This is a genomic window from Halopseudomonas sp. 4NH20-0008 (assembly GCF_057548395.1).
Window position 1 is genome coordinate 115,343 of record NZ_BAAJMD010000004.1, and the last position, 115,343, is coordinate 230,685.

Consider the following 115,343-nt stretch of genomic DNA (forward strand, 5'->3'; position numbering starts at 1 on the left):
AACAGACCGCCGTGTTTGACGAAGGGCATATAGGCTGCATATAGCACAGACTTGTCCTTGATGGTCAGGGACAGTATTCCATTGCGCGGACCTGCCGCTGCTGTGGGCGTACTCATAACATTCTCATCCTGATTGTTGTGGCGTCAGATTAACGCCTTTCCAGCAGTTTTTTCCACTCTATCAACAAGGTCTCGGTAAACAAGCCCCGGTTGAGGTTGGCACGGTTCTGGATCAGTGCCCGATGCGAGAGTAGCCAGGCCTGCCAATCCATCAGTTGCCCAGGGTTCAGACTGCGCGCCATATAGCCCAGCACCTTGTCCATATCCTGATTGTCTGCCACCTGGGTCGCGCGGGTTTGCAGCTTGAACAGATCAAGCGTCCAGCTGCAGAACCAGTCGACCAGCAAATCAAGTGGTAGCTTCGACCAGGCATCGGCCAGTTGCGCCGGTGACTGCTGTTGCTTGAGCAAGGCTTTGACCCCCTCAACCACTGTGTTGCGCATGGTCAGTGCATCCAGTTCATGCAGTGCCATTGCCCGCAAAGGCGCCCCGCCAGCCATCTGCAACAAGGTAGCACGGGCTTCGGCATCCGAATCCGGCAGCGTCTCTGTCATCCACTGCAGAGACTGCGCAGCGTCCGGTGTGATCAAGGCTTGATGACGGCAGCGACTGCGGATGGTGGCCAGCAAACGACTGGGCTGATCACTCACCAACAACAGGAAGGTATCCCGGCCAGGCTCCTCCAGTGATTTCAACAGGGCATTGGCGGCATTCAGGTTCATAGCCTCTGCTGGGTGCAGCAACACCAGTTTTCGGCCACCCTGCTGCGCAGTCTGGCCAATAAAATCAACCAGTTGACGTATAGCGTCAACCTTGATGCCCTTGCCCTCCTCCTCCGGTTCAATCAGCAGCAGATCGGGATGGCTGCCCGCCTGCCGCAGCAGGCAACTGCGGCATTGTCCGCAGGCCGCACCGCTGTGTGGCTGAGTACAGAGCATGAAGGCAGCAAAGGCATGGGCAAAACGCCGCTTGCCAATGCCAGGCAGGCCAGTGAACAGATAGGCATGGGCATGCTGGGGCTGGGCAACCAGGCTCTGCCAGAGCGGATCATGCCAGGGACAGGGCCGCTCAGACATGCCAGCGTTCCAGCACTTCATCGATAACCGGTTGCATGGCGGCAGCTACCTGTTCAAGGTCACCACTGGCATCGATGATACGATAGCGCTCGGGGTGGGCTGCCGCACGGTCCAGGTAAGTGCGACGCACCCGTTCGAAGAAGTCCTGATGCTCGACCTCGAACCTGTCCAGTTCACTGCGAGCCCGAGCCCGCGACATACCGATCTCGACCGGCACATCAAAAATCAGCGTCAGATCAGGCCGGAGCTCAGCCTGAACCCAGCTCTCAAGCTGCGCTATGCGCTGGCTATCCACACCCCGCCCACCACCCTGGTAGGCATAGGTTGCATCGGTAAAGCGGTCACTGATCACCACCCGTCCTTGCTTCAACGCCGGGACGATCAACTGATGCAGGTGCTGGGCACGAGCAGCAAACATCAGCAGCAACTCGGCGTCTGAACAGATGCTCTCTTCGTGATGACTGAGCAATACCTCACGAATGCGCTCGGCCACCGGGGTGCCGCCCGGCTCACGGGTGACCATAGGGTCACAGCCTGCCTGGCGCAAAGCCTGGGCAAAAATCTGCAGATTGGTGGATTTACCCGCGCCCTCTGGGCCTTCAAAGGTCAGGAAAAGTCCGCTCATGGCGTTGCGCTCTCCTGACGGGCAGGTTCTGGACTGACAGGCGCCGGACTGGAGCGGTAATCGCTGCGACGCTGCAACTGATAAGCCCGCACGGCGCGGTTGTGTTCCTGCAACGAATTGGAAAAGACATGGCTGCCATCGCCACGGGCAACAAAGTACAGGCTGGTGCCGGGCTCGGGATTGACCGCCGCCATCAGGGCTTCGCGACCCGGCATGGCAATGGGGGTCGGCGGCAACCCGTCAATGGTATAGGTATTGTATGGCGTGGGCTCGCGCAGATGGCGGCGGCGAATATTGCCTTGGTAACTGTCACCCATGCCGTAAATTACCGTAGGGTCGGTCTGCAGACGCATGCCGATACGCAGTCTGCGGGTAAAGACACCAGCAATTTCACCACGCTCATGCGGCACCCCGGTTTCCTTTTCAATAATCGACGCAAGAATCAGTGCTTCGTAGGGGGTCTTGATCGGCAGATCCTCGGCGCGTGCTGCCCAGGCCTCATCAAGCACCTGCTGCATGCGCTGGTAGGCGCGGAGCAGAATGTCACGGTCGCTCATGCCCAGCGTGTATTGGTAGGTATCGGGAAAGAAACGACCCTCGGCATGTTCGCCTTCAAAGCCCAGAACACGCATAACCTCTTCCATTGACCAGTCTGGCTTCAACTGCTGCTCAAGACGTTCGGCGCGGCTCAACTGCTCACGCACCTGGCGGAAGTTCCAGCCCTCTACCAGGGTCACACTGCGCTGCACGACCTCCGCCTTGATCAGGCGCTGAAGCAGGTCTGCGGCGGTCATGCCCGGTTCCAAGGCATACTCGCCTACCTGCAGAACGGCACCGGGCGTCTGCCACTGCCAATAGCGCCGCAACCATTGACCCCGAGTCAACATGCCATCCTGCTCAAGCTGGGCAAAAAGCCGGGCGGGGCTGGTCCCGACCGGCACATCAAGACTTTGTGGCGCCTCGATCTGCAATGGCTGCTGTAATACAGTTTGCAAGCTGGAGTAACCCCATAACGCCAGGGAGCCCAAACAAATACCAGCAAAAACAAACAACAAGAACACGTATTTGATAAACCGCTTCACTTTATAACCGTCCTTGCCAATGACTGGATCAGTCGGGTTTGCGGCCCAACTGGCCATACTTGCTGCCGCCAGGCAATCACCGGCCAGACACCAAACAGACTATTACAACAAAAGACCTCGGACGCAGAACTGACCATGGCTTCATCGAAATCAGCCTCTTCCACTGCCAGACCGACAGAGGGCATATGGTCAATCAGATAATCCCGCATAACCCCGCGCACGCCGCAACGATGCAAAGTCGGCGTCAGCCAACGCCCGGCATGACAGACAAACAGATTACTCATGGTACCTTCGACCGGACGACCCTGCATATCGAGAACCAGTCCCTCGGCGTAACGACTATCCGTCCACTCGCTACGCGCCAGTACCTGTTCCAGGCGGTTAAGGTGCTTTATTCCAGCCAGCGCGGGTTGCAGGCCAAGACGGGTTTGACAGTCAAACAGCTGGACGCCCTGTTCGGCATGAAGCGGATCGTAGCTGGCAGGCGGCAGGAGCTGCAGTATTCTGACTGCCCTGCCCTGCGCCGGCATGGCGTATCCGCGCTGGCCAGCACCGCGCGTGATCATAAGCTTGAGCACGCCGCTGTCCAATTCAGCGGCGACTGAACGCAGTTCTGTTGCAACCAGCTGCAGATCAACATCCAATCGCAAGGCCTTGAGACCTCGCGACAAGCGCGCAAGATGATAGTCGAGCAAGGCGATGGCACCCTCAGCCACACGCAAAGTCTCGAACAGCCCATCTCCGTAATTCAGACCGCGATCACGCACTGACACCTGATCGGCGGCCTGACCGTCAATCAGGCAAACAAGATGGCAATCTGCGCCCGTACCGGAGCTGGTCATCAGACGCGCTTGAAGACCAGACTGCCGTTGGTACCACCGAAACCGAAGGAGTTCGACACAACGACCTCAAGCGCTCGGGACTGAGCCTGATGCGCCACATAATCGAGATCGCAACCCTGATCCGGGTTATCCAGATTGATGGTCGGCGGCGCGACCTGATCACGCAGAGCCAGGACACTGAAAATCGCCTCCACGGCGCCAGCCGCACCCAGCAGGTGACCGGTCATGGACTTGGTCGAGCTGATTGCAAGGCGCCTCGCATGATCACCGAACACCGACTTAACCGCAGCCGTTTCCGCCAGATCACCTGCCATGGTAGAGGTTCCATGGGCATTGATATAACCGACCTGATCTGCACTCACACCGGCATCATTGAGCGCATTCTGCATACACTTGGCGCCACCACGACCGTCTTCCGGCGGCGCAGTCATGTGAAAGGCGTCACCACTCATGCCAAAACCGATCAATTCAGCATGAATATGCGCGCCACGCGCCTTGGCATGCTCGTACTCTTCCAGCACCATGGCGCCAGAACCATCGGACAGCACGAAGCCATCGCGATCCTTGTCCCACGGGCGACTGGCTGCCTGGGGGTCATCGTTGCGGGTCGAGAGCGCGCGTGCAGCACTGAAGCCGCCCAGGCCCAGGCCGCTGGTGGCCATCTCAGAACCACCTGTAACCATGACATCAGCTTCACCGTAGGCGATATTACGAGCTGCCATGCCAATACTGTGCGTTCCGGTAGTACACGCGGTAGTCAAAGCGTAATTGGGGCCTTGCAGACCGTACTGGATGGACAGGTAACCTGCCACCATGTTGATGATCGATCCAGGAACGAAAAACGGAGATATTCGGCGCGGCCCACTGTTCAATAGCAGTTCATGATTCTTCTCGATATTGGTCAAACCACCAATACCTGAGCCCATGGATACGCCAATACGATCGCGATTTGCATCATTGATCTCAAGCCCGCAGTCCTGCAGCGCCTGCATGCAGGCAGCAATACCGTACTGGATGAACAGATCGAGCTTGCGCGCCTCCTTGGCCGGCATGTAAGCATCAATATCAAAATTGCGTACGGAACCGCCAAAACGCGTACCAAAGGCACTGACATCCATGTGCTCAATAAGGCCTATGCCACTCTTGCCTGCCAGTGCAGCCTGCCAACTGCTATCAACCGTGTTGCCAAGCGGGGTCAACATGCCCAGGCCGGTTACCACGACGCGTCTACGCGACACAGGATGCTCCTTATTCAAATCTCATCGTATGAGTGCCCGTTTCGGCACCCGACATGGTTGGTATTGTCCGCATAAAGACGGCTTACGGCAATATCAACCATCAAGGACGGCCCCGAACTGTCATGCGCAGACATGAAAAAAGCCGCAGTTCCTGGGGAAACTGCGGCCTTTCAGATCAGTCAGCAAACGACGCGATTACTTCTGATGAGCATTCACGTAGTTGATAGCTTCCTGAACTGTGGTGATCTTCTCGGCATCTTCATCCGGAATCTCGGTCTCGAATTCTTCTTCGAGAGCCATGACCAGCTCAACGGTATCAAGCGAGTCAGCGCCAAGGTCTTCAACAAAAGAAGCGCTGTTGGTCACTTCTTCTTCTTTGACGCCGAGCTGCTCGGCAACGATTTTCTTGACGCGTTCTTCGATGGTACTCATACCTTGTTCTCACTCCTGGTTGCAGTTCCGGGAAGCCGGACTGCGGGTAGTTTATAGAAACAATTTGCGATTTTTCAAGCACGAATCGCTTCTATCTCGATGAGGACGGGACCATTGAGTCCCGACCACTAAAAAAAACTGCCTCCCAGCAGGGCTGTAACGCCCGCAAAACGGGAGCTGCAGATCAACTCATGAACATACCGCCGTTAACCGGAATAACTGCACCGGTTATATAGCCAGCACTCTCACTGGCAAGAAAATCGACTACAGCTGCGATTTCCTCAGCCTGACCGAGTCGGCCAAGTGGAATTTGCTCTAGCATGGCTGAACGCTGGCCATCATTCAAAGCCTTGGTCATGTCCGTGTCAATAAAACCTGGTGCGACAGCGTTCACGGTTATGGCGCGCGACCCGACTTCTCGGGCCAAAGCACGGGTAAAACCTTCCATACCGGCCTTGGAGGCAGCATAGTTGGACTGACCCGCATTGCCCATGCCAGCAACCACCGAGCTGATATTGATGATACGCCCCCAACGGGCTTTGGTCATGCCCCGCAGAACAGCCTTGGACAAACGGTAAATCGAACCGAGGTTGGTATTGATGATCTCGTCCCACTCCTCGTCCTTCATGCGCATCAGCAGATTGTCGCCAGTGATACCCGCATTATTGACCAGAATGACCGGCGCACCGAAATCAGCGGTAATACGCTCCATCACAGCTGCCACAGAGGCCGGATCGCGCACATCCAGCTTCATCCCGGTGCCACTGAAGCCGGCAGCGGTCAGCTTTTCTGCGATGGACTGGGCACCGCTGTCGCTGGTGGCCGTGCCAATCACCACTGCACCCCGGGACGCCAGGGCGTGCGCGATAGCCTGGCCTATACCGCGGCTGGCACCCGTGACCAGGGCAACCTTTCCTTGCAGACTCATATTCAAGCTCCTTGTGTAAAAAGCGTGCAGGCAGCGGCAAAGCCTTCTGCCGACTCAAGGTTGTGCGTGTTGATACCCTTGGCACAGCGTTTGTTCAATCCGGACAGCACTTTACCCGGGCCGCACTCGACCAGGTCAGTAACACCTTGCTCAGCCATCCAGACAACTGACTCGACCCAACGCACAGGGCTGTATAGCTGCTCAACCAATTGTGCGCGCAAACTGTCCAAATCAGCCGCCGGACGGGCACTGACATTCTGCACCAGAACAGATGACGGTTTCTGCCATGCCAGGTCCGCAAAGTCCCGACCCAGTTGATCCGCAGCGCCACGCATCAGCGCACAGTGCGATGGCACGCTGACCGGCAGCGCTATGGCGCGCTTGGCGCCCGCTGCCTTGCACCCTTCAATCGCCCGCTCAACAGCGGCAGCCTGACCGGCAATCACTACCTGGCCAGGGGCATTGAAGTTGACGGCGCTGACCACCTCACCCTGGGCCGCCGCGGCACAGATATCGATCAACTGTTGATCCTCAAGCCCGAGGATCGCGGCCATGGCGCCCTGGCCTTGTGGCACGGCCTCCTGCATCAACTGACCGCGACGACGCACCAGTCGCAGAGCCTCGGCGAACGGAATGACGCCGGACGCCACCAGAGCCGAATACTCGCCCAGACTGTGACCGGCAACATAAGCCGGGCGCGCGTCTGACTGCGCACACCAGAGCCGCCATAACGCGATGGATGCGGCCAGAATGGCTGGCTGGGTAATATCGGTACGATTAAGGTCCGCCTCAGGCCCTTGCTGGCATAGCTGCCAGAGGTCATAACCGAGGGCGTCGGAAGCCTCGGCGAAGGTTTCAGCAATCTGAGCATGCTGCTCAGCAATACCCGCGAGCATACCCAGTGACTGGGAGCCTTGGCCCGGAAACACAAAGGCTAGGGATTGAGTCATGCCACTTTCCTCATCTAAAAATTCATTGCTGCCTTATGGCAACCTGCTGCTTGGATGGCCCGAACAGACGTCAGGTCACAGACCTGACCAGTCAATCAATGCCAGCCGATCGGCAATGCGTCCGGGCAATCCTGCGCGCGCTGCCTGGGCAGCCTGAACAATAGCCGAACTGAACGCCTGTTCATCGGCGCTGCCGTGACTTTTCACCACTACGCCGCGCAGCCCAAGCAAACAGGCACCGTTATACCTGCCCGGATCGTGCTGCTGCAGAGTCGGCTTCAGCGCCCTGCGCACCAGAGGCGCCAGGCATCGCAGCATGAGACTTTGTCCAAGCGCCTCGCGCAGGGTCTGCTGAAGATAGGCAGCCAGACCTTCACTGGCCTTGAGCACGGCATTGCCGACGAAACCATCACAGACCACTACGTCGGCCTCACCACGAAAAAGGCCATCGCCTTCTACATGGCCGACATAGGCTATCTGCTGGCAGTTGCGCAACAGCGCACCGACCTCGCGGACCCGCTGACTACCCTTGTTGATCTCACTGCCAATATTTAACAAACCCACCCTGGGGCGCTGCAGGCCGGTAATTTCGCTGACCGCCTCGGAACCCATGATGGCAAACTCGAACAATTGACGGGTACTGCAGTCGACGTTGGCACCCAGATCAAGAACATGGCATACGCTGCCGGCCACGGGTAATGCCGCCATGATCGCAGGCCGCTCAACACCCTCGAGCATCCCCAGCAGAGACCGCGACAACACCATCAAGGCCCCGGTATTACCGGCACTCAGACAGGCATCAGCCTGACCGTCACGTACCAGCTTTATAGCCAGACGCATTGAGGAGCCACGTTTTAGACGCAGGACACTGGCCGGAGAATCATCCGCAAGGATAACGTCGGATGCAGGGACACAGGAAAACCGACCGTCAGGCAGTGGATATTGTTTCAGGAGGGGTGCTACGGCGTCGGGCAAGCCGACCAGAAGGACATGCAGATCAGGTATCTGCTGCAGACTGCGGGCAACCGCAGGGATAATGCAGCGGGGACCGAAGTCCCCGCCCATCACATCAATCGCTAAGCGGACTGACGTGGACAAGACGAATTATTCGTCGTTGTCCTTGTTCACGATCTGACGGCCACGGTAGAAGCCATCGGGCGATACGTGGTGACGCAGATGGGTTTCACCAGTGGTGCTGTCCACGGACAGGGCCGCTGAGGACAGGGCATCGTGTGAACGACGCATTCCGCGGGCGGAACGGGACTTTTTGTTCTGCTGTACAGCCATGACGATAAGCTCCTAAGCTTTCAGGTATCACGTTTTAACGATGCCAGCACACTGAAGGGATTAGGCTTCTCAGTCTTTTCCGTTTCAGGGTCCACCGGATCGGGTTGATAACCCGGCGGATGCTCGCACGTTTCCATTGGATGCATTGGAACTGTTGGCAAAGCCAGAAGCAGTTCATCCTCGATCAGAGCATGCAGATCAAGGGGGTCATCATCCACAATAACCGGTTCGTAATGACGAGGCAGCTGTTTGGCCGCATCGTCATTCGCTACAAAACCCACATCACATTCGCTATCCAGCGTAACCACTACCTGCTCAAGGCAGCGCTGACAAATCAGCGCAACATCAACCTGATAATGGCCGTGCAGACTAGCTATACCCTGTTCGTCCCGCGAAAACGCGAGCTCGACCTGAACATCCCCGGCAGGGGCATCCAGCAAAGCACTCAAACGAGGCATCTTGATCGCGGCTACCGTTCCCTTGAGAACGATTTCACGATCTACCAGTTTGCGTGGGTCTATGTGTGCAGGTATGGGTCCAGACATAAGCGCGCAATTCTAGGCATCCAGCGCCCCGCTGTCAAAACTATTTGCAGTGTTGATGCAGGTAACGGCACGAGGCGCTAGAATCGTGCTTTGACTGACCGGAATACCTGCCATGCTGCCCTTGGTTCTTGCCTCCAGCTCACCCTACCGACGCGCTCTATTAGAACGCCTGCAACTACCCTTCGAGTGGGCGACACCGGATATAGATGAAAGCGCACTGTGCAGCGAAGATCCCGAATCCCTGACACTGCGACTGGCACAGGCAAAGGCCCAGGCGCTGGCGACCGAATACCCGGCACATCTGATTATCGGCTCGGACCAGGTTTTGCTGCTGGACGGTCAGGCCGTCAGCAAGCCCGGCACTCACGCGGCAGCAACTGCGCAGTTGCGCGCCAGCAGCGGCAAGACCCTGACCTTCAGCACGTCGATATGTTTGCTCAACAGCGCAACGGGCAAAGCTCAAAGCCACTGCGAGCCGTTTCAGGTGGTGTTTCGCACGCTCAGTGACGAGTCCATCGAGCACTATCTGAACAGGGAAAAACCCTATGACTGCGCAGGCAGTTTCAAATGCGAGGGACTGGGGATAACGCTCTTTCATGCCCTGCGTGGGGACGACCCCAACAGCCTGATCGGCTTACCGCTGATCAGGCTCTGCGACATGCTGCAGCAGGCTGGCTATTCCTTGCCTTGATCAGCGAAGAACAGGAGCGCCCAGACCAAGGTGCAGCGCCAGAGTATTGCCCATACTGGTACCCAGTTGGCGGGCAAAGCGCTCAAAGGGTGACTCACGACGGGTAAAATCGACGGTTTCTTCAATACCGACCAGATCGCGCGCAACGGCTGAGGTACTGGACAGACCATCAATCAAACCCAGTTCCAGCGCCTGCTCTCCAGACCAGACCAGACCACTGAACAAGTCCGGATCACCGTTAAGACGCTCTCCCCGCCCCGCCCGAACCTGATCAATGAACTGTTGATGGGTAGTCTGCAGAACGGACTGCCAAAAGGCCCGCTCGTCAGGCTTTTCCGGCTGAAAAGGATCAAGAAAAGCCTTGTGCTCACCCGCCGTGTAGGTTCGACGCTCAATCCCCAGCTTATCCAGCGTACCGACAAATCCGAAGCCAGCTGCTGTGACACCGATAGAGCCAACCAGACTGGCCTTGTCAGCATAAATTTCATCCGCTGCTGCAGCAATGTAATAAGCGCCGGATGCACCCAGATCGGTTATTACTGCATACAACTTGGTATCCGGGTGCAGCGCTCGCAGACGCTTGATTTCGTCATAGACATAACCTGACTGAACAGGACTGCCGCCCGGGCTATTGATACGCAGAATCACAGCGCGAGTGTTTTCGTCCTCAAAAGCCCGTCGCAAACTGGTGATCAGATTATCGGCACTGGCCTCCTGCTGGTCGGCAATCAGACCGCGCAGCTCGATAACGGCCACATGGGGCTTGTTGGTGACCTGATTAGCATCCATCGAGGCAAAGGGCGAGAACAGCATCACCGCAGCAAACAGGTAGGCAAAGGTCAAAATCTTGAAGAAGATACCCCAGCGCCGCGAACGACGTTGTTCCTGAACCGACACCAGCAAGGTTTTTTCCATCAACTCCCAGACCTTGCGATCTTCAGGCCCGGCAGGCGCATCACGGTTGACCATGGGGCTTTCTGTCCACTTGTCCGACACTTGGGTTGTTCCTCTGCAGTTCGATCAACGGGTCAGGACGACATGACCCAGCCAGGAAATTCACTGAACGCATCAATACAATGCTCGGGACCGCTTTGCAATAAGTGCTCCCGACTCTGAGCCCCATAACTGACCGCCACGGCGCGTACTCTGGCATTCCGTGCCATGCGTATATCAAACTCACTGTCGCCCAGCATCACAGCACGACTGGCGGGGGTTTCAAGGTGATTGAGAATCTCCTCAAGCATGCGCGGATGCGGCTTACTCGGGCATTCGTCAGCACAACGGGTTATATCAAAGAAATTCGTCAACGCATGTGACTGAAGCACCCGCGACAGTCCCTGCCGACCTTTGCCGGTGGCCACGGCAAGCTTGAAGCCGGCCAGACGAAAGTTCTCCAGCGCATCCCGCACACCGTCAAAGAGGGGCGCCGGGTGCTCCTCAAGGGCCAGATACTGCACGCTGTAGGCACGCGCCAAGGCCTCGGCCAACTGAGCATCCTGCATATCGGGATACAGCGTCGCGACCGCCTCGGGCAGCGCCAGACCAATGATATTGCGTACGGCTTGATCACCTGGCAAGGGCAGATCCAGGCTTTGCGCCGCACCGACCATCGCCTTGACGATATGCCCAACCGAGTCCGACAGCGTGCCGTCCCAGTCAAAAATCAGCGTTTGAATGTCAGACATTCGCCAACCTGCCCAAGGTATCATCCCACATACGACCCGGCTCGGCCGTCACCTGCAAGGGTGTTCCGTCTGGCAGCTCAACCTGCAGAGAGAGCGCATGCAGAAACAAACGCTTTCCGCCCAGCTCTTTGATCTGTTGGGAAAAACCATCATCACCGTACTTGGGATCACCGGCGATAGGGTGGCCCGCGTGCCGGGCGTGAACGCGAATCTGATGGGTGCGTCCGGTGATGGGGCGGGCCTCGACCAGCGTAGCCAGCTCACCAAAGCGCTTGAGCACACGAAACTCGGTCAACGACTCCTTGCCTTCGGCATTGACCTCGACCATGCGCTCGCCCGAGCGCAAGTTGTTTTTCTGCAACGGCGCCTGTACGCGCTTGGTGGTCGCCGGCCAATGACCACGCACCAGGGCCATATAGCGCTTGGTAACGCCATCGCCCCGCAGTGCTGCATGCAGATGCCGCAACATGCTGCGGCGTTTGGCAATCATCAGGCAGCCTGAGGTATCACGATCTAGACGATGGACCAGCTCCAGCTGATCGCACTCGGGTCGCAACTGACGCATGGCTTCAATGACCCCGAAGTGCAGACCACTGCCGCCATGAACAGCCAATCCGGCCGGTTTGTTGATTACAATCAGGGCCTTGTCTTCGTACAGAATATTGCTTTCCAGTGCCTGCAAAATGCCTTGTCCAACCAGCACCGGCTCATTCGCCTCAGGCAGTCGGACCGGCGGTATGCGCACACTATCACCGGCCTGCAGACGATACTCGGGCTTGATCCTGCCTTTGTTAACACGCACCTCGCCTTTGCGCAGAATACGGTAGACCAGAGTGCGCGGAGCACCCTTCAAACGCGTGATCAGGTAGTTATCAATGCGCTGCCCGGCCTGATCATCACTGATCAGGTCAATCTGGACTTTGGCGGGGGTTTCAGGGGTACTTGGGTTCATTCGCGCATGATACATTTTTTCTTGCAATTGAAGCACTTAAAAAATGCTGTTATATTCCATCGAGCTGCGTAAAAGACAGCCAGGGGAATACAGGTGATATCCATGTTGATCGCCACCCCAGATATACCGACATCAAGGCCTGCACTGACACCTGTTGAGCCGTAACGCCTTGATGTTCGACACCCTGATAGCCATGTGGCAATCAGAATATTAACCCGCTCCCGACAAGACGATGAGCGGCACCCGATTAAGATGGGTAAGTGTCAGGTGGAGATGCACAGCTTCAGGACGATGTGACGAGCGCAGACACTTGCCGTGCAATGTGTCCCCGTTACCAGTCCGGCTGATTCCTCCCCCAGGCGCTTTTGCAAAGTTGCCCGGCGCACGTTGCCGGTCGGTGTTAAAACATAACTGCACGGCTTCACTAAGGAAGCACGTGAGTTTGGCACCCGGATCTGCCGCCATTAAAGAGCGCAGCCAACCTTGCACCAGCGCCTGAAAAGTTTCTCTGTACTCGCCATAGACAGATGCCGTGTCGCCGTCGTACCGCGATGCTCATTCTGAACAAGGGCAAGGTTGGCCCAAGCAGACATACGCCTGACACCTGACATATGAGTCGCAGGTGCCGTCATTGTGTAATCCGGTGAGCACTGGAAACACAACGGTACTTCATGAAAAGAATGCTGATCAACGCAACTCAACCCGAAGAGTTGCGCGTTGCCCTGGTAGATGGTCAACGCCTGTATGATCTGGACATCGAGTCCGGCGCCCGCGAGCAAAAGAAGGCCAACATCTACAAAGGCCGGATCACCCGGGTAGAGCCCAGCCTCGAAGCCGCCTTCGTTGATTTTGGCTCCGACCGCCACGGCTTTCTGCCGCTGAAGGAAATCTCCCGCGAGTACTTCTCCAAGCAGCCCGAAGGCCGCGTCAACATCAAGGAAGTCCTGCGCGAAGGCCAGGAAGTCATAGTCCAGGTCGACAAGGAAGAGCGCGGCAACAAAGGCGCTGCCCTCACCACCTTTATCAGCCTGGCCGGCCGCTACCTGGTTCTGATGCCCAACAACCCCCGCGCTGGCGGTATTTCCCGTCGCATCGAGGGCGATGAGCGCAACGACCTGCGTGAAGCCATCAACAGCCTCAACGTCCCCGCTGACATGGGCATGATCGTCCGCACCGCTGGCCTTGGCCGCAGTGCTGAAGAGCTGCAATGGGATCTGGATTATCTGCTGCAACTCTGGGGCGCCATCAAAGGTGCCTCCCAGGAGCGCAATGCGCCCTTCCTGATCTATCAGGAAAGCAACGTGATCATCCGTGCCATCCGCGATTATCTGCGCCAGGATATCGGTGAAGTGCTGATTGACAGCGAGGAAGTCAAGGAAGAAGCGCTGAACTTCATCAGCCAGGTCATGCCGCAGTACGCCAGCAAGGTCAAGCTGTACGAAGACAGTGTTCCGCTGTTCAATCGTTTCCAGATCGAGAGCCAGATCGAAACCGCCTTCGAGCGCGAAGTCAAACTGCCCTCAGGCGGCTCGATCGTTATCGACCACACTGAAGCGCTGGTCTCCGTCGACATCAACTCCTCACGCGCCACCAAGGGCAGTGATATCGAAGAAACCGCGCTACAGACCAACCTCGAAGCGGCTGAAGAAATCGCCCGTCAACTGCGCCTGCGCGATATCGGCGGCTTGATTGTCATCGACTTCATCGATATGACGCCGGCCAAGAATCAGCGCGCCGTTGAAGAGCGCGTAAAGGAAAGCCTGGAAGCAGACCGTGCCCGTGTTCAGGTTGGGCGTATTTCACGCTTTGGCCTGCTGGAAATGTCGCGTCAGCGCCTGCGTCCTTCTCTGGGTGAAACCAGCGGCATTGTCTGCCCACGTTGTAACGGCCGCGGCACCATCCGTGACGTTGAATCCCTGTCACTGTCGGTGCTGCGCTTGATTGAAGAGGAAGCGCTCAAGGATCGCACCGCCGAAGTACGCGCGCATGTGCCGATTGCCGTCGCCACCTTCCTGCTGAATGAAAAGCGTGATGTGCTAGCCAAGACCGAGGCGCGCACCAAGGTCCGCCTGCTGATTCTGCCAAGCGAACACATGGAAACCCCGCACTTTGACGTACAGCGTCTGCGTGATGATCACGAAGCCGTTCTCAATGGTGAAAGCAGCTACACCATGAGCACCGACGTGGTAGCCGATGAGCCTGTACCGGTTAGTCAGACCAAGGCCATTGTACGCCAGGAAGCCGCCGTCAAAACCATTGCCCCGTCGCGCCCTGCCCCTACGCCGATCGCCGCAACGCAAGCGATTCAGGAGACCCAGCCAGGCCTTTTCAAGGGTCTGATCAAGTCCCTGGTCAGTCTGTTTGCCAGCGATGAGACGCCTGCAGCCAGCACGGAAGAAAAACCGGCAGCACGCAGCGAAAACCGCTCCGGCAACCGTGACGGCAAGCGTAATGATGACCGTCGTAACGGTCGCGGTCGCCGCCCGCGTAACGAGCGTGGTGAGCGCAGCGAACGCCCTGAGCGTGCTGAACGCCCCGAGCGCAGCGAACGCCCTGAGCGCAAGGACAACGAACGCAAACCACAACAACAGCGCCAGGAGCCAGTTGTCGAGAAACAGGAAAGCGCCCCGCAAGCCGCTGCCAGCACTGAAGGCAGAAGCAGCGAAGCGCCAGCCCGTCGTCGCCGCCGTGGCCCGGCACCGGAAACCAGCGAAGCCCGTCAGAACCTTGAAGAAGACACTCTGAACAGCCCGCAGCCGGAACGCCGTCCGCGTCGCAATGAAGAGCGCCCGGCTGACGAAGAGCTGAATGAAACCGAACTCAACAATGCCGAGACTGCAGACGACAGCGCTGAGGGCGAACGCCCCAAACGCCGCTCGCGTAACAGTCAGCGTCGTCGCAACAACCGTCGCAGCCGGGTGAATCAGGATGAAGCCACAGCAGAAGGGTCACCAGCCCAGGATGCCGAAGCCAGTCCGGCTGAGACCGTCGAGCAACCCTCTACTGAAGCTATTGCCGCTGTCGCAGCCATCGCACCTGTTGCCGTTATTGACCACGCAGACGAGACTCAATCAGCCAGTCTGAGCAACGTCAGCGAGCCGGTTGAACAGCGTCTGAGTGAAACAGTAGCGCAACTCGAAGCCAGTATTGAGCAAGCCGTCGAGGCCTTTACGCAAAGTCAGCCAAGCGAACTGAAGCAGACTGAAGAGCTGGTTGTCCAGACTGACGCAGAACAACCGGTCAGCGTTGTCGAGGCTGCTGCTCCGTCTGCACCAACTGCAGAGGCTGTAGAGGCTTCAGAGGCTGAAGAAGCCACCGAAACCGTTGAGGCTGCAAGCCCGGAACCCGAAGCCAAGGTCGAAGCGCCTGTCGAGCAACCCGCCGTTCAGGTGACCGACAGTGGTCGTGCCTATAACGATCCACGGGAAATTCGTCGCCGCCAACTGGAAGCCAAGCGTCAAGCCGAACAAGCTGAAGCCGATGCCGAGGCAGCCAGACTGCAAGCCGCATCTCAGCCAGTCGAAGCCGCACAGCCTGAGCCCGTTGCTGAAGCGCCCGCGGTCGTCGAAACGCCGGAGCCTGAAGCGACTGCAGAGCAGGCTGTCGAGGCCATTGCTGACGCTGTCGTCGAACCGGTCATTGCGCAGCCAGTGAAGGTCGAGCAAGAGGTCGCTGCCGAACCCAAGTCGGTTGACATTACCGATCAGGCAGAGGCATTGCCGACCCCTGAGCAGGCTTCTCTGGCGATTGAGCCCGAGGCTGTTGAATCAGTAGCCGAGGCCAAGCAGGCCGAGACTGATGAGCCATCCGAGGTATCTGAAGAGCAGGTCTCAGACGAAACCGAAAAGACTGAAAAGCACAGCTGAGCTTGATGGTCTGAATGAAAAAGGGGATGCCATGGCATCCCCTTTTTCATGTCTACCCCTTGATATCCGAGCTTCAACGCAGCACACGCGGCTCCATCTCCAGCTCAACGCCAAAGCGCGCCCGCACATCATCAGCTATGCGCTGGGCCAGCTCGAGAATATCACCCCCTCGCGCTGCGCCGAAATTGACCAAAACCAGAGCCTGTTCACTGTGCACCCCTACAGCACCGGCACGAAAGCCACGCCAACCGGCCTGATCTATCAGCCAACCGGCGGCCAGCTTGGCTGAGCCGTCAGCTTGCGGGTACCAGGGCATGCCCGGCCAGCGTGCGAGCAAATCGTCAAGCTGCTGACTGCTGACCACAGGGTTTTTGAAAAAGCTGCCAGCGTTACCAAGCGCCTTCGGATCCGGCAGCTTACTGCGCCGCAGTGCGCACACCAGCTCACTGACGACCCTTGGGTCTGGCTGTTTCAATCCGGTTGCAGCCCAGGCCGCAGCCAGCGGTGCATAGCTGACCCGCAGACTGGGGCGAGTATCCAGGCGAAGACGGACGCGCAAAATGATATAGCGGCCCACTGAGGCCTTGAACAGCGATTCGCGATAGGCAAAGTGGCAGTCCTCGCGCGAGAACTGACAGATCTGACCGGTTTCACAGTCCAGGGCATCCAGACTGTCAAATACATCAACCAGCTCGACGCCATAGGCACCGATATTCTGAACCGGCGCGGCACCCAGGGTTCCGGGAATCAGGGAGAGGTTTTCCAGTCCACTGAGTCCCATATCCAGCGTCCAGTTCACCAGCGCATGCCAGTTCTCGCCCGCCTCGCCTTCAATCAGGGCACAGCCCTGCCCGCGCGTCAGAATACGCCGACCACGGCTACACATGACCACCACCAGCCCGCTCAAGGCCGATGAAATCACCACATTACTACCACCGCCTAGCAGAGTAAGGGCCCAGCCCTGGGCCTTGGCCAAGGCCAGAGCTTCAAGTAGCTCGGCATCCGTTTGCACTTCAACCAGCCGCTCGGCTTGCTCACTGATGCCAAAGGTATTGTACTCAGCCAGCGGAACCTGATTGCGTATGCTCAGCATGGGCGCGACTCAAGGCTATCGAGCAGCGCATCGGACGCCGCCTCAAGCATATCAAGTACCTGCTCGAAACCCTCAGCGCCACCAAAATAGGGGTCGGGGACTTCCTCTGGCCAACCTGACGCATAGTCCATGAACAGGCCTATACGCTCGCGGACCGACTCGGGTGCGCGGCCCAGGAGGTTTTCCAGATTACTGCGATCCATCGCCAGAATCAGATCAAAACGCTCAAAATCACTGTCTGTTACAGCACGGGCACGCAGATGAGCAATATCGTAACCCCGCTGTCTGGCCGCTGCAGTGGCGCGCCGATCCGGCGCCTCATCCTGGTGATACCCCCCCGTGCCGGCCGAGTCCACCTCGATGCCGGCACGCAAGCCCCTGGCCTGCATGCGGCTGGTAAAAACGCCCTGGGCGGTTGGCGAGCGGCATATATTACCCAGGCAAACAAACAGAATGCGGGTCATCCTGCCCCCAGCAATGCCCGTACCCGGTCCAGATCGGCCTGAGTATCGACGCCGGCTGGCGGCACCTCGAGCGCATCGGCTACCTGAATCTGGCAGCCAAACCACAAGGCCCGCAGCTGCTCCAGAGATTCGGCCGTTTCCAGCGGGCTGACCGGCCAACTGACGTAATCGTGCAGAAAGCTCACCTTGTAGGCATACAGGCCAATATGCCGTCTGAACGGCAGACTTGTCGGCATAACTTTGGGCTGACGGGCAAAATCGTCCCGACACCAGGGTATCGGGGCGCGGCTGAAGTACAAAGCACGGCCATCATGGTCCGTTACCAGCTTGACCACATTCGGATTGAACAGGCTGTCCAGATCATGCAGGGGCTCCGCCAGGGTCGCGATACTGGCCTGCGGATAACTCAGCAAAGTGTTGGCCACCTGGTCGATCAGGGCCGGTGGGATCAAAGGCTCATCGCCCTGGACATTGACCACGCAGGCTTCATGCGGCAAACCCAGGTGGCTGACCACCTCCTGCAGACGATCGGTACCTGAGGGGTGGTCATCTCGGGTCAGCAGAACCTCAGCGCCAAAGGCTTTGCAGGCATCGACAATGCGTTGATCATCAGTCGCCACGGTGACACTCAGTGCCTGACTTTTACATGCCTGCTCCCAGACATGGCGAATCATCGGCTTGCCCGCAATATCCTGGAGCGGCTTGCCGGGCAGACGGGTCGAGGCATAACGGGCCGGAATAATGACGTGGAACATGATCAGCGATCCAACCGCTCATCGGCATCCAGCGTTCGGGCCTCGGTTTCCAGCATCACCGGAATGCCGTCTCGCACCGGGAAAGCCAGGCCATCGGCACGGCACCAGAGTTCACGCTTGTCGGCACTTTGCACCAACGGCCCCTTGCACAGCGGGCAGGCCAGAATATCAAGCAACTTGGGGTCCATCAGACGACTCCTGATTCAAGGAACGGGGTGTTTCCATTGGCTATCTGAGCGCACTCAGACGCGCCAGCAGCGCCGATTCAAAGGCAGCACTCAAGCCTGCCTCAATGCTCAGATACCACCAGTTGGCTCGGGCAAAGCCGGCACATTTGATGGCATCCTTTTCAGTCATGAACAGGCTTTTACTTGGGTCAAAGGCAGCAAAACTAGCCGCATTATAATGCGCATGGTCGGCAAAGGCATGGGTTTCCGGGCGGAAGCCCAGTTGCTGCAATGCGGCAAAAAAACGCTGCGGATTGCCTATACCGGCAACCGCCACTATGTCCTTTTCCGCCGACCAATCGGCGATAGCCAGACGCTCGCCACTGAGCACATTGACCAGTGCCAGGGGACTCAAAGCCATGGCATAACGGCCATCGGTATCGCTATTGGCGCCTGTACTGACGATAAAGTCGACCTGTTGCAGACGCGCAGCCGGCTCGCGTAGCGGCCCCTCGGGCAAACAACGACCATTACCCAGCGCGCGCACCGCGTCCAGCATGACGATTTCAATCTGTCGACCCAAAGCGTAATGTTGCAAGCCGTCATCACTGATGATCAGATCCACCTCGGCATTACTGAGCAGGTGCTGCGCCGCACGGGGCCGATCCGGATCGATAACCACCGGCACACCACAACGGCTGGCAAGCAACAGGGGTTCATCCCCTACCATTAATGCTGTGTCGCAAAGGGGATCGATCAGATGGGGATACTGCTCAACAGAGGCGCCATAGCCGCGACTGATGATACCCGGACGCCAGCCATGTTGACGCAAATGCTCGACCAGCCAGATGCACATCGGGGTCTTGCCGGTTCCACCCAGGGTGATGTTGCCAACGACAATGAGCGGTACCGGGGGCTGCCAGATTCGCTCCGAGTTGGCCAGAAAACGCTGCCGACGCCGGCCTGCCAGACAGGCGTAGAGCGCCGACAATGGCCGCAACAGGCGCAGCCAGCCGCTGCCACGGTACCAAGCCGTCAACATGAACTGCTCCAGGGAAAGCCCCTTCACCGGGAGTCGCCCGCCTCCATTTCACTGGTTGTCAGGCGCAAGCGGCTGAAGCCCAGCTGTCCGGCGGCATCCATGGCCATGATGACCGATTGGTGAGGCGTTTGCGCATCGGCGGTTATGATCAGCGGCAAGCTGTTATCGCCACCAGACTCGCGCTGCAGCGCCGCTTTAAGCGTGTCAAGGGCGGGCGCCAGCAGAGCCTTATCATTGATTGCCACCTCGCCGGAAGCCGAGATGGTCAATTCGATCTGTTGCTCCTGAATCTCGACCGGCTCCCCTGAGGCAGCCTGCGGCAAATCAAGCTTGAGCTGGGTTTCACGGGTAAAGGTGGTGGACACCATAAAGAAGATCAACAACAGAAAAACCACATCAATCAGGGGGGTCAGATTGACGCTGGCCTCCTCCTGTCTCTGGCGTCTGAAATTCACAATCAGGCTCCCTTGCGTGCTGCAGGGCGGGTGGCCTTTTCCTTGCCAGGCAGGCCGCTGCCTTCAACCTCACGGTTACCCTGCATGACCTCTACCAGCTTGGTTGCCTCCTGCTCCATGGCGATCACCAGTTCATCTACCCGGCGCACAAAGAAGCGGTGGAAGAACAGTGCAGGAATCGCCACCGTCAGGCCCGCGGCAGTGGTAATCAGCGCCTTGGAAATACCACCGGCAAGCACACCGGTGTTGCCTGTACCCTCAATCATGATGGCACTGAACACATCGATCATGCCGATCACGGTACCCAGCAGACCCAGCAACGGGGTAATGGCCGCAATGGTCCCGAGTGTGTTCAAGTAGCGTTCCAGTTCATGGATAACCTTGCCCGCCGCTTCCTGGATGCACTCTTTCATGATCTCCCGACCATGCTTGGCGTTGGCCAGACCGGCCGCCATGACCTCACCCAGTGGAGAATTGCTGCGCAGGCTCTTCAGCTTTCCAGCATCCATCTGTCCGTCTCGAATCCAGCGCCAGACCTGACCCAGAAGACTTTGCGGAGCAACTCGACTACTGCGTAAGGCCCACAACCGCTCGATGATAATGGCCACCGCAATGACCGAAGACAAGACTATCGGCAGCATCAGCCAGCCGCCCGCACTGATCAGTTCCCACACACGCAATCCCTCCCCCAAATGATTAGCGACTTTAGCACAGGGCAAAGCCTTTTATTATTCATGCCAAAAGCGTCTGGCCCGCTGTCGCCAGACCCAATCGAGGCGATTGGAACCCTGGTCATCCAGAATAAAGCGCAAAGCGCCTGAGCGGCTAGTATAAACAGGTTCCACAGCCAATTCTCGGTAACGTTCCACAACCTTGGGATGCGGGTGCCCATATCGATTACCCTGCCCCGCACTGAACACCACCCAACGAGGATCAACAGTTCTGATGAAAGCATAGGATGATGAACTGCGGCTACCATGGTGAGGTGCTAACAACAGTTCAGCTTTCAGCTCCTTATCAAGCATCTGATATTCACCACGGATACCCAAATCCCCCGGCAGCAAGACACCCGCACCGATCTTACCCGCACGTAATACGCATGAACGCTCATTGGCAGGCGCTGGAGACGGGGCACTGTAGAGAACTTCAAACGGGATACCGTTCCACTCCCAACGTTCGCCAGGCTGGCAGGCAGTGGCCTGCAAGCTTGCATCCAGGGCCTCATGCTGCCCTGCCAGCACCCGCCTGACAGGCAAGTGATACTTGATTGCCGGCGCCCCACCGGCATGATCGTTGTCAGCGTGACTGACCATAAGCAGATCCAGTTTTCTAACCCCGAGTGCCAGCAAGGCAGGATGAACAACTGCCTCACCCAGATCAAAACCGCTAGTCAATCTTGCGCCGGCGTCATACAGCACATCATGCTCACGGGTCTGAAGCAGAACAGACAGTCCCTGTCCAACGTCCAGCACGGTAACCCACAACTGCCCTTCGTCGGGCCTGGGAACAGGATTGGCCGCTAGCGCCAACAAGCAGAGTACCGCTGGCAACCACAGCAACCTTGAGAGCGGACTGAGCAAGGCAAGCACACCCACAGAACCCAGCAACCAATTGATCCAGCCCGGAAAGGCCAGCAACTGCGGCGCACGTAACTCAGCGGCCCACTGCAGAGCAAGAAACAACCAGTACAGACTCTCGGCGGCAAGCCAGAGCAACCATGACTGGCCCAGTATGAGGTGCACCAGCGTGCCAAATAATGCGGCTGGCACAACCAGCAGACCGACCCAAGGGATGGCTAACAGGTTGATCAGCGGGGCAGTTTGACTGGCCGGCATACCCCACAGCATCAGCCAGGGCCAGAGCCCGAGGAAGACCACCCATTGCGCCCTGCCCCAACGCCACCAGACACCGCGCTGCAGCAAACGTCCTGACATACCGAAAATCAACAAGCCCACCGCCACGAAAGACAGCCAGAAACCAGCCAACAGCGGGGCTGCAGGATTGACCAGTACTACCAGGGCAAAAGCCATCAACCAATAAAACCAAGGACTTGGCTGGCGATAGAGCAGACGCGCAAGCAGTACCAGCGAGACCATCAACAGCGCCCGCTGGGTTGCCACGGCAAAGCCCGCAAGGCCCGCATAAATCGCTGCCGCGATAATACTCAGGGGAGCCGCAAGCCAAAGACGCGGCCAAGGCAAACTGATGAGTCCGGAGCGTCCGAACAGGCTGACAAGCAGGAATACGGCCGCAGCCACCATGCCAACGTGGAGCCCGGAAATCACCATGAGATGACTGGTTCCAGTGGACTGCAGGACTAACCAGTCTTCCCGCGACAACACGCCACGATCACCCACAACCAGTGCAATCAGGCGCAAACCACCACGGCGCTCTTGCAACGCCGACTCAAGCTCGGCCCTGACCCGAGCCCGCAGGTTATCCAGGCTGGTACTATCCGCCGCGACCACGCGTTCCGCCTGACGAACACTGGCAAGTGCACCGATACCCTTGGCATAGAGCCAGGACTCGTAATCGAATGCGCCCGGATTGGACATGCCCTTAGGCCGCCGCAAGCGTGCCTGCAGGCGCCAAAGCTCACCCTGCTGAACTGGCTCACCGCCATACCAATGAACGCGCATCAAGGGCAGTGACTCCCCCGTCTCGATAACCCGCGCCTGATCGAGCATAAAACGCCAGCCGTTTTCAGTGACCTCGGGTAAGCCACTGATTCTGCCTTCAATCCAGACCTGCTGTTGATCCAACGCTGGATCCAGGCGCTTGTCGATAGCCTGCCCATGCCAGAGTACGGCCCAGACAAAACCGAGCACAAACACTGCTATTAATCGCCGCCAGCCTCCTAGCACCCCCAGGGGCAAAGCTATAACGACAGACACAAGGATCCAGCCCATGCCCGGCAATACCGGTAGCGTCAGCGGTACAAGCAGGCCAACAATGAAAACCAGCAAGTGCCCTTTCAGACCCACCTCTGCTGGCATGGCTAATGTGTTTCCTCTGCAGTCAGGCGGTAGTCCGCGTCTGACAATCCGTGCATAATTGCTATCCATTTCCCTGATCGACAATTTGTCATGCCGCGGCGATTCTTCAAGCGCTACATGCCCACCCCAGAGCGTATAAAGCAGAGTAAATCACTCCGCTTTATGGGTGCCATGCTGCATGACCCTAACCTCTGGCATCTGAATCGCCACAGCGTCGCGCGTGCCATGGCAATAGGTCTGTTCATCGGCATGCTACCGATACCCATGCAGATGCTGTTGTCAGCCGTCATCGCCATGCCGGCCAGGGCTAACCTGCCGATCTCGGTCGGTCTGGTCTGGCTGACCAACCCGGTGACCATGCCAGCCATTTTCTTCGCCGAGTACAAGGTAGGCACCCTGATGCTGGGCACTCCGGAGCGCACAGTACCCATGGAAATGTCGCTGACCTGGCTGATGTCCGAGCTGCACAACATCTGGCAGCCACTGTTTCTGGGCGCAATCATCATGGGTGCACTGCTGGCCCTGACAGGCTATGCGGCAACCATGTTGTATTGGCGTATATGGGTTGGTCGCAACTGGCAGAAGCGCAAAATGCGACGTCTTCGACAGAATTGAGATATATCGGGTCGTTGGCCGGCGCAACACGGGTTGGCGGCCAACAGCGGATACCTCAGCGCGGCTGTTCAGCCAGACAGCCCGTCGTCAGATGCATGACCCGATCCATCTGGGCAGCCAGCGTGAGGTCATGCGTCACCACCATGAAGGCGGTATTCAAGCTTTGACTAAGCTCCAGCATCAGTTGCTGGATGCTGCGCGCAGTGGTCTGATCAAGATTCCCGGTGGGCTCGTCCAGCAAAACGCAGGCAGGCTGGGCAATCAGTGCTCGGGCGATAGCCACCCGCTGCCGCTCGCCGCCAGACAACTCAGCCGGTTTATGCTCAACCCGATGCTGCAAGCCTACCTTGGCCAGCATCTGCTGACCCCGTTCCCGGGCCTCAGCTATTGGCGTTTTGCCTATCAGCAGGGGCATGCAGACGTTTTCCAGCGCGCTGAACTCGGCCAGCAAGTGATGGAACTGATAAACAAAGCCCAATCCGGCATTGCGCAATTGACCACGCTCAGACTCTTTCATGGCCGATATCTGCCGACCTGCAAGCCAGACCTCGCCAGAAGTCGGTGTATCCAGTCCGCCAAGCAGGTTCAACAGTGTTGTCTTGCCTGAACCTGAGCTGCCGACAATGGCTACCCGCTCGCCGGCCTTCAAGCTCAGATCAACACCATCCAGCACCCGCAGACGCTGTGGACCTATGGCATATTCCATGGTCAGTTTACGGCATTCCAGAACGGCATCAGTCATAACGCAAAGCCTCCGCCGGCTCGGTGCGCGAAGCACGCCAGGCCGGATACAGTGTTGCCAGGAAGCTCATCCCAAGCGCAGTCGAGCAGATCACCAGCACATCACTCCAGATCAATTGAGACGGCAAGTAGCTGATGAAATACACATCAGAACTGAGGAACTGCACACCAAAGAGTTTCTCAAGACCCGCCACCATAGCTGACACATTCAACGCCGCCAGCACACCCAATACCCCCCCCGTCAGGGTACCTACCACCCCGATGACCGAACCCTGAACCATAAAGATACCCATGATAGTGGCTGGGGATGCTCCCAGGGTACGCAGGATGGCAATATCCGCCTTCTTGTCGGTCACCACCATAACCAGCGTGGAAATGATGTTGAATGCAGCCACGGCCACGATCAGCATGAGCAGCAGGCCGATCATGGTTTTCTCCATGCGAATGGCAGCAAACAAATTGCCATGGGTACGGGTCCAGTCCTGGGCATAAAACTCGCCGGGCAAGGTAACCGCCAGCTCCCAGGCAACATTCGGCGCCTGGAACAAATCATCCAGCTTGATCCGGATACCCTGAACCTGGCCAGGCTGCCAACGCGACAAGCGTGCCGCATCGCCGGCATGAATCATGGCCAACGAGCTATCCAGCTCGGCTCCAACCTTGAAAATGCCAACCACATGAAAACGCTTCAAGCGTGGAAAAACACCGGCCGGCGTAACTGATGCTTCCGGCAAAACAAAGGTCAGCTTGTCGCCGACAGCGACCTGAAAACGACGCGCAATAAGCTCGCCAACAATAATGCCGAACTCGCCATCCTGAAGATCGGTCAAGGCCCCGGCTGTCATATGCTGCTCAATGATCGATACCCGTCCTTCCGCCTCCGGGAGCACACCATTGACCAACACCGGGGCAACATTGCCATTGTGTGTCAGCATGCCCTGCAACTGTACAAAGGGGGCTGCCGCTTCTACTCTGGGGTGCGCCTCAAGTTGGTCAGCCAACGTACGCCAATCATCAATAGGTTGTGGCGAACTGATGGTCGCATGCGGCACCATGCCAAGAATCCGCGTGCGCAGTTCACGGTCAAAACCGTTCATCACCGATAGCACCAAAATCATGACCAACACCCCCAGGGTGAGGCCAAGCATGGAAATCAGTGATATAAATGATATGAAGTGGTTTCGGCGTTTGGCACGGGTGTATCGCAAACCGATAAAAAAAGGTAAGGGTCTGAACATGAATTACCGGCTACCTCAAGGACTGAACCCTGATCAATGGCTGAATGGGAAGGCATGTTACACTGATTCAGCCTTGTTGTTCAGCGCTTCAGCTTGTCAGCGCAGGATATGTCATGCAAATGAATGACCAAGACAATGATGACAAACGCGACTTCTTTCGTATCCACGATACGCTGGCACTGGAAGTCCGTCCGGTATCCGGGCCCGAGATGGAGGACAGCGGCTTTGATGAGTCGTCGCCCCTCTTTAATTTACTCAGCGATTTGCACTTGCTGGACTACGAGTCGCAGCACCTGCTGCGTCAAATTGCCGAGCGCGACCGTGCCCTAGCCCATTACTTGAAGATCATCAACAAGCGCGTTGACCTGGTAGGCAAGGCACTGGCAATGCAACTGACAGGCGAACTGAACTCTCCGCAGCAGGTTACTCTGAGTGAGGGCGGCATGTCCTTTAAAGCGACCTGCCGTTACCCGGCCGAATCCTGGCTGGCTATCCGCATGGTCCTGCTACCCTCACCCCTTGGATTGATACTGCCGGCACAGGTCATACGCAGCGACCTCGATAATGACACAGGGGATTGGACCATAGGCGTCAGCTTTGAACACCTCAACGATGCCCAGCGTCAACTGCTGGCGCGGCATATTCTGCAGAAACAGGCACAGGAAATCCGTGCTGCCAAAACCAACGAAAGGACGCCAACATGAAAAAACGTCTCGCTCTCGCCACCCTAGCCCTGCTATCCACACCCTTCATGATGGGCAGCACCCTTGCTCAAGCTGACACCCTGGCAATCCCCCTGGGCCAACAGGCGGCACAAAGCAACGCAAGCCTGCCGCAACGCGGCATGAGCACCAGCCGCGTCAGTCAGCTCTATGGCGAACCTTCAACCCGCCACCCCGCCGTTGGGCAACCGCCGATCAGTCGCTGGGACTACAGTGACTTCAGTGTCTATTTCGAATTCGACAAGGTCATCCACAGCGTGCGCCAGCATCGCCGCACGGGTAATTGAACGAAAATGACCCAAATATATGGTCACCGCGGAGCCCGCGGTGAAGCCCCGGAAAATACCCTACCCAGCTTTCAATGTGCGCTGGACGCAGGCGTTATTCGCGTGGAACTGGATCTGCATTTGTCATCCGACCATCAGCTCATGGTGATCCATGATCCGACCCTACGACGCACGACCGGCCTGGGCGGCAAGGTGGCCCGGTATACGGCCGCAGAACTGATGGGTATGGATGCTCGTCTGAATGGTCCAGATTGGCCAGAACCCTGTCATGTTCCCAGCCTTGAACAGGTTTTTGCCGGCTTCCCTGATTTTGTGCACTATCAGTTGGAGGTCAAAAGTGGTTCCAGCGGACAGTCGCGCATTGTTCTGGATACAGTCATGGCACTAGTTGAACGTTTTCAGTTGCACGACAAGGTGGTTGTCACCTCCAGCAGTCGTACCCTGTTGAAAACCGCACGGGACTCAGGTTTCAGCCTGCCCACTGGGCTGGTTGAGGAATACGGCTTGCTTGACCCGGTGAAAAGCTGCAAGCGCTACGGCTGCCACTACCTGATCCTCAACTGGAAGCTCTGCACCGCGCAACGCGTTCGAAAGGCACACAAACAAGACCTGCATGTCTCCGTATGGACGGTCAATGATCCGACATTGATGCTGCAACTGGTCGACATGGGCGTTGACAGCCTGATCACCGACTTTCCGCATCTAGCCGTTACCACGCTAGGCCAGAACAAGTAACTGCAACCCAGCCATAAAAAAAGCCCCTTTCGGGGCTTTTAGCCAGCATCGTCAAAACAGCCGATTCAATCCATCCAGAGCAGCAACCCGATAAGCCTCGGCCATGGTCGGGTAATTGAACGTCGTATTGACGAAGTACTTGATGCTGTTGGCTTCGCCCTTCTGGTTCATGATCGCCTGACCGATGTGCACAATCTCGGATGCCTGGTCACCAAAGCAATGGATACCCAGCACTTGTAACGTCTCACGGTGGAACAACAGCTTGAGCATGCCCACTGGCTCGTCGGTGATCTGCGCGCGGGCCATGCTTTTGAAAAACGCCTGACCAATCTCGTAGGGCACCTGGGCTTCAGTCAACTCACGCTCAGTTTTGCCCAACGAGCTGATCTCCGGAATGGTGTAAATGCCGGTGGGCACGTCATCAACAAATCGCCAGGCATCATTGCTGACAATATTCCCCGCTGCTGAGCGCCCCTGATCAAAAGCGGCACTGGCAAGGCTCGGCCAACCGATCACATCGCCCACGGCATAAATATTCGGTACCGAGGTACGGTAATTCTCATCTACGCTCAATTGGCCGCGGCCATTGGCTTTCAGGCCGATATTTTCCAGACCAAGTCCGTCGGTATTGCCGGTTCGGCCGTTACACCAGAGCAGTGCATCGGCCTTGAGCTTCTTGCCCGACTTCAGATGCAACACCACGCCGCGGCTATCCAGACCCTCGATGCTCTCGTATTCCTCGTTATGCCTGATCAACACCATATTCTTGCGCAAGTGATAACTCAGGGCATCGGAGATCTCGTCATCGAGAAAGCTCAGCAGCCGATCGCGGTTATCGATCAAGTCAACCTTGACCCCCAGTCCGCAGAAGATAGAAGCGTATTCACAACCAATCACGCCTGCACCGTAAATAATCAGGGTGCGCGGGGTGTGATTGAGTTTGAGGATGGTGTCGCTATCATAGATGCGTGGGTGGCTGAAGTTCACATCGGCCGGACGGTAGGGACGTGAGCCGGTAGCAATGATGATTTCCTTGGCAATCAAACGGTCAACCATACCGCTTTTATTGACCAGCTCAATGCTGTGATCGTCAGCAAAGCTGCCCTTGCCAAAGAAAATATCCACACGGTTACGGGCATAGTAGCTGGTCCGTGAGGTAACCTGCTTTTCGATAACCCGTTCTGCACTTTTCAATACGTCGGGAAAAGAAAACCAACGCGGATCGCCGATCTGGCGGAACATATTGTTGGTATTGAAATGGATGATCTGCTTGACCGAGTAGCGCAGGGCCTTGGACGGGATAGTACCCAGATGGGTACAGTTGCCACCTACTGCAGAGCGCTCCTCAACTACAGCTACTTTTCGTCCATGCTTGGCGGCATTCATTGCCGCACCCTCCCCCGCAGGACCTGAACCCAGCACCACGACATCGTAGTTGTACACGGCCATTCATCTGTTTCCTTGTTGATAATAGCGACAGGCTGCCACAGCCCTTGATGCTGAACTAGTCGACCTTGGTCGCGTCACGGGCCAGCTCAGGCCGCTGAACCACCCCGGCACGCTCACTTGCCTCTTCGCATTTGCTGACATCACCACCACAGATACCGCATGCCTTGTCCAGACCAGTAGCACCAATACCGCCACAGGACCCAGCAATGGGTTTACGCCCCATCATTACGCCAACAGACATACCAACCACAACCAACGCCATGACCAGAAATGCCACCAACCAGATCATGCCCATGCCCATATTTTACTCCTCGCCCCGTTTAAGGGCCTCGAATGCCGGGGTGAAGCGGGAAACAAAACCCTCACCCTCGCGCAGCACAAAAAGCGCTGCAATACCCTGTTCAATGGCAAATGCCCAGCCTGCCTCAGGTCCCTTGACCAGCAGAACCGTAGACAGACCATCAGCCATTTCGGTTGAGCGATCAAGAACCGTAACCGACGCCAACTGATGCATGACAGGTTGACCACTGACCGGATCGAAGGTGTGCGAATAACGCTTGCCTTGATACTCGAAATAATTACGGTAATCGCCGGATGTCGAGACGCCGTAACCATCCAGATTGATGATCAAATGTGCAATGCGACTATGGTCTCGTGGCTCCTCGATAGCGATACGCCATGCACTGCCGTCGGGTTTGCGACCAGCGGCTTTGAGCTCACCCGTCACTTCAACCATATAACTTGTGATGCCATGCTGCAGCAAATGTTCCGTAATTTGGTCAACCATATAGCCGGCGGCAATGGCGCTGACATCAACGGATACATCAGCGTCCTTGCACAGTTGCTCACCCTCAAGGCGCAGATGCTGCTGACCCACACGCTGCAAGGCCTCTGCACGCTCGGACTCATTCGGGACGACCTGACTGCCATCACCTCCGTGAAAGCCCCATAGTCTGAGCAAAGGACCGACCGTCAAATCAAAACTGCCACCACTCAGTTCATGTAACCGGTCAGCGGTTTCAAGCATATGACGCAGTGAGACCGGTGCAGAGATGCAGCCACCCGAGGGCAGTTGATTGAAACGTGACAGTACCGAATCATCACGCCAGGTTGATGCCTCGGCTTCAAATTCGGTAAACAGGGCATTGATCTGCGCATGCAGGCTAGCTTGATCAGGTGCCTCGTCACGGGCAACCCACTTGACCGAGTAGCTGCTGCCCATGGTCAACCCCGTCACCTCGACAACCGGGTCAGCAGAATTGAAACAGCCCGCTAGGGCTGCTGCCAGGGCAACAGCGATAACGGGCCGAATGACGCCAGACAGCATTCTAGCCGCCGAAGTCGTCGAGCATGATATTTTCTGGCTCTACGCCCATATCCTGCAGCATCTTGATCACTGAAGCGTTCATCATCGGCGGGCCGCACATGTAAAACTCGCAGTCCTCTGGCGCCGGATGGTCCTTCAGGTAGTTATTCATCAGAACGTTGTGAATAAAACCAGTCGGGCCGGTCCAGTTATCTTCCGGAAGCGCGTCAGACAATGCCAGGTGCCATTCAAAGTTCTCGTTCTCGGCAGCCAACTGGTCGAACTCCTCGACGTAGAAAGCCTCACGCAGCGAACGCGCACCGTACCAGAAACTGATCTTGCGTTTGGATTTCAAACGACGCAGCTGGTCGAAGATATGCGAACGCATCGGCGCCATACCGGCACCGCCGCCAACAAAGACCATTTCCGCATCGGTCTCCTTGGCAAAGAACTCACCAAAGGGTCCGTATACCACAACTTTGTCACCGGGCTTGAGGCTGAATACCCAGGACGACATCTTGCCGGGCGGCAAATCATCACGGCCGGGCGGCGGCGACGCTACACGGATATTGAATTTGACCACACCACGCTCTTCCGGGTAGTTGGCCATGGAGTAGGCGCGAATGGTCGTTTCATCCACTTTGGAGACAAAACGCCATTGATCGAACTTGTCCCAGTCACCGCGGAATTCCGGCTGAATATCAAAGTCCTTGTAGTGAACAGTGTGCGGCGGGCACTCCAGCTGAACATAACCACCGGCGCGGAAGTCGACGTTTTCGCCTTCCGGCAACTTCAGGGTCAGCTCCTTGATGAAAGTCGCCACGTTGGGGTTGGACTCCACAGTGCATTCCCACCTTTTCACCCCGAAAACTTCTTCCGGCACTTCGATCTTCATGCTCTGCTTGACCGGTGCCTGACAGGACAGGCGCCAGCCTTCCTTGGCTTCACGCTTGGTAAAGTGCGACTCCTCCGTCGGCAGCATCTCGCCACCGCCTTCCTCAATAATGCACTTGCACTGAGCGCAAGTACCACCGCCACCGCAGGCAGAGGACAGGAAGATGCCGTTGGCAGACAAGGTGTTCAACAGCTTGCCGCCAGCCGGAACCGTAATGGTGCGCTCTCCATTGATTTCAATGGATACGTCACCACTGCTGACCAGCTTGGAGCGGGCAATCAGAATAATGGCAACCAGAGACAACACAATGGCCGTAAACATTCCGACGCCCAGAATGATTTCGATATTCATCAGTTACAGCTCCTCTTTACAGTTGCACGCCGGAGAACGACATGAACCCCAGGGACATCAGCCCCACGGTGATGAAGGTGATGCCCAGGCCGCGCAGACCATCGGGTACATCGCTGTATTTGAGTTTCTCGCGAATACCAGCAAGTGCAACGATGGCCAAAGCCCAACCAACGCCAGCACCAAAGCCATAAACGATACTTTCATCCAGGGAGTAGTCGCGTTCAACCATGAACAATGAAGCGCCGAGGATGGCGCAATTCACCGTAATCAGAGGCAAGAATACCCCAAGGGCGTTGTAAAGGGACGGCACGAACTTATCCAGCAACATTTCCAGAATCTGCACCAACGCAGCGATCACGCCAATGTAACTGAGCAGGCCGAGAAAGCTCAGGTCAACATTAGGCATGCCCGCCCACGCCAACGCGCCGTCCTTCAGCAAATAGGTATAGATCAGGTTGTTGGCCGGAACGGTAATGGTCAGTACCACAACCACCGCAATACCCAAGCCCAATGAGGTCTGGACTTTCTTGGAAATGGCAATAAAGGTACACATGCCAAGAAAGAACGCCAGAGCCATGTTCTCTACAAAGATTGCCCGCACCAGCAGGCTGATATAATGCTCGACCATGGCTTACATAGCCTCCTTGAGGGCGCGACTCTGGGGAGCCATCTTGAACTCGACAGCTTCAACCTGCTCGGTCTTCCAAGAACGCAACGCCCAGATGATCAGACCAATAATAAAGAAAGCAGAGGGCGGCAACAGCAGCATGCCATTTGGTTGGTACCAGCCGCCTTCGTTAACCACTGGCAGAATTTCGTAACCCAGCAGCTTACCCGCACCAAACAGCTCACGAATAACGGCCACAACGATAAGGATAAAGCTGTAACCCAGACCATTACCCACACCATCAAGGAAGCTCATGTGCGGCGGGTTCTGCATGGCAAAGGCTTCAGCCCGGCCCATTACAATACAGTTGGTAATGATCAGTCCGACAAACACCGACAATTGCTTACTGATGCTGTAGGCATAAGCCTTGAGCGCCTGATCCACCACAATCACCAGTGAAGCGATAATCACCATCTGCACAATCATGCGGATTGAGCTGGGGATCTGATTGCGGATCACCGAGATGAACAGGTTCGACAGTGCTGTCACCGAGGTCAATGCCAGGCACATGACCAGTGTCACGCTGAGACTGGTCGTTACGGCCAGCGCAGAGCAGATACCAAGAATCTGCAAGGCGATGGGGTTATTACTGAAAATGGGATCAAACAGAACCTGTTTGGCACTTGCCTTGGCCATGATTATGCCTCCCCTGCATTAATGTTTTCGAGGAATGTGCCGAAGCCGTTCTCACCCAGCCAGAAACGCACCAGGTTCTCAACACCGCGACTGGTCAAAGTAGCACCTGCCAGGCCGTCAACCTGGTGCTCGGCATTCGGGTTGCTGCTGTCTACGCTGCCCTTGAGCACTTGCACAGCCACCTCATTCTGCTCATCGAAAACCAGCTTGCCTGTCCACTGATCTTTCCAGTTCGGGTTATCCACCTCACCACCCAAACCAGGCGTCTCGGCATGTTGATAGAAGCCCAGACCGACAACCGTCTTCAAGTCACCCTGAAGGGCAATGAAGCCATAAAGAGTGGACCACAGACCATACCCGTGAATGGGCAGGATCATGGTTTCGATACCGTCCTCGTTTTCCACCATATAGACAGTGGCAAAATGCTCACGGCGACGAATACTGGCGATGTCGTCAGAGGCATCCAGGCGCGAGGACAGGGCCGGGTCTTTAGCGGCTTTTTGCTGGTCATAGGTCAGCGGGTCCATTTCGTCACTGAACTCACCCGTGCGCAGGTCGACCAGACGCGCTGTCACTTTCTCAAATTGAGACTCGACGTCTGCACCTTCCTCAAGCAGGCCGGCGATGGAGAGAATGTTGCGTTTCTTGTCCAGCAACTGGTTGGTGATTTGCACTGGCTTAAGCGCAACGGCAGCAGCAGACACCACTACCGAACACACCAGGCAGACCGCCAGGGCCACAGCTATGGTGCGGCCAACGGATTCTTTCTTAGCTGACATGGCGAGCGAGCCTCCGCTTGATATTGGCCTGGACCACAAAGTGGTCGATCAGGGGGGCGAACAGGTTGGCAAACAGAATGGCCAGCATCATGCCTTCGGGGAAGGCCGGGTTGATCACGCGAATCAGCACCACCATTACCCCGATCAGCGCACCAAACACCCATTTGCCCTGATTGGTCATGGAGGCTGATACCGGATCGGTTGCCATGAAAATCATACCGAAGGCAAAGCCGCCAACCACCAGGTGCCAATACCAGGGCATGGCAAACATGGGGTTGGTTGATGAGCCAATGAAGTTCAGCAATGTGCTCAGCGCGATCATGCCCAGCATCACACCGACCACAATGCGCCAGTTAGCTATCTTGGTCATCAGCAGCACTGCGCCACCAAGGAAAATCGCCAGGGTCGAGACTTCACCCATGGAACCATGGATATTGCCAAGGAAGGCATCCATCCAGGTAATGCCATTGGCAACGACCTGCTCGATACCACCGGCAGCAGCAAGACTCAGCGCCGTTGCGCCACTGTAACCATCAACCGCAGTCCAAACGGCGTCGCCCGAGATTTCCGCCGGATAGGCGAAGAACAGGAAGGCACGCCCGGTCAGCGCTGGGTTAAGGAAGTTTTTGCCGGTGCCGCCAAAGACTTCCTTACCGATCACGATGCCGAAGCTGATACCCAGAGCAACCTGCCAAAGCGGAATATCCGGCGGCAGGATCAGCGCAAACAGGATAGAGGTGACGAAGAAGCCTTCATTCACTTCATGTTTGCGAATAGAGGCAAACAACACCTCCCAGAAACCACCGACAATGAAAGTAACGGCATAAACCGGCAGGAAATAGGCCGCACCATGCACCAGATTGTCCCACAAGCTACCTGGATCAAACCCGGCAAACAGGGCAATCAGGCCGATACGCCAGCTTTCCTGGGTACCCAACAGGTCGGGATTGGCCGCATAGATGCTGTTGGCCTGAAAACCGATGTTGTACATGCCATAGAAGATCACCGGGAAGGTACACAGCCATACGGTGATCATCATGCGTTTAAGATCCAGGCCATCGCGAACGTGGGCCGTAGTCTTGGTTACACTGCCAGGACGATAGAAAAACGTATCCACGGCTTCGTAGAGGGCGTACCACTTTTCGTGCTTGCCGCCCTTTTCAAAGTTGTGTTCGATCTTGTCAAGAAATGCGCGCAAACCCATGGCTTAACCCTCCTTCTCGATTCGGGTGAGATTGTCCCGAAGAATCGGGCCGTACTCGTACTTGCCGGCACACACATAGCTGCACAGGGCCAGATCTTCTTCATCCAGCTCGAGACAACCGAGCTTTTGGGCCATGTCCGTGTCACCGACGACCAGGTAGCGCAAGAGTTGCGTTGGCAGAATGTCCAGCGGCATGACCATTTCGTAGTTCCCGACCGGAACCATGGCGCGCGGACTACCATTCGTTGTCGTTGTAAAGTTGAACAGCCTGCTGGAAGCCAGCTTTGATACAAAGATGTTAAGCACAGAGTGCTTTTCAACACCAGCACGCAAATAGTGCAGCATTTGTCTGTCGTTGCCTTCAGCCAAGACTGACACCTGCTGATGATACCGTCCAAGATAACCAACCGAACCGAAGGCGTGACGACCACCGAAAACAGAACCGGAAATCAGCCGATTGTTACCGGCTTTCAATTCGCCAGCACACAACTCGTCCAGATTGGCTCCCAGGCGGGTCTTGAGCAGGCGCGGCTGCTCAACCTGAGGACCGGCCAGAGCAACGATGCGGTCGGTCCAGAGCTTTCCGCTGGTAAAGAGTTTGCCGATGGCCACTACGTCCTGATAGTTGATCTGCCAAACGTTTTTCTCGGCATTGACCGGATCCAGCATGTGAATATGCGTGCCGGGCAGACCTGCAGGGTGTGGTCCGGAAAAACTTGCAGCGCGGACGCCATCCAGGTTCTCACCTGGCAGATTGGCATTATCGGCTTTGCACAGCCAGATACGGCAAAGACGTGCCAGAACCGTCAAACCGTTCTCGAAGTCAGCCGCATAATCCTTGAGCACCACAACCGGGTCGGCCGCAAGAGGATGCGTATCAATGGCGGTCACAAAAATCGAACTGGGCTTACTGTCAACCGCAGGCACCTTGCTGAACGGACGCGTACGCAGCGCCGTCCACAATCCCGATTGAATCAGTTGTTCACGAACCTGAGCTGGTTCAAGGCTGGCCAGCTCGGTAGCTGCGTGGGACTTGAACTCGACTGCGTCGTCACCATCGATATCGATGACAACCGACTGCAACACCCGCTTTTCACCCCGATTGATGGCACTTACAACACCGGCAGCCGGTGCGGTGTAAACCACGCCGGGGGTTTTCTTGTCGCTGAACAGTATCTGTCCCAATTTGACCCGGTCACCCTCTTGCACTTCCATGGTCGGTTTCATACCGTGGTAATCAAAACCGACAACAGCGACACTGCGCACGGCGCGGGCGTCTTCAATGCGTTGCTCTGGTGAGCCGGTGATTGGCAGATCCAAGCCCCGTTTGATTTTTATCATACGTATAGCCTAATCACTGGTTGGAATCGTCAAGGGCGGGCCGGTATCCGGCAATAGGATTTCCCAAGCTACAGATCTGGGTAACAGATGCGGGAACAATGGGAATTGACCACAAACCCTCATTAAAAATCCCGCTAAGTATAAAGACCGAGGCCAGTCAATGCTACTCAAGCACTTGGTTTTTTCGGGTTTTTTACTGTTACACATTCAACCTGAATCAGCATTGACCCGGCTTGCAGCCCAATACCTAATGGAGTTTTGGCTACTAGGAGCCCAGCATGACGTCACGCCTGTTTCTCACACTGCTACTTTTGTTGCCATTTGTCGCCATTGCCAGCGAAAAACGCCTGAATCAGGCCGATTTCCCCCAGCAGATGGAGGTGGACGGGCGAACATTAGTGCTGCGTAACGCCAGCGTCCTCAACTACCTGTTTGTTGATGTCTACAGCGCTGCTCTGCTGACCCCCGAGGAACAAGTCCTGGATCAGTTGCCCTACTCTGACAATCCCATGCATCTGGAATTATTTTACTACCGCACCATTGCCCGGGATGATGTCATCAAAGCAGCCTGGGTAGCACTGGAGAGACAATACGACCAAGCGACGCTGACTCGCCTGCGTCCAGCCATAAATGAGCTACATCAGACCTTCTCCGATATTCAACCGGAAGACCGATATAGTCTTACACTTGATAGCCAGCAACGGCTAAGCCTGCGTTACAACGGCGATGAAATCTTCGCCTCATCTGACCCTGAACTGGGTCAAACCTACATCGGCATATGGCTCAAGGAAAACGGCTTGTCGGACCGCCTGCGCAATCAGTTGATCGCCGAACGGTGAATGCAACCCCTTTGCAGACAACAAAAAAGGCGCTTAAGCGCCTTTTTTGTTGTCTGCACCTATCTCAATAGGCCGGGAAAGCCGGCGAATTGACATGGGCCATGTCTTCCAGAATACGCACCACCTGACAGCTGTAACCGAACTCGTTGTCATACCAGACATAGAGGATCAGCCGACTGTCGTTGCAGATGGTCGCCTCAGCATCCACAACACCCGCATGCCGAGAGCCGACAAAGTCGGTTGAAACCACTTCCTGGGAATTGGTGAAGTCGATCTGCTTGTGCAGATCCGAGTGCAGCGCCATATGCCGCAGATACTCGTTGACTTCGTCACGGTTGGTTGCCGTATTCAGGTTCAGATTCAGAATCGCCATGGACACGTTAGGCGTTGGCACACGAATGGCATTGCCGCTGAGTTTGCCGGCCAGCTCCGGCAGAGCCTTGGCCACAGCCTTGGCTGCGCCGGTCTCGGTAATCACCATGTTCAGGGCCGCACTGCGCCCACGACGGTTGCCCTTGTGGAAGTTATCGATCAGGTTCTGGTCGTTGGTATAGGAATGCACCGTTTCCACGTGACCATTGGCAATACCGAACTTGTCGTTGATTGCCTTCAGTACCGGCACGATGGCATTGGTGGTACAGGACGCAGCGGAGATGATCGTGTCATCCGGAGTAATGGCGGCATGGTTGATACCGTGCACAATATTCTTGATGTCGCCCTTGCCCGGCGCGGTGAGTACCACCTGGGTCGCACCCGGGCACTTGAGATGCTGGGACAAACCCTCGGCATCGCGCCAGACACCGGTATTGTCGACCACAATGGCGTCCTGAATACCATACTGGGTGTAATCGATGCTGGTCGGGTCGCTGGCATAGATCACCTGAATCACAATGCCATTGGCGGTGATGGTGTTGTTCTGCTCATCGATCTTGATGGTGCCCTGAAAGGAACCATGAACCGAATCACGGCGCAGAAGACTGGCACGCTTGGACAGGTCGTTACTGGCACCCTTGCGCACAACAATCGCACGCAAACGCAGGCCGTCACCGGCGCCAACCTTTTCCACCATGATACGAGCCAGCAAGCGGCCGATACGACCAAAGCCGTACAGCACCACATCGCGGCCCTGACGACGCTCGCCCTTGTGGCCGATGACACTGGCCAGCTCGACACGCAGGAAGGCGTCCATATCATCGCTGTCTGATTTGCGGAACTTGTCTACCAGTCGTGCCAGGTCAATCGACGCTGGCCCCAGATTCAAATCCAGCAGCGCCTTGATCAGCGGAAAGGTGTCATGCACTGACAGCTCGGTATCGTCGATCTGACGGGCAAAACGGTGTGACTTGAGAAGACTGATCACCGAACGGTTGACCAGGCCCCGACCATAAATGGAGGTGACAACATTGTGTTCACGGTACAGACGACCGATCAGCGGAATCATCGCCTCGGCAGTGGCTTCGCGATCTGTCCAGTTTTCCAGACATTGGTCATATTGAGCTTTGGTCACGGCGTGTCCTTCCAGGTCAATGGATCTAAAGGGCGCATATTATGAGGCCGTTCGCCTGTCGAGGCAATGTCCGAGGAAATTGTCACCGACTGCGGCAGATCCGCTCACGGGAAGGTACACTAGGCGCTTTTCCACGATGGACCCCTGAACATGCCCGTTGCCACTCGTCTTCTGCACCTACCCTCTGCCCAATCTGCACCGGGCCGGGTTGCCTGGGGCAACCTGCATGGCGCAGCAAGGGCGCTGGCCATGGCCGAGGCGGCCAACGAACATCAGGGCCTGAGCCTGGTGATTACCCGGGACACGGCCAGTGCCGACCAGCTTGAGCAGGAATTGCGGTTTTTTGCCCCGAACATACCGGTGTTGACCTTTCCAGACTGGGAAACCCTGCCCTATGACCGTTTTTCTCCGCACCAGGACATCATTTCACAGCGCCTGAAGACCCTGTATCACCTGCCCCAGGTAATCCAGGGCATCCTGGTGGTACCCATGACCACCCTGCTCCACCGGATTGCCCCGCGCACCTTCCTCGGCGGCTCGGTGCTGATGCTGGAAGTTGGCCAGCGGCTGGACATGGAGCGCATGCGACTGGATCTGGATTCGGCGGGTTACCGCTGTGTCGATACCGTCTATGAGCACGGTGACTACGCCGTGCGCGGCGCGCTACTGGATCTCTACCCCATGGGCAGCCGCCTGCCGCTGCGCATCGACCTGTTTGACGATGAAATTGAAACCCTGCGGACCTTTGATCCGGAAACCCAGCGCTCGGTTGATAAGGTCGAGCATATCCATCTGCTGCCGGCCAAGGAGTTCCCCCTCGACAAATCGGCACTGACCCAGTTTCGCGCCCGCTTCCGCGAGCATTTCGAGGTCGACCACCGCCGCTGTCCGGTCTATCAGGATCTCAGCGAGGGTCTGGTACCACCCGGCATTGAGTATTACCTGCCGCTGTTCTTTGAACAGCTGGACAGCCTGTTTGACTACCTGCCGGATAACACCCTGATTTTCAGCCTGCCGGATATAGAAGGTAGTGCCGAACATTTCTGGCAGGATGTGCGCTACCGCTTCGAAGAACAGCGCGTGGATAAAACCCGCCCGCTACTGGCACCCGCCGAGCTGTTTCTCAGTGTTGAAGACTGTTTTGCCCGGATCAAGCGTTTTGCCCGCATCATCTGCCATGCCGAAGCACTGAAACCCGGCACCGGCAACAGCAACCTGAACAGCCAGGCGCTGCCGGATCTGGCGCTGGACAACAAACTGGATCAGCCGCTTGCGGCGCTGCAACAGTTCCTTGCCTCTTTCGATGGTAAAACCCTGTTTATAGCTGAAAGTGCCGGTCGCCGTGAGGCCCTGCTCGAACTGCTGACGCGCATTCAACTGCAACCCGACAGCGTTGAAGACTGGCCCAGCTTCATCCAGTCCAGCAGCAGTATCGGCATCATTATTGCGCCGTTAGACCAGGGGCTTTACTGCGGCACTCCGGCGGTGGCCCTGATCGCCGAAAATCAACTTTTTGGCCAACGTGTTATGCAGCGCCGTCGCCGCGGCAAGGCCACCGACCTGGGCGATGCGGTCATTCGCAACCTGACCGAACTGCGTGAAGGTGCTCCAGTTGTGCACATTGATCATGGTGTTGGGCGTTTTCTTGGGCTGGTCAACCTTGAGGTAGAGGGTCAACAGGCCGAGTTTCTGACCCTGGCCTACGCCGATGAAGCCAAGCTCTACGTGCCGGTCGCCAACCTGCACCTGATCGCCCGCTATACCGGCGGTGAAGACGACAACGCGCCCCTGCACCGCCTAGGCTCGGAACAGTGGCAGAAAGCCAAACGCAAGGCCGCGGAAAAGGTCCGTGATGTCGCTGCCGAACTGCTGGATGTCTATGCCCGCCGCGGCGCCCGACAGGGTTTCAGTTTTTCCGCACCGGATCGTGACTACCAGATCTTTGCCGAGGCCTTTCCCTTCGAGGAAACCGCTGATCAGCAAGCCGCAATTGAAGCGGTAGTAGACGACATGATCAAAACCCAGCCCATGGATCGCCTGGTCTGCGGCGATGTCGGTTTTGGCAAGACCGAAGTGGCCATGCGCGCCGCCTTCCTCGCCGTACATGGCGGCAAGCAGGTGGCGGTACTGGTGCCGACTACCTTGTTGGCGCAGCAGCATTACAACAGCTTTCGTGATCGTTTCGCCGACTGGCCGGTGAAGGTCGAGGTCATGTCACGCTTCAAGTCCACCAAGGAGATCAAGGCCGCCGCGGATGCGCTGGCTGAGGGCAAGGTGGATATCATGATCGGCACCCACAAATTGCTACAGGGTGATATCCAGTTCAAGGATCTGGGCTTGATGATCATTGACGAAGAACATCGCTTTGGCGTGCGCCAGAAGGAGCAACTCAAGGCCCTGCGCAGTGAAGTGGATGTGCTGACACTGACCGCTACGCCGATCCCCCGCACCCTGAACATGGCCATGTCCGGCATGCGTGAGTTGTCGATCATCGCCACACCACCGGCGCGCCGGTTGTCGGTCCGCACCTTCGTCATGCCACAGCAGGAAAACGTCATCAAGGAAGCGGTACTGCGCGAATTGCTGCGCGGCGGTCAGGTTTACTACCTGCACAATGAAGTCCAGAGCATAGAAAAGTGCGCCGCCGACCTGGCTGCGCTGATCCCCGAAGCGCGCATCGGCATCAGCCACGGGCAAATGCCTGAACGCGCGTTGGAACAGGTCATGGGCGATTTTTATCACCGCCGTTTCAATGTCCTGGTCACCACCACCATCATCGAAACCGGGATTGACGTACCCAACGCCAACACCATTATTCTCGAGCGCGCCGACAAGTTCGGTCTGGCTCAGTTGCATCAGCTGCGCGGCCGGGTTGGCCGTAGTCACCACCAGGCCTATGCCTATCTGTTGACGCCACCCGGCAAAAAGCTCACCGGCGACGCCGAGAAACGCCTTGAGGCAATTGCTGCCGCCCAGGATCTGGGTGCCGGTTTCACCCTGGCCACCCATGATCTGGAAATTCGCGGCGCCGGTGAGTTACTCGGAGAAGGCCAGAGCGGTCAGATCCAGGCCGTCGGCTTCACCCTTTACATGGATATGCTGGAGCGTGCCATCAAGGCCATCAAACAGGGCAAGCAGCCTGAGCTTGACGCCCCGCTGGGCGGTGGTCCGGATATCAATCTACGCTTGCCTGCACTGATACCGGACGACTACCTGCCCGACGTACATAGCCGGCTGATTCTTTACAAGCGCATTGCCAACGCCGCGGACGATGAAGCCCTGCGCGACCTGCAGGTGGAAATGATCGACCGCTTTGGGCTACTGCCAGAACCGACCAAAACCCTGTTCCGCGTGACGGCGCTGAAACTGCGTTGCCTGCCACTGGGCATCAACAAAGTTGATGTGGGTCCCGAGCACGGCAGACTGGAATTCGCCAGTGATACCCAGGTTGATCCCATGACCCTGGTGCGCTTGATACAGGACCAGCCGAACCGATACAAACTTGAAGGCGCTACACTTTTCCGCTTCAATGCGCCCATGGGCCCGGCTGAGTTGCGCCTGAACACCGTTGAAGCATTGATCACCCGCCTGGAAAGCCCTGGCACCCCACCCCAAGGCAAAGGAAAACGCCCATGACAACCTTTTCTCGCCCTCTCTACGCCCTGCTACTGTTATTGCTGATCGGCTTTGCCAGCCAGGCCTCGGCCCAGAGTAACAGCGGCTATATCGTTGAGTTGGTGATCTTCAGTAACCCCTCAGCGCAACTCGGCGCCGCAGAAGTACCCAGCATTGACTGGGCAGACAGCGCTACCCAGCTGAGCACGACCGCACGCGGTGATGTGCAGCGCATTGACAGCAGCCGTTACCGCCTGACCGGTGATGTAAGCAAACTGCAGGCACAGAATTATCAGGTGCTGCTGCATCAAGCCTGGGTCCAGCCCGATGACCCGGATATGACCATTGCCGTCAATGATGGCGCACTGCTGGGTGAGGTCTACCCTGCCCAAGCGCTGATCAGACTTGGCCGTGAACGCCTGCTTGAGGCCCATGTTACGGCCTGGGTTACTCGGCAGATTGGCGATGCCGGGCAACTGGTCAGTGACCGCCTACACCAGATCCGCCGTTTGCGCCTGAATGAAACCCATTATCTGGATCATCAGAATATGGGCGTACTGATCACTATCAGCCGCAACTGAAAGTAGCCGCTTGCCGACTGCCGTTCAGGCGTCGGCAGCAAAGGCAGCAAGAACTGCCCCTGCCACATCCATGCCCCGATGCATCACCGCCTCGATCTCGGCCATGCTGATGACGCCCTGAGCCTTGCCTGCGGCGGGGTTAACCACCAGAGCCAGGCACACATAGGGCAGTTCAAGTTCACGAGCCAGGGCGGCCTCAGGCATGCCGGTCATACCGACAATATCGCAGCCATCGCGCTCAAGCCGGACAATTTCTGCGGCCGTCTCAAGGCGTGGCCCCTGGGTTGCGGCATACACGCCCTGGTCACTATGCTCCACACCCAGCCGCGCCAATACCATCAGCAAACGCTGACGCAACGACGCATCGTAAGGGTGGGTGAAGTCGATATGCGTAACCGCTTGCAGATCATCCTCAAAGAAGGTTGAGCTGCGCCCCCAGGTGTAATCAATCAACTGGTGCGGCACGCAAAAATGCCCAACGCCCATCGCCGGATTGATGCCACCAACGGCATTGACCGCCAACACGGCTTCGGCACCTGCCTGCTTCAGCGCCCACAGGTTAGCCCGGTAGTTGACCCGATGCGGTGGAATGCGGTGCGGATGACCATGACGGGCCATGAACAGCAACTCACGATCGCCCAATTGACCTCTAACCACCGCGCCGGAAGCATCGCCAAAGGGCGTACTGGCGCTGGCCTGCCCAATATGGGTAAGGCTGGGCAACTGGCTTAAGCCGGTGCCACCGATAATCGCCAGTCTAGTCATGGGACGCCACCTCAGCTGGCTGGCGTAACGTCATACCGTCAGGCATATGCAGGGTTGAGGTCGGGAAGGCCACCTCGGCCTCATGGGCGGCGATGATATCCATGATCCTCAACAACACATCTTCCTTGACCCGGTGAAACTCGGCCCAGACCGGCGTAGTGAAGCAGTAAATGAAAAAGTCCACGGACGAGGGTGCACAACGATCGAAATAGACCATCTGGGTTTGATCCTGAGCAATATCCGGGTGCGCCTTGAGCATCTCACGCACGGCCTTGACGATAGGCTCCATACGTTTGATGTCGTCGTAACGAATACCAATATGCTCAAAGATACGACGATGGCTCATGCGCGAAGGGTTCTGTAGCACCACGTTGGTAAAAATCGCATTGGGTACGTAGATCGGCCGCTTGTCAAAGGTTCTGATACAAGTCAAACGCCAGCCAATGTGCTCCACCGTGCCTTCTATCTCCTTGTCCGGCGAACGAATCCACTCACCCACTGAAAAAGGGCGATCCAGATAAATCATCAATCCGCCAAAGAAATTTGCCAGCAAATCCTTGGCAGCAAAACCGACGGCAATACCGCCAATGCCGCCAAATGCCAGAACACCTGACACGCTGTAACCCAGAGATTGCAGAATGACCAATGCGGCGGTAATCAATACGGACATGCGAAGCAATTTGCCAATCGCACTTACCGTGGTCTTATCGATGGGCTTTTCACGGTAGGCCGGATCAACCAGGCGCTGCTCGACCTGGATCACGAGTCGCAACAGAAACCAAGTCAACAACACAATCAAGAGTACGTGCTGAAAACTGTCCAGCGCCGATGCCACACCCTCATCCATTTGCTCAGCGGTAATCTGCCCTGCCCATAACAAGCCCATGCTCCAGATCATCACCCAGAGCGGGCGTCGGGCCGCAATCACCAGCGCATCATCCCAGACACTCCGGGTTTTTCTTGCCTTGGCTTCGATACGATCCAGTACCAGCTTGCCTATATAGGCCAGTACCAAAGCAGCAAAGACAATGGCAAACACCTTGTAAACCCAGACATCAACACCCGACGGCAAGGCATCAAGTGGCAAAGCATCGATCACATCATTCAGTACACCGGTCACAGCAAACCCACCTCTTTCAAAGCAACAACAGCCGACCTCCAATTAGGATCGGATTTGTAATCAATACCCACCTGGCGCCGAGCACGCATCACCGGCAAATGCACTGGTGCGTGCAATTGCAGACGTTGCGCATGCACCAGCGCCTGTTCCGCAGCCGCGCGATCGTTGCACACCAGCAGCATGTCACCACCCGCTGCCAGAGCCGCATCAACGCGCTCAACCATGCCGCCGACCACATGCGCACCCGCCATGCTCAGGTCATCACTGAAAATGACGCCCTTGAAACCCAACTCGGTGCGCAGAATGCTTTGCAACCAGCGGGTTGAAAAGCCTGCTGGCAGACTGTCTACAGCCGGATAGACGACGTGGGCCGGCATGATCCCATCGAGCTGGCGAGCCAATGCAACAAAGGGAATCAGATCGCTGGCACGGATTTCGGCCTCGGCACGCTCATCCACCGGCAAGGCAAAGTGGGAGTCGGCTTCAGCCCAACCATGCCCAGGGAAGTGCTTGCCGGTTGCCGCCATACCGGCGGCATGCAATCCGGCTATATACGCGTTGCCAAGCTCGGCAACGCGTTGCCCCTGCTGACCCAGGGATCGATCACCAATCACCTGGCTACGGCCATAATCCAGATCCAGCACCGGGGCAAAACTGATATCAATGCCGCAGGCTAGGATTTCGGTCGCCATCAGCCAGGCCGCCTGGTGCGCCACCTGCTCGGCCTGCCCTTCCACCAGGGCACCAATGTCGCCCAGGGGTGGCAAACGCAACACATCACGGCGCAAACGCTGCACACGCCCCCCCTCCTGATCTATGGCAATCAGCATGTCAGGACGCAGCGCACGAATCGAACGTACCAACTCTCTCACCTGGGCAGGCGACTCGGTATTGCGCGAAAACAGAATCAACCCACCGACTTCAGGTTGACGCAGCAGGTGACGATCAGAGGGGTCAAGCCAGGTACCGGCAACATCCAGCATCAGGGAGCCGTGTTTCAACTGAAGTACTCCAACAGGTTCATGTAAACGGGGTTACGCATCCAGCGACCCCTCTTCGATCTCAACCGCACAACCGACCGGCGTCATGGCAAAGAGTTCAAGCACATCCTCATTGCGCATGCGAATGCACCCATGAGACAGGGGAATGCCCATGGGTTGATCGTCAGGCGTACCGTGAATATAGATGAAACGCCGCTGCGAATCGCAGTCAGCGCCTCGATTAAAACCAGGCTGCTCCCCGCACAACCAGAGTATGCGACTCAGAATCCAGTCACGCTGAGGATACTGACTAGCCAGCTCAGGGCTCCATATCTCACCGGTAGGTCGTCGCCCAACAAAGACTGCAGCACGGGGTTGCTCGGCGCCAATCCGCGCACGAACACGATGCCGCCCCCGTGGCGTGCAACCCGACCCCTCGCGTTCTCCTGGCCCTTTCAAGGCGGTCGATATCGGGTACAGGCACACCAACTGGTTCTGCCGGTAACCGGCCAACTGCTGAGAAGCAAGGGAAACGCGGATGTTATCCAGCGCCATGGGCATCTCCGGTGCAAAGTGCACACCATAACGGATCAGCCCTGATCGGGGAACAGGGAGCGGCTCAGTCGAGCAGGATTAGTCGGCAATCAAGCTGCAAGCGACCGCTATCAGACCGGTTCAGCTACCACCCGGCTATCGGGTGACTGAGCCTTGGGTACCGCCATCGCACCCTCAGCTCGCATGCCAGCGGCTAGAAAAGGCACCATCAAAGCGAGGACTTCATCAATCCCGGTATGGGTATCAAATTCAGCCTCGGCAATAGCCCGCAAGGCCTTCATGCTCGACATGGTAAAGGCTGCACTGCCCAGCATGAAGTGAACACGCCAGAACAGTTCACGCGGAGGCAATTGCGGGGCAGCGGCAAAGACCAGCTGCATGTACCGATGGAAAACCTTGCCGTATACCTCTCCCAGATACTTGCGCAGATGCCCCTGACTTTGACTGAACGCCAGACCCAAAAGGCGCATGAAAGTTGAAAGGTCATTGCCGCTGCGTGGCTTCACCGTCAGCGCCTGCCTGACCAGCATTTCAAGTAATTGTTCGAGGCTAGGACCCGGCTTGCCCACGGATAACCCCTGCCGATCCAGCTCCTGATCCAAGCTACTGACAAAGGGGTTAAGAAATCGCACAAAAACCGCCTGAATGAGCGCTTTCTTGGAACCGAAATGGTAATTGACCGCAGCCAGGTTAACCCCGGCTTTGCTGGTAATCAGCCGCAGGGAGGTTTCGGCAAAGCCTTTTTCGGCAAAAAGTTGCTCAGCTGCATCAAGGATGCGCTCAACGGTATCAGAATGGGCCATGTCGGTATCCGTAAATAAACGATTGTTTGAAACATACGTTTCAAACACAGTTGATGTCAAGCATTACGGGGGACCCGCGACGGACTGTCGCGCTCAACTTGTAAAACATATTAAAACCTGAAGCAAGGGATGCGCAGAATAAACTGCTGCACACTGTGCGCCTTAATCGATACCTGAGACACGGAACGTCATGGCTAAAGCGCCGCTGCTTGCTCTTCACAAACAACTGTATATAATCACAGCTACTGTATATACAAACAGGTGGACGCAATGCAGAAACTGACCGCACGGCAGCAACAGATTTTGGCCTTCATCAAGGAATACATGGATGCCAACGGTTATCCGCCTACTCGGGTAGATATTGCCAAGGTACTGGGCTTCAAGTCGCCCAATGCTGCCGAAGACCACCTACGCGCCCTGGCCCGCAAGGGCGCGATTGAAATGATTCCGGGCGCTTCGCGCGGCATACGCCTGCCGGAACAGGAAGAAGACAGCAGCGAAGACCGCCTGCCCGTCGTGGGCCGCGTAGCAGCCGGGGCACCGGTACTGGCATTGGAAAATATTGAAGACCACTGCCAGATCGATCCTGCCTTCTTCAGTCCACGGGCTGACTATTTACTGCGCGTGCAAGGCATGAGCATGAAGGATATTGGCATCATGGATGGTGATCTGCTCGCCGTACACCGCACCGATATCGCCCGTAATGGCCAGGTGGTTGTGGCGCGCATCGGTGATGAAGTGACCGTCAAACGGTTCCAGAAGCAGGGCCGAAAGGTTCTGCTACTGGCAGAGAATCCTGAGTTTGCTCCTATTGAAGTAGACCTGGCAGAACAGGAATTAACAATTGAAGGCTTGAGTGTCGGCGTTATTCGCCGCTAAGGGAGATAAATCATGTTGTATTCCCGTCACCATCCCAGCATTGCCCAAGTAACACAGGAAGACCTTTTCCATCAGGCCATGATGGCTACCCACTATGTTAGACCCGCAAAAAAGGTGCTGCCACCTGTTGTCACAACTCCGGATCCGGATGTCGACAGCGGCTTCAGCGAAATGTGCCTTAATGGTGCCCCGCGCCAGTGCCTGCAATGGCTGGCACCGGTCCTGCGCGAATTGAGTCTGTCAGTGGCAGACAGCTGGCTGACCCTGCTCGACCCGCCACATAGCGTCAGCCACGCCTGGCTGCGCAGCGCTGGCCTGGATCCTCAGCGTATTCTGATCGTGCGCAGCAAGTCCGGCATGAACTCACTCGAACTCTGTTGTGATCTGTTGCGCCTAGGCTGCAGCCATACCGTGGTCAGCTGGCTGGATACCGACGCAGGTACGCTCAGGCGCGCACTGCTGACGCAAGCTGCACGGGACGGCCGTTGCCGCAGTCTGAACATTCGATTGGACAGTGCTGTAGCGGCCTGAGAGGCCACTCCCGGACGGCAGAAAGGGAGAAGAAAATAGTCAGCTGGCAGTGGATAGGTTGCGGTGGCTAGCCTGAGCAGGATTGGCCACCGTCCTTTTAGTGCAAAACCCGATCTTCACTTTCGGGACTGCCCTCTTCCATGACTTGCCCTGCTATCTGCATACCGGCACTGATCATGGCCTTGGCTACTTCAATATAGTGCCCCTGCAGATAGTCCTGAGCATCCTGCGAGAACTCGATAACCACCAAGGGCTCGGCATCCTCGTCGGAGCGACGCAATGCCACCTTGCCGTTGGCCAGTTCAACAATCTCGAGAAAGGGTGATGGCATTTCAGGCCTCCTTTTACGTGGCCGCGCAGTCTAACACAGACACGCCATCCACCGCATTGTGACTACCACTCGAGCATGCCTTCACGGTAGCAGGCGATACGCTCAGCCAAGGCCGCCTGCGCCTCCCGAGCGTCTTCCAGCCCCCACTGGCGCTCCTGGCGCTGAGCACTGGAGGCAATCATGTTGTCTTCTGGCGGACGACTTTCCTCCGCCTTGGGCGGTGCCTGCAACTGCTGCCATCCCGTCAAGAGTCTCCCCAGCCAGCTATCCTGTTGTTCGGCCAATTCGTTCAATTCAGCCAACTCAGGTCCGGGAAAACGCTCTACCGTGGCCCGATTCAATGCCTGATCCAGCGAGCGAACCTCAAGCAAAGGCCAGCGATAACGGTCCGCCACCTCATGCACCAACGACACCAGCGCCCGATTCAAATGGAACAGTGCGTGCTCACGGTGATAGCGCGCCAGAGTAACACTGGTCAGCGTATCGGCCGCCAACACATCCGCCCAGGCATCGGTTGCAAGACGGGCAAAGTACATTGCCTGATTGGTACGGGTATAGACTTCGTTAGCCATGGGTAATCACCCTCAACCTTTGGCCTTGGCCCGACCATCATCCACGGTCCAGCGCTTGCCATCATAAAAGGCCCGCCATCCACTCGGCTTGCCATCTATTTCACTCTGTACATATTGCTCCTTTGTCTTGCGGCTGTAACGAATTACCGACGGGTTGCCATCGGGATCGGCTACAGGCGCATCCAGGAGAAAGTGGTACTTGGCATCAATCTCGCTGCGATGCGGAATCAGCTCTTTAACCAGAGGCGCCCTGGTTTCACGATTTTTCGGAAACTGACTGGCGGCCAGGAACATGCCGGATGCACCATCGCGCAAAACAAACACATCATCGACCTTGTCGCAGCGCAGTTCAGGCATCTTCACCGGGTCCATCTTCGGCGGAGCGGCTTCACCGCTTTTCAGCAGCTTGCGGGTATTCTTGCACTCGCTGTTGGTACAGCCGAAATACTTGCCAAAGCGACCGGTCTTCAACTGCATCTCGCTGCCACACTTGTCACAATCGAGCAACGGACCGTCATAACCTTTGATCTTGAACTGGCCCTGCTCAATCTCGAAGCCAACACAATCAGGATTATTACCGCAAACGTGCAACTTGCGTTTTTCATCCACCAGATAGCTGTCCATTGCGGTGCCACACAGGGCGCAGCGATGCTTGTTACGCAGCACCCGGGATTCGCCTTCATCGTCATCGGCAGCCACTTCGTTGCCGGGCACCAGATTGACCGTCGACTTGCAACGCTCCTTGGGTGGCAAGGCATAACCTGAACAACCCAGGAACACACCTGTAGAGGCGGTTCGAATCATCATGGGGCGACCGCACTCCTTGCAGGGAATATCCGTCAGGGTCGGCTCATTGGCACGCATGCCCTTGCCCTGATCGGCCGTCTCGGCAACGCTGAGCTTGAGTTTGAAATCGCTATAGAAATCGTCCAATACGCGCTTCCACGGCAGTCCGCCCTGGGCCACTTCATCCAACGACTCTTCCATGGTCGCGGTAAAGCTGTAATCCATCAGATTAGGGAAGCTTTCAGCCAAGCGTTCAGTGACGATATCGCCCATTTTCTCAGCGTAGAAACGCCGGTTGGTCTGCGATACATAACCGCGGTCCTGAATGGTCGAAATGATCGAGGCATAGGTCGAGGGGCGGCCAATACCGCGCTTCTCCAGCTCCTTGACCAAGCTGGCCTCAGAATAGCGCGCTGGCGGCTTGGTAAAGTGCTGCTTGGGGTCCAACTGCTGCAGAGCCAACGCAGCATTGACCTTGACGTCAGGCAACACCTCGTCTTCAGCACCTTTGCCCTGCTGCGGCATGACCCGAGTATAACCGTCAAACTTGAGGATACGGCCCTTGGCGCGCAACTCGAAATCACCTGCGGTGGCAGTGATTGAGGTAGACAGATACTGAGCCGGGGTCATCTGACAGGCCAAGAACTGACGCCAGATCAGCTCATAGAGCCGCTCAGCGTCTTTTTCCATACCCTTGAGGTCACCGGTCTTGAGTTTTACGTCAGATGGCCTGATGGCTTCGTGGGCCTCCTGAGCGCCATCCTTGCTGCTGTAAACGTTAGGCTTCTCCGGCAGGTACTTGGCGCCGAAGTTCTTTTCAACATAGTCACGCGCCATACCAATCGCATCGGCCGACAGATTGGTCGAGTCGGTACGCATATAGGTGATGTAGCCAGCTTCATACAGCCGCTGGGCCATCATCATGGTTTTCTTTACGCCAAAGCCCAGGCGCGTGCTGGCGGCCTGCTGCAATGTCGATGTGATAAAAGGTGCATTGGGCTTGGACGAGGTTGGCTTGTCCTCACGCTTGGAGACGCTGTAATCAGCGCCCTTGAGCAACCCCATAGCACGGTCAGCCTGCGCCTTGTTGACCGGACGGAAGCTTTCGCCCTTTTCCTTGACCACCTCAAAGCGTACTGACTGGCTCTGGGGTGTATTCAACAGAGCGTGAATCTCCCAGAACTCCTCGGGGATGAAGGCTCGGATCTCACGCTCACGGTCGACAATCAGTTTTACCGCCACCGACTGTACGCGCCCGGCAGACAGGCCACGGGCGATCTTCTGCCACAGCAGCGGCGAGACCATATAGCCCACCACACGATCGAGAAAGCGCCGTGCCTGCTGAGCGTTGACCCGATTCAGATCCAGCTGACCGGGCTTGGAGAACGCCTCCTGAATGGCTTTTTTGGTGATCTCGTTGAACACGACACGCTTGTAGCGTGACTCATCGCCACCGATGGACTCGCGCAAGTGCCAGGCAATGGCCTCTCCTTCACGGTCCAAATCCGTTGCCAGGTAGATGGTGTCGGCGTCCTTGGCCAGCCGGCGCAGCTCGTCGATGACCTTTTCCTTGCCGGGCAGGATTTCGTACTGGGCTTTCCAGCCATTGTCCGGATCCACACCCATGCGCCGCACCAGTTGCATGCGTGCCTTGACCTGCTTGTCTTCTACCGGCGCCGAAGCAGCCTTGCGACCACCCTTGGGTTTGCTTTCGGTTTTTGCACTGCCGCTGGTGGGCAAATCTCGAATATGTCCAATGCTCGATTTCACAACGAAATCGTTACCAAGATACTTGTTGATTGTCTTGGCTTTAGCTGGAGACTCAACGATGACCAGTGCTTTTCCCATGGGTAACTGTATTCCTAGCGCTATCAATTCTGAATTGCCAGAGGCAATAGTAGGTGCAGAAGCAACGTGGCGTTGTTCTGACTGTACGAAGGAGCCAGAGCCTACACGTCTTCGCTGATAAAGGTAAAGCGCGCTGTTGACTCGCCGTCAAGCTCGACAGTGCCAACAAACATCTCCAGCGGCCTTACCCAGAGGTCAAAATCGCCATATAGCGTGCGATACACCACCAGTCTTTCTTCCGTTTCGGAGTGTGTCGCCACACCCAGGACCTGATAATCCTTTCCTTTATAGTGGCGGTAGAGTCCGGGGCGTAATGACATCTCTCTTTCCTTCTCAGATATGACTCGTAGTTATTTTGTATTCAACAGGTTAGCGTATCGTTTTAGTAACTCGTCTAATTTTGCTGAAATCCATTCTGCTGAATCTGTGCAAATCGTAGGCTTCGCATACAGGCCTACAGCAGCCGACGCCAGAGACTGATACCAAGCAACCCTGCACCGAGGTGCTGATTCTGCCTCTCCCGTGTCGGCTGCGAGTCCCGAGCCCCTGTGCGCGACACGCTACTAGCCATCCCTGGGGCTCGGGACCCTCCGCCAACGACTCTCTGCATCCTGCAACTTCAAACACACATGCAAACGTAACTTGAATCCTGCATTAACCTCGCTGAAGCGTCGGACAACTTCTGCTTTTCGTTCAGACGGCTCGTCGCCAATAGCGCCGGCGGCCATAGGCCTGTGTGAGTGCCGTCGATGGCCAGGGATGGCCATCGTCGAGCCCCATGGACGGCTTGCAGCGTGCCGAACACAGGCCTATGGCCGCCGGCGCCAGCTCCCTATCTCAAACAATCGCCCTTCAGCGATATCTCTAAGAACTCAACCAAACCACAAACAAAAACCGGGGCACAAGGCCCCGGTTTCTGGTCACACCACACCCGTATCAGACACGCTCGAATACGGTAGTAATGCCCTGCCCCAGACCGATACACATGGTCGAGACACCAACAGTACCGCCATTCTGCTTCATCACGTTCAGCAGGGTGCCGGAGATGCGCGCGCCGGAGCAACCGAAGGGGTGACCCAGGGCAATCGCGCCGCCGTGCAGGTTGACCTTGGCTTCCATCTTGTCCAGCAGTTTGAGGTCTTTGAGCACAGGCAGAGCCTGGGCCGCAAAGGCTTCGTTCAGCTCGACAAAATCGACGTTATCCATGGTCATGCCAGCGCGCTTGAGCGCCTTGGCAGTGGCCGGAACCGGACCGTAGCCCATGATCGCCGGATCAACACCGGCAACCGCCATGGAACGGATAACCGCCATCGGCTCAAGACCCAGGGCCTTGGCGCGCTCGGCAGACATCACGATCATGCACGAAGCACCGTCAGTGATCTGCGAAGAAGAACCGGCTGTCACGGTACCGCCCTTGGGATTGAATGCCGGCTTGAGGGCCGCCAGGCTTTCCAGGGTAGTCTCGGGACGGATGGTCTCGTCTTCAGTGAAGACTTTCAGGAAACCGTCAGCATCGTGGCCGTGCATCGGGATGATTTCATCCTTGAAGCCACCGTTGAGGGTTGCCTTGTGTGCCAGCTGGTGCGAACGCAGGGCGAACTGGTCCTGCTGCTCGCGGCTGATACCGTGCATCTTGCCGAGCATTTCAGCGGTCAGACCCATCATGCCGGACGCCTTGGCAGCGTACAGGGACAGGCTCGGGTTCGGATCCACGCCATGCATCATGCCCACGTGGCCCATGTGCTCGACACCACCGACCACAAACACATCACCGTTACCGGTCTGGATCGCCTGGGCGGCCGTGTGCAGCGCGCTCATGGACGAACCACACAGACGGCTGACGGTTTGCGCCGAGCTGGTGTGCGGGATCGGCGTCAGCAGAGAGATCATGCGGGCAACGTTCCAGCCCTGCTCCAGGGTCTGGTTTACACAGCCCCAGATCACGTCTTCCACTTCTGCGGGATCAATTTTCGGGTTACGTGCCAGCAGACCGGTAATCAGGTCAGCGGACAGGTTCTCGGCACGAACGTTACGATACATGCCGCCCTTGGAACGGCCCATCGGGGTGCGGCCGAAGTCGACAATTACGACGTCTCTCGGATTCAGGCTCATAAATTCACTCTCGCTCTGTGCGTTCCGCGGTTAACCGAAGAATTTTTTGCCGTTCTTGGCCATTTCACGCAACTTTTCAGTCGGTGCGTACATGGCGCCAAACTCGGCATATTTATCCGCCATGGCCACAAATTCGGCCACACCCAGGGTGTCGATGTAACGCAGCGCACCACCACGGAAGGGCGGGAAGCCGATACCGTAGATCAGACCCATATCGGCGTCTGCAGCGGTCTCGACGATGCCATCTTCGAGGCAGCGAACAGTTTCAAGACACAGCGGAACCATCATGATTTCAACGATTTCTTCGTCGGTGAACTCACGCTGTTCCAGCACAATCGGCTTGAGCAAATCGTAGGTTGCTGGATCGACGATCTTCTTCGGCTTGCCCTTCTTGTCCATTTCGTAGGCGTAGAAGCCCTTGCCGGTCTTCTGACCCAGACGATTGGCTTCATACATGACGTCGACGGCCGTCTTGGTCTTGTCAGCCATGCGGTCTGGATAACCTTCGGCCATCACATCGCGGCCGTGGTGACCAGTATCCATGCCGACCACGTCCATCAGATAGGCAGGGCCCATGGGCCAGCCGAATTTTTCCATCAGTTTGTCGACGCGCTGGAAATCAGCACCCATGCCGATCAGACGGGCAAAGCCACCGAAATACGGGAACAGGATACGGTTGACCAGGAAGCCGGGGCAGTCGTTGACCACAACCGGGGTCTTGCCCATTTTCTTGGCATAGGCAACAGTCGTAGCAACCGCTTTTTCACTGGACTTCTCACCGCGGATCACTTCAACCAGCGGCATCATGTGCACGGGGTTAAAGAAGTGCATGCCACAGAAGTTTTCCGGACGCTTCAGGGCCTGAGCCAGGAAGCTGATGGAAATGGTCGAGGTGTTGGAGGCGATGATTGCGTCTTCGCGCACGTGACCCTCAACCTCAGCCAGAACAGCGTGCTTGACCTTGGGGTTTTCTACCACGGCTTCCACAACGATATCGACGTTGCCGAAATCACCGTAAGACATGGTTGGACGAATGGCGTTCAGCGCAGCTGCCATCTGATCAGGCTTCATACGGCCCTTGGCAACACGGCTGCCCAGCAGCTTGGACGCTTCGTCCAGACCCATCTGGATGCCTTCCTCGCGAATATCCTTCATCAGGATCGGCGTGCCCTTGGAAGCAGACTGGAAAGCGATACCGCCACCCATGATGCCTGCACCCAGTACCGCAGCCAGCTTGACGTCAGCGGCTTGCTTGTCGTACTGCTTGGCCTTGGTCTTGAGGGCTTGATCGTTCAGGAACAGACCGACCAGCGCTTGAGCTACGGAAGTCTTGGCCAGCTTGGCAAAGCCAGCGGCTTCAATTTCCAGTGCTTTTTCGCGGCCATGGGCAGCGGCCTTCTGAATAGTCTTGATCGCTTCAACCGGAGCCGGATAGTTCGGGCCGGCCTGGCCAGCAACGAAACCTTTAGCGGTTTCAAACGCCATCATCTGTTCGATGGTGTTGAGCTTGATCTTTTCCAGCTTGGGCTGACGCTTGGCCTTGTAATCCAGCTCGCCACTGATGGCACGCTTGACCAGATCCAGAGCTGCAGCGTGCAGCTTGCCGTCTTCAACAACCGCGTCCACAGCACCGATTTTCAAGGCCTTGTCGGCACGGTTCTCGGAACCGCCGCAGATCCACTCGATGGCATTATCCACACCGATCAGACGCGGGGTACGCACGGTGCCGCCGAAGCCCGGGTAGATACCCAGCTTGACTTCTGGCAGGCCGACCTTGGCACTGGCAGCCATAACACGGTAGTCACAGGCCAGGCACATTTCAAAGCCACCGCCCAGTGCCATGCCATTGATGGCAGCGACTGTGGGGACATTCAGGTCTTCAAAGGCGTTGAAGATCTTGTTGGCTTCCAGGTTACCGGCAACCAGGTCGGCCTCGGGCAGTTGGAAGGTATTGACGAATTCGTTGATATCGGCACCGACGATAAACACGTCCTTGCCGCTGGAAACGATAACGCCCTTGACGCTGCTGTTGGACTGGATTGCCTCGACGGCTGCTTGCAGCTCCGCCAGAGTGGCACGATTGAACTTGTTGACAGACTCGCCCTGCAGATCGAACTTGAGCTCGACGATGCTGTCTTCAAGGGCTTGAACCGTGATGGCTTTACCTTCGTAAATCATCAACTGATCTCCACGCTATGAAAGCACTTGAGAAACACTCGTAACGGCAAGGAGGGACTCAACGTCCCGGCAACTGCCCAACGAGTGCAATGATGGTTCCCGGCGCTGAATCTGTCGGTGTGAACCGAAAATTCATACGCTTGTTTGATTCGGGTGAGCACACCTTCGTGTAAATTCGTCCTGTTGTCAATTGGACATCTCTGCAATACGCATCACTCACTGCCTGATAAAAACCATATAAACAAATAAAAACAACAAGATAAAAGCCCAACATAAAGTCAATCACAGATTTGAGCAGCCATTCATGAACGCTTGTCAGGCAGTACGCAACGGCGCCAAAGCCACATCCAATTGATGCAGCTCCGCCAATGAGTCAGGCTCGACCCAGTAGATAAGTACCGAAAAGGACTGCCTGTCTATCCGCCGAACCTGATCAGGCAAGGCATCCAGCACCGCTTGCGCCCCGCTGGCCTCGGCACTGCCCAATAACCATAACCAATCCTGCCCCTCACGCTGACAACTGAATTCGGCTGGCAACGGACAACGCTCAAGCGATTGACGATAACCGACGCAATGCAGCAAAGCTGGATCAGGACGTCGTGGATCGGGATTTTCAACACGATAGCCCAGTTTGCGCGCCGCTTCGCGCAATCGCTGAATATGCAGAATGCGCCCACGCGGCAGCAACTTGAAAAGACTGGAGATCAGTATAGCCGCTACCACCCCGACTATGACCCAGCTCATGCGCAGCGATCTCTTCGCTGTCCCGGCCGAGCAAAGGGATGGACTGACAGGCAAAGGCTGCTACTATCGAACGGAAAAACAGGAGATAACTGCATGCTCTATTCTCATGTGTTGGTTGCCGTCGACCTGATCGACGAATGCCGCGGTGTAGCCAATCATGCGTTAACGCTAGCCAAGGCACTGGACGCCAAACTGACCCTGCTGCACGTGGTCGAGCCACTCGCCATGGCCTATGGCGGTGATGTCCCCATGGATCTGTCGATGTTGCAACAGCAACAGTTCGAGCAGGCCCGCGAGCGCATGCAGCAGTTTGCGGCGGAGTTCAATCTGCCTGCCGAGCAGATGCAGATTGCTTTCGGCCACCCACGCCAGGAGATTCATCGCGTTTCCACTGAACAGGAATGCGACCTGATCGTGGTCGGCAGCCACGGCCGCCACGGCCTTGCCCTACTACTGGGCTCCACCGCCAACGACGTCCTGCACGGCGCGCCCTGTGATGTTATGGCGGTCAGGCTGGGAAAGAAAAGCTGAGACTTTTCTTTCCCAGTGGCAAGCCGCAAGCTTTAAGTGACAAGCCAACCCCAGAAACAACCCCCAAACCGATACAAACTACTTACAGCTTGCAGCTTGCCGCTGAGGAGCAGGCGAGCGGCTAGCCTCCCGCCTGCTCCTCCAATTCCGCCCAGCGCTCCATCGCCTGATCCAGCTCAGCCTGTTTCGCTTCCATGGCCGCCAGTACAGGTGTGGTTTGCTCTATGGACTGCTGATAGAAGCCTGGATCATTGACCTTGCCCTGCAGCACCGCGAGCTCGGCTTCGAGCTTTTCCATCAGGGCTGGTAAGCCGTCCAGTTCGCGTTGCAACTTATAACTCAGCTTGACCTTGACCGGCGCAGGTGCCGCTGGAACATCGGCAGTTTTGGCTGCAGGTTCAACCGGCGCAGTCGGCGTATCCGGGACCATGGCATTGGAATCCCATTCGGCCAGCATCTCGACCTTGCCCCCCTGGCGCAGCCAGTCGGCATAGCCGCCGACGTACTCACGCACCTTGCCGTGGCCTTCAAACACCAGACTGCTGGTAACGACGTTGTCAAGGAAGGCCCGGTCGTGGCTGACCAGCAGCACCGTGCCGTCAAATCCAGCCAGCACCTCCTCAAGCAGTTCCAGGGTTTCCACATCCAGGTCGTTGGTTGGCTCATCCAGTACCAGCAGGTTGGCGGGTTTGCTGAACAGCCGTGCCAGCAGCAATCGAGCCCGCTCACCACCAGAAAGTGCCTTGACCGGCGTACGCGCACGTTCAGCCGAGAACAGGAAGTCGCCCAGATAACTGATCACATGGCGGCGCTCGCCATTGATCTCGATAAAGTCGCGACCTTCCGAGATGTTGTCGATCACTGTCCTTTCCAGATCCAACTGGTCACGTAGCTGGTCAAAGTACGCTACCTCCAGCTTGGTGCCGTGCTTGACGGTGCCACTGGTCGGTTGCAACTGTCCGAGCAGCAACTTCAGCAAGGTGCTCTTGCCGGAGCCATTGTTGCCGATCAGACCAATACGATCACCACGCATCAGGTTGAAATTCAGCTCGCGTACCAAAGGCACGTGGCCAGGCCAGGCAAAACTGACCTTTTCCAGCTCGATAACACGCTTGCCGGACGAATCCGCAGTTTCCAGTTGGAAACTGGCTTTGCCTTGGCGCTCCAGACGCTGGGCGCGCTCGTTGCGCATTTCCTTCAACGCCCGCACACGGCCCTCGTTACGGGTTCGCCGGGCCTTGATGCCCTGTCGAATCCAGACCTCTTCCTGCGCCAGCTTCTTGTCGAACAGGGCATTGGCCGTCGCTTCGGCAGCCAGTTGTTGTTCCTTGTGCTCAAGAAAGCTCAGGTAGTTGCCCTGCCAGTCAATCAACTGACCACGATCCAGTTCGAGGATGCGCGTGGCCAGGGACTGCAGAAATTGACGATCGTGGGTGATAAAAAGCACCGCGCCACGGAAATCCAGTAGCACCTCTTCCAACCAGGCAATGGTGTGAATATCCAGGTGGTTGGTCGGCTCGTCCAGCAGCAGCACGTCTGGCTCGGCAACCAGTGCCTGGGCCAGCAATACGCGGCGGCGCCAGCCACCGGACAACTCTGACATGGCCTTGTCAGCAGGCAATCCCAGGCGAGTCAGGGTGGTCTCGACCAATTGATTGAGGCGCCAGCCATCCTTCGCCTCAAGTCGCTCCTGAACCTTCTCCAGACGCTCCAGCTCGGCATCGCCCATGTCGCCGTGCACCAGGTGGTAGTACTCGGCCAGCAGTTCCCCTACACCTTCAAGTCCGGCAGCGACCACGTCATAGACCAAGCTACCATCGGCCTTGGGAAGCTCCTGCGGCAACTGGCCAATCTTCAGCCCCGGCGCGTACCAGATTTCCCCTTCATCGGCCTGTTGCTCACGGTTCAGCAATTTCAGCAGGCTTGACTTGCCGGCTCCATTACGGCCAATAAGACAAACCCGCTCGCCCCGATCCAGCTGAAAGCCGACCTTGGACAGCAGTGGATTGAGGCCATAGGCCAGGGACACATCGGTAAACGAAAGCAGCGCCATAACACACCTTTTGATTAATCAGGGCGGCATTCTACCTGCTGCGCCGCTCGGCTGCATGCTTATTGCGGCAAGCTCGCTCGACCCCCTATGACAGTCTCTGGCAACGCGCTAAGCTAAGCCCGTATATCAGGATTGAAGCCCCGCAGTAACGGACTCGCCTTAAGTAAAACCGTTTCAGGATGGCCGTTCGGCCAGGATGGATGATGCCTTACACCCGTTTTCGTACCTTCTCCCGCCTTTTTGGCGCAATCTGCTGCCTTGTCGTTGTCTTTCCAGCCCATGCTGATCGCCTTGGTGAGCAGCGCGCCCAGTACGATCAGGCCATGAGCGCACTCAAGGCCGGACAAGTTCAGCGCTACCAGGGGTTGCTGCCCAACCTGCAGGACTACCCGCTCTATCCCTATCTGTTGCTGGAAGAGCTGAACAAACGACGCAACACCGCCGCTCATCAGGAAATCGAACGCTTTCTTGCGGCCCACGGCGACCTGCCAGGGGCGCAGACTCTGAAAACCAGCTGGTTGCTGCGACTGGCTCGCGAGGGACAATGGGACAAGCTACGAGAGCACTATGACAGCGCCAGCCAGAATGCCTCACTGGATTGCCATTTGACCTTACAGCAATGGCATTCTGGCGATCGCCAGCAAGCAATGGATAAGGCGCGCGAACTCTGGACCGTCGGTCGCTCTCAGCCTAATGACTGTGACCCGCTATTTGAGCGCTGGCGCAGTGCCGGCGGATTGACTGAAGACGTTGCCTGGCAGCGCATTCGGGAAGCTTTGCTGTATCGCCAGGATGCATTGGCAACCTATCTGGTGCGGTACCTGCCAAACCAGAAGAGTGTGGCCGAACTCTTTGTCAGCACCGCCACTCAACCGACCCAGCTGAACCAGTTCGCACGCTATCAACCCAGCGCAGACAAACCTGCGGAGAAACTGGCAGATATCGTGACTGTAGCACTCAGACGCATGAATCGTGACGACCCGGCGGCGGCCTTTGCGCTCTGGCCACATTACCGTGACCTGCCCTTCAGCCAAGCCGATCGACTGGCATTGACCCGGGATATCGGCGTACGTATGGCCCGTCGACACAACCCGGAAGCGTTGGCCTTCATGGCTGCCAACGACCCCAATATGGAGGAGGACCTGGTTACCGAATGGCGCATACGACTGGCTCTGCGCACAGGCCAGTATCAAACCGCCATGGACCTGACCCAACGTCTACCGGCGAGCCTCGCAGAGCAGAATCGCTGGCGTTATTGGCGCCTGCGCAGCCAGCAATTGGCGCGACCGGAAGTAGGTGAACTACTTGAGGACTATCGCGTCCTGGCTCAACAACGTGATTATTACGGCTTCATGGCCGCCGAGCGGACGCAGGAACCCTATGCATTGAATCACCAACCTACACAGGTTGAACCCGATGTCTTCGCCCGTGTAAGTCAAACAGCCGGCATCCAGCGCGCAAGGGAATTCCATGCCCGAGGCCAGATTGTCGAGGCCCGCCGCGAGTGGTACCACGCTGGCAGTTTTTTCAATCGTGAAGAGTTAATGGCGCAAGCGGTTATGGCCAAGGATATGGAATGGTATTTCCCGGCGATTCGCGGTGTCAGCCAGGCTCAGCACTGGGACGACCTGGACATTCGCTTCCCGATGGCTTACATGGAACCGATCAAGGCTCAAGCCCAGACGCGCCAGATCAACAGCTCCTGGGTATACGCCATCACCCGACAGGAAAGCGCCTTCATGGCAGACGCCCGTTCACACGCTGGCGCCATGGGCCTGATGCAGCTGATGCCAGCCACCGCACGGGAAACCGCACGGCGTTACAACATCCCCCTCGGCAACAGCAACGAAGTACTGATTCCAGAGCGCAATATTGCACTCGGCACCGCCTATCTGGCGCAGCTCAATGATCAGTTCCGCGGTAACCGGGTACTGGCATCAGCTGCCTATAACGCCGGGCCGGGCCGTGTCCGCCAATGGACCAGCGACTTGCCAGTGATGCCGGCGGATGTCTGGATTGAAAACATTCCCTTCGATGAAACGCGTCTGTATGTGCAGAGCGTGCTCAGTTACTCGGTCATCTACGCGCAAAAAATGGGCATACGTCAGGCCGTAATGGAGCAGCACGAACGCTATATCGAATAAGTTGAAGCGAGGCGGCTCAGGACTGATCAAGCAATCTGAGCCGCTCCCGCACCACTTCAACCAGTTGATCCGGTTGAAATTTTGACAGGAAACCGTCACAGCCGACCTTCTCGACCATGGCCTTGTTGAAGTTGCCTGACAATGAGGTATGCAGAACCACATAAAGCTTTTGCAAACGCGGATCCTTGCGAATCTCCGAGGTCAAGCGGTAGCCGTCCATTTCCGGCATCTCGGCATCGGTAATGACCATCAGCAGGCGCTCGGACAGGTCTCCACCCTCCTCGGCCCAGGCCTGCAGCTGACGCAAAGCGCGCAAGCCGTCGGTCGCCACATGCATAGTCAGATTCAGCTGTGACAAGGTCTCGCGCAACTGGTTGATACCGGTGGGCGAGTCATCCACCAGCAACACCTCACGACCGCGCGCCTTGTCCAGCAGCTCATCATCAAGCAAACCCTCGCTGACCTTGGCATTGAAGGGCACGATTTCCGCCAACACTTTCTCGACATCGATGATCTCGACCAGGCGCATGTCATCCAATCGGGTTATGGCCGTCAGATAGTGAGTACGGCCGGCTCCACGGGGTGGCGGCTGAACCGCATCCCAGTTGAGGTTCATGATGCGATCGACGCTGCCGACCAGAAAGGCCTGCACCGAGCGATTATATTCAGTGATGATGATGGTGCTGTCCGGCGCCGCCGGCAACGGCCGCATGCCAATAGCGCCGGACAAATCAATGACGGGAATGGTTTGGCCGCGCAGATGGATGACACCTGCCACATGGGGTGCACGTTGGGGCATCTGGGTCAGGCGCGGCAGTTGCAGAACTTCGCGTATCTTGAATACGTTGAGGGCAAACAACTGCTGACCCGAGAGACGGAACAGCAGGATTTCCAGACGATTCTCGCCAACAAGGCGGGTACGCTGGTTGACGGTATCCATTACACCGGCCATGTCGTGCCTCTCAGTGTCTAATTGCAGAGTGTCAGATCAGTATATTCCCACTCTATCGGCACTGACATGACTCTCTGAAGGGCTGCGATGACAACCCTCAGCCATATTTCAGTAGTAGGCGTTTTCCTTGACCGTATGATCGGTCACATCGCGCACGGCGGTGATCTCCGGAATGCGCGCCACCATGGTTTTCTCGATACCTTCCTTGAGGGTCACATCGACCATGCCACAGCCCTGACACCCACCACCAAACTGCAGAATGGCAACGCCGTTCTCAACCACATCAATCAGTTTGACCTCACCACCGTGACTGGCCAGACCCGGGTTGATCTCGGTCTGCAACAGATAGTTGATGCGCTCATTCAAAGGGCTGCTCTCGTTAACCATGGGCACCTTGGCGTTCGGCGCCTTGATGGTCAGCTGGCCGCCCATGCGATCAGTGGCATAGTCAACCAGCGCATCCTCGAGAAAGGGCTCACTGACCGCGTCCTGCCAGACATTGAACTTGTCCAGCGCCATCAGACGGTCTTCCGGCTTCTCTTCACCCGGCTTGCAGTAGGCAATGCAGGTTTCCGCATAGGGCGTACCCGGCTGGGTAATAAAAACCCGAATACCAATACCTTCGGCATCCTGCTTGGAGAGCAGGTCAGCCAGATAATCCTGAGCCGCGTCGGTAAAGAGAATGCCTGCCATGAAATGCCTCGTGCGAATATGATTTCGAGGCATTGTACGGGATCAGCGGCGACGAAGAAAGTCCTACCTTTTTACTAGGGTATACGCCGGTCTTACAGATGGACACATGCAGGACGTTCAGTGTCAGGCCTGCTTCTGCTAGACTAGCCGGCTTTTCCGAGTGTCATTGACCGGAGTACCCATGCCTGACCGCAACGCCCGCCTCAAAGCCCTGCATGCCGCCCTGCGCAACCGCATCCTGATACTGGACGGCGGTATGGGCACCATGATCCAGAGCTACAAACTGGAGGAGGCTGATTTCCGTGCCGAACGCTTTGCTGACTGGCCTTCGGACGTCAAGGGCAATAACGACCTGCTGGTACTGACTCAACCCGACGCCATTGCCGCCATCGAAAAGGCCTACCTGGACGCCGGTGCAGATATCATTGAAACCAACACCTTCAACTCTACCCGAGTATCCCAGGCCGATTACGGCATGCAGGACCTGGCCTACGAGCTGAATCTGGAGGGCGCCCGCCTGGCCCGTCGCGTATGTGACGCCAAGACGCTGGAAACCCCAGACCGTCCACGCTTTGTTGCCGGCGTACTGGGGCCAACCAGCCGCACCTGCTCGCTGTCTCCGGACGTCAACAACCCCGGCTACCGCAATATCAGCTTTGATGAGCTGGTCGAAGACTACATGAACTCGACCCGTGGGCTGATCGAAGGTGGCGCCGATCTGCTTCTGATCGAGACCATCTTCGACACCCTGAATGCCAAGGCCGCGATCTTCGCGGTGCAGCAGGTCTTCGAAGACGACGGTATCGAACTGCCGATCATGATTTCCGGCACCATAACCGACGCCTCTGGCCGCACGCTGTCCGGCCAGACTACCGAGGCGTTCTGGAACTCGGTACGCCACGCCAATCCGCTATCCGTCGGTCTGAACTGTGCACTGGGCGCTAAAGAGCTGCGGCCTTACTTGGAAGAGCTGTCGGACAAGGCGGCCACCCATATTTCAGCGCACCCGAATGCTGGCCTGCCCAACGCCTTCGGCGAATACGACGAAACCCCGGCGGAAACCGCTGCGATTGTCGAAGAGTTTGCCCAGTCCGGTTTTCTGAACATTGTCGGTGGTTGCTGCGGTACCACCCCGGCGCATATTCAGGCGATTGCCGAGGCTGTAGCCAAATACCCGCCCCGTGCGATTCCGGATATTCCCCGCGCCTGCCGGCTGTCCGGCCTGGAGCCTTTTACCATCGACCGCAACTCGCTGTTCGTCAACGTCGGTGAGCGCACCAACATTACCGGCTCGGCCAAATTCGCCCGCCTGATCCGCGAAGACAACTATACCGAGGCACTGGAAGTCGCGCTGCAACAGGTGGAAGCCGGTGCGCAGATCATCGACATCAACATGGACGAGGGCATGCTCGATTCGAAGAAGGCGATGGTCACCTTCCTCAATCTGATTGCCGGCGAACCGGATATTTCCCGTGTGCCGATCATGATCGACTCGTCCAAATGGGAGGTGATCGAAGCCGGCCTGAAGTGCATCCAGGGCAAGGGCATCGTCAATTCCATCTCCATGAAGGAAGGGGTCGAGCAGTTCAAGCAGCAGGCACGTCTGTGCAAGCGCTATGGTGCCGCCGTGGTGGTCATGGCCTTTGACGAACAGGGCCAGGCCGATACCGCCGCGCGCAAGCGCGAGATCTGCAAGCGCTCCTACGACATTCTGGTCAATGACGTCGGCTTCCCGCCGGAAGACATCATCTTCGACCCGAACATCTTCGCCATTGCCACCGGCATCGAAGAGCACAACAACTATGCCGTGGATTTTATCGAGGCCTGTGCCTATATCCGCGACGAACTGCCCTACGCCCTGACCTCGGGCGGTGTGTCCAACGTATCCTTCTCCTTCCGTGGCAACAACCCGGTGCGCGAAGCCATCCACTCGGTATTCCTGCTGCATGCGATCCGCAACGGCCTGACCATGGGTATCGTCAATGCCGGACAGCTGGAAATCTACGACGAAATTCCGAAAAAGCTGCGCGATATTGTCGAGGACGTTGTGCTCAATCGCTCAGCGGGCGGAACCGAAGCCCTGCTGGCAATCGCCGATGAGTACAAGGGTGACGGCAGCGTCAAGGAAGCCGAAAGTGAAGAGTGGCGTGGCTGGGAGGTCAACAAGCGCCTGGAGCACTCACTGGTCAAGGGTATCACCGCCTTTATCGTCGAGGACACCGAGGAGGCCCGCCAGCAGTGCGCGCGCCCGATCGAAGTAATCGAAGGCCCGCTGATGGCCGGCATGAACGTCGTAGGCGATCTGTTTGGCGCCGGCAAGATGTTCCTGCCCCAGGTGGTCAAGTCGGCACGCGTCATGAAACAGGCGGTTGCCCACCTGATTCCCTTTATCGAAGCCGAGAAAGGTGACAAACCGGAAGCCAAGGGCAAGATCCTGATGGCCACGGTCAAAGGTGATGTCCACGATATCGGCAAGAACATCGTCGGCGTGGTGCTTGGCTGTAACGGCTACGACGTGGTCGACATGGGCGTGATGGTGCCAGCCGAGAAGATTCTTAAAACCGCCATTGAAGAGAAGTGCGACATCATCGGTTTGTCCGGCCTGATTACCCCGTCGCTGGACGAGATGGTGCACGTCGCCAAGGAAATGCAGCGCCAGGGCTTCAATCTGCCGCTGATGATTGGTGGTGCCACCACCTCCAAGGCGCATACCGCGGTCAAGATCGAACCGCATTACAAGAACGACGCGGTAATCTACGTGACCGACGCCTCACGGGCTGTGGGGGTTGCCACCAGCTTGCTGTCGAAGGAAATCAAGCCGGACTATATCGCCAAGATCCGTGCCGATTATGAAATGGTGCGCGAGCGCACCGCCAACCGCAGTGCACGAACCGAGTACCTGAGCTATCAAGAGGCCCGCGCCAATAAGCTGAAAATCGACTGGAGCAGCTATACACCTCCTGCTCCGACCTTCACCGGCGTGCGCAGTATCGACGATATTGATCTGGCGACGCTGGCCGAGTACATCGACTGGACGCCCTTCTTCATCTCCTGGGATCTCGCCGGCAAGTATCCACGTATCCTGGAGGACAAGGTCGTAGGCGAAGCCGCGCGCAACCTGTTTGCCGATGCCCAGAAGATGCTCAAGCAACTGATCGATGAAAAACGTATTGGCGCCAAGGCGCTGGTCGGCTTCTGGCCGGCCAACCAGGTCGATGATGACGATATCGCGCTGTTTGATCAGCAGGGTCAACCCCTTGCCACCCTGCATCACCTGCGGCAGCAGAGCCTGCTGCCGGACAACAAGCCCAATCAGAGCCTGGCTGACTTTGTCGCGCCACAGGATAGCGGCCTGACCGATTACGTCGGTGGTTTTATCTGCACCGCCGGTATTGGCGCTGAAGAGCTGGCCAAGGACTACGAAGCCAAGGGCGATGATTACAACGCCATCATGGTCAAAGCGCTGGCTGACCGCCTGGCTGAAGCCTGTGCCGAGTGGCTGCACCGCGAGGTACGCAAAAATCTCTGGGCCTATGCCAGCGATGAACAATTGGACAACGACGATCTGATTCGCGAGCAATACCAGGGGATTCGACCTGCTCCCGGCTACCCGGCCTGCCCGGATCACACCGAGAAAGGCACGCTGTTCAGCTTGTTGGACCCCGAGGGCAACTCAGGCGTCACCCTGACCGAGCACTACGCAATGTTTCCCACGGCGGCGGTCAGCGGCTGGTACTTTTCCCACCCGCAGTCCAAGTACTTCGCCGTCGGCAAGATTACCCGCGATCAGGTTGAGGCCTACAGTACCCGCAAGCAGCAGGATCTGAGCATCAGCGAACGCTGGCTGTCGCCTAACCTCGCCTACGACAACTGAGTACCTGATGGCTTTGCTGCCCGCCCGGGACCGATTGCGCACAATCGCCCTGATTGGCCTGCCGATCATGGGCGGCATGCTCAGCCAGAGCTTGCTGAATCTGGTCGATGCAGCCATGGTCGGCAGTCTGGGCAGTGAAGCACTGGCCGGCGTCGGTTTGGGCAGCTATGCCAACTTCATGGCCATCTCGCTGGTCATGGGACTGGGTGCCGGGGTGCAGGCCATGGTTGCGCGCCGGCGTGGCGAGGGCAACAGTGCTGCCGTTGCTGCCCCGCTGAATGAAGGGCTGTTGTTTGCCGCGCTGCTGGCCATCCCCCTGAGCCTGATCTGCTGGCTATCGGCGGATCAGATTATTGCTTTCCTCACCGCTGACGCTAGCGTTCAGCGCATAGGCTCAGACTATTTTGAATGGCGAACGCTGGGCATACTGGCGGTCGGCGCCAATTTTGCCTTTCGCGGCTACTGGAATGGCATTCGCCGTACCGGCATGTATCTGCAGATTCTGATCATCATGCACCTGCTCAATATCCTCATCAGCTACGGTCTGATCTTCGGCCGCCTGGGCATGCCGGAGATGGGCGCCGCTGGCGCGGGACTCGGTACCACGATCGCCATGTTTTGTGGAACCAGCATGTATCTCTGCATGACCTGGTTTGCGGCCCGTGAACAGGGCTTTCTGCGCGTACGCCCAAAAGGCCGCGGACTTCGGGCAATGCTGCGCCTGTCGGTGCCCAACTCCCTGCAACAGTTCTTCTTTGCCACCGGCGTCACCACCCTGTTCTGGATTATCGGGCAAATCGGTACTGATGAACTGGCGGTCGCACATATCCTTATCAACCTGGCGCTGTTTTTGATTCTGCCCGGCGTCGGTCTGGGCATGGCCGCCACCACACTGGTCAGTCATAGTCTTGGCGCAGGCAAACCTGAAGAAGCCTATCGCTGGGGTTGGGATGTGGTGCGCGTGGCAATCCTCACCCTGTTCCTGATGGGCCTGCCCTTCTGGCTGGCCCCGCAGCTGGTACTCGGATTGTTCACCCAGGACCCGGCTTTGCTGGCCTTGGGTGAGTGGCCACTACGTGTAACCGGATTGGGCATGACCCTGGACGCCACCGCCCTGGTATTGACCCAGGCGCTGTTGGGCGCCGGTGCCAGCCGAACCGTGATGTCAGTGAATCTGGGCGGACAATGGTTGCTGTTTTTACCCCTGGCCTATCTGGCCGGACCGCTGCTGGGTGGCGGGCTGTTGACGGTGTGGCTGCTGCAAAGTGGCTACCGGGCCTTCAACTCCATGGTCTTTGCCTACATGTGGCGCCGCAGGCACTGGGTTGATATCCGTATCTGAGACAGACTGCACATTGCACAACGTCTATGCCATGATGAACCGGAATCCTGTATTGGCAGAGGACATGAACACGCATGAGTGAAGACAAGCAACCGCATGAGGATCAGCAGCCGGCCACACCGCCGACCGCGCAAGGCATGTCTCTGGGTGATACCTTCAAGAGCGTATTATGGGCAGCGCTGGGGGTACAAAGCAGCAAATCGCGGGAACGGGATTTTACCCAAGGCAAGTTCAGTCACTTCGTAGTTCTGGGCGTGGCATTTACGCTAGGGTTTATTCTGGTGCTGGTCGGCGTGGTCAAGCTGGTACTGCATCTGGCCGGCGTGTGAAACGAACCTGCTGAATGACAAGTCCGTTTCAGCGCCTGGCAAGAAGACTCAGTGCTGACTTACCCAAAATACCGCAGCAATTACGGCGATCAGGATAAGGGCTACGGCAGCGAAGGCATCAAGATGGCTATCGGGGTGAGCTGATTCCTGAATATCGTGGTCATTCATGTTGTGCAATCCTCTTATTGTTGTAGTGGCACTGACTGATCTTTCATCCAGGGCTTGCGCCCGTCCAGTCCTGCGTTAACGTTAAGCCCAGTATGCGGGGATGTCAAACCACAGGCGACAAACAGGATGCGCTTTGCTGAGCCTGGACCAAATAAGGCTCTGATCTAACCATATAGATAAACATTCCTTTTGTGCATATTGAAAATTTGCTATCGTCCGCCCTCAGTTTTCGCTTACTAGGACAGCTCCCAAGAGGGCTGCCACGTTCCCAGGACAGGTTGCCTGAATGTATATCTACGACGAATATGACCAGCGGATTGTCGAAGACCGTGTCAATCAGTTCCGTGACCAGACGCGCCGCTATCTTGATGGCCAGTTGACTGACAGCGAGTTCCTGCCACTGCGTCTGCAGAACGGCCTTTATGTACAACGTTACGCACCGATGCTGCGTGTGGCGATTCCCTACGGCCTCGTATCCGCCAAGCAGATGCGTAAACTGGCCTTTATCGCCCGCCAGTATGACAAGGGCTACGCGCACTTCAGCACGCGCCAGAACGTCCAGTTCAACTGGCCAGCATTGGAAGATGTGCCCGACATCCTTGCCCACCTGGCTGAGGTGCAGATGCATGCCATTCAGACCAGCGGCAACTGCATCCGCAACACCACCACCGACCAGTTTGCCGGCGTCGCCGCTGACGAGCTGGTCGATCCGCGCCCCTGGTGTGAAATCATCCGCCAGTGGTCAACCTTCCACCCGGAATTTGCCTATCTGCCGCGCAAGTTCAAGATCGCCGTCAACGGCGCTGTTGAAGACCGCGCCGCCATCGGCGTACACGACATCGGCCTGAATGTTGTTCAGAACGCAGCCGGTGAAGTCGGTTTCCGGGTACTGGTCGGTGGTGGCCTGGGTCGAACGCCCATGGTCGGCAGCGAAATCAATGCTTTCTTGCCCTGGCAGCACCTGCTGACCTATCTGGATGCAATCCTGCGCGTCTACAACCGCTATGGTCGACGTGACAACAAGTACAAGGCGCGCATCAAGATTCTGGTCAAGGCCCTGACGCCTGAGGTTTTTGCCGACAAGGTCAATGCCGAATGGGCGCACACCAAGGATGGCCCAGCCACCCTGACCCAGGAAGAACTGCAGCGCGTCGCCCGGCACTTCAGCACACCGCCCTACGAGTCCTTCAGCGCTGATGACGCCGGCTACCTGGCACAACGCCAGAATGACAAGGGCTTCAACAACTGGGCTATGCGCAATGTGCATCCGCACAAGGTCCCCGGCTATGCCGCCGTGACCCTGTCGCTCAAGCCCACCGCCGTCGCTCCCGGCGATGCGACCGACAAACAGATGGATGCCGCTGCGGATCTGGCTGATCAGTTCAGCTTTGGCGAACTGCGCGTAACCCACCAGCAGAACCTGGTGCTGGCCGACGTCAAACAGAGCGACCTGTTTGCCCTGTGGCAAGCCTGCCGCGAGCTGGGTTTTGCCACGCCGAACATTGGCCTGCTGACCGACATCATTTGCTGTCCGGGCGGCGACTTCTGCTCGCTGGCGAATGCCAAGTCGATCCCGATTGCCGAAGCCATTCAGCGCACCTTTGATGACCTCGATTATCTGCATGATATCGGTGATCTTGATCTGAACATCTCAGGCTGCATGAACGCCTGCGGCCACCACCATGTCGGCCATATCGGCATCCTCGGTGTCGACAAGAAGGGCGCCGAGTTCTATCAGGTCTCCCTGGGTGGCAACAGTGGCCGTAAAGCGGCTATTGGCCAGATTCTCGGGCCATCCTTTGCCGCCGACGAAATGCCAGCCATCATCAGCAAGGTTATCGACGTCTACCTGGTGAATCGAACCGCCGAAGAACCTTTTATCGATACCTTCGAGCGTATCGGCATGGCCCCGTTCAAGGAGCGTGTTTATGCAGCAAATCATTAAGAACGGGCAACTGGTCAGTGAAAACTGGCATTTGCTGGCCGCTGACGCCAGCCTTGCCGACCTGCCCAACAGCGATGACGTAATAGTCCCCCTGCCCCTGTGGCTGGAACACAGCCATGCCCTATCGCAGCGCGATGGCGGCCTGGGTGTCTGGCTGGATAGTCATGAAGAAGTGGAAAGCATTGCCGATGCCCTCCAGCACTTTCAGGTCATTGCCCTGAATTTTCCGGTATTCAGTGACGGTCGTAACTATTCCAATGCCCGTCTCTTGCGTGAACGCTATGGCTACAAAGGCGAAGTACGCGCCATAGGCGATGTCCTGCGTGACCAGCTGTTCTTCATGCAACGCTGCGGTTTTGATGCCTTTGTTATCCGCGAGGACCGCAGCGCGGAGGACGCCCTGCAAAGCCTCAAGGACTTCTCGGAGTGCTACCAGGCCGCCACCGACCAGCCGCAACCGCTGTTTCGCCGCCGCCAGGCTTGAGCCAAAGCCTCCCGGCAAGCCCGGGAGGTTCTTTCTCGAATACACCCTCCTCCACTGCAGTCACCCTTTCGCTCCTACAAAAACATCTTGGCCGGTTAATTATTGGGCGAAGTTCATTCCATATGTAGGAGCGCGCTTGAGCGCGAAGGGCATACAGTCTATTCATCCAAACCCAAGCAGCCCGCCACACCAGGATGTCCAGACATAAAAAAGTCCCGCCAGTGTCAACTGGCGGGACTTTTTACAGCCTGAAAGCTAGATCAAGCCTTTGCAGCTTTCTTGGCTTTCTCTTTGGCGATCACTGTCTCGGCAACGTTAGCCGGGCAGGCCGAGTAGTGCGAGAACTCCATGGAGAACTGGCCGCGACCCGAGGTCATGGTACGCAATGTACTGATATAACCGAACATTTCTGCCAGCGGCACATCAGCCTTGATACGCACGCCCGTCACACCCGCTTCCTGACCGGAGATCATGCCGCGGCGACGGTTAAGGTCACCGATAACATCACCAACATGGTCTTCAGGACTGTAAACGTCAACCTTCATGATCGGCTCCAGCATCTGCGGGCCGGCCTTGGGCATCGACTGACGGAAGGCGCCTTTGGCAGCGATTTCGAACGCGATGGCCGAGGAGTCAACGGCGTGGAAACCACCGTCGGTCAGCTCAACGACAACGTCCAGCACCGGGAAGCCCGCCAGCGGACCAATGCCCATCATGGAGGAGAAGCCCTTTTCGATGGCCGGGAAGTATTCCTTGGGGACGTTACCGCCAACAACAGAAGACTTGAAGGTGAAGCCAGTGTTCGGCTCGCCGGGCTTGATGATGTAATCGATCTTACCGTACTGACCGGAACCGCCCGACTGCTTCTTGTGCGTGTAGCTGTCTTCGATTTCACGGGTGATGGTTTCACGGTAGGCCACCTGGGGCTGACCGACAACCAGTTCAACGCCGTAGGTACGCTTGAGAATATCGACCTTGATGTCCAGGTGCAGTTCGCCCATGCCCTTGAGGATGGTTTCACCGGAATCAATGTCAGTCTCGACACGGAAGGTCGGGTCTTCTGCAACCATCTTACCGATGGCTACACCCATCTTCTCAGTGGAACCCTTGTCCTTCGGCTCAACCGAGATGGAGATCACGGGCTCGGGGAACACCATGGCTTCCAGAGTACAGGGGTGCTTGGGATCACACAGGGTGTGACCGGTCTGCACGTTCTTCATGCCGACGATGGCAATAATGTCACCGGCGGTGGCTGAGCTCAGCTCGTTACGCTCGTTGGCCTGCATTTCAACCATGCGGCCGACGCGCTCGGACTTACCCGTGAACGAGTTGAGGATGGTATCACCCTTGTTCAGGTTACCGGAGTAGATACGCACGAAAGTCAGGGCGCCAAAACGGTCATCCATGATCTTGAACGCCAGGGCCCGGAAGGGCTCATCGGCAGAAACAATCGCGAATTTACCGGTTGGGTTACCTTCTTCGTCGGTCAACGGCTGCGGGTTCACTTCCTGCGGCGCAGGCAGATAATCGACAACGGCGTCAAGCAACAACTGCATGCCCTTGTTCTTGAATGCCGAGCCACAGTAGGTGGGGAAGAAAGCCAGTTCCAGAGTACCTTTACGGATACAACGCTGGACGTCTTCGATGGACGGCTCTTCGCCATCCATGTAAGCCATCATGATGTCGTCATCCATTTCTACAGCCATTTCGATCAACTTCTCACGGTAAACTTCAACATCGTCAACCATGTCAGCTGGAACGTCAGTAACGTTGTAGTTCTCTGGCAGACCCGTTTCATCCCACACATAAGCTTTTCGTGTCAGCAGATCGACAACACCAGAGAATGTTTCTTCGCGGCCAATTGGCAGGGTCATGATCATCGGCTTGGCGCCAAGGACCTTCTCTACCTGGGCTGCAACTTTCAGGAAATCAGCACCGATACGATCCAGCTTGTTCACGAAGATCAGGCGCGATACTTTCGAGTCGTTCGCGTAACGCCAGTTGGTTTCCGACTGGGGCTCTACACCACCGGAACCACAGAATACGCCAATACCACCGTCCAGTACTTTCAGGGAGCGATACACTTCCACGGTAAAGTCAACGTGACCGGGGGTATCAATGACGTTAAAGCGGTGACCTTTCCAAAAGCAGCTCACAGCGGCTGACTGAATGGTAATACCACGCTCGGCTTCCTGCTCCATGAAGTCGGTGGTGGACTCGCCTTCATGCACTTCGCCAAGACGGTGAATACGACCGGTCAGCTTGAGGATACGCTCGGTAGTTGTAGTTTTACCGGCGTCAACGTGGGCAAAAATACCGATATTTCTGTATAGGGATAGGTCAGTCATAGCGCTCTCTGTAAGCCGGGTTCAAAATAGGCGGCCAATATACAGGATTTTATTCCGTTTTGCCTGCAGTAATAGCAGCGAAATCGGCAAATCCGAATTCTTTTTCAATTTTACCGGCGCTACAGCGCCCAGCCTGCCATGCTGACAGCGCAGCACCTGATTTGCAGCGAGGCGCAATAACGCTAGCCGGATGCCTGTCATCGTCTGCCTCGCTTGATTAATGTGGGCGAATAGCACTACACGCTGACCTTATAAAGCAGCAATGCTTTAACGTACCCTTGCCCCATAAACTGCGCTTCGACTCCCCTTTGGCCTATAAACAGCGACACCATGAAGCTCGACTATTCAATCAGCACAGAACAACTGGAGACTATCAGCCATAACGCTTATGACCGGCTCAACAGTCAATCCCAGGCGCAAGCTCAACATGTGCACAGGGCAGTTCAGCTCAGCCTGCTGATCGGTCTGCCGACACTGGCACTCGGAGGATTACTTGTTTTTGTCCTGCCACGATCAGTTGAAACCCTGATCGCCGCCCTTCTTGCCCTGCCGCTGGCAATTGTAATTGCGCGCGTCTATCTCAGACGCCCCCTTCCAGCACTTCCTGACAACTTTGGCGAGACGCCCATCGAACGCGCACTATGGGCGTCGATCCGTCAGCAACAGCGCGCACTGGCAGGCCGGTATCATCTGCAGCTGGGCGAATCCAGTATGAATCTGAGCCTGCCAGATGGTCGCCACAAGGTCATACCCTGGGACAAGATCAGCCTGATTGCAGAGGATGATCGCTTTTACTACCTGGCGACACCGGTGCAGCAGATAATCGACAGGTGTTTTTTGATTGCCAAGCAAGGCGATGGCGAGACCGCAGAGCATCAGGCCGCCCTGAAATTCATGCTCACCAAGCTCAGGCAAGACGGCAAGACTCAATAAGGCGACTTACATGCCGTGGCACTCAGGTTTGAGCACCACGCCTTGAAAGCGGTTAGCCGAGATTAACCACAACCCTGCCGACCATCTTGCCAGCCATAATCTTTTCGATCTGCTCAGGTAATTGCTCCAGGGTAACTTCGTGATCGAGATCGTGCAGGTCGGTTTTCCATTGCACCGACAGCCTGTCCCACATGGAGGCTTTGACCACCAGCGGCTGCTCTACCGAGTCCACCCCGAGAAGGTTCACGTTGCGCAGTATGAAGGGCAGTACGCTGGCCTGAAAACCTACACCAGCAGTCAATCCGCAGCAGGCAACACTGCCACCGTAACGCACTGACTTGAGCACATTGAAAAGAATCTCCCCGCCCACGGTATCGACGGCGCCGGCCCACTGCTCTTTGAGCATCGGCTTCTCCTTGCCCAGTTCCAACTGGGTTCGATCAACAATCTGACTGGCACCCAGACTGGTCAGGAACTTCGCCTGCAAGGCCTTGCCAGTGGAAGCCGCTACCTGATAACCGAGGGCCGCCAGCATGATAACGGCAATACTGCCAACCCCACCGGTGGCGCCTGTTACCAATACCGGGCCTTGCTCCGGGCTCAAGCCAGCCTGTTCCAGCTTGTCGATGCACAGTGCCGCTGTCAGACCTGCCGTTCCCAACAGCATGCTGTCACGCAGCGACAAGCCAGATGGACGCTTCAGAACCCAGGCAGCCGGCACGCGTATATATTGGCCATAGCCACCGGAGGTATTCATGCCCAGGTCATATCCCGTGACTATCACCTCATCCCCCGGCGACAGCTCTGCAACCGAGCTTGCTTCTACTACGCCGGCCGCATCGATACCCGGCGTATGCGGGTAAGACCGGGTGACGCCTCGATTACCTGAAGCTGACAGTGCATCCTTGAAGTTGAGCGACGAATAACGCACTCGAATCAGTACTTCACCTGGCGGCAGAGAGTCCACATGACGGGTGCAAACCTCGGAAACAAAGCCGCCATCCCGTTCGGATACCACCAGTGCCTTGAATTCGGACATAACTTACTCCTACCAGAAACGCTGATTGTGAAAGCGCGACAGCCAAGTCAGCAACAAGCGATCAAGCGCCGCCGATACCCCTGATGATAGCTTGTCCTGCAAACGCTTGCGGGCCACGTAATGAACTTCAAACACATCACTTTCACGGGTCTGCCCGGTGATGTACTGATCACTGGTCAACAGCTGGTCGGCCAGCGCATGGTGCAGAGCCTCCGTACCGAACCAGACTTCACCGGTAGCAACCGTATCAATATCCAGTTGCGGGCGGTATTGACTGACAAAGGTCTTGAACAGGCGATGAATGGTTTCCAGGTCTTCCTGGAATTTCTCGCGCCCCTTGTCGGTATTCTCACCAAACAGGGTCAAAGTGCGCTTGTACTCGCCTGCGGTGAGCATTTCATAGTCAACATCATGCTTTTTCAGCAGGCGATTGAAGTTGGGGATCTGCGCAACCACGCCAATGGAGCCGAGCATGGCAAAGGGCGCCGCAATAATGCGGTCGGCAATACAGGCCATCATGTAGCCGCCACTGGCGGCCACTTTATCGACGCAAATCGTCAGTGGAATACCGGCATCCCTGATGCGCACCAGTTGAGCCGACGCCAGACCATAGGCGTGCACCATGCCGCCTCCACTTTCAAGGCGCACAATGATTTCATCATCGCCGGTGGCCAGTTCAAGCACCGCTGTCACTTCCTGACGCAGGCTGTCCAGGGCGCTGGCTTTTATATCGCCATTGAAATTCAGCACAAAACTGCGCTTGCGTGGCTCACCCTCCTTTTCTGCCTTGCTGCGGATCTTGGCCGCAACCTTCTGCGCCTTGGCACGGGCCTTGAGCGCCGTCTTGTCGAGGACTGCATGGCTCAGGCGATCAGTCATTTTCTGCAGCTGGTCATTCAATTTGACCACGCTCAGACTTCCCTCCGCACGCTTGTTGCGGTCCTTGGCCGCAGCCAGCATGGCAACAACGAGAAAAACCACTATCAAAAAGGTCACGGCCTTGGCCAGAAACAATCCATACTCAGCAAGCCATTCCACAGGTGCGCTCCGGGTTTCACAGGGATAAAAAGCAAGCATACAGGATCGGCAAAAGGCTGTAACAGATGGACTAAAAGCGAATTCAAACGAGCGTATGATTTTTATTGACAGGGCTCTGGTGGACCAATAACCTCGTGTCTTGATTCAAGACACATAGGCGGGCGTTGTGGGTAGTATTTATCTGATAAGACATGGCCAGGCGTCTCTCGGCGCTGCCAACTACGACGTACTCTCGCCCATGGGCATCAAGCAATCCGAGCTGCTTGGTGACTACCTCCAGGCCACCGGCCTACGCTTTGATCGCAGCTATGCTGGCGAGATGCGTCGGCAGATTGATACCGGTGTACATGCACTTGGGCGTGTCGAAGGCCATGACAGCGAGCTGATCATCGACCCGGCCTTCAACGAGTATGCCTCCGATGAGGTCATGCGTACCTATCTGCCGCGTATTGCCGAGAAAGACCCCCAAGCACTGTTCCATGTGCAGCATGCCGGGCAATACCGCAAGGAGTTTCAAAAGGTCTTCAGCCAGGTCATCACCCTGTGGATTACCGAGACCCAGCCGGTTGAGGGCTGCGAGCCCTGGAGTGACTTTGTCGAACGCGTCAGGGACGGACTGAGTCGTGTGACCGAACAAGCCGAGCGCGGCGACAATATTGCCCTGTTTACCTCAGCCGGTGCCATCACCGCCGCGCTGCAACTGATCACGCACATGCCAGCTACCAGCGCCTTTGAGTTGAACTGGCAAATCGTGAATACCTCTGTAAGCCGTCTACAATATGGTAGAAACAAACTCAGCCTGGCCGCTTTCAATAGTCACGCCCATCTTGACCAACATCGGCAGCCAGATCTGATTACTTACAGATGACCCCTTGCGGCAATCTTTGCGTCGCATTTATGAACCAGAAATCAAGGACTTAAACATGACCAGCGTTGCAGACATCACCAGCAAGATGGAAACCAAGTTCAATTCAGCCGCCGCCGCTGGCCTGGATCTGGTTTTCCAGTTCAACATTGAAGACGACAGCAATTTCAACGTTACCATCAAGGACGGCACCTGTGCCGTTGCCCAGGGCGACGCAGCTACTCCGAACGTTACCCTGATCATGGACAGTGCCACGCTGGTTGGCGTTATGACCGGTGAAACCGACGGCATGCAAGCCTTTATGGCCGGCAAACTGCGCGCTGAAGGTGACATGATGCTGGCTCTGAAGCTGGGTGAACTCTTCCCTGCTTAAGCCACATCTGCATAAAAAAGCCGGAGCCATGTGCTCCGGTTTTTTTTCGGCCAAAATAGCTCCAAACAATCCCATGCCAACACGAACCCTGATAAGCCCATTCAAACGGGCGTTTGAGCTTGTCCGCACCGCCGCACTGGATTAGATTAGCTGATTGTCCATGCCACCCATTATAAGGAAAGCCATGAGCGCTACAGACCAGGCTACCCAGATTCGTCAAGGCGAAGAGCTGGATGTTACCGCCGTTGACCAGTACCTCAAGAGCCAGATCCCCGGACTGGAGGGCCAACCGAGCATCACCCAGTTCCCCGGTGGCGCATCGAACCTGACCTATCTGATTGCCTATCCATCCCAGGAATTCGTGCTGCGCCGCCCGCCCTTTGGCAAAAAAGCCAAGTCTGCACACGACATGGGTCGCGAATACCGGATTCAGAAGCAACTTGGCCAGGCCTTCCCCTATTGCCCAAAAGTCTTTGCACATTGCACTGATGAATCGGTTCTGGGTTGCGAGTTCTATGTCATGGAGCGCGTCAAGGGCATCATTCTACGCTCGGAAATCCCCGCAGAACTGGGCCTGGACGCCAGCAAGACGCGCGAGCTGTGCAAGAGCTTTATCGACAAGTTTGTTGATCTCCACAACCTCGATTACAGCGCCTGCGGTCTGGCCGACCTGGGCAAGCCCGAGGGCTATGTCAAACGGCAGATTGAAGGTTGGATAGACCGCTACCAGAAAGCCGCGACACCGGATGCGCCCGACTGGTCAACGGTCATGGCCTGGTTACGTGAGAAAATGCCGGCCGACCACCCCAAGCCCGGCCTGGTGCACAACGATTATCGCTTTGACAACGTCATCCTTGATCCAGAGAACCCGATGCAGATTATCGGCGTGCTGGACTGGGAAATGACCACCATCGGCGACCCGCTGATGGACCTGGGGAACACCCTGGCTTATTGGATCGAGGCAGCCGATTCGCAACCCATGCAGTTGATTCGTCGTCAGCCAAGTCATGCTCCTGGGATGCTGACGCGCCAGGAATTTGCCGATTACTATGCGCAAAAAGCCGGCATCGAGATCAACAACCTGGATTATTACTACACCTATGGGCTGTTTCGTCTGGCCGGAATCGTGCAGCAGATCTACTACCGTTTCTATCATGGTCAAACCCAGGACAAGCGTTTTGCCAGCTTCATTCATATGAACAAGCTGCTGCAACAGGCTAGTCTGGACGTAATCGCGGCCTCCTCCCTGTAACCCAACGAACAAGGACACCCCCATGCAAAAGACCCAACTCTTCGATCTGGACGGCAAAGTCGCCCTGGTCACCGGTGCCAGCCGTGGTATTGGCGAATCCATTGCCAAGCTGCTCGCTCAGCAAGGTGCGCACGTGATCATTTCCAGCCGCAAACAGGAAGATTGCCAACAGGTCGCTGACGCCATCAATGCCGCTGGCGGCAAAGCGACCGCCATGGCCTGCCACATTGGTGAAATGCAACAGATCAGTGGCACGGTCCAGGCCATTCGCGAACAGTTCGGCAAACTGGATATTCTGGTCAACAACGCCGCTACCAACCCCTATTTTGGCAACGTGCTTGATACTGACCTGGGTGCTTTCCAGAAGACCGTGGACGTGAATATCCGCGGCTACTTCTTTATGTCAGTGGAAGCTGGAAAGTTGATGCGGGAAAACGGCGGCGGCGCCATTCTCAATGTCGCCTCGGTGAACGGCATGGTGCCAGGTGACATGCAGGGCATCTACTCGATTACCAAAGCTGCCGTTATCAATATGACCAAAGTGTTTGCCAAGGAGTGCGCCCAGTTCGGCATTCGCTGCAATGCGCTGCTGCCTGGCCTGACCGATACCAAGTTTGCCTCTGCTCTGACCAGCAACGACAGCATCCTCAAGCATGCCCTGCAGCGCATTCCGCTGCGCCGTGCGGCTGATCCAAGCGAAATGGCTGGTACTGTGCTGTATCTGGTCAGTGATGCGTCCAGCTACACCACTGGCACGGCCATCAACGTTGACGGCGGCATGCTGGCCTGAGGCGGGAAGCCGGCCTGCCCAGTGCAGGCCGGCATGGCAGGACTATTGAACGCGCTTGAGTGCGTCCATCGCCTGCTGATTGACCGGCACCGGGGTCAACCCGGTTGCGCCTATCTCGATATTGAACTTGGCCCCATCGGCCATTGGCATGAAGCGCACGCTGAAAGCAGCCGCCTCGAGCACTGACTGCGTACCGGAGCGATCAAGCCAGCGCCACAGGTCGCGCCAGGCAGGGGTTGGGTGCAACTGATCGATAGAGCCAAGATTGACCTCACGCTGTTGCTCCAGCGCAAGATAACGTCCAGCCAGGCGATGCAGACGATAACCGTCCTGTAAACCGATGGCATGACCAATACCTCGCCAATGAACTACCTGCGCATCCAGCTCCCATAGATCCCCTGCCAGTGGCAGGCGACGCAAATCACCATCAGCCACGAATACCACCTGAAATTGCTGCTCGGCGGTTTTGCGAAACTCCAGACTGGCAACCACGTTTCCCGGCTGAAGCGTTCGGAACTGGTGCAGCTCCCAAGCACTGAGAGCCAACACGCCAGCAAACGCCATGACCAGCAAGAGCAGATTTCCCTTGAGCCAGGGCAACAACCAGGCCAAGCGCCAGCCCTTGAAAAGTGCCAGCAAGAGAATGAGGCCGGCTAGGCATGCCAGCAATGCGGCCAATCCATTGTACTGCATCGTATCTCCTGGGCTTTTCAGACCGGAACAGGGGGTAAGGGCTGGCCACGCAGGCGAGCCAAGTAACAATCTATCAACCAGCGGGAAATCGTTCCGCGGGGAGGAATGGCTGGCAAATCATCGACATGCCACCAACCCGCCTGTTCGATTTCGCCAGGCTGCGGAACTATCTCACCATCAATATACTGGGCATGAAAACCCATCATCAAGGAGTTGGGGAAGGGCCAGCTTTGACTGCCCAGGTACTCCAGCTTATCAACCCGGACATTGACCTCTTCCAGCACTTCACGATGCAGACATTCCTCGGCTGACTCACCGGGCTCTATAAAACCAGCCAGAGTACTGAAAAAACCCGGTTTGAAGTGCGGTGAACGCGCCAGCAAGACTTGGTCTCCGCGCGTCACAAGAACAATGATACAGGGTGCCAGCTTGGGGTATTGGCGAACATGGCAGCTCGGGCACTCCATGGCTCGTTCTTCATCGCGGGGCAGCATCGCCGTGCCACAGCGACCACAAAACTGATGGGTGTCGTACCAGCCATCCAGTTGCTGAGCCAGGCCGAGTAAGCGGAAGACGTCATCGTCAACCTGACCAATCAGCGTACGCAGACCATGCCAACCGAGACCCGGTAAATCCACAGGATCGCTGATGCGCAGCAGGTGGCAGGCTCTGCCGTCGAGATGCCCGAGCAGCAGACTATGCTCTGGGTTGCCCAAATAGCGCACAGCATCCGGATCATGCAATAGCTGCCCCTGGAGCATGGCGAATTGCTCCTGGTAACGGACCAGAACCAAGTCCCGGTCCTCAATGGGTGCCCGGCCGATGGCGGGAAAGAAACGCCGCTCTCGCTCACCTGCCGCCATCAGCCACCAACCTTATAACCCAATTCCGCGAGACTTTCTTCGGCCAGGGTCAAGACATCAGCGGTAGTGACCGCTGAGCGTTCGGCAGACTCAAGATAGAACTCGATACTGGTGAGAGCGTCCGCCAGCACTTCAAGTTGCTGGGGCTTGGGCACCCGCTGATTTTCCAGCATGTTTTCCTGAATAAAGCGTGTTGACAGTCCAATGATACTGGCTGCACGGCTCATGCCCAGGAAAATCAGGCCACCACGGACCGTTTCAAGTGTAGAGGGCACATTCATCAGATGCATGACGTCATTGCCGGATTCCATGTAGGCCGTGATGGCCCGTTTGGCCAGTGACAGACCCGCTTGGGACTCCTCAATCAAGACGATACGCGCTTCCTTGAGTTCAACTGGGCCGCTGTTTTGGGCCGCATCGGCGCCAAGTTGAGCGTCACTCCCGGACTGATCCAGTCGGTTGACTGCGGTCTCGGCCTGAAGCACCGCATCTGCAACGGCTTCCAGAACATCCATCTGCCCTGGCCGCCAGTTGGCCAACTGCGCTGCTGCGGCCTGAATTTCAGTCGCGACCTTGGCCAGGTCAAGCATCGACAGCGTCTTCCACAACCGCTCCAATGCAGAGGCCAGGGTCTCCATGGACTGATCAGGATCACCGGCATTGCGCGCCAGCAAGTCGAGCAGGTCCTTGATTGCACTGATTTCTTCGCGCAATGCTTCAGCCACGGAGACCATCACATCAACGCCGGGACCACGCAGCCGGTGGAATGCCGCCTTCAATTCAAATTCGGTATAACCGGGATCCGGCAATTGCAGAGCTGCTTTCACATCCTGACAGCGGTTGCAGTTGGCGTCGGCCAACGCGACCAGAAACAGCAGTTCACGAAGCAAAACCGGATTGGCTTCGACGCTACTGCTGGTTGCGCGTTTCTTCATTTCGCGATCAAGCTGAGAAAACAGTCTCTTACGCTGGGAGCTCAGCTCCAACGGTGTCTCCTCGAGTGCCTCTATGGCCGCCGCAGCGACCCAGCACATGGTTGCTGCCTGCTGATCAAGGCTGGCTTCCCAGCGTTGCAAGGCACGCTGCATCAGCGGAGCCGATGCCGCCATGCCATCATCCCGAATCAAACCCAGCAGGCCGAGCTGATACATCTGACGCAAACGATTGAAGGTTCGAGAGTCAAGGCGCTGGGCATCTGGTTTACCGCGCAGCGCAACGGGCAACTGGTCAGCGGACAGGTCGTAAAAATAACTTTCGGACAAGGCTGGGACGCCACTGCGATTGCTGCGCAATTGATTGATCGACGGCAGAAGCAATTCTGGACGCTCACTGCCCTGCTGACGGCAATGCTGCAGGTAGCGTTCAAGTAGAAACAGGCTGTCGCAAAGCGCCGACAGTGGCTCGTTTCGCTCTCCTTCAGCACCATCGTGCTCAGGAATATCGGTTGCCAGGGCAATCATTTCAGCCACCAGCAGCGCCGCACCACGCAACTCGATCAGGCTCAGGGTACCGCGCAACTGCTGAAGCCCTTCAATGGCCTGCTGAAGCAAACTCCCGTGATGACGATCTTCAAGAAATTGCTGCAACAGATCTTCAACTTCGCCCATGCTGGCAAAGAGTTCTTCCCTGACAAGATCTAGTGATGTGGCACCCGTTAACATCGTTTTATCTCCCCACCATCCCTGCACCCAGTCTGAAACGCCAGTTAATCGGCGAACTCAGCATTCTTTTTCGCCATATGCGCCATCATTGCCAACTTCAGGTCTTCTGACTGCAGCATGGCGGCATTCCATGTGGCTATGTAATTGAGGCCATCCTCAACACTGTGATCGCGGCTGTAGCGAATCATTTCCTTGGTACCGCGAACGGCCAGGGGTGATTTGCCGGCAATCTGCTCAGCTACAGCCATCACCCCGGCAAGCAAGGCATCATGATCATCCCAGGTGCGATTGACCAAACCCAGCTGCGCCGCCTCCTTGCCGTCAAACAGGCGGCCGGTATAGGCAAGTTCCCGCATCATGCCATCACCAATGAGGTGGGGCAATCTTTGCAGGGTGCCCACATCAGCGGTCATACCCATATCGATTTCCTTGATGGAAAACTGTGCATCGGCAGTCGAGTAACGCATGTCGCAAGCGGTTATCAGATCTATTGCGCCACCAATACAGTAGCCATGAATAGCCGCAATCACTGGCTTGCGGCAGTTATCCACGGCATTGAAGGAAGCCTGAAGACGCAGTACATTGCGGCGGATCTGTTCGGCCTTGCGACCAATGTCCTTTTGCATGTCACTGGCGGCCTGGGACAGCATCGCCAGGTCTATGCCAGCCGAGAAGTGCTTCCCTGAACCGGAGAGCATCACGACCCGCACACTGTCAGCCTGATCGATCCAGTCAAACACCTTGACCATCTCCTCCCAGAAAACCGCGTTCATGGCATTAATTTTCTCGGGGCGATTGATCCGGACATGGGCAATCTTGCCATGCTGCTCAACCAGCAACGTCTCGAATTCAGGCATCGACAACTTCTCCTTCTGGGGTGCTGCCCGGCGGGCAGCATGAGAGCCAATAAGAGATCAGACTATAACAAGCATAAGGATCAATGGCATAGCTCAAGCTATTCGGGTAATGGATGAGAATAAGCCATATGCCTATTTCGGGCGATAGTAATCTGCAGCACAAAAGCGCAATCTGACGTATTATTGCGCCCCTTAGAACCCCGTACTACAGCACTTTCACTCCCCTTTCGCGGTATGAACGGTAGAGGAAAACCCTGAATGATGCCTTGCCAACGACGCTTCCCAGAGCCGGATTACCAAGGCCTTATCCAGAGCTTTCTTCCAACCCCTTGTTCAGGATTCCTCCCATGTCCACGTCCGTGCTTCCCGCCTTGGCGCACAATTTTCTGGGGCAAGCCCCCGGATGGTACAAGCGCACCATAGTTGCCTTTTTAATACTCAATCCGCTGCTGCTTTGGCTTGCGGGCCCGTATATCACCGGCTGGGTACTGGTGCTGGAATTCATCTTCACTCTGGCCATGGCACTCAAATGCTATCCCTTGCTACCGGGCGGCCTGCTGGCCATGCAAGCGCTGGTTATCGGCATGACCTCACCTGAGGCCCTGTATGCCGAGGTTCTGGGGAATTTTCCGGTCATCCTGCTGCTGATGTTCATGGTAGCCGGCATCTACTTTATGAAGGATCTGTTGCTGGTCACCTTCACCCGGCTGATTCTCGGCGTGCGCTCCAAATCGCTGCTGGCACTGCTGTTCAGCATGCTGGCGGCGCTGCTGTCGGCCTTCCTTGATGCCTTGACGGTAACGGCCGTCATCATCAGTGTCGCCGTCGGCTTTTATGGCGTGTATCACAAGGTCGCCTCGGCATCCGGCAATCCCGACATCAGCAGCGCTGATGAAGACGCCGACATGGCACTGCACCGAGAGCATCTTGAGGAGTTCCGGGCGTTTCTGCGCAGTCTGTTAATGCATGGTGCAGTAGGTACCGCGCTGGGTGGCGTGTGCACGCTGGTAGGTGAACCACAGAATCTGTTGATTGCGCGCACTGCTGATTGGGATTTTGTTGAGTTCTTTCTACTCATGGCCCCCGTCAGCATGCCGGTTCTGGCTGCCGGACTGGCTACCTGCCTGGTGCTGGAAAAGACAGGCTGGTTTGGCTATGGGGCCAAACTGCCACGCCCGGTTCGACACGTACTTGAGGCTTTTTCCGAGGCCGAGCAGATAAAACGCAAAACCCCACAAAAAGTTGCACTCGCGGTTCAGGCCTGCGCCGCCGTCCTGCTGGTTCTGGGCCTCGCCTTCCACGTTGCAGAAGTCGGCTTTATCGGCCTGATGGTGATCATTCTGATTGCTTCGTTCAATGGCATCATTGATGAGCATCAGATTGGCAAGGCCTTCCAGGAAGCCCTGCCATTCACATCACTGCTAGTGGTGTTTTTTGCCATTGTTGCCGTCATTCACGAGCAACATCTATTCAGCCCGATCATCCATGCGGTACTGGCTCTGCCAGCGGAAAGCCAGCCCAGCATGTTCTTTATTGCCAATGGCCTACTGTCGATGATCAGCGACAACGTGTTCGTTGCGACCGTGTATATAAGCGAGATAAAACAGAGCTTGGATGCAGGCGCGATCACCCGCGCTCAGTTCGACAGCCTGGCCGTCGCCATCAATACCGGCACCAACCTGCCCAGCGTTGCCACACCCAATGGTCAAGCAGCCTTCCTGTTCCTGTTGACCTCGGCCGTTGCGCCACTGGTGCGGCTATCGTACGGCCGCATGGTGGTCATGGCGCTGCCCTACACCCTGGTCATGGGCGGGGTTGGCCTGTTGGCGGTCAGCCTGTGGATTTGATCAATCCGCCGGCTTGCCATGCCACAAAACAAAACCAGCGCTCTGCTCGATGGCAGCAAGGCGCTCGGTATGGGCCAGCAAATCGGCATCGGAGGCCGCCTGCACGCTCAGCGCGGCTGCCAGTGCCGGAGCAACACGACGTATCTGACCCACTGTCTGGGCATCACCATGCTGATCGTTACCATGCCCGGCCAGCGATAGCGCAGTCTGGCCGCCGGTCATGATCAAATAAACGTCAGCCAGAATCTCGGCATCCAGCAGAGCTCCGTGCAGGTCACGCTGGGAGTTGTCGACCATATAGCGTTTGCACAGCGCGTCCAGGCTGTTGCGCTGCCCGGGATGCTTCTCCCGAGCCATCGCCAGGGTATCCAGCACACCGCAGTGATCAGCCATGCGACCCAGATCGCCACCCAGGCGCTGTAACTCAGCGTCCAGGAAGCCAATATCAAAGGGTGCGTTGTGAATGACCAGACGCGCACCACGGACGAATTGCATAAAGTCTGACACGACATCGGCAAACAAGGGCTTGTCGGCAAGAAATTCGTCGCTGATGCCGTGAACCGCCAAGGCACCCTCTTCCACTTCCCGCTGCGGATTAATGTAGGCATGAAAGTGCCGACCGGTAAGGCGCCGGTCCAGCAGCTCGACGCAACCTATTTCGATAATCCGATGACCATCCTTGGGGTCGATACCCGTTGTCTCGGTATCCAGTACAACTTCACGCATGCTGCTTACCCCTTTTTGACAACACGTCCTGCACACCCAGGTTGGCAAGTTCGTCGGCTATTTCGTTTTCCCGGTGGCCGCTATGCCCTTTGACCCAGCGCCATTCAACCTGGTGCTGGGCAACCAATGCATCGAGCTGCTGCCAAAGGTCAGCATTCTTGACGGGCTGGCGACTGGCCGTCTTCCAGCCACGCAGCTTCCAGTTCGGCATCCATTCGCGGATGCCTTTCATGACGTATTCAGAGTCGGTCGTCAGCAGCACCTTGGCCGGACGCTTCAGGGCCGTCAGCCCCTGAATCGCGGCCGTCAGCTCCATACGGTTATTGGTCGTAGCCAACTCACCGCCGTAGAGGGATTTTTCATGTTCGCCAAGCCGCAGCAGAACACCCCAGCCACCAGGACCGGGATTACCCTTGCAGGCGCCATCGGTAAAAATCTCGATCGTATGGGTCATTCATCATTCCGTTTGTGTGTCCGATGCGCACGGCGTGTACCTGCCACCAGCGGTGGCATGGCCAGCGCCGGGAAGGCCCGACGTTGGCGACGGGGTGTCACCCCAAGCATCTGGCGACGCGCCAGAACACAGTAAAAACCGCCGGTAGGTAGTCTGTGTCGCTGCGCAAAACGCTCCAGCCCAGTCAGGCGGTCAAGCCATTTCTGGGTTGCAAACGGCGGACGATAGCACCCATCGACCCGTTTCTCCACCGCAAAACCCAGCAGCTCAAGCCAGTCCGTCAGGCGCGCGGGACTGATAAAGCCCGCCTCGCTAAGCCAACTGCGACCAGCAAAATGATTCAATCCCCAGGCACTCCAGGGATTGAAGCCAAATATGATCATGTGCCCTCCTGCTCGCACCGCCTGACTGGCTTCGCGTAGCAAAGTCCGTGGGGATAGGCAGAAATCCAAGCCATGATGCAACACCACCACGTCCACCGATTGCGGCGCAAAAGGCCACTGATCTTCTGCCAACGGGATGGCCGGGGGCTCGGCTATCAGATCAAACTGCCAGCAATGCCGTAACGATGAGTTACCGCGATCCAGCAGTTCGGGCGAAAGACCATATTGCACCAGATGCTGACCAAAGCAGCGCGACAGACCTTCTGTGACCACGTCCTGCTGCGCAGCCAGAAGCATCTGCCCGGGCGGGGTCTGCAGCCAATCACGCGCGACCTGAAGCAACCGCATCAAGTCGGTTTGGCTGGCAGACTCTGAGCTGTCTTCAATCAATGGATAACCCCTTTCAAGCTCAATGCAGGTTCCCCGCAGGGCCTTGGCTGCTATAAGATACAAGCACTTTCTCGGCAAATGAGGCTGACATGCTCGAATTCGTTGCCATTCCCGCCTTCAATGACAACTATATATGGCTGCTGCTGGACAATTCCAGCAAACAGCTTGCCGTTGTCGATCCCGGCGATGCCATTCCTGTCATTACCTGGCTGGGACGGCACCCTGAGTTCCGCCTGAGCCATATTCTGATCACCCACCACCATCGCGATCATACCGGCGGCGTAGCGACACTCAAGGCGGCAACCGACTGCACGGTATGGGGCCCGGCTGACGAAGACATAGCGCATCTTGACCGAAGACTCCAGGACAGCGACAGCCTGAACCTGTTCGGTCGCACGGTACAGGTGATTGCCGTACCCGGACATACCCGCGGCCACATTGCCTTGTTCTGTGCCGAATCCAACGATCCCTGGCTACTGAGTGGTGACACCTTGTTTGCCGGAGGCTGCGGCCGACTGTTTGAAGGCACGGCAGAGCAAATGCATACCTCTTTGCAACGTCTGGCCGCGTTACCGGACAACACCCGGGTTTACTGCGCGCATGAATATACCCAGGCAAATCTGCGCTTTGCCCACGCAGTTGAGCCGGACAATCCCGACATACGGGTGCGCATGGAGGTAGTGGACGACTTGCGCGCCGCCAGCCGCATCACTCTGCCAAGCAGCATTGGACTGGAAAAACAAACTAACCCCTTCCTGCGCTGCCACCTCGATGCCGTTCGCACAGCGGCGCGACAGCTGGACAACACGATAGCCTCGGATTCTGAGACTTTTGCCGCAATTCGCGCATGGAAAGACAGGTTCTGAATTAACAGTCGATTGTTACCTTGACCCTGGGCGGGTGACTTTCTAGAATCGAGCAAATTTTTTCGGAACAGCTCATGCGCATTTCTGCTCCAGGACGGATAATCTCACCCAAATTGGCTGTACTTTGCCTGTCGCTGGCCTTTCTGGCCGCCTGTCAAAGCACTACTCCGGTTACCACCGCTACGCCTGAAACACGCGATACCCAACCCCCGATTCGTTTGCTCATCAGTAGCCGCAGCACCGTCAGTCAACAGCTTGACGATATCGAAGAGGATGCCGTCAATAATCTTTGGGGCAGAATCCGCTCTGGTTTCATGCTTGAGCCTGCAGCCCTTGACAATCCGCGCATTGACCAACAGCGTTTGATTTTCGCCAACCAGCCACGTTATTTCGAGATTACCGGGGCACGTGCAGAGCGTTATCTGCACTATGTTGTGGAGCAGCTGGATGCACGCAACATGCCATTGGAATTAGCGCTCCTGCCTTTTATCGAGAGTGGCTACAATCCCATGGCCTATTCCCACGCGCATGCCGCAGGCATGTGGCAATTCATTCCATCTACTGGTCAGATCTACAACTTGCAACAGGACTGGTGGTATGACGGACGTCGCGACATTACCGCATCGACTCAGGCCGCCCTCGACTACCTTACCCGCTTGAACACCCTGTTCGATGGTGACTGGCTACTGGCGCTGGCGGCTTATAACTGCGGCGAAGGTTGCGTCGGCCGTGCCGTCAAGCGTAACCAGGAACTGGGCTTGCCGACCGACTACTGGAATCTGCAGCTGCCCCGCGAAACCATGAACTATGTGCCTAAACTTTTGGCACTATCGCAAATCATCGACAGCCCGGTTCAGCACGGCGCGGTTTTGCCAGAACTGGCCAACACCCCCTACTTTAGCGAAGTCACCATCGATCATCAGCTTGACTTGAACAAAGCTGCAGAGTTGGCAAATATGCCTGCCACCGAGTTTCTTCAACTGAACCCCGCCTTCAAACAGCGCGTTACTGCACCTGGCGGAGCATACCAATTGCTTGTACCAGTAGACCGTGCCGAACAATTCAGCCAGGCGCTGGCCGCTCTGCCCGCCAACCAGCGGGTCAATTATCAGCATTACCGGGTGCGTTCAGGGGATACGCTGTCGCAGATTGCCAGCCGGCACCAACTCAGTGTGCGCGCCATTCAGGATGTCAACCGCATCAATGGTCACATGATCAATGTTGGCCAGGTACTCATGCTGCCGATCTTCGCCGGCCAGCCAGCACCTGCAGCCCAGGCTGCTCGGACTGCATCCAGCAGCAACATGCCTAACACCAATCAATATCGTGTTCGTGCCGGCGACAGCCTGTGGACCATTGCCCGCCAGCACGGTTCAGATGTAGCTTCGCTGAGGCGCCTCAATCGCCTGAACGGCAACGCACTGAGAGTTGGACAGCAATTACAGCTGCCCGCCACTGCCCAGCCGCGCACCACTGTGACCGCAGCCGACACATCCACACGCACGGCGGAACGTGCAGTGACCTATACGGTCAAACAAGGTGATTCGCTATACAGCATTGCCCGGCAGTTCAATGTAGGCGTACAAAGTATTCGTGCTCAAAACAGGGTTGATAGCCATATTCGACCCGGACAGCAGTTGACACTGCTCCTGCCCTGAGCACGGTACGCTTTCGCCCGCCGGGCTGGAATGGTAGCGTGGTTGCGTGTTTTTCTGGCAAGGGCACTCATGATTAGGTTGCTTCCCGCTTTCCTTCTGCTCCTGCTGATCTGGTCTGACGCCCAGGCAGCGGTATACCGTCAGCACGCCTACTCGCTGTACGGCGAACCTCGCTATCCGGCCAACTTTCAGCACCTTGACTATGTCAATCCGGACGCGCCCAAAGGCGGGACGCTTAGGGTCATGGGCAGCGGCACCTTTGATACGGTCAATCCCTACACCCTGAAGGGCACCAGTCCGGCCAACACCGGCAATTTTCAGCATTACGGCATCACTGAGCTTAACGAAACCCTGATGGTTGGCACCGGCCTGTACGACCCGTCCGGGGATGAGCCCTATACCGCCTATGGCCTGATCGCAGAAAGTCTGGAGTTCAGTGATGACCGCAGCTGGGTCGTATTCAACCTCAGAGAGGAGGCGCGTTTTCACGATGGCCAACCCATTACCGCCAACGATGTGGCCTTTTCATTTGAGCTGCTGCGCGAGCAAGGCCACCCCAATTACCGTTCCATGCTGCAGGACGTCGAACGGGTAGACATTCTCAGCGCCAAACGCATTCGCTTTGTTTTCTCACGCAGCGACAATCCGTTGCTGATACTACGTCTAGGCGAGCTACCCGTTTTGCCAGAGCACCATTGGCGAAACCGAAATTTTGCCGACACAACTTTTGAACCGGGCTTGAACAGTGGTCCCTATCGCATCAGTGATGTTCAACCAGGACGCCGTTTAACCTTTCAGCGCGTTGCCAACTACTGGGGCAAAGACCTGCCGATCAATCGCGGCAAATATAACGTTGACCGTCTTGAGGTTGAGTTTTACCGCGACAACAATGTCGCCTTCGAGGCATTCAAAGCCGGTGAATTCGACATCTACTTTGACCACAAGGCCAGTAACTGGGCCAACGCCTATGATTTTCCTGCGACGCGCACCGGCCAGGTATTAAAAAGGGATATTCACCACGACATTCCCAGCTCGACCCAGGCCCTGTTCTTCAACACCCGACGTGCGCCCTTTGACCAGCGTCCAATGCGACAGGCTCTGGGCATGCTGTTTGATTTTGAGTGGTCCAACCGGGTGCTTTTCTATGGTGCCTATCAAAGGTCCAGCAGCTACTACCCCAATAGCCCGTTCAGCGCCACCGAGATCCCCGCTGGCCAGGAGTTTCTGTATCTCGCACCTTTCCGTGACAGACTGCCAGCCGAACTGTTTACCGAACCCTTCAGACTGCCTGTCAGTGATGGCCGCGGCATCGGGCGAGACAGTCTGCGCCAAGCGGTTGAACTGTTTTCCCAGGCCGGTTGGGAGTTGAGGAACGGGCGGCTACAACATGCCAGCGGCACACCACTGAGCTTTGAAGTACTGCTGGTCAACCCGAGCCTTGAGCGCATCCTGCAACCCTACCGCGCCAACCTGGCTCGACTGGGAATCGATATGCGCATCCGCACCGTTGACCGCGCACAATACAAGGCTCGACTTGACCAGTTCGATTACGACATGATTCTCGCTACACTGCCGCAAAGTCTGTCACCAGGCCTGGAGCAACATGGCTATTTTCACTCCAGTCAACGCGATGTACAGGGCAGTCGCAACTATGCCGGCATCGACAATCCGGTTATCGATGCACAGCTGGAAAACCTGCTGGGAGCGACCAATCGCCTGGAGCAGATAGCCGCTGCCAAGGCGTTGGACAGAGTGTTACTATGGGAGCACTACACAATTCCAAACTGGTATATCGACTACCATCGAATTGCCCACCGGGCATGGCTCAAATCACCTGAAACGCCGCCCTATTCGCTGGCCATCAGGACCTGGTGGATAGATCGTCAGTAACAATCATAACAAGGTCCCTGAATGCCGCATTTACTCAAGACCCTGCTCAAAACTGCGTTCGGCTACAGCTTGATGCTGGCTTCCAGCCTGAGTCTGGCTGCATCGGGTAGCCATGCCCTGACACTCTATGGCGAGCCGCCAGCCTACCCGGCTGACTTCAGCCATTTCGCTTATGTCAATCCGGACGCCCCAAAGGGTGGCAGTCTTCGCCTCTCCGGCTTTGGCAGTTTCGATTCGCTGAACCCTTTTATCAACAAGGGCACCCCGGCTGATCGCATCAGCCTGATCTACGACACCCTGACCTTCCATGCCCTGGATGAGCCTTTCACCGAGTACGGACTGGTCGCCGAGCGCATTGAACGCGCTGAAGACAATACCTGGGTGCGTTTCCATCTGCGCCCCGCAGCCCGATTCCACGACGGCGAGCCGATAACCGCAGCCGACGTTGTCTTTACCTTCAACACCCTGATGGAGAAAGGCCAACCCTTTTACCGCGCCTATTATGCTGACGTAGCAGAGGTGGTCGCCGAATCCGAGTCAAGCGTGCTGTTTCGCTTCCACCACGGCAACAACCGTGAGCTACCGCTGGTGCTTGGTCAACTCCCGGTGCTGCCAGAGCACTTCTGGAGCGAGCGGGACTTCGAACGCACCAGTCTGGAAGCACCATTGGGAAGCGGTCCCTACCGTATAAGCCAGGTGAGACCCGGCAGAACGCTTAGTTTTGAGCGGGTCAAGGATTACTGGGCGCAGGACTTGCCGGTACAAAAAGGCTTCAACAACTTTGACCAGGTAGTGATCGATTACTACCGCGATACCGGGGTTGCTCTTGAAGCCTTCAAGGCAGGCCAGTTTGATGTCAACCAGGAGGTTAGCGCACGCAACTGGGCCACCGGATATGACAGCCCGGCCTTGCGCGACGGACGCATAGTCCAGGAAGAAATCCCCAATCTGAACACACAGGGCATGCAAGGTTTTGTTTTCAATACTCGCCGCCCACACTTCAGTGATCTACGGGTACGCAAGGCGATCAGCCTGCTGTTTGATTTCGAATGGTCCAACGGCAGACTCTTTCATAATGCCTACACCCGCACCGACAGCTACTTTGCCAACTCCGAGCTGGCCGCTGTTGGTGAGCCGAGCGCAGCTGAACTGGCCCTGCTGGAACCCTTGCGTGAGCACTTGCCTGAAGCCGTCTTTGGCAACGCCTGGGTACCACCGAAGACCGATGGCAGCGGCATGATTCGCGAGCAGCTACGCGAAGCTTATGCCTTGCTGCAAGATGCCGGTTGGCACATAGAAGACGATCGACTGATCAACACCGCTGGCGAGCATCTCAGCTTTGAGTTTTTGCTGGTGCAGGCTGACTTCGAAAGGGTACTGCTGCCGTTCAAACGCAACCTGGCATCAATCGGTATTGAGATGAACCTGCGCCGCGTTGACATTTCGCAGTACATTAATCGCCTGCGTTCACGTGACTTCGATATGGTCGTCAGCGGTTTTGGACAGTCCAACTCACCGGGCAACGAGCAACGTGACTACTGGCATTCATCCAGTGCCGACAATCCCGGCAGCCGTAATCTGATGGGGCTACAAAACCCGGCCGTCGATGCACTGGTTGAGGGTCTGATTCAGGCTGATTCGCGTGAAGCATTGATCACCCATACCCGTGCGCTGGACCGGGTATTACGGGCAGGTCACTACCTGGTGCCGAACTTCTATACCAATGTCTATCGCGTTGCCTACTGGAACAAGTTTTCACATCCCGAGACCTCCCCTCGCTATGACCTGGGGCTGTTTACCTGGTGGCAGGAGCCGGCCAAAGAGGCAGCCCTGGCCACTACCTCCCCGCCTGTTGAGCTCAAGGAAGACTGAACATGCTGGCCTACATCATCCGACGCTTGCTGCTGATCATTCCAACCCTGTTCGGCATTCTGCTGATCAACTTTCTGATCATCCAGGCCGCTCCTGGGGGCCCGGTTGAACAGATGATCGCCAACCTGGAAGGCTTCGAAGGGGCTACCAGCCGAATATCCGGCAGCACCCAAGGTGAGGTTGCCAGTGGCAGCAGCTATCGCGGCGCACAGGGACTGGACCCGGAGATTATTGAAGAAATCCGTCGCATGTACGGTTTTGACAAGCCAGCCCACGAGCGCTTCTGGCTGATGGTCAAAGGCTATATGGTGTTCGATTTCGGCGACAGCTTCTTTCGCGACACCAGTGTGATCGACCTGATCATCGAGAAAATGCCCGTCTCCATTTCGCTGGGACTCTGGACCACCCTGCTCACGTATCTGATATCAATTCCACTGGGCATTCGCAAGGCAGTTCGGCACGGCTCAACTTTTGATGTCTGGACCAGTTCACTGATCATAGTCGGCTATGCCATACCCGGCTTCCTGCTGGCGATTCTGTTGATCGTGGTCTTTGCCGGCGGCAGCTATTTCGACTGGTTCCCCCTGCGGGGCCTGACCTCGAACAACTGGGAAGAACTCGATACCTGGGGCAGGATACTCGACTACGCCTGGCACCTGGTTTTGCCCATCACCGCCATGGTTATCGGTAGTTTTGCCACCCTGACCATGCTGACCAAGAACTGCTTTCTCGATGAAATCGGCAAACAATATGTGGTGACCGCCAAAGCCAAGGGCCTGTCCGCCTCGCGGGTGCTCTACGGCCACGTATTCCGTAACGCCATGCTGCTGATCATTGCCGGTTTTCCCTCGGCACTGATCAGCGTGTTCTTTACCGGCGCCCTGCTGATTGAGGTCATCTTTTCACTGGACGGCCTGGGGCTGCTTGGCTTTGAGGCTACCATCAACCGGGATTACCCGGTGATGTTCGGCACGCTGTTCATCTTCAGCCTGCTTGGACTGGTGGTCAAACTCATTGGTGATGTTACCTATACCTTGGTTGATCCGCGCATCGACTTTGAAAGCAGGGAGGGTTGAGCATGGCTTTTACCTTCTCGTTATCCCCGCTCAACCGTCGCCGCTTCGGCCTGTTCAAAGCCAATCGCCGGGGCTGGTGGTCATTGCATATCTTCCTGGTACTCTTTGTCCTGAGCCTGGGCGCCGAACTGATTGCCAACGATAAACCCCTGTTGGTTCAATACGAAAACAGTTACTACTTCCCGATATTCAAACGTTATGCCGAAACCGAGTTCGGCGGTGAGTTCCCCATAACCGCCGACTACCGCAGCCCCTATATTCGGCAACTGATCGAGGAACAAGGGGATGGCTGGATGCTCTGGCCACCGATACGCTACAGCTACGGCACCATCAACTACGATCTGGAACTACCGGCACCCGCGCCACCCTCAGCCGATAACTGGCTGGGTACCGATGACCAGGCACGGGATGTCGCAGCGCGGGTAATCTACGGTTTCCGTATCTCCGTGCTGTTTGCCCTGACCCTGACCATTGTCAGCTCCTTTGTGGGCGTATTTGTAGGCGCCATACAGGGCTTCTATGGCGGCCGTATCGACCTCTTTGGCCAGCGCTTCATAGAAGTCTGGTCCGGTCTGCCGGTACTCTTTCTGTTGATCATTCTGGCCAGCTTTGTGCAACCGAATTTCTGGTGGTTGCTGGGTATCATGCTGCTGTTTTCGTGGATGGCACTGGTCGATGTGGTGCGTGCCGAGTTTCTCCGCGGACGTAACCTTGAATATGTCAGAGCCGCACGGGCATTGGGGGCCAGTAATCGGATCATCATGTTCCGACATATACTGCCCAATGCCATGGTTGCCACCCTGACTTTTTTCCCGTTCATTCTGACCGGCGGTGTGATCACCCTGACCTCACTGGACTTTCTCGGTTTTGGCCTGCCCCCGGGCTCACCTTCGCTGGGAGAGCTGATCGCCCAGGGCAAATCAAACCTGCAGGCGCCCTGGTTGGGTATTACCGCTTTCGTCGTGCTGTCCCTGATGCTCAGCCTGCTGGTATTTATTGGCGAAGCGCTGCGTGACGCCTTCGACCCAAGGAAATAACATGAACGACCAGCCTTTGATACGCATCGACAATCTCAGCGTGGCCTTCGGCAAGGGTGATCAAGAGGTCATGGCTGTTCGTCAGGTCAGTCTGGATATTCGGCCCGGTGAAACCCTGGCGTTGGTCGGCGAAAGTGGTTCGGGCAAGTCGGTTACCGCCCACTCAATCCTCAAACTGCTGCCCTACCCGGCCGCAAGACATCCCAGCGGGCAAATTCTGTACAAGGGTGAAGACCTGCTATTGGCCCCGGAAAAACGGCTGCGACAGGTGCGCGGCAACCGCATTTCAATGATATTTCAGGAGCCCATGAGCTCCCTGAACCCGCTGCACAGTGTGGAACGGCAAATCAATGAAGTCCTGTTCCTGCACAAGGGGCTGGACAAAAAGGCCGCGCGCGCGCGCACCCTGGAGCTGCTCGAACTGGTCGGCATTCCCGAGCCGGCCAAGCGCCTTAACGCCTACCCGCACGAATTATCCGGCGGCCAACGCCAACGGGTCATGATTGCCATGGCCCTGGCCAACGAACCCGAGCTGTTGATTGCCGATGAGCCAACCACCGCACTGGATGTTACGGTACAGCTGAAAATTCTCGAACTGCTGAAGTCCTTACAGGAAAAACTGGGCATGGCCCTGCTGCTGATCAGCCATGATCTGAGTCTGGTTCGCAGAATTGCGCACCGGGTATGTGTCATGTATCAGGGTTGTGTCGTCGAAGAGAATGATTGCGCTAGTCTGTTCAGTAATCCGCAACATGAATATACCCAACGGCTGATTGCCGCAGATCCTTCCGGTGACCCTGTGAGCACTGATCCGCAAGCGCCGGTGATCATGCGTGCGGAGCAACTGAGGGTGTGGTTTCCGATTCGCAAAGGGGTGTTCAAACGGACTGTCGATCATATCAAGGCCGTGACCGACGCCAGCTTTTCGCTACGCCGGGGTCATACTCTGGGTATTGTTGGCGAGAGTGGATCAGGCAAGACCACACTGGGCCTGGCCCTATTACGACTGGTCGAAAGCCAGGGTCTGATCGAATGCAATGGCAGCCGTCTGGACGGTTTGAGTCAGGACGCGGTAAGGCCCTTGCGCAGGCAGTTTCAAGTGGTCTTTCAGGATCCCTTTGGCAGCCTCAGTCCGCGCATGTCGATTGCCCAGATCATCAGTGAAGGGCTGGAAATTCACGGCATGGGCGATGAACAGGAACGCGAACAGATGGTCATCCAGGCCCTCGAAGAAGTTGGCCTGGATCCGCAAGCACGGCACCGCTACCCGCATGAGTTCTCTGGCGGTCAGCGGCAACGTGTTGCCATTGCCCGAGCACTTGTCTTGAAGCCGTCGTTGATCCTGCTTGACGAGCCAACCTCGGCACTGGATCGAACTGTTCAAGGACAGGTGGTCGAGCTACTGCGTGATCTGCAACAGAAGTACAACTTGAGTTATTTGTTTATAAGCCACGACCTGGCCGTTGTGCGCGCCCTCAGCCATGAGCTGATGGTCATTCGCCAGGGTGAAATTGTAGAACAGGGCTCGGCAGGGCAGATTTTTGCCGCACCGCAACATGACTATACCCGTCAGTTGCTTGAGGCCGCCTTTGCCAAACCGGTATCCGTCAACATAGCCTAAACCCAACAGGCTCAGTAAAAACAGGAAGCAGACATGGGATTTCTCAGCGGAAAGCGCGTACTTATCGTTGGCGTAGCCAGCAAACTGTCCATCGCATCCGGCATTGCCGCTGCTATGCATCGGGAAGGTGCAGAGCTGGCCTTTACCTACCAGAACGACAAGCTGAAGGCGCGTGTAGAAGGCTTTGCGGCAGAATGGGGTTCAGGGCCGGAATTGTGCTTTCCCTGTGATGTGGCCGACGACGCGCAAATTGAACAGGCCTTTGCCGAGCTGGCAAAACAATGGGATGGCCTGGATTGCATCGTACACTCGGTAGGCTTTGCCCCGGGCGACCAGCTGGATGGCGACTTTACGGCCGTGACCACCCGCGAAGGCTTTCGAATTGCCCACGATATCAGTGCCTATAGCTTTGTCGCCCTGGCCAAGGCCGGCCGCGAGCTAATGCAAGGCCGCAATGGCAGCCTGCTGACCCTGTCCTATCTTGGCGCCGAACGCACTATGCCCAATTACAACGTCATGGGCATGGCCAAGGCCAGCCTTGAGGCCGGCGTGCGTTATCTGGCTACCAGCCTGGGTCCGGAAGGCACTCGCGTCAATGCCATTTCGGCCGGTCCGATCCGCACACTGGCTGCGTCCGGTATCAAGAGCTTCCGCAAGATGCTCTCGCACAACGAGAAGCAGACCCCCATGCGTCGCAACGTGACCATTGATGAAGTGGGTAATGTTGGTGCTTTCCTCTGCTCCGATCTGGCTTCAGGCGTGTCCGGCGAGATCATGTATGTGGACGGCGGCTTCAACATCACTGCCATGGGCAACCTTGAAGACTGAGATGAGGTAGGTTTTCCAGGCACAAAAAAACCGCATGAATGCGGTTTTTTTGTGCCTGGATGGCGCGCTATGGAAAACCACAACGCACCCTGGCTCAGTAGCGGGTAATCTCGGCATCCTGCTTGAGACTGGCCTCAAGGGCTGCGAAATCCTGCTGACCCGTCTGGCCGGCCACAAAACCGAAATACATCTCCGATTCAGCTGTCTCTGCCAGATTCTCCGGGGTTGCAACACCGCGAAGCTCGACAATCCACTGACTGCCATCCGGCTGACGGAAGTTGGCATACACAGGGGCGTCATCCTGCGGCCTGGGCATGGAGAAAACACTTCGCACCAGCGCCTGGGGAAGCTCACTTGCAGAGCGCTTCATCGCCTCGAACTGGTCCCATTCGGAATTCAGGGTTGTGGCCAGATCGGTTGGTGCCAGATCACCCTCACGCATCGCCTGTACATAACCTGCAGCGACCTCCTCGGCATGCTCTACCGCCTTCTGGAAACGCAGCGTGTCTTCAATATCGGCAGCCACCTCCTCAAGCGGACGCTGACTGGCGCGGATGTGTTCCTTGACCCTGAGCACCAGAGCCGTATCGGCATCCAGCTCCAGCAGAGGACTGTTCAAACCATCCTTGAGCACCTCATCGTCAAAGGCCGCAAGCATGACCCGCGGATTGGCCGCAAAGCCCTCGTCACCGCCAATACGGGCAACCGGGCCAATCGTCTGCACTTCAACGCCAAGGGCACGGGCAGGCTCTTCCAGATCCGGCGACTCATACGCCAGGTTGGACAGCTCTCGAGTAGCCTCAACGAAGCGACGCTCGACCAGTTCGACCTTGAGCTCCTGCTCCAGCGTCTGACGCATGGATTCAAAGCTCGGCACTTCCGGCGCCAGCAGACCCGTCAACTTGATCAAGTGATAACCATAGCTGGTCCGCACTGGAGCCGAAACCTCGCCCTCTGCCAGACTGAACAGCGCCTCTTCGAACTCAGGCTCAAAGTCGCCACGCATGGCGTAACCCATATCACCACCTGAACTGGCAGTTCCTGGATCATCAGACACTTCACGCGCAACAGTTGCAAAGTCTTCGCCGTCCTGCAATCTGGCCCGAACCGCTTCAATTTTCTCCAGTGCCGCCTGGTCAGCGCTTGCATCCGGCACCTCTACCAGAATCTGGGATACCCGACGTTGCTCGCTGAGATTGCCGATTTCACGCTCATACAGGGCGTTCAACGCGTCTTCATCAACCTGCACCTGGTCAAAGAAATCACTGCGAGACAAGCTGACAATCTCGAGAATGACCTGTTCTTCGGTCATGAACTGCGACGCATTGGCGGTGAAATAGTCACTGACCTCTTCATCACTGACGCTGACCGCAGCGTTATCAGTGCGCAGCTCGATCGCCGCAAAGTCCCGGCTTTGCTCTTCCAGCCGGGCCAGATGCATACGCTCCAGCGGGGTGGCAAAGGCACTCGCCTCATAGGCATTGCGTAGTTGGCCGATCATCAGTTCCTGGCGCACCAGGTCGCGGAAGGCCAGACGTGAAGGCAGACCCAGATTGCGAATCACGATGTCGAAGCGGTTGGCATCAAACTGACCGTTGTTCTGAAAATCAGGGGTACTGAGGATAAGCTGATCGACCATCTGTTCGGAAACACGCAGCTGTGCGTCTTCGGCACCGTCAATCAGCACAGCCCGCTCGATCAGTCCGTCAAGTACCGAATCGCGCAGCAAGCGGTCATCAATCATGCTGGGGTCGAAGTTGTCATTGAACTGCTGCAACTGACGAATAAGCTGCTGACGCTGCAGGGCAATGGCCTGCTCCAGCTCAACCTTGGAAATAAGCGTCTCGTTGACCTCTGCGGCCTTCTGTTCATCGCTGGTAAAACGGCTAATGGATTCCCAGCCGGTCAAGGCGAAAATCAGCACAATGACGCCGACGATCACCTTGGCGACCCAACTTTGCGCATTGTCCCTCATTTTTTGCAGCATCGTGCCCCCAAATCCTTCGTTGTTGGCGGCTGCATCTGGGCAGTCGCCAGCTCCAACCGGGACAATTCCGGCCGGGCATTATTGTTCTTTGGTTACCAACAAAAAAGGCGCATCGAACAGGATGCGCCTTTTTTGGAACTGATCGAGCCGGCCAAGATAGAACCTGTCATCTCGACAGGGTTAGCTGGGATTGACCCGAGGTCACTGCCACAGCCAGGCTGCAGCATGACCATCAGTTACTGGACGCAATCAGTTAACGGCGTCCTTCAGAGCTTTACCGGCCTTGAAGCCCGGAATCTTGGCAGCGCTGATCTGGATCGGCTTGCCAGTCTGAGGGTTGCGACCGGTACGAGCGGCGCGATCCTTGACGGCAAACGTACCGAAACCAACCAGTACAACAGAATCACCTGCCTTCAGAGCACCCGTGATGGACTCGATGACGGCGTCAAGAGCACGACCGGCAGCAGCTTTAGGAATATCGGCGGAAGCGGCGATGGCATCAATCAATTCAGACTTGTTCACTCTAAGTCCCCTTATAAATTTCAGTGAGTTGTTAGTCGTTATGTAAGCTTGTGGTCTTAGCAAAGCCGTGGCCAGTCAGCATACCTGCTTAGGTCGAAGCACGCTTTATAGCAAGCGGTCAAAAACCGTGTCAAGGAATGCCCGTGGCATCGTCGGTCTGTCAGGGAGGCCGAACCGGGGTTCGAGTACCGCAAGCAGACCGCTGATGCCTCAGTGAGTGCTGATGCGTTTTTTTGCATCGGCCCCGTGATTGTCATCCTTTGCAACCATCTCTTCAACCCCTTCTTGCAAGGGCTCCGGCATGTATTGCAGCGCAATCTGCAGTACCTCGTCAATCCATTTTACCGGTTTGATCTCAATATCCTGTTTGATGTTCTCTGGAATCTCCTTGAGATCACGCACATTGTCATGCGGAATGATCACGGTTTTGATGCCGCCGCGATGCGCTGCAAGCAATTTTTCCTTGAGGCCGCCAATCGGCAAAACCTGGCCCCGCAACGTGATCTCACCGGTCATTGCCACCTCTGCACGCACCGGAATACGGGTCAAGGCGGAAACCAGGGCAGTACACATGCCGATACCGGCACTTGGCCCATCCTTGGGTGTGGCACCCTCTGGGACGTGGATATGGATATCCTGCTTTTCATGGAAATCCGGCTTGATACCCAGGCTGATCGCGCGACTGCGAACAACCGTTTGCGCGGCGCTGATCGACTCTTTCATGACGTCGCCCAGGGAGCCGGTATTGATCAAACGCCCCTTGCCCGGCATCACCACCGCTTCAAGACTGAGCAATTCGCCGCCAACCTGGGTCCAGGCCAGCCCGGTCACCTGGCCGATCTGGTCGGCCTCTTCAGCCAGACCATACTTGAACTTGTGCACGCCAAGGTACTGCTCGATCAGCTCACTGGTGACCTTCACAGAGGCCTTGCCGCGCTTTTCCGCCTGCTCACGCACCACCTTGCGGCACAGCTTGGCAATCTGCCGCTCAAGGCCCCTTACACCCGCCTCACGGGTGTAATAGCGAATGATGTCGCGCAGGGCGTCACGATCAAAGGCCAACTCATTGACCTTGAGACCGTTATTCTTGACCTGCTTGGGCACCAGATAACGCTGAGCAATGTTGATTTTTTCGTCCTCGGTGTAACCCGGAATGCGGATTACTTCCATGCGGTCGAGCAGCGGTGCAGGAATATTCATCGAGTTGGACGTACAAATGAACATCACATCCGACAGGTCATAATCGACCTCGAGATAATGATCATTGAAATTGTGATTCTGCTCCGGATCCAACACCTCAAGCAGTGCCGAAGAGGGATCACCACGCATGTCCTGCCCCATTTTGTCGATCTCGTCGAGCAGGAATAACGGGTTCTTGACCCCGGCTTTGGACATTTTCTGAATCAGCTTACCCGGCAGCGAACCAATATAGGTCCGTCTGTGGCCGCGAATCTCGGCCTCATCACGCACCCCGCCCAGGGCCATGCGCACAAATTTGCGGTTGGTCGCCCGCGCCAGGGACTCACCCAGTGAGGTCTTGCCGACACCCGGAGGACCTACCAGACACAGTACCGGCCCCTTGAGCTTGCGTACCCGCTTCTGCACGGCCAGATACTCGAGAATCCGCTCCTTGACCTCTTCCAGGCCATAGTGGTCGGCATCCAGCACTTCTTCAGCCTTTTTCAGGTCGTGCCGGACCTTGCTCGCCTTTTGCCACGGCACATTGGTCAACCAGTCGATGTAGGAGCGCACCACTGTGGCCTCAGCCGACATCGGCGACATCATCTTCAGTTTGTTCAGCTCTGCCGTTGCCTTGGCGTGGGCCTCCTTGCTCATACCGGCCGCATCAATCTTGGTCTTGAGGTCATCAAGCTCGTTATGGCCCTCGTCCAGATTACCCATTTCCTTCTGGATGGCCTTCATCTGCTCGTTCAGATAGTACTCGCGCTGACTGCGCTCCATCTGCTTCTTGACTCGACCACGAATGCGCTTCTCGACCTGCAGCAGATCAATCTCACCATCCAGCACACCCAGCACATGCTCAACCCGCTCACGCACCGGCAATATTTCCAGAATGGCCTGCTTCTGATCCAGTTTCAGGCTCAAATGGGCTGCCATGGTATCAACCAGTCGTCCGGCATCATCAATGCTCGACAACGAAGACAGGACCTCGGCGGGGACCTTCTTGCCCAACTGCACAAATTGCTCGAACTGACTCATGAGGCTGCGGACCAACACTTCCGATTCACGGCCATCAAGTCCTGACTCGTCCAGCCACTCGGCGCGAGCAAGCTGATAGGTTCCCAGCTCATCAATCTGCTCGATGCGTGCACGCTGCTCACCTTCAACCAGCACCTTAACGGTGCCATCCGGCAGTTTGAGCAGCTGCAATATGGTTGCCACGGTTCCCAGGCTATAGAGGCCATCCTGGGCCGGATCATCCTCACTGGGGTCACGCTGGGCTACCAGCAACACCTGCTTGTTGCCTGCCATGGCAGCCTCAAGGGCCTCTATGGAGCGGTCACGCCCGACAAACAGGGGGATGACCATATGGGGGTAAACCACTACATCACGTAATGGCAGAAGCGGAAATTCGCTGAGAGTCGTCATGGCTGAGGCTCGCTCGCAAGGGGGCGCAAAAAAACGGGCGCCCGGTATCGGATGTGTCCATGAAATGAAGATGGGGGCTTTAAAGGAAAAAAACAAGGCGCAAAACATGCCGCTTTACAAGATGGCTACAAAAGTGAGCCGACAAAAATACAAACGCCCGGCTCTCTTTAAAAAAGAGCCGGGCGCCAGGATCAATCGAAATCAGTCTTCGGGCATAGCCTTGGACGGCTTCTCGACCGTTTCGTAAATCAGCAAAGGCTTGGTATCGCCACTGATCACATTCTCGTCGATCACTACCTTGCTGACGTGCTCAGCGGAGGGAATTTCATACATGGTTTCAAGTAGCACGTTTTCCAGGATCGAGCGCAGGCCTCGAGCACCGGTCTTGCGCTCAAGGGCGCGACTGGCAATGGCCTTGAGCGCATCGGTACGAAACTCGAGCTCCACACCTTCCATCTCGAACAGCCTTCCGTATTGCTTGGTCAGTGCGTTCTTGGGCTCGGTCAGAATCTGGATCAGCGCTTCTTCATCCAGTTCGTTGAGCGTCGCAATCACCGGCAAACGGCCAACAAACTCGGGGATCAGACCGAAGCGCACCAGATCATCAGGCTCGACTTCCTTGAGCGTCTGGCCGACCTTTTTGCCCGCGTCCTGACTACGCACGGTGGCATTGAAGCCGATACCGCTTTTTTCCGAACGGTCACGAATGACCTTTTCCAGACCAGAAAACGCACCGCCACAAATGAACAGAATATTGCGTGTATCTACCTGCAGAAACTCCTGCTGCGGATGCTTGCGACCACCCTGCGGCGGAACGGAAGCAACGGTGCCTTCAATCAGCTTCAAGAGGGCCTGTTGCACACCTTCACCGGACACATCACGGGTAATCGATGGGTTGTCAGATTTACGAGAAATCTTGTCAATCTCGTCGATATAAACGATGCCCATCTGCGCCTTTTCGACATCATAGTCGCATTTCTGCAGCAGCTTCTGAATGATATTTTCAACGTCCTCACCCACATAACCGGCTTCAGTCAGGGTGGTCGCATCGGCAATGGTAAAGGGCACGTTCAGCAGGCGGGCCAAGGTCTCTGCAAGCAGGGTCTTGCCCGAGCCGGTTGGCCCGATCATCAGAATATTGCTCTTGCCGAGCTCGACATCATCCTTGGAGTCACGCTGATTAAGGCGCTTGTAATGGTTATACACAGCAACGGACAGAACCTTCTTGGCCCGTTCCTGACCAATCACGTATTGATCCAGGATGCCGCAGATTTCCTTGGGCGAAGGCAGTTTGTGGCCAGTCGTTTCGGCCTGACTTTCCTGCACCTCCTCGCGGATGATGTCGTTGCACAGGTCAACACACTCATCACAGATAAATACGGAGGGGCCGGCAATCAGCTTGCGCACTTCATGCTGGCTTTTGCCGCAGAAGGAGCAATACAGCAGCTTGCCGTTGTCGTCACCCTTCCCAGTCATATCGGTCATCTAAAACCCCTGATTGCAATCGCACTTAAAACAAAGATGCAGCCAACAAGGCGACTTTGCAAGTGCGATACTGTCATTGCACAGCCATCCCGAATGGGCCCAGGCCGTGTTGAACTGCGGTCAGACCCCAGTTACGGTTGATAAATATAACCCTGAAACCTGCTGACTCAATCGGTAGCAATACGGCGATCAAGCACCTTGTCGATCAAACCATAGGTAGCCGACTCGGACGCACTCATAAAGCGGTCACGGTCAGTATCACGGGCAATCACATCCAGCGACTGGCCGGTGTGGTGAGCCAGAATGGTGTTGAGCTTCTCACGGATACTGAGGATTTCACGCGCATGAATTTCGAAATCCGAAGCCTGGCCCTGAAAACCACCCAGTGGTTGATGGATCATCATGCGCGCATGAGGCAGAGCGAAACGCTTGCCAGCTTCACCGCCCGCCAACAGGAAGGCACCCATGCTGCAGGCCTGCCCGATACACAAGGTACTGACATTCGGCTTGATGAACTGCATGGTGTCATAAATGGCCATGCCCGCTGTCACCGAGCCACCCGGTGAATTGATATACAGGTGGATGTCCTTGTCGGGGTTCTCCGACTCCAGGAACAGCAGCTGAGCCACGACCAGATTGGCCATATAGTCTTCAACCTGCCCAACCAGAAAAATCACCCGCTCCTTGAGCAACCTGGAGTAGATATCGTAGGAGCGCTCTCCCCGTGCTGACTGCTCGACGACCATGGGCACCAAGCCACCTGCGGCCTGGATATCCGGTGGAAACTGACTGAAGCTGTTATGCGTCATGGATTCTTATCACTCCGATTGAGCCTGTCGCGAAAAAACGAAAGCCAGCCCTAGGGCTGGCTCACGCATTGCTTGAATGGATGACGAGTATTACTCGTCAGCACCAGCCTCGGCCTTGTCAGCTTCTTCAAGTTGCGCTGACTGCGCGGGCTTCACAGCATCTTCATAGGCGACCTTCTTGTCGGTCACCTGAGCCTTTTGCAAAACAGTATCCACCACTTGCTCTTCAAGCACAACCGACTGAATTTCTGCTAATTGTTGCTCGTTCTGGTAATACCAGTTAATCACCTGCTCGGGCTCCTGGTAGGCAGAAGCGAGATCTTCAACCATCGCACGCACACGGTCATTGTCAGGCTTGATCTCGTTCTGCTTGACTACTTCGGCAACGATCAGGCCAAGGCTGACGCGGCGCTTGGCCTGCTCTTCGAACAGCTCGGCGGGCAGCTGGCTGGGGTCGATATTGGCGCCACCAAACTGCTGCACGGCCTGCTGACGCAGACGATCAATCTCGCTGCTGACCAGCGCCTTGGGTACATCGATGCTGTTGGTAGCAAGCAGACCATCCATGACCTGAGTCTTGACCTTGGTCTTGATCGCCTGACGAAGCTCACGCTCCATATTCTTGCGCACCTCGGCACGGAAGCCTTCGATGCCGCCTTCTTCTACACCAAACTTGGCAAAGAACTCATCATCCAGCTCTGGCAGAACCGGCGCCGCGACGCTGTGCACAGTGACATCGAACTCGGCTGCTTTACCGGCCAGATCAAGATTCTGGTATTCCTCAGGGAAAACCACCTTGAGCACGACGGTATCAGAAGCCTTGGCACCCAACAGGCCTTCTTCAAAGCCGGGAATCATACGGCCGGAACCCAGAACCAGCGTGGTATTGGTCGCGGAACCGCCCTGGAAGGCTTCACCGTCTACCTTGCCGACAAAATCAAGGGTCAGCTGGTCGCCGTTTTCTGCTGCACGCTCAACCGTTTCGAAACGGGTGTTCTGACCGCGCAAGGTCTCGAGCATCTTGTCCAGATCAGCATCAGTCACCTCGGACTCGATACGCTGAACCTTGATGCCGGCGAAATCACCCAGAGCAACCTCGGGGTAAACCTCGAAGGTAGCGGTATATTCAAAATCCTTGCCTTCAGCCAGCTCCTTAGGCTCAACAGTCGGGGCACCAGCAGGATTGAGTTTTTCCTGCATGACGGCTTCATAGAAGGATGACTGAATGACTTCACCAATGACTTCCTGACGGGCGGAGCCGCCAAAACGCTTGCGGATGACGCTCATTGGTACCTTGCCAGGACGGAAACCATCGACACGGGCACGGCTGGCAGTCTGCTGCAGACGCTTGTTAACCTCTGATTCGATGCGGTCAGCAGGAATGCCAACTGTCATGCGGCGCTCAAGGCCGGAGATGGTTTCAACCGAAACTTGCATGGAGAGTCCTCGTTGAACTAGCTGTTTATTGGTGAATTCGTAAAAGGCCGACATTCTAATCGCTTAAGGAAAAGAAGTCATCACTGGGCTGCCGTGAAGAAAGCGGGGGATAAACTGAGAAAAAATGGTGCGGACGGAGAGACTCGAACTCTCACACCTTGCGGCGCCAGAACCTAAATCTGGTGTGTCTACCAATTCCACCACGTCCGCAAAACAGACTTCAATGAAAAACGCCAGGCTGCTGGCCTGGCGTCTTCTGAAAAATGGGGTGGACGATGGGTTTCGAACCCACGACACCAGGAGCCACAATCCTGTGCTCTACCAACTGAGCTACGCCCACCATTACTTCAGTACTAATTGCTTCACCATCCAACCGAGGTTCGTTGGTACGCCCGGCAGGACTCGAACCTGCGACCATCCGCTTAGAAGGCGGATGCTCTATCCAGCTGAGCTACGGGCGCATTATGCACCTACAGATACGGAGAGTATCCGAAAATGCCTGCCACGACAGCCAAAACTGAATCAGCAGTGGTGCTTTGTTGCCATGCAAACCGCTTTCGCTGTGTTTGTGAAGCGGGGCGAATCATACTCAGCCACCTTTTCGGCGTCAACGGCTGAAATGCTCTTTTTTTAATTATTTTAGGTGCTTAAGGCTTGCAAACCGGTTTTGCGTGCCCGGTATCACTTCACCCTTTGCCGCCATCACTGGGCATGCGACAATTGATCATCTTTTTTGTCTGCCCCAGGAAGCCCATGAACGCCAAACTCATAGACGGCAAGGAGATTGCCGCGCACATCCGCCAGGACATTGCCCGCCGTGTAACCACGCGCCGCGAACAAGGCCTTCGCCTCCCCGGTCTTGCGGTCATTCTGGTCGGTCAGGACCCCGCCTCACAGGTCTATGTCAGCCACAAACGCAAGGATTGCGAAGAAGTTGGCTTCATTTCCCGCTCCCATGATCTGCCTGCCAACACCAGCCAGCAGACCCTGCTGGAACTGATTGACGCTTTGAATGATGACGCCGAAATCGATGGCATTCTTGTTCAGTTGCCACTGCCTGCCCACCTGGACGCCTCGCTGTTACTTGAGCGTATTCGCCCGGACAAGGATGTCGATGGCTTTCATCCTTTCAATATCGGCCGTCTGGCGCAACGCGTGCCCTTGCTGCGCCCCTGCACGCCCTTTGGCGTGATGCGCCTGCTGCAGAGCACCGGCGTTGATCTGTATGGCATGAATGCTGTCGTGGTCGGCGCCTCCAACATTGTTGGCAGGCCCATGGCTCTGGAACTGCTGCTGGCCGGCTGCACCACCACCGTAACGCATCGCTTTACCAAGGATCTGGCCGAACATGTGGGTCGCGCCGACCTGCTGGTCGTTGCCGTAGGCAAGCCGGGTATTGTCAAAGGTGAATGGGTCAAGCCCGGCGCCATCGTGATTGATGTCGGTATCAACCGCACCGATGACGGACGCTTGACTGGCGATGTAGAGTTTCAACCGGCTGCCGAGCGTGCCAGCTGGATTACCCCGGTACCCGGGGGCGTTGGCCCGATGACCCGCGCCTGCCTGCTGGAAAATACCCTCTACGCCTGCGAGCACCTGCACAGTTAAAGCAATGCCCGGAGCCTCTGCTGGCGACGGGCATACTCAAACAAGCACGGCTTGAGTTACAGACTGGCCGTACTGCCGCCATCAACCGGCACGTTGATCCCGTTAATGTAGGCCGCTGCGGGCGAGGCGAGAAAGCCGACGGCATTGGCAAACTCGGCCGACTCGGCAAAACGTCGCGCTGGAATGGTCGCCAACATGCCCTCGGTCACAGCTTCAATCGTGCGCTGACTAGTACTGGCAAGATGCGCGATCAGGCTATCGAGACGTGCCGTGCGGGTAAGACCAGGGAGTACGTTGTTGACCGTAATACCCTGACTGGCCAACTCACCAGCCAGGGTCTTGGCCCAGTTGGCCATGGCCGCACGGATACTGTTGGACACCCCGAGATTCGCAATCGGCGCCTTCACTGAAGTCGAAAGCACATTGAGGATACGGCCGTATCCAGCCTCCCGCATGCCCGGCAAAAGCACCTGCAACAACGACTGGGCGCTGACCAGATGCTGTGAAAAGGCACCCGCATAGGCCTGCGGATCAGCCAGATGCGCCGGACCCGGCGCCGGACCCCCAGTATTGTTGACCCAGATATGCAGCGCACCGCCCTGCTCAATCTGTTGCGACACCGCAGCAACCAGAGCAGCCGTGTCAGTTGCATCAACGGCAACCATGCCATGGCGCTGCCCCTGGGTCGTAGCCAGCCGCTGTACCACCCCCTGCAACTTGCTCTCATTGCGCGCCAGCACGATCACTTCAGCGCCCTGTGCCGCCAGCTGAACAGCGCAGGCCTCACCCAGCCCCTGGCTGCCACCGCACACCAGCGCCCGCTTACCCGTAAGATCCAGATTCATACCAACACCTCCAAAGCCTTAAGCTTCAAGCCAAATTCTCACGGACCAGCGGATCAGAAACAACCATCCGGCACCCTGACCCACCCTTCCATCAACACCCGCGCACTACGACTCATGATGGCTTTCTTGACCTGCCATTGACCGTCGATCTCAAGGGCTTCGGCACCAACACGCAAGGTGCCGGATGGATGACCAAAGACCACCGCCGTGCGCTTACCACCACCGGCGGCCTGGCTTACCAACGTACCCGGGATAGCTGCGGCGGTGCCAATGGCCACAGCCGCCGTGCCCATCATCGCATGGTGCAATTTCCCCATGGACAAGGCACGCACCAGCAGATCAACCTCGCTGGCGTTGACTGCCTTGCCGCTCGAAGATTGGTAATCGGCTGCAGGCGCAACAAAGGCTACCTTGGGCGTATGCTGGCGACCAGCGGCCTCGCTGATATCCTTGATCAAACCCATTTTCAGCGCACCCTGGGCACGAATGCTCTCGAACATGGCCAGGGCCTTGGTGTCGCTGTTAATGGCATCCTGCAACTCGGTGCCGGCATAGCCAACAGCGGCTGCATTGATAAAAATGGTCGGAATGCCGGCATTGATCAGCGTGGCCTCAAGGGTGCCTACACCCGGCACCACCAGATCATCGACCAGATTGCCGGTGGGGAACATGGCCCCACCGTTGCCATCTTCACCTTCCTCGGCCGGATCGAGAAACTCCAGCTGGATCTCGGCGGCCGGAAAGGTCACGCCATCCAGCTCGAAATCCCCGCTCTCCTGAACCAGCCCGTCACGAATCGGCACATGGGCGATGATGCTCTTGCCGATATTCGCCTGCCAGATACGCACGGTACAAACCCCCTGCTCAGGGATGCGTGCGGCAGCTACCAACCCGGCGCTGATGGCGAAGGCGCCGACTGCCGCTGACAGATTGCCGCAATTCCCGCTCCAGTCAACGAAGGCTCGATCGATGGCAACCTGACCGAACAGGTAATCAACATCGTGATCCGGCTGACTGCTCTTGGCCAGGATCACCGTCTTTGAGGTCGAACTGGTCGCCCCACCCATACCATCGATCTGCTTGCCATACGGATCAGGGCTGCCGATCACCCGTAACAACAGATTGTCACGGGCCGGACCAGGCACGCGGGCCGCCTCAGGAAGATCCTCCAGACGAAAGAACACCCCCTTGCTGGTGCCGCCACGCATGTAAGTAGCAGGAAGCTTGATCTGTGGTTTGAAGACTCTCATCAGACCGTCGCCTCAAGAAAGTCCTGGGCAAAACGCTGCAGCACACCACCGGCCTGATAAATCAGTACTTCCTCGTTACTGTCCAGACGGCAGGTCACCGGCACAGTCAGTGTCTCGCCATTGCGCCTGCGCACCAGCAACTGCAACTCGGCAGCCGTGGCGGCGTCACCCAGCACATCAAAGGTCTCGGTGCCGTCCAGCTCCAGTGTCAGGCGCGTGGTACCCGGCTTGAATTCCAGTGGCAGAACGCCCATACCGACCAGGTTGGTGCGGTGAATACGCTCGAAGCCTTCAGCCACGATAGCCTCAACCCCGGCCAACCTGACTCCCTTGGCCGCCCAGTCGCGGGACGAACCCTGACCGTAGTCGGCGCCCGCGATGATAATCAACGGCTGCTTGCGGTTCATGTAGGTTTCAATCGCCTCCCACATGCGCATGACCTGACCCTCAGGCTCAACCCTGGCCAGGGAGCCCTGCTTTACGCTGCCATCGGCATTAGGCACCATTTCATTGAACAGTTTGGGATTGGCAAAGGTGGCGCGCTGCGCAGTGAGATGATCGCCTCGGTGGGTCGCATAGGAGTTGAAGTCCTCCTCGGGCAGACCCATCTTGTGCAGGTACTCCCCTGCCGCACTGTCGAGCAGAATGGCATTGGAGGGCGACAGGTGATCGGTGGTGATATTATCCGGCAGTATCGCCAACGGACGCATGCCCTTGAGCGAACGCTCACCGGCCAGTGCACCTTCCCAATAAGGTGGACGACGGATATAGGTGGACATGGGGCGCCAGTCATACAGCGGGCTCGCTGCCTGCTCAATGGTGCCCAGATCAAACATCGGAATGTACACCTGGCGGAACTGTTCAGGCTTGACGCTGCTGGCCACCAGCGCATCGATTTCCTCGTCACTTGGCCACAGGTCCTTGAGGGTGACCGGATTACCCTGCTGGTCATGCCCCAGCACATCACGTTCGATATCAAAGCGCACGGTACCGGCAATGGCATAGGCCACCACCAGCGGCGGCGAAGCGAGGAACGCCTGCTTGGCATAGGGATGAATGCGCCCGTCAAAATTGCGATTACCGGACAGCACCGCCGTGGCATACAGGTCACGCTCAATGATTTCCTGCTGAATGGCCGGATCCAGCGCCCCGGACATGCCGTTGCAGGTGGTGCAGGCATAGGCCACGATACCGAAGCCAAGCTTTTCCAGCTCCGTCAACAGCCCCGCTTCTTCAAGATACAGCTTGGCCACCTTGGAGCCGGGAGCAAAGGAGGTCTTGACCCAGGGCTTGCGCAGCAATCCCAGTTCATTGGCTTTCTTGGCCAGCAAGCCAGCCGCGACTACGTTGCGCGGGTTGGAGGTATTGGTGCAACTGGTAATGGCGGCGATGATCACCGCGCCGTCGGGCATCAAGCCCTCCGCTTCCTGGGCCAGCGCTTGGTCCAGGCCCACGGCAATGCCACGCTCATGCAGCGTTGAGGTCGCTACCCGGGCATGCGGATTGGACGGACCTGCGACATTGCGTACCACCGAGGACAGATCAAAGCTCAGCACCCGCTCGTACTCGGCAGCGGTCAGCGCATCGGCCCACAAACCCGTGGTCTTGGCATAATTTTCGACCAGTGCGACCTGCTCCGGCTCTCGTCCGGTCAGTTTCAGATAATCAATGGTTTGCTGATCGATGTAGAACATCGCCGCGGTGGCACCGTATTCCGGGCACATATTGGAAATGGTCGCACGGTCACCGATAGTCAGGCTGTCTGCACCCTCACCAAAAAACTCGACCCAGGCGCCAACCACACGCTGCTTGCGCAAGAACTCGGTCAGCGCCAGCACGATGTCGGTCGCGGTAATGCCCGGCTGTCGTTTGCCGGTCAGCTTGACCCCGACAATATCGGGCAGGCGCATCATGGAGGCGCGTCCGAGCATCACGGTTTCCGCCTCCAGACCGCCAACGCCGACGGCAATAACGCCCAGGGCATCAACATGCGGGGTATGCGAATCGGTCCCTACACAGGTATCGGGAAAGGCGACACCCTCGCGCGCCTGGATCACCGGCGACATCTTTTCCAGATTGATCTGGTGCATGATGCCGTTGCCCGCCGGAATCACATCGACGTTCTTGAACGCCGTCTTGGTCCACTCGATAAAGTGAAAGCGATCCTCATTGCGACGGTCTTCAACAGCACGATTCTTCTCGAAAGCGTCCGGATCAAAACCGGCATGCTCAACAGCCAGCGAATGGTCAACAATCAGCTGGGTTGGTACCACCGGGTTGACCAGCGCCGGATCACCGCCCTTCTCGGCAATGGCGTCGCGCAAGCCGGCCAGATCAACCAGCGCGGTCTGACCCAGGATGTCGTGACAGACTACTCGCGCGGGGTACCAGGGGAAATCCAGATCGCGCTTGCGCTCGATCAACTGGCTCAGAGCCGGATTAAGCAGCTCAGCATCACAGCGGCGCACCAACTGCTCGGCCAGTACCCGTGAGGTATAGGGCAGATGCGCGTAGGCACCAGGCTTGATCGCCTCCACGGCGGCGCGGGTATCGAAGTAATCCAGCCCGGTGCCAGGCAGCGCTTTACGGTATTGAGTATTCATGGGCGATCCTTGAGGGGCACAAAAGCAAGATCTTCGGGGCCTACATAATTGGCGCTGGGGCGAATGATCTTGCCGTCGATGCGCTGCTCGATAACATGACTGGACCAACCCGAGGTGCGGGCAATAACGAAGAGTGGCGTGAACATCGCCGTGGGCACGCCCATCATGTGATAACTCACGGCGCTGAACCAATCCAGGTTGGGGAACATTTTCTTGATTTCCCACATCGTCGTCTCCAGCCGCTCGGCAATGTCATACATCTTGCTATTGCCCTGCTCCAACGACAACTCGCGAGCCACTTCCTTGATCACCTTGTTGCGCGGATCGCTGACGGTATAGACCGGATGGCCGAAACCGATGACCACTTCCTTCTTCTCCACTCGGGCGCGGATATCAGCCTCGGCCTCGTCTGGGTTGTCGTAGCGCTTCTGGATCTCAAAGGCGACTTCATTGGCGCCGCCATGCTTGGGTCCGCGCAGGGCGCCGATACCCCCGGCAATGCAGGAAAACAGATCCGACCCGGTACCGGCAATGACCCGGCTGGTAAAGGTCGAGGCGTTGAACTCGTGTTCAGCGTAAAGAATCAGCGAGGTATGCATGGCGCGCACCCAGGAGGCGCGGGGCGCCTGACCATGCAGCAGATGCAGGAAATGCCCGCCGATCGAGTCATCATCGGTTTCTACTTCGATGCGCTTGCCATTGTGGCTGAAGTGATACCAGTACAGCAGCATAGAGCCCAGACTGGCCATCAGCTTATCCGCAATATCACGAGCGCCGGGATGGTTGTGATCCTCCTTTTCCGGCTGCAGACAACCCAATACCGATACACCCGTGCGCATCACATCCATAGGATGGGCTGAAGGCGGCAACTGCTCCAATGCCGTTTTCAACGCAGCAGGCAGGCCGCGCAGGGTTTTCAGCTTGGCCTTGTAACCCGCCAGTTCAGCCTGATTCGGCAGTTTGCCGTGCACCAGCAAATGGGCAATTTCTTCGAACTCGCAGGTGGTGGCCACATCAAGGATGTCATAACCACGGTAGTGCAGATCGTTGCCGCTGCGGCCAACGGTACACAGGGCGGTGTTACCGGCAGCCGTACCACTCAGGGCAACGGATTTCTTCGGTTTGAAAGCAGGTGCAGGGTTCTCGGGTGTCACGGTCATGGCGTCGCTCTCCTCAAGGGTCGGACGGGGCGCCATGGCCCCGGTCGCAGGCAGTAAATAGGGTGCGTGGCTTACTTCTTGCCAGCCGCAAACAGGGCATCGAGATGCTGTTCAAAATCGTGATAGTTGATCCGCTCATAGAGCTCCATGCGCGTCTGCATGCTGTCAATCACATTCGCCTGAGTACCATCGCGGCGGATCGAGGTATAG

General features: G+C 56.8%; 105 protein-coding genes and 3 tRNA genes (2 of these 108 running past the window's edge). 34 read left to right on the forward strand and 74 right to left on the reverse strand.

The features are described from left to right. The 12 genes from AC27HQ_RS05750 to AC27HQ_RS05805 all read right to left on the reverse strand — a co-directional run. Positions 1 to 116 carry the start of a PilZ domain-containing protein gene (locus tag AC27HQ_RS05750; RefSeq protein WP_487155134.1) on the reverse strand. 244 nt of this gene lie to the left of the window's left edge, so 116 of the gene's 360 nt are visible here — the first part of the coding sequence; the start codon lies at positions 114 to 116; its stop codon lies beyond the left edge, outside the window. Between the two features lie 32 nt (positions 117 to 148). After that, entirely contained in the window at positions 149 to 1,135 is a 987-nt protein-coding gene (locus AC27HQ_RS05755) for a DNA polymerase III subunit delta' (RefSeq protein ID WP_487155136.1), read from the reverse strand. Continuing rightward, positions 1,128 to 1,760 (reverse strand): dTMP kinase, encoded by a 633-nt coding sequence (tmk, locus tag AC27HQ_RS05760; protein WP_487155137.1) that lies wholly within the window; start codon positions 1,758 to 1,760, stop codon positions 1,128 to 1,130. Before tmk ends, AC27HQ_RS05755 begins: the two co-directional genes overlap by 8 nt. Beyond that, a complete protein-coding gene (gene mltG, locus AC27HQ_RS05765; RefSeq protein WP_487155325.1) occupies positions 1,757 to 2,830 on the reverse strand; it encodes an endolytic transglycosylase MltG in 1,074 nt (357 codons plus the stop codon). Before mltG ends, tmk begins: the two co-directional genes overlap by 4 nt. 8 nt (positions 2,831 to 2,838) lie before the next feature. Beyond that, a complete protein-coding gene (gene pabC / locus AC27HQ_RS05770; RefSeq protein ID WP_487155138.1) occupies positions 2,839 to 3,684 on the reverse strand; it encodes an aminodeoxychorismate lyase in 846 nt (281 codons plus the stop codon). Next, positions 3,684 to 4,922 carry a beta-ketoacyl-ACP synthase II gene (gene fabF / locus AC27HQ_RS05775; protein WP_487155139.1) on the reverse strand — a complete coding sequence of 413 codons (1,239 nt, stop codon included), beginning with the start codon at positions 4,920 to 4,922 and terminating at the stop codon, positions 3,684 to 3,686. Before fabF ends, pabC begins: the two co-directional genes overlap by 1 nt. 195 nt (positions 4,923 to 5,117) lie before the next feature. Continuing rightward, positions 5,118 to 5,354, reverse strand: a complete 237-nt coding sequence (gene acpP / locus AC27HQ_RS05780; protein WP_487155140.1) for an acyl carrier protein — start codon at positions 5,352 to 5,354, stop codon at positions 5,118 to 5,120. Between the two features lie 184 nt (positions 5,355 to 5,538). After that, entirely contained in the window at positions 5,539 to 6,282 is a 744-nt protein-coding gene (fabG, locus tag AC27HQ_RS05785) for a 3-oxoacyl-ACP reductase FabG (RefSeq protein ID WP_487155141.1), read from the reverse strand. A gap of 2 nt (positions 6,283 to 6,284) precedes the next feature. Beyond that, positions 6,285 to 7,232: an ACP S-malonyltransferase gene (fabD, locus tag AC27HQ_RS05790; protein ID WP_487155142.1), complete on the reverse strand. Its 948-nt coding sequence runs from the start codon at positions 7,230 to 7,232 to the stop codon at positions 6,285 to 6,287. Positions 7,233 to 7,307: 75 nt separating this feature from the next. Then, positions 7,308 to 8,330, reverse strand: coding sequence for a phosphate acyltransferase PlsX (gene plsX / locus AC27HQ_RS05795; RefSeq protein WP_487155143.1), 1,023 nt, complete (start codon positions 8,328 to 8,330; stop codon positions 7,308 to 7,310). Positions 8,331 to 8,336: 6 nt separating this feature from the next. After that, complete coding sequence (gene rpmF / locus AC27HQ_RS05800) at positions 8,337 to 8,519, reverse strand: 50S ribosomal protein L32 (RefSeq protein ID WP_487155144.1); 183 nt, start codon at positions 8,517 to 8,519, stop codon at positions 8,337 to 8,339. Between the two features lie 20 nt (positions 8,520 to 8,539). Further along, positions 8,540 to 9,064: a YceD family protein gene (locus tag AC27HQ_RS05805; protein ID WP_487155145.1), complete on the reverse strand. Its 525-nt coding sequence runs from the start codon at positions 9,062 to 9,064 to the stop codon at positions 8,540 to 8,542. A gap of 112 nt (positions 9,065 to 9,176) precedes the next feature. Between AC27HQ_RS05805 and AC27HQ_RS05810 the strand changes: the two genes are divergently transcribed. Further along, positions 9,177 to 9,755 (forward strand): Maf family protein, encoded by a 579-nt coding sequence (locus tag AC27HQ_RS05810; RefSeq protein WP_487155146.1) that lies wholly within the window; start codon positions 9,177 to 9,179, stop codon positions 9,753 to 9,755. On the opposite strand, the gene AC27HQ_RS05815 is transcribed toward AC27HQ_RS05810, so the two are convergent. The 3 genes from AC27HQ_RS05815 to rluC are packed head-to-tail and all read right to left on the reverse strand — an operon-like array spanning position 9,756 to position 12,392. Next, positions 9,756 to 10,751 (reverse strand): S49 family peptidase, encoded by a 996-nt coding sequence (locus AC27HQ_RS05815; RefSeq protein WP_487155147.1) that lies wholly within the window; start codon positions 10,749 to 10,751, stop codon positions 9,756 to 9,758. 32 nt (positions 10,752 to 10,783) lie between these two features. Further along, positions 10,784 to 11,440 (reverse strand): HAD-IA family hydrolase, encoded by a 657-nt coding sequence (locus tag AC27HQ_RS05820; protein WP_487155149.1) that lies wholly within the window; start codon positions 11,438 to 11,440, stop codon positions 10,784 to 10,786. After that, a complete protein-coding gene (rluC, locus tag AC27HQ_RS05825; RefSeq protein WP_487155150.1) occupies positions 11,433 to 12,392 on the reverse strand; it encodes a 23S rRNA pseudouridine(955/2504/2580) synthase RluC in 960 nt (319 codons plus the stop codon). The genes AC27HQ_RS05820 and rluC overlap by 8 nt, the downstream gene beginning before the upstream one ends. Positions 12,393 to 13,063: 671 nt before the next feature. On the opposite strand from rluC, the gene rne reads away from it, so the two are divergent. After that, positions 13,064 to 16,258, forward strand: a complete 3,195-nt coding sequence (gene rne / locus AC27HQ_RS05830; protein WP_487155151.1) for a ribonuclease E — start codon at positions 13,064 to 13,066, stop codon at positions 16,256 to 16,258. Between the two features lie 73 nt (positions 16,259 to 16,331). Here rne and murB read toward each other — a convergent pair whose 3' ends face one another. Genes murB through AC27HQ_RS05870 form a run of 8 tightly spaced genes read right to left on the reverse strand, consistent with a single transcriptional unit; the run spans position 16,332 to position 23,230 of the window. Beyond that, a complete protein-coding gene (gene murB / locus AC27HQ_RS05835; protein WP_487155153.1) occupies positions 16,332 to 17,351 on the reverse strand; it encodes a UDP-N-acetylmuramate dehydrogenase in 1,020 nt (339 codons plus the stop codon). Then, a complete protein-coding gene (locus tag AC27HQ_RS05840) occupies positions 17,345 to 17,815 on the reverse strand; it encodes a low molecular weight protein-tyrosine-phosphatase (protein WP_487155154.1) in 471 nt (156 codons plus the stop codon). The genes murB and AC27HQ_RS05840 overlap by 7 nt, the downstream gene beginning before the upstream one ends. Then, a complete protein-coding gene (kdsB, locus tag AC27HQ_RS05845) occupies positions 17,812 to 18,570 on the reverse strand; it encodes a 3-deoxy-manno-octulosonate cytidylyltransferase (RefSeq protein ID WP_487155155.1) in 759 nt (252 codons plus the stop codon). The genes AC27HQ_RS05840 and kdsB overlap by 4 nt, the downstream gene beginning before the upstream one ends. Before the next feature lie 2 nt (positions 18,571 to 18,572). Continuing rightward, positions 18,573 to 18,758, reverse strand: coding sequence for a Trm112 family protein (locus tag AC27HQ_RS05850; protein WP_487155156.1), 186 nt, complete (start codon positions 18,756 to 18,758; stop codon positions 18,573 to 18,575). A gap of 40 nt (positions 18,759 to 18,798) precedes the next feature. Further along, the gene (gene lpxK, locus AC27HQ_RS05855) at positions 18,799 to 19,779 is read right to left on the reverse strand and encodes a tetraacyldisaccharide 4'-kinase (RefSeq protein WP_487155158.1); all 981 of its coding nucleotides are present in this window, start codon (positions 19,777 to 19,779) and stop codon (positions 18,799 to 18,801) included. 23 nt (positions 19,780 to 19,802) lie between these two features. Beyond that, the gene (locus tag AC27HQ_RS05860; protein ID WP_487155159.1) at positions 19,803 to 20,234 is read right to left on the reverse strand and encodes an ExbD/TolR family protein; all 432 of its coding nucleotides are present in this window, start codon (positions 20,232 to 20,234) and stop codon (positions 19,803 to 19,805) included. Positions 20,235 to 20,236: 2 nt separating this feature from the next. Beyond that, positions 20,237 to 20,908 (reverse strand): MotA/TolQ/ExbB proton channel family protein, encoded by a 672-nt coding sequence (locus AC27HQ_RS05865; protein ID WP_487155161.1) that lies wholly within the window; start codon positions 20,906 to 20,908, stop codon positions 20,237 to 20,239. Positions 20,909 to 20,962: 54 nt separating this feature from the next. Continuing rightward, entirely contained in the window at positions 20,963 to 23,230 is a 2,268-nt protein-coding gene (locus tag AC27HQ_RS05870; protein WP_487155162.1) for a DNA internalization-related competence protein ComEC/Rec2, read from the reverse strand. 90 nt (positions 23,231 to 23,320) lie between these two features. On the opposite strand from AC27HQ_RS05870, the gene AC27HQ_RS05875 reads away from it, so the two are divergent. Beyond that, positions 23,321 to 23,845, forward strand: a complete 525-nt coding sequence (locus AC27HQ_RS05875; RefSeq protein ID WP_487155163.1) for a DUF2062 domain-containing protein — start codon at positions 23,321 to 23,323, stop codon at positions 23,843 to 23,845. A gap of 55 nt (positions 23,846 to 23,900) precedes the next feature. Here the strand turns inward: AC27HQ_RS05875 and lolD are convergent, their stop codons facing one another. Further along, positions 23,901 to 24,587 (reverse strand): lipoprotein-releasing ABC transporter ATP-binding protein LolD, encoded by a 687-nt coding sequence (gene lolD, locus AC27HQ_RS05880; RefSeq protein ID WP_487155165.1) that lies wholly within the window; start codon positions 24,585 to 24,587, stop codon positions 23,901 to 23,903. Then, positions 24,580 to 25,824, reverse strand: a complete 1,245-nt coding sequence (locus AC27HQ_RS05885; RefSeq protein ID WP_487155166.1) for a lipoprotein-releasing ABC transporter permease subunit — start codon at positions 25,822 to 25,824, stop codon at positions 24,580 to 24,582. Before AC27HQ_RS05885 ends, lolD begins: the two co-directional genes overlap by 8 nt. A 119-nt stretch (positions 25,825 to 25,943) precedes the next feature. On the opposite strand from AC27HQ_RS05885, the gene AC27HQ_RS05890 reads away from it, so the two are divergent. From AC27HQ_RS05890 to AC27HQ_RS05900, 3 genes are read left to right on the forward strand one after another with little or no spacing between them, the layout of a single operon-like run. Continuing rightward, positions 25,944 to 26,528: a PilZ domain-containing protein gene (locus tag AC27HQ_RS05890; protein ID WP_487155326.1), complete on the forward strand. Its 585-nt coding sequence runs from the start codon at positions 25,944 to 25,946 to the stop codon at positions 26,526 to 26,528. A 47-nt stretch (positions 26,529 to 26,575) separates the two neighbouring features. Then, entirely contained in the window at positions 26,576 to 26,833 is a 258-nt protein-coding gene (locus AC27HQ_RS05895) for a phosphodiesterase (protein ID WP_487155327.1), read from the forward strand. A gap of 6 nt (positions 26,834 to 26,839) precedes the next feature. Continuing rightward, on the forward strand, positions 26,840 to 27,568 hold the full coding sequence (locus tag AC27HQ_RS05900) for a glycerophosphodiester phosphodiesterase (protein WP_487155168.1): 729 nt from the start codon (positions 26,840 to 26,842) through the stop codon (positions 27,566 to 27,568). A 51-nt stretch (positions 27,569 to 27,619) separates the two neighbouring features. On the opposite strand, the gene sthA is transcribed toward AC27HQ_RS05900, so the two are convergent. From sthA to AC27HQ_RS05945, 9 genes are read right to left on the reverse strand one after another with little or no spacing between them, the layout of a single operon-like run. Continuing rightward, positions 27,620 to 29,017, reverse strand: a complete 1,398-nt coding sequence (sthA, locus tag AC27HQ_RS05905) for a Si-specific NAD(P)(+) transhydrogenase (protein ID WP_487155169.1) — start codon at positions 29,015 to 29,017, stop codon at positions 27,620 to 27,622. A gap of 55 nt (positions 29,018 to 29,072) precedes the next feature. Next, on the reverse strand, positions 29,073 to 29,306 hold the full coding sequence (gene nqrM / locus AC27HQ_RS05910) for a (Na+)-NQR maturation NqrM (RefSeq protein WP_487155328.1): 234 nt from the start codon (positions 29,304 to 29,306) through the stop codon (positions 29,073 to 29,075). Positions 29,307 to 29,321: 15 nt separating this feature from the next. Further along, a complete protein-coding gene (locus AC27HQ_RS05915; protein WP_487155170.1) occupies positions 29,322 to 30,344 on the reverse strand; it encodes an FAD:protein FMN transferase in 1,023 nt (340 codons plus the stop codon). 1 nt (position 30,345) lies between these two features. Next, positions 30,346 to 31,569 carry an NADH:ubiquinone reductase (Na(+)-transporting) subunit F gene (nqrF, locus tag AC27HQ_RS05920; RefSeq protein WP_487155172.1) on the reverse strand — a complete coding sequence of 408 codons (1,224 nt, stop codon included), beginning with the start codon at positions 31,567 to 31,569 and terminating at the stop codon, positions 30,346 to 30,348. A gap of 16 nt (positions 31,570 to 31,585) precedes the next feature. Next, on the reverse strand, positions 31,586 to 32,197 hold the full coding sequence (gene nqrE / locus AC27HQ_RS05925; protein ID WP_487155173.1) for an NADH:ubiquinone reductase (Na(+)-transporting) subunit E: 612 nt from the start codon (positions 32,195 to 32,197) through the stop codon (positions 31,586 to 31,588). Positions 32,198 to 32,200: 3 nt separating this feature from the next. Further along, on the reverse strand, positions 32,201 to 32,872 hold the full coding sequence (locus AC27HQ_RS05930) for an NADH:ubiquinone reductase (Na(+)-transporting) subunit D (protein ID WP_487155174.1): 672 nt from the start codon (positions 32,870 to 32,872) through the stop codon (positions 32,201 to 32,203). Positions 32,873 to 32,874: 2 nt separating this feature from the next. Next, on the reverse strand, positions 32,875 to 33,651 hold the full coding sequence (locus AC27HQ_RS05935; protein ID WP_487155176.1) for a Na(+)-translocating NADH-quinone reductase subunit C: 777 nt from the start codon (positions 33,649 to 33,651) through the stop codon (positions 32,875 to 32,877). Then, positions 33,641 to 34,855, reverse strand: coding sequence for an NADH:ubiquinone reductase (Na(+)-transporting) subunit B (locus AC27HQ_RS05940; RefSeq protein ID WP_487155177.1), 1,215 nt, complete (start codon positions 34,853 to 34,855; stop codon positions 33,641 to 33,643). Before AC27HQ_RS05940 ends, AC27HQ_RS05935 begins: the two co-directional genes overlap by 11 nt. Before the next feature lie 3 nt (positions 34,856 to 34,858). Then, positions 34,859 to 36,196 (reverse strand): Na(+)-translocating NADH-quinone reductase subunit A, encoded by a 1,338-nt coding sequence (locus AC27HQ_RS05945; RefSeq protein ID WP_487155178.1) that lies wholly within the window; start codon positions 36,194 to 36,196, stop codon positions 34,859 to 34,861. A 278-nt stretch (positions 36,197 to 36,474) separates the two neighbouring features. On the opposite strand from AC27HQ_RS05945, the gene AC27HQ_RS05950 reads away from it, so the two are divergent. Continuing rightward, positions 36,475 to 37,035, forward strand: a complete 561-nt coding sequence (locus tag AC27HQ_RS05950; protein WP_487155179.1) for a chalcone isomerase family protein — start codon at positions 36,475 to 36,477, stop codon at positions 37,033 to 37,035. Between the two features lie 64 nt (positions 37,036 to 37,099). Here AC27HQ_RS05950 and AC27HQ_RS05955 read toward each other — a convergent pair whose 3' ends face one another. Next, on the reverse strand, positions 37,100 to 38,542 hold the full coding sequence (locus AC27HQ_RS05955) for a glyceraldehyde-3-phosphate dehydrogenase (RefSeq protein ID WP_487155180.1): 1,443 nt from the start codon (positions 38,540 to 38,542) through the stop codon (positions 37,100 to 37,102). Between the two features lie 150 nt (positions 38,543 to 38,692). On the opposite strand from AC27HQ_RS05955, the gene mfd reads away from it, so the two are divergent. Together mfd and AC27HQ_RS05965 are read left to right on the forward strand one after the other, a co-directional pair. Next, positions 38,693 to 42,178, forward strand: coding sequence for a transcription-repair coupling factor (mfd, locus tag AC27HQ_RS05960; RefSeq protein ID WP_487155181.1), 3,486 nt, complete (start codon positions 38,693 to 38,695; stop codon positions 42,176 to 42,178). Continuing rightward, positions 42,175 to 42,738, forward strand: coding sequence for a CsiV family protein (locus AC27HQ_RS05965; protein WP_487155183.1), 564 nt, complete (start codon positions 42,175 to 42,177; stop codon positions 42,736 to 42,738). The genes mfd and AC27HQ_RS05965 overlap by 4 nt, the downstream gene beginning before the upstream one ends. 24 nt (positions 42,739 to 42,762) lie before the next feature. On the opposite strand, the gene AC27HQ_RS05970 is transcribed toward AC27HQ_RS05965, so the two are convergent. The 5 genes from AC27HQ_RS05970 to AC27HQ_RS05990 all read right to left on the reverse strand — a co-directional run bounded on the left by AC27HQ_RS05970 (position 42,763) and on the right by AC27HQ_RS05990 (position 46,961). Continuing rightward, the gene (locus AC27HQ_RS05970) at positions 42,763 to 43,503 is read right to left on the reverse strand and encodes an S-methyl-5'-thioinosine phosphorylase (protein WP_487155184.1); all 741 of its coding nucleotides are present in this window, start codon (positions 43,501 to 43,503) and stop codon (positions 42,763 to 42,765) included. Continuing rightward, entirely contained in the window at positions 43,496 to 44,623 is a 1,128-nt protein-coding gene (locus AC27HQ_RS05975) for a mechanosensitive ion channel family protein (protein WP_487155185.1), read from the reverse strand. Before AC27HQ_RS05975 ends, AC27HQ_RS05970 begins: the two co-directional genes overlap by 8 nt. After that, positions 44,620 to 45,606: a beta-N-acetylhexosaminidase gene (nagZ, locus tag AC27HQ_RS05980; protein ID WP_487155329.1), complete on the reverse strand. Its 987-nt coding sequence runs from the start codon at positions 45,604 to 45,606 to the stop codon at positions 44,620 to 44,622. Before nagZ ends, AC27HQ_RS05975 begins: the two co-directional genes overlap by 4 nt. A gap of 51 nt (positions 45,607 to 45,657) precedes the next feature. Continuing rightward, positions 45,658 to 46,158: a L,D-transpeptidase family protein gene (locus AC27HQ_RS05985; RefSeq protein ID WP_487155186.1), complete on the reverse strand. Its 501-nt coding sequence runs from the start codon at positions 46,156 to 46,158 to the stop codon at positions 45,658 to 45,660. A 110-nt stretch (positions 46,159 to 46,268) separates the two neighbouring features. Beyond that, positions 46,269 to 46,961: a TetR/AcrR family transcriptional regulator gene (locus tag AC27HQ_RS05990; RefSeq protein WP_487155187.1), complete on the reverse strand. Its 693-nt coding sequence runs from the start codon at positions 46,959 to 46,961 to the stop codon at positions 46,269 to 46,271. Between the two features lie 270 nt (positions 46,962 to 47,231). On the opposite strand from AC27HQ_RS05990, the gene lexA reads away from it, so the two are divergent. Beyond that, entirely contained in the window at positions 47,232 to 47,840 is a 609-nt protein-coding gene (gene lexA / locus AC27HQ_RS05995) for a transcriptional repressor LexA (RefSeq protein WP_487155188.1), read from the forward strand. Positions 47,841 to 47,852: 12 nt separating this feature from the next. Continuing rightward, positions 47,853 to 48,371: a SulA-like leucine-rich domain-containing protein gene (locus AC27HQ_RS06000; RefSeq protein WP_487155189.1), complete on the forward strand. Its 519-nt coding sequence runs from the start codon at positions 47,853 to 47,855 to the stop codon at positions 48,369 to 48,371. 97 nt (positions 48,372 to 48,468) lie between these two features. Here the strand turns inward: AC27HQ_RS06000 and AC27HQ_RS06005 are convergent, their stop codons facing one another. From AC27HQ_RS06005 to AC27HQ_RS06035, 7 genes are all read right to left on the reverse strand, one after another. Continuing rightward, entirely contained in the window at positions 48,469 to 48,702 is a 234-nt protein-coding gene (locus AC27HQ_RS06005; protein WP_487155191.1) for a hypothetical protein, read from the reverse strand. 62 nt (positions 48,703 to 48,764) lie between these two features. Next, positions 48,765 to 49,274, reverse strand: a complete 510-nt coding sequence (locus AC27HQ_RS06010; RefSeq protein ID WP_487155192.1) for a DUF6586 family protein — start codon at positions 49,272 to 49,274, stop codon at positions 48,765 to 48,767. Between the two features lie 12 nt (positions 49,275 to 49,286). After that, a complete protein-coding gene (gene topA / locus AC27HQ_RS06015; RefSeq protein WP_487155193.1) occupies positions 49,287 to 51,908 on the reverse strand; it encodes a type I DNA topoisomerase in 2,622 nt (873 codons plus the stop codon). 101 nt (positions 51,909 to 52,009) lie between these two features. Next, the gene (locus AC27HQ_RS06020; RefSeq protein ID WP_487155195.1) at positions 52,010 to 52,228 is read right to left on the reverse strand and encodes a DUF1653 domain-containing protein; all 219 of its coding nucleotides are present in this window, start codon (positions 52,226 to 52,228) and stop codon (positions 52,010 to 52,012) included. A gap of 616 nt (positions 52,229 to 52,844) precedes the next feature. After that, complete coding sequence (gene fadA, locus AC27HQ_RS06025) at positions 52,845 to 54,020, reverse strand: acetyl-CoA C-acyltransferase FadA (protein WP_335607892.1); 1,176 nt, start codon at positions 54,018 to 54,020, stop codon at positions 52,845 to 52,847. Between the two features lie 30 nt (positions 54,021 to 54,050). Further along, the gene (gene fadB / locus AC27HQ_RS06030; protein WP_487155196.1) at positions 54,051 to 56,198 is read right to left on the reverse strand and encodes a fatty acid oxidation complex subunit alpha FadB; all 2,148 of its coding nucleotides are present in this window, start codon (positions 56,196 to 56,198) and stop codon (positions 54,051 to 54,053) included. A 315-nt stretch (positions 56,199 to 56,513) separates the two neighbouring features. Further along, positions 56,514 to 56,942 (reverse strand): hypothetical protein, encoded by a 429-nt coding sequence (locus tag AC27HQ_RS06035; RefSeq protein ID WP_487155198.1) that lies wholly within the window; start codon positions 56,940 to 56,942, stop codon positions 56,514 to 56,516. Between the two features lie 93 nt (positions 56,943 to 57,035). On the opposite strand from AC27HQ_RS06035, the gene AC27HQ_RS06040 reads away from it, so the two are divergent. Further along, a complete protein-coding gene (locus AC27HQ_RS06040) occupies positions 57,036 to 57,473 on the forward strand; it encodes a universal stress protein (RefSeq protein ID WP_487155199.1) in 438 nt (145 codons plus the stop codon). 121 nt (positions 57,474 to 57,594) lie between these two features. Here AC27HQ_RS06040 and AC27HQ_RS06045 read toward each other — a convergent pair whose 3' ends face one another. Then, positions 57,595 to 59,526 carry an ATP-binding cassette domain-containing protein gene (locus AC27HQ_RS06045; protein ID WP_487155201.1) on the reverse strand — a complete coding sequence of 644 codons (1,932 nt, stop codon included), beginning with the start codon at positions 59,524 to 59,526 and terminating at the stop codon, positions 57,595 to 57,597. Positions 59,527 to 59,729: 203 nt separating this feature from the next. Between AC27HQ_RS06045 and AC27HQ_RS06050 the strand changes: the two genes are divergently transcribed. Then, positions 59,730 to 61,670: a transglycosylase SLT domain-containing protein gene (locus AC27HQ_RS06050; protein ID WP_487155202.1), complete on the forward strand. Its 1,941-nt coding sequence runs from the start codon at positions 59,730 to 59,732 to the stop codon at positions 61,668 to 61,670. 16 nt (positions 61,671 to 61,686) lie between these two features. Here the strand turns inward: AC27HQ_RS06050 and AC27HQ_RS06055 are convergent, their stop codons facing one another. Together AC27HQ_RS06055 and nfuA are read right to left on the reverse strand one after the other, a co-directional pair. Continuing rightward, positions 61,687 to 62,622, reverse strand: coding sequence for a chemotaxis protein CheV (locus tag AC27HQ_RS06055; RefSeq protein ID WP_487155204.1), 936 nt, complete (start codon positions 62,620 to 62,622; stop codon positions 61,687 to 61,689). Between the two features lie 108 nt (positions 62,623 to 62,730). Continuing rightward, positions 62,731 to 63,315, reverse strand: a complete 585-nt coding sequence (gene nfuA, locus AC27HQ_RS06060; RefSeq protein ID WP_487155205.1) for a Fe-S biogenesis protein NfuA — start codon at positions 63,313 to 63,315, stop codon at positions 62,731 to 62,733. A 181-nt stretch (positions 63,316 to 63,496) separates the two neighbouring features. Between nfuA and metH the strand changes: the two genes are divergently transcribed. The 5 genes from metH to AC27HQ_RS06085 all read left to right on the forward strand — a co-directional run bounded on the left by metH (position 63,497) and on the right by AC27HQ_RS06085 (position 71,457). Further along, a complete protein-coding gene (gene metH / locus AC27HQ_RS06065) occupies positions 63,497 to 67,189 on the forward strand; it encodes a methionine synthase (RefSeq protein WP_487155206.1) in 3,693 nt (1,230 codons plus the stop codon). Between the two features lie 7 nt (positions 67,190 to 67,196). Further along, positions 67,197 to 68,531, forward strand: coding sequence for an MATE family efflux transporter (locus tag AC27HQ_RS06070; protein WP_487155208.1), 1,335 nt, complete (start codon positions 67,197 to 67,199; stop codon positions 68,529 to 68,531). A gap of 137 nt (positions 68,532 to 68,668) precedes the next feature. Further along, on the forward strand, positions 68,669 to 68,860 hold the full coding sequence (locus AC27HQ_RS06075) for a DUF2970 domain-containing protein (protein ID WP_487155331.1): 192 nt from the start codon (positions 68,669 to 68,671) through the stop codon (positions 68,858 to 68,860). Between the two features lie 454 nt (positions 68,861 to 69,314). Further along, a complete protein-coding gene (locus tag AC27HQ_RS06080; RefSeq protein WP_487155209.1) occupies positions 69,315 to 70,973 on the forward strand; it encodes a nitrite/sulfite reductase in 1,659 nt (552 codons plus the stop codon). After that, positions 70,957 to 71,457: a DUF934 domain-containing protein gene (locus AC27HQ_RS06085; protein WP_487155210.1), complete on the forward strand. Its 501-nt coding sequence runs from the start codon at positions 70,957 to 70,959 to the stop codon at positions 71,455 to 71,457. The genes AC27HQ_RS06080 and AC27HQ_RS06085 overlap by 17 nt, the downstream gene beginning before the upstream one ends. Before the next feature lie 260 nt (positions 71,458 to 71,717). On the opposite strand, the gene fusA is transcribed toward AC27HQ_RS06085, so the two are convergent. Beyond that, positions 71,718 to 73,805, reverse strand: coding sequence for an elongation factor G (gene fusA / locus AC27HQ_RS06090; protein WP_487155212.1), 2,088 nt, complete (start codon positions 73,803 to 73,805; stop codon positions 71,718 to 71,720). A gap of 330 nt (positions 73,806 to 74,135) precedes the next feature. On the opposite strand from fusA, the gene AC27HQ_RS06095 reads away from it, so the two are divergent. Then, positions 74,136 to 74,738 (forward strand): hypothetical protein, encoded by a 603-nt coding sequence (locus AC27HQ_RS06095; RefSeq protein ID WP_487155213.1) that lies wholly within the window; start codon positions 74,136 to 74,138, stop codon positions 74,736 to 74,738. Positions 74,739 to 74,790: 52 nt separating this feature from the next. On the opposite strand, the gene AC27HQ_RS06100 is transcribed toward AC27HQ_RS06095, so the two are convergent. Continuing rightward, positions 74,791 to 75,777 carry a YhdH/YhfP family quinone oxidoreductase gene (locus AC27HQ_RS06100; RefSeq protein WP_487155215.1) on the reverse strand — a complete coding sequence of 329 codons (987 nt, stop codon included), beginning with the start codon at positions 75,775 to 75,777 and terminating at the stop codon, positions 74,791 to 74,793. 9 nt (positions 75,778 to 75,786) lie between these two features. Next, on the reverse strand, positions 75,787 to 76,815 hold the full coding sequence (gene sohB, locus AC27HQ_RS06105) for a protease SohB (RefSeq protein ID WP_487155216.1): 1,029 nt from the start codon (positions 76,813 to 76,815) through the stop codon (positions 75,787 to 75,789). A gap of 166 nt (positions 76,816 to 76,981) precedes the next feature. Here sohB and AC27HQ_RS06110 point away from each other — a divergent pair, with 166 nt between their 5' ends. The 4 genes from AC27HQ_RS06110 (at position 76,982) to AC27HQ_RS06125 (ending at position 80,095) form a co-directional block, all read left to right on the forward strand. Continuing rightward, positions 76,982 to 77,683 (forward strand): histidine phosphatase family protein, encoded by a 702-nt coding sequence (locus AC27HQ_RS06110; RefSeq protein ID WP_487155217.1) that lies wholly within the window; start codon positions 76,982 to 76,984, stop codon positions 77,681 to 77,683. A gap of 55 nt (positions 77,684 to 77,738) precedes the next feature. Continuing rightward, the gene (locus AC27HQ_RS06115; RefSeq protein ID WP_487155218.1) at positions 77,739 to 78,053 is read left to right on the forward strand and encodes an SCP2 sterol-binding domain-containing protein; all 315 of its coding nucleotides are present in this window, start codon (positions 77,739 to 77,741) and stop codon (positions 78,051 to 78,053) included. 184 nt (positions 78,054 to 78,237) lie between these two features. After that, a complete protein-coding gene (locus AC27HQ_RS06120; protein ID WP_487155219.1) occupies positions 78,238 to 79,305 on the forward strand; it encodes a phosphotransferase family protein in 1,068 nt (355 codons plus the stop codon). A gap of 22 nt (positions 79,306 to 79,327) precedes the next feature. Continuing rightward, the gene (locus AC27HQ_RS06125) at positions 79,328 to 80,095 is read left to right on the forward strand and encodes an SDR family oxidoreductase (protein WP_487155221.1); all 768 of its coding nucleotides are present in this window, start codon (positions 79,328 to 79,330) and stop codon (positions 80,093 to 80,095) included. Between the two features lie 42 nt (positions 80,096 to 80,137). Here the strand turns inward: AC27HQ_RS06125 and AC27HQ_RS06130 are convergent, their stop codons facing one another. Genes AC27HQ_RS06130 through AC27HQ_RS06145 form a run of 4 tightly spaced genes read right to left on the reverse strand, consistent with a single transcriptional unit; the run spans position 80,138 to position 84,169 of the window. Next, positions 80,138 to 80,788 carry a hypothetical protein gene (locus tag AC27HQ_RS06130; RefSeq protein WP_487155222.1) on the reverse strand — a complete coding sequence of 217 codons (651 nt, stop codon included), beginning with the start codon at positions 80,786 to 80,788 and terminating at the stop codon, positions 80,138 to 80,140. 17 nt (positions 80,789 to 80,805) lie between these two features. After that, positions 80,806 to 81,651, reverse strand: a complete 846-nt coding sequence (gene nudC, locus AC27HQ_RS06135; protein ID WP_487155224.1) for an NAD(+) diphosphatase — start codon at positions 81,649 to 81,651, stop codon at positions 80,806 to 80,808. Continuing rightward, entirely contained in the window at positions 81,651 to 83,312 is a 1,662-nt protein-coding gene (locus AC27HQ_RS06140; RefSeq protein WP_487155225.1) for a FimL-related protein, read from the reverse strand. Before AC27HQ_RS06140 ends, nudC begins: the two co-directional genes overlap by 1 nt. A gap of 44 nt (positions 83,313 to 83,356) precedes the next feature. After that, positions 83,357 to 84,169 (reverse strand): crotonase/enoyl-CoA hydratase family protein, encoded by an 813-nt coding sequence (locus AC27HQ_RS06145; protein WP_487155227.1) that lies wholly within the window; start codon positions 84,167 to 84,169, stop codon positions 83,357 to 83,359. Between the two features lie 347 nt (positions 84,170 to 84,516). Between AC27HQ_RS06145 and nhaB the strand changes: the two genes are divergently transcribed. After that, positions 84,517 to 86,016: a sodium/proton antiporter NhaB gene (nhaB, locus tag AC27HQ_RS06150; protein ID WP_487155229.1), complete on the forward strand. Its 1,500-nt coding sequence runs from the start codon at positions 84,517 to 84,519 to the stop codon at positions 86,014 to 86,016. Here nhaB and dnaQ read toward each other — a convergent pair whose 3' ends face one another. Genes dnaQ through AC27HQ_RS06165 form a run of 3 tightly spaced genes read right to left on the reverse strand, consistent with a single transcriptional unit; the run spans position 86,017 to position 87,969 of the window. Continuing rightward, entirely contained in the window at positions 86,017 to 86,742 is a 726-nt protein-coding gene (gene dnaQ / locus AC27HQ_RS06155; protein WP_487155230.1) for a DNA polymerase III subunit epsilon, read from the reverse strand. Beyond that, entirely contained in the window at positions 86,735 to 87,196 is a 462-nt protein-coding gene (rnhA, locus tag AC27HQ_RS06160) for a ribonuclease HI (protein ID WP_487155232.1), read from the reverse strand. Before rnhA ends, dnaQ begins: the two co-directional genes overlap by 8 nt. Next, a complete protein-coding gene (locus tag AC27HQ_RS06165; RefSeq protein WP_487155234.1) occupies positions 87,193 to 87,969 on the reverse strand; it encodes a methyltransferase domain-containing protein in 777 nt (258 codons plus the stop codon). Before AC27HQ_RS06165 ends, rnhA begins: the two co-directional genes overlap by 4 nt. Positions 87,970 to 88,058: 89 nt before the next feature. Here AC27HQ_RS06165 and gloB point away from each other — a divergent pair, with 89 nt between their 5' ends. The 8 genes from gloB (at position 88,059) to fabI (ending at position 98,817) form a co-directional block, all read left to right on the forward strand. After that, entirely contained in the window at positions 88,059 to 88,835 is a 777-nt protein-coding gene (gloB, locus tag AC27HQ_RS06170; protein ID WP_487155236.1) for a hydroxyacylglutathione hydrolase, read from the forward strand. Positions 88,836 to 88,909: 74 nt separating this feature from the next. Beyond that, entirely contained in the window at positions 88,910 to 90,493 is a 1,584-nt protein-coding gene (locus AC27HQ_RS06175) for a LysM peptidoglycan-binding domain-containing protein (RefSeq protein ID WP_487155237.1), read from the forward strand. Between the two features lie 69 nt (positions 90,494 to 90,562). Further along, positions 90,563 to 92,383 carry an extracellular solute-binding protein gene (locus AC27HQ_RS06180; RefSeq protein WP_487155238.1) on the forward strand — a complete coding sequence of 607 codons (1,821 nt, stop codon included), beginning with the start codon at positions 90,563 to 90,565 and terminating at the stop codon, positions 92,381 to 92,383. 21 nt (positions 92,384 to 92,404) lie between these two features. Further along, positions 92,405 to 94,255 (forward strand): extracellular solute-binding protein, encoded by a 1,851-nt coding sequence (locus tag AC27HQ_RS06185; RefSeq protein ID WP_487155240.1) that lies wholly within the window; start codon positions 92,405 to 92,407, stop codon positions 94,253 to 94,255. 2 nt (positions 94,256 to 94,257) lie between these two features. Then, complete coding sequence (locus AC27HQ_RS06190) at positions 94,258 to 95,331, forward strand: microcin C ABC transporter permease YejB (RefSeq protein WP_487155242.1); 1,074 nt, start codon at positions 94,258 to 94,260, stop codon at positions 95,329 to 95,331. Positions 95,332 to 95,333: 2 nt separating this feature from the next. Next, positions 95,334 to 96,368, forward strand: coding sequence for an ABC transporter permease (locus tag AC27HQ_RS06195; protein WP_487155243.1), 1,035 nt, complete (start codon positions 95,334 to 95,336; stop codon positions 96,366 to 96,368). A 1-nt stretch (position 96,369) separates the two neighbouring features. Next, the gene (locus AC27HQ_RS06200) at positions 96,370 to 97,989 is read left to right on the forward strand and encodes an ABC transporter ATP-binding protein (protein ID WP_487155244.1); all 1,620 of its coding nucleotides are present in this window, start codon (positions 96,370 to 96,372) and stop codon (positions 97,987 to 97,989) included. A gap of 33 nt (positions 97,990 to 98,022) precedes the next feature. Beyond that, positions 98,023 to 98,817: an enoyl-ACP reductase FabI gene (fabI, locus tag AC27HQ_RS06205; protein WP_487155246.1), complete on the forward strand. Its 795-nt coding sequence runs from the start codon at positions 98,023 to 98,025 to the stop codon at positions 98,815 to 98,817. 94 nt (positions 98,818 to 98,911) lie between these two features. Here fabI and AC27HQ_RS06210 read toward each other — a convergent pair whose 3' ends face one another. From AC27HQ_RS06210 to lon, 3 genes are all read right to left on the reverse strand, one after another. Next, on the reverse strand, positions 98,912 to 100,804 hold the full coding sequence (locus tag AC27HQ_RS06210) for a SurA N-terminal domain-containing protein (RefSeq protein ID WP_487155248.1): 1,893 nt from the start codon (positions 100,802 to 100,804) through the stop codon (positions 98,912 to 98,914). Between the two features lie 249 nt (positions 100,805 to 101,053). Next, on the reverse strand, positions 101,054 to 101,326 hold the full coding sequence (locus AC27HQ_RS06215) for an HU family DNA-binding protein (RefSeq protein WP_487155249.1): 273 nt from the start codon (positions 101,324 to 101,326) through the stop codon (positions 101,054 to 101,056). Between the two features lie 210 nt (positions 101,327 to 101,536). Next, positions 101,537 to 103,936, reverse strand: coding sequence for an endopeptidase La (gene lon, locus AC27HQ_RS06220; RefSeq protein WP_487155251.1), 2,400 nt, complete (start codon positions 103,934 to 103,936; stop codon positions 101,537 to 101,539). On the opposite strand from lon, the gene AC27HQ_RS06225 reads away from it, so the two are divergent. Further along, positions 103,935 to 104,183 carry a hypothetical protein gene (locus AC27HQ_RS06225; protein WP_487155253.1) on the forward strand — a complete coding sequence of 83 codons (249 nt, stop codon included), beginning with the start codon at positions 103,935 to 103,937 and terminating at the stop codon, positions 104,181 to 104,183. The two genes, lon and AC27HQ_RS06225, sit on opposite strands and share 2 nt — an antisense overlap. Here AC27HQ_RS06225 and clpX read toward each other — a convergent pair. The 6 genes from clpX to AC27HQ_RS06255 form a co-directional block, all read right to left on the reverse strand. After that, a complete protein-coding gene (clpX, locus tag AC27HQ_RS06230; protein ID WP_487155254.1) occupies positions 104,138 to 105,421 on the reverse strand; it encodes an ATP-dependent Clp protease ATP-binding subunit ClpX in 1,284 nt (427 codons plus the stop codon). The genes AC27HQ_RS06225 and clpX overlap by 46 nt on opposite strands. A gap of 167 nt (positions 105,422 to 105,588) precedes the next feature. Further along, complete coding sequence (gene clpP, locus AC27HQ_RS06235) at positions 105,589 to 106,230, reverse strand: ATP-dependent Clp endopeptidase proteolytic subunit ClpP (RefSeq protein ID WP_487155256.1); 642 nt, start codon at positions 106,228 to 106,230, stop codon at positions 105,589 to 105,591. Positions 106,231 to 106,320: 90 nt separating this feature from the next. Next, positions 106,321 to 107,667 carry a trigger factor gene (tig, locus tag AC27HQ_RS06240; protein ID WP_487155257.1) on the reverse strand — a complete coding sequence of 449 codons (1,347 nt, stop codon included), beginning with the start codon at positions 107,665 to 107,667 and terminating at the stop codon, positions 106,321 to 106,323. Between the two features lie 125 nt (positions 107,668 to 107,792). Further along, positions 107,793 to 107,877, reverse strand: a tRNA-Leu gene (locus AC27HQ_RS06245). Positions 107,878 to 107,931: 54 nt separating this feature from the next. Continuing rightward, a tRNA-His gene (locus AC27HQ_RS06250) sits at positions 107,932 to 108,007 on the reverse strand. A gap of 44 nt (positions 108,008 to 108,051) precedes the next feature. Then, positions 108,052 to 108,128: transfer RNA gene (locus AC27HQ_RS06255), tRNA-Arg, on the reverse strand. A gap of 292 nt (positions 108,129 to 108,420) precedes the next feature. On the opposite strand from AC27HQ_RS06255, the gene folD reads away from it, so the two are divergent. Continuing rightward, positions 108,421 to 109,275 carry a bifunctional methylenetetrahydrofolate dehydrogenase/methenyltetrahydrofolate cyclohydrolase FolD gene (gene folD / locus AC27HQ_RS06260; protein WP_487155259.1) on the forward strand — a complete coding sequence of 285 codons (855 nt, stop codon included), beginning with the start codon at positions 108,421 to 108,423 and terminating at the stop codon, positions 109,273 to 109,275. Positions 109,276 to 109,331: 56 nt separating this feature from the next. Here the strand turns inward: folD and AC27HQ_RS06265 are convergent, their stop codons facing one another. The 5 genes from AC27HQ_RS06265 to prpB form a co-directional block, all read right to left on the reverse strand. Continuing rightward, a complete protein-coding gene (locus AC27HQ_RS06265; RefSeq protein ID WP_487155261.1) occupies positions 109,332 to 110,120 on the reverse strand; it encodes an SDR family oxidoreductase in 789 nt (262 codons plus the stop codon). Positions 110,121 to 110,173: 53 nt separating this feature from the next. Further along, positions 110,174 to 111,370: a 2-methylaconitate cis-trans isomerase PrpF gene (prpF, locus tag AC27HQ_RS06270; RefSeq protein ID WP_487155262.1), complete on the reverse strand. Its 1,197-nt coding sequence runs from the start codon at positions 111,368 to 111,370 to the stop codon at positions 110,174 to 110,176. Continuing rightward, positions 111,370 to 113,973 carry a Fe/S-dependent 2-methylisocitrate dehydratase AcnD gene (gene acnD, locus AC27HQ_RS06275; RefSeq protein WP_487155263.1) on the reverse strand — a complete coding sequence of 868 codons (2,604 nt, stop codon included), beginning with the start codon at positions 113,971 to 113,973 and terminating at the stop codon, positions 111,370 to 111,372. The genes prpF and acnD overlap by 1 nt, the downstream gene beginning before the upstream one ends. Continuing rightward, complete coding sequence (gene prpC, locus AC27HQ_RS06280; RefSeq protein ID WP_487155265.1) at positions 113,970 to 115,133, reverse strand: bifunctional 2-methylcitrate synthase/citrate synthase; 1,164 nt, start codon at positions 115,131 to 115,133, stop codon at positions 113,970 to 113,972. The genes acnD and prpC overlap by 4 nt, the downstream gene beginning before the upstream one ends. 71 nt (positions 115,134 to 115,204) lie before the next feature. Continuing rightward, positions 115,205 to 115,343: the final stretch of a methylisocitrate lyase gene (gene prpB / locus AC27HQ_RS06285; protein ID WP_487155267.1), read on the reverse strand. It continues 746 nt past the right edge of the window; 139 of the gene's 885 nt are visible here — the last part of the coding sequence; its start codon lies beyond the right edge, outside the window — the gene reads right to left on this strand; it ends in the stop codon at positions 115,205 to 115,207.

Coding starts and splice junctions, on each gene's coding strand:
- AC27HQ_RS05755 (WP_487155136.1), bottom strand. CDS start 1,135: ATGTCTGAGCGGCCCTGTCCCTGGCATGATCCGCTCTGGCAGAGCCTG.
- tmk (WP_487155137.1), bottom strand. CDS start 1,760: ATGAGCGGACTTTTCCTGACCTTTGAAGGCCCAGAGGGCGCGGGTAAA.
- pabC (WP_487155138.1), bottom strand. CDS start 3,684: ATGACCAGCTCCGGTACGGGCGCAGATTGCCATCTTGTTTGCCTGATT.
- acpP (WP_487155140.1), bottom strand. CDS start 5,354: ATGAGTACCATCGAAGAACGCGTCAAGAAAATCGTTGCCGAGCAGCTC.
- fabG (WP_487155141.1), bottom strand. CDS start 6,282: ATGAGTCTGCAAGGAAAGGTTGCCCTGGTCACGGGTGCCAGCCGCGGT.
- fabD (WP_487155142.1), bottom strand. CDS start 7,232: ATGACTCAATCCCTAGCCTTTGTGTTTCCGGGCCAAGGCTCCCAGTCA.
- rpmF (WP_487155144.1), bottom strand. CDS start 8,519: ATGGCTGTACAGCAGAACAAAAAGTCCCGTTCCGCCCGCGGAATGCGT.
- AC27HQ_RS05805 (WP_487155145.1), bottom strand. CDS start 9,064: ATGTCTGGACCCATACCTGCACACATAGACCCACGCAAACTGGTAGAT.
- AC27HQ_RS05810 (WP_487155146.1), top strand. CDS start 9,177: ATGCTGCCCTTGGTTCTTGCCTCCAGCTCACCCTACCGACGCGCTCTA.
- AC27HQ_RS05820 (WP_487155149.1), bottom strand. CDS start 11,440: ATGTCTGACATTCAAACGCTGATTTTTGACTGGGACGGCACGCTGTCG.
- rluC (WP_487155150.1), bottom strand. CDS start 12,392: ATGAACCCAAGTACCCCTGAAACCCCCGCCAAAGTCCAGATTGACCTG.
- rne (WP_487155151.1), top strand. CDS start 13,064: ATGAAAAGAATGCTGATCAACGCAACTCAACCCGAAGAGTTGCGCGTT.
- murB (WP_487155153.1), bottom strand. CDS start 17,351: ATGCTGAGCATACGCAATCAGGTTCCGCTGGCTGAGTACAATACCTTT.
- AC27HQ_RS05840 (WP_487155154.1), bottom strand. CDS start 17,815: ATGACCCGCATTCTGTTTGTTTGCCTGGGTAATATATGCCGCTCGCCA.
- kdsB (WP_487155155.1), bottom strand. CDS start 18,570: ATGTTCCACGTCATTATTCCGGCCCGTTATGCCTCGACCCGTCTGCCC.
- AC27HQ_RS05850 (WP_487155156.1), bottom strand. CDS start 18,758: ATGGACCCCAAGTTGCTTGATATTCTGGCCTGCCCGCTGTGCAAGGGG.
- lpxK (WP_487155158.1), bottom strand. CDS start 19,779: ATGTTGACGGCTTGGTACCGTGGCAGCGGCTGGCTGCGCCTGTTGCGG.
- AC27HQ_RS05870 (WP_487155162.1), bottom strand. CDS start 23,230: ATGCCAGCAGAGGTGGGTCTGAAAGGGCACTTGCTGGTTTTCATTGTT.
- AC27HQ_RS05875 (WP_487155163.1), top strand. CDS start 23,321: ATGCCGCGGCGATTCTTCAAGCGCTACATGCCCACCCCAGAGCGTATA.
- lolD (WP_487155165.1), bottom strand. CDS start 24,587: ATGACTGATGCCGTTCTGGAATGCCGTAAACTGACCATGGAATATGCC.
- AC27HQ_RS05885 (WP_487155166.1), bottom strand. CDS start 25,824: ATGTTCAGACCCTTACCTTTTTTTATCGGTTTGCGATACACCCGTGCC.
- AC27HQ_RS05890 (WP_487155326.1), top strand. CDS start 25,944: ATGAATGACCAAGACAATGATGACAAACGCGACTTCTTTCGTATCCAC.
- AC27HQ_RS05895 (WP_487155327.1), top strand. CDS start 26,576: ATGATGGGCAGCACCCTTGCTCAAGCTGACACCCTGGCAATCCCCCTG.
- AC27HQ_RS05900 (WP_487155168.1), top strand. CDS start 26,840: ATGACCCAAATATATGGTCACCGCGGAGCCCGCGGTGAAGCCCCGGAA.
- sthA (WP_487155169.1), bottom strand. CDS start 29,017: ATGGCCGTGTACAACTACGATGTCGTGGTGCTGGGTTCAGGTCCTGCG.
- nqrM (WP_487155328.1), bottom strand. CDS start 29,306: ATGATCTGGTTGGTGGCATTTCTGGTCATGGCGTTGGTTGTGGTTGGT.
- AC27HQ_RS05915 (WP_487155170.1), bottom strand. CDS start 30,344: ATGCTGTCTGGCGTCATTCGGCCCGTTATCGCTGTTGCCCTGGCAGCA.
- nqrF (WP_487155172.1), bottom strand. CDS start 31,569: ATGAATATCGAAATCATTCTGGGCGTCGGAATGTTTACGGCCATTGTG.
- nqrE (WP_487155173.1), bottom strand. CDS start 32,197: ATGGTCGAGCATTATATCAGCCTGCTGGTGCGGGCAATCTTTGTAGAG.
- AC27HQ_RS05930 (WP_487155174.1), bottom strand. CDS start 32,872: ATGGCCAAGGCAAGTGCCAAACAGGTTCTGTTTGATCCCATTTTCAGT.
- AC27HQ_RS05935 (WP_487155176.1), bottom strand. CDS start 33,651: ATGTCAGCTAAGAAAGAATCCGTTGGCCGCACCATAGCTGTGGCCCTG.
- AC27HQ_RS05940 (WP_487155177.1), bottom strand. CDS start 34,855: ATGGGTTTGCGCGCATTTCTTGACAAGATCGAACACAACTTTGAAAAG.
- AC27HQ_RS05945 (WP_487155178.1), bottom strand. CDS start 36,196: ATGATAAAAATCAAACGGGGCTTGGATCTGCCAATCACCGGCTCACCA.
- AC27HQ_RS05950 (WP_487155179.1), top strand. CDS start 36,475: ATGACGTCACGCCTGTTTCTCACACTGCTACTTTTGTTGCCATTTGTC.
- mfd (WP_487155181.1), top strand. CDS start 38,693: ATGCCCGTTGCCACTCGTCTTCTGCACCTACCCTCTGCCCAATCTGCA.
- AC27HQ_RS05965 (WP_487155183.1), top strand. CDS start 42,175: ATGACAACCTTTTCTCGCCCTCTCTACGCCCTGCTACTGTTATTGCTG.
- AC27HQ_RS05970 (WP_487155184.1), bottom strand. CDS start 43,503: ATGACTAGACTGGCGATTATCGGTGGCACCGGCTTAAGCCAGTTGCCC.
- nagZ (WP_487155329.1), bottom strand. CDS start 45,606: ATGCTGGATGTTGCCGGTACCTGGCTTGACCCCTCTGATCGTCACCTG.
- AC27HQ_RS05985 (WP_487155186.1), bottom strand. CDS start 46,158: ATGGCGCTGGATAACATCCGCGTTTCCCTTGCTTCTCAGCAGTTGGCC.
- AC27HQ_RS05990 (WP_487155187.1), bottom strand. CDS start 46,961: ATGGCCCATTCTGATACCGTTGAGCGCATCCTTGATGCAGCTGAGCAA.
- lexA (WP_487155188.1), top strand. CDS start 47,232: ATGCAGAAACTGACCGCACGGCAGCAACAGATTTTGGCCTTCATCAAG.
- AC27HQ_RS06000 (WP_487155189.1), top strand. CDS start 47,853: ATGTTGTATTCCCGTCACCATCCCAGCATTGCCCAAGTAACACAGGAA.
- AC27HQ_RS06005 (WP_487155191.1), bottom strand. CDS start 48,702: ATGCCATCACCCTTTCTCGAGATTGTTGAACTGGCCAACGGCAAGGTG.
- AC27HQ_RS06010 (WP_487155192.1), bottom strand. CDS start 49,274: ATGGCTAACGAAGTCTATACCCGTACCAATCAGGCAATGTACTTTGCC.
- topA (WP_487155193.1), bottom strand. CDS start 51,908: ATGGGAAAAGCACTGGTCATCGTTGAGTCTCCAGCTAAAGCCAAGACA.
- AC27HQ_RS06020 (WP_487155195.1), bottom strand. CDS start 52,228: ATGTCATTACGCCCCGGACTCTACCGCCACTATAAAGGAAAGGATTAT.
- fadA (WP_335607892.1), bottom strand. CDS start 54,020: ATGAGCCTGAATCCGAGAGACGTCGTAATTGTCGACTTCGGCCGCACC.
- fadB (WP_487155196.1), bottom strand. CDS start 56,198: ATGATTTACGAAGGTAAAGCCATCACGGTTCAAGCCCTTGAAGACAGC.
- AC27HQ_RS06035 (WP_487155198.1), bottom strand. CDS start 56,942: ATGAGCTGGGTCATAGTCGGGGTGGTAGCGGCTATACTGATCTCCAGT.
- AC27HQ_RS06040 (WP_487155199.1), top strand. CDS start 57,036: ATGCTCTATTCTCATGTGTTGGTTGCCGTCGACCTGATCGACGAATGC.
- AC27HQ_RS06045 (WP_487155201.1), bottom strand. CDS start 59,526: ATGGCGCTGCTTTCGTTTACCGATGTGTCCCTGGCCTATGGCCTCAAT.
- AC27HQ_RS06050 (WP_487155202.1), top strand. CDS start 59,730: ATGCCTTACACCCGTTTTCGTACCTTCTCCCGCCTTTTTGGCGCAATC.
- AC27HQ_RS06055 (WP_487155204.1), bottom strand. CDS start 62,622: ATGGCCGGTGTAATGGATACCGTCAACCAGCGTACCCGCCTTGTTGGC.
- nfuA (WP_487155205.1), bottom strand. CDS start 63,315: ATGGCAGGCATTCTCTTTACCGACGCGGCTCAGGATTATCTGGCTGAC.
- metH (WP_487155206.1), top strand. CDS start 63,497: ATGCCTGACCGCAACGCCCGCCTCAAAGCCCTGCATGCCGCCCTGCGC.
- AC27HQ_RS06070 (WP_487155208.1), top strand. CDS start 67,197: ATGGCTTTGCTGCCCGCCCGGGACCGATTGCGCACAATCGCCCTGATT.
- AC27HQ_RS06075 (WP_487155331.1), top strand. CDS start 68,669: ATGTCTCTGGGTGATACCTTCAAGAGCGTATTATGGGCAGCGCTGGGG.
- AC27HQ_RS06080 (WP_487155209.1), top strand. CDS start 69,315: ATGTATATCTACGACGAATATGACCAGCGGATTGTCGAAGACCGTGTC.
- AC27HQ_RS06085 (WP_487155210.1), top strand. CDS start 70,957: ATGCAGCAAATCATTAAGAACGGGCAACTGGTCAGTGAAAACTGGCAT.
- fusA (WP_487155212.1), bottom strand. CDS start 73,805: ATGACTGACCTATCCCTATACAGAAATATCGGTATTTTTGCCCACGTT.
- AC27HQ_RS06095 (WP_487155213.1), top strand. CDS start 74,136: ATGAAGCTCGACTATTCAATCAGCACAGAACAACTGGAGACTATCAGC.
- AC27HQ_RS06100 (WP_487155215.1), bottom strand. CDS start 75,777: ATGTCCGAATTCAAGGCACTGGTGGTATCCGAACGGGATGGCGGCTTT.
- AC27HQ_RS06115 (WP_487155218.1), top strand. CDS start 77,739: ATGACCAGCGTTGCAGACATCACCAGCAAGATGGAAACCAAGTTCAAT.
- AC27HQ_RS06120 (WP_487155219.1), top strand. CDS start 78,238: ATGAGCGCTACAGACCAGGCTACCCAGATTCGTCAAGGCGAAGAGCTG.
- AC27HQ_RS06125 (WP_487155221.1), top strand. CDS start 79,328: ATGCAAAAGACCCAACTCTTCGATCTGGACGGCAAAGTCGCCCTGGTC.
- AC27HQ_RS06130 (WP_487155222.1), bottom strand. CDS start 80,788: ATGCAGTACAATGGATTGGCCGCATTGCTGGCATGCCTAGCCGGCCTC.
- nudC (WP_487155224.1), bottom strand. CDS start 81,651: ATGGCGGCAGGTGAGCGAGAGCGGCGTTTCTTTCCCGCCATCGGCCGG.
- AC27HQ_RS06140 (WP_487155225.1), bottom strand. CDS start 83,312: ATGTTAACGGGTGCCACATCACTAGATCTTGTCAGGGAAGAACTCTTT.
- AC27HQ_RS06145 (WP_487155227.1), bottom strand. CDS start 84,169: ATGCCTGAATTCGAGACGTTGCTGGTTGAGCAGCATGGCAAGATTGCC.
- nhaB (WP_487155229.1), top strand. CDS start 84,517: ATGTCCACGTCCGTGCTTCCCGCCTTGGCGCACAATTTTCTGGGGCAA.
- dnaQ (WP_487155230.1), bottom strand. CDS start 86,742: ATGCGTGAAGTTGTACTGGATACCGAGACAACGGGTATCGACCCCAAG.
- rnhA (WP_487155232.1), bottom strand. CDS start 87,196: ATGACCCATACGATCGAGATTTTTACCGATGGCGCCTGCAAGGGTAAT.
- gloB (WP_487155236.1), top strand. CDS start 88,059: ATGCTCGAATTCGTTGCCATTCCCGCCTTCAATGACAACTATATATGG.
- AC27HQ_RS06175 (WP_487155237.1), top strand. CDS start 88,910: ATGCGCATTTCTGCTCCAGGACGGATAATCTCACCCAAATTGGCTGTA.
- AC27HQ_RS06180 (WP_487155238.1), top strand. CDS start 90,563: ATGATTAGGTTGCTTCCCGCTTTCCTTCTGCTCCTGCTGATCTGGTCT.
- AC27HQ_RS06185 (WP_487155240.1), top strand. CDS start 92,405: ATGCCGCATTTACTCAAGACCCTGCTCAAAACTGCGTTCGGCTACAGC.
- AC27HQ_RS06190 (WP_487155242.1), top strand. CDS start 94,258: ATGCTGGCCTACATCATCCGACGCTTGCTGCTGATCATTCCAACCCTG.
- AC27HQ_RS06195 (WP_487155243.1), top strand. CDS start 95,334: ATGGCTTTTACCTTCTCGTTATCCCCGCTCAACCGTCGCCGCTTCGGC.
- AC27HQ_RS06200 (WP_487155244.1), top strand. CDS start 96,370: ATGAACGACCAGCCTTTGATACGCATCGACAATCTCAGCGTGGCCTTC.
- fabI (WP_487155246.1), top strand. CDS start 98,023: ATGGGATTTCTCAGCGGAAAGCGCGTACTTATCGTTGGCGTAGCCAGC.
- AC27HQ_RS06210 (WP_487155248.1), bottom strand. CDS start 100,804: ATGCTGCAAAAAATGAGGGACAATGCGCAAAGTTGGGTCGCCAAGGTG.
- AC27HQ_RS06225 (WP_487155253.1), top strand. CDS start 103,935: ATGGCTGAGGCTCGCTCGCAAGGGGGCGCAAAAAAACGGGCGCCCGGT.
- lon (WP_487155251.1), bottom strand. CDS start 103,936: ATGACGACTCTCAGCGAATTTCCGCTTCTGCCATTACGTGATGTAGTG.
- clpX (WP_487155254.1), bottom strand. CDS start 105,421: ATGACCGATATGACTGGGAAGGGTGACGACAACGGCAAGCTGCTGTAT.
- clpP (WP_487155256.1), bottom strand. CDS start 106,230: ATGACGCATAACAGCTTCAGTCAGTTTCCACCGGATATCCAGGCCGCA.
- tig (WP_487155257.1), bottom strand. CDS start 107,667: ATGCAAGTTTCGGTTGAAACCATCTCCGGCCTTGAGCGCCGCATGACA.
- folD (WP_487155259.1), top strand. CDS start 108,421: ATGAACGCCAAACTCATAGACGGCAAGGAGATTGCCGCGCACATCCGC.
- AC27HQ_RS06265 (WP_487155261.1), bottom strand. CDS start 110,120: ATGAATCTGGATCTTACGGGTAAGCGGGCGCTGGTGTGCGGTGGCAGC.
- prpF (WP_487155262.1), bottom strand. CDS start 111,370: ATGAGAGTCTTCAAACCACAGATCAAGCTTCCTGCTACTTACATGCGT.
- acnD (WP_487155263.1), bottom strand. CDS start 113,973: ATGAATACTCAATACCGTAAAGCGCTGCCTGGCACCGGGCTGGATTAC.
- prpC (WP_487155265.1), bottom strand. CDS start 115,133: ATGACCGTGACACCCGAGAACCCTGCACCTGCTTTCAAACCGAAGAAA.